Genomic DNA, 115343 nt, shown 5'->3' with positions numbered 1-115343 from the left:
GCGGACGATGTGCACGAGTTCGCGGGCACGCTCGGCATCGGGCGGCGCCGGCTGAGACTCGTTGGCCGCAGCAAACGCGGAGACCAACGCGGCGCCGATGAACACGGCAACATGGGCGACAAGGGGCGGTAGTTTCATCTCGTTCTTCCGACGGTCGATCAGTCGGAAACAGGATGAACCTTCGCCCCTTCATTAACCTTGACTCGAATCAACCCCACGGAATGTGAGGTTGTCGTGTCCCTGCGGCGCGCCTCAGTCCTCGACGATGACCACGCCGAGCATCTCCGGGTGCGGCCCGCAGCGGTATTCGAAGCGCCCAGCCTGCTCGAAGCGGTGCGACCAGCGCTCCCCGGGGAAGAAGCGCTCGGACTCCTGGTTCGCAGCGATGAAGTACACCGAGTGGCTGACGCGCTTCTCCTGATTCACCCAGACCACGGTGTCGCCCGTCTTCACGCGCAACTCCATCGGCGTGAACGCGTAGCTCTCGATCAGGACTTCGTGCTCGGCTGCCATCGCCGGTGCCGAGATACCGACCGCAAACAGCACTGCGCCCGCCACCGCCCGCCATGAACGCATCATCATGATCACCACTCCTTGATCAAAAACCCGTGGCGGCAAGCGATGCGCGTCCGGGCTCACCAACAAACAGGCGGAAACCCGGGCACCCCCGGATTTCCGCCTGAGCCATGGCCGGTACTACCTCGGCGCAGTACCGAGGGTCGAGCCTTACTGCTTGGCCGCCTTCACATCGCCATCGGCATCCACACCCAGCTTGTAGCCGAGCGAGACGTGATGGTAGCGACCAGCCGAGTTGTCGTTGTGGATGGCAAAGCCGAAGTTGTAGCTCTTGCCGGACTCGAGCGTGACGTCGCCCTCGCCGCCCGCGAGCTTGCGGGTGAACACCACCGACCAGGTGTCGCCGTCCTGCTTGCCCTCGGCGCTCACCAGCGCCGTACCGCCTTCCATCACGCGGGTGTCGGCGACGTGGCCATTGAAGCCCTTGTTCTCGCCGCTGCGCCACTGGTAGAGGTCGTAGAACTTGCCTTCGGCAACCGAGCCACCCTTGACGTACTTCTTCTTGGCGTCATCCGCACCCGGCATGGTGCGCGAATCCTGGTGGCAGGTGGCCCAGCAGCCACTCTGGTCGGCAAGCTCGACCTTGCCACCCGACTCGAGCATGAAGGCGATCTTGACCGGGTTGGCCTCGTCCATCTTGGCCGCGCCGGAGGCGGCAGGCTGCTTCCAGGAGAAGCGCAGGTAGAGGTTCTCGCCGTCATGCGCAGCCTGGACCTTGACCGGGATGGCCGGCGCCTTGCCTGGGATGGGGTTCGGCTCGAGCTTCTGGCCGCTGGCGATCTTCTTGCCCATGTCGGCCGCTTCGTCGCTGTGACAATCGGCACAGGTTTCACCCTTGCGCAATGCACGGGCGCCACCGTGCTCGGTACCCTTCTGAATCCACTCCAGCGGTGACACGCCGGGGTAGAACAGGGTGATGTCCTTGGCCTCGACCTTGCCCCAGTCCGGTGCGGCGGCAAAGGCGCCGCCAGCGCCAAGGGCAAGGAGTGCGCCCACGGCGCCGGCAATCATCGTCTTCTTCATCGTCATTCCCTCACTGTGCTTGGGTTGGCCTGTGCTGCACGAGGAGGCTCACTCCTCGTCTTCCTCGGTCATGCCTTCGGGCTTGTGGTGCGCGATACCCTTGTGGCAGTCGATGCAGGTCATCTTGTCCTCGAGCGCCATCTCGTGCTGCTTGCGCGCACGCTGCTTCTGGGACTCCTTGTTCATGCTGTCGAAGCTGTGGCAGTTGCGGCATTCGCGCGAATCGTTTGCCTTCATGCGCGCCCATTCGCGGCGTGCCAGTTCCAGGCGCTTGGCCTCGAACTTCTCGCGGGTGTCGATGGTGCCGGTGATCTTGCCCCAGACTTCGCGCGAAGCCTGGATCTTGCGGATCATCTTGTAGGTCCAGTCCTTCGGCACGTGGCAATCGGAACATACGGCGCGCACGCCGGTCCGGTTGCTGTAGTGGATGGTCTCCTTGTACTCCATGTACACGTTGTCATGCATTTCGTGGCAGGAGATACAGAACTTCTCGGTGTTGGTGGCCTCCATGGCGGTGTTGAAGCCGCCCCAGAACAGGATGCCTACGACAATACCGACAGCGAGAAGACCGCCCAGCGACTTCTTCGAGGGGCGGCGCAGGCGGGCCATGAGGCCGCCGGATTGTTCTTGTTTGGTGTTGCTGTCTCGATCTGACATGGAGCTTTTACCCTTCGGACCCCCGCGCCGAAGCGCGGGGGGTTTTCAGGCTACGATCGAACCGGTCGATCAGTAGATGTCGAACTGCGTGTTATAGACGTTGAACTTGCCGGTCGGCGTCACCATCTCGGGCGAGGTGATGACCTTCTTCAGCTGGAGCGTCTTGTCGTCGTAGATCACGATGGCCGACTGGTCGGTCTTGCCGCCCCACAGCGAGATCCACACTTCGTCACCGGCCTCGTTGTACTCGGGGTGGGTGGCGCGACGGATCGCCTTGCTTTCCGGCAGGCCGGAATCCTTGGCGACGTCCAGACGCTTCGGCTCCTTCGACAGGTCGGTCAGGTCATACACGTACACCGATTCGGCGATCTCACGCTCCGGGTTCATCGGTGCGTCAGCCCACAGGTTCTTCGACTTCGGATGCGTCTTGACGAACAGGTTGCCAGCGCCCGGCATCTTGAGTTCCTGGACGACCTTCCAGTTGTGCTCCTTGAACTTGGCGAACTTCTTGTCGTCGTGCGCGGTCGAGATCAGCGAAACCACGTCGTCACCCAGGTGACCCGTTGCCCACACCGGACCGAACTGCGGATGCACGAAGTTGGCGCCACGACCCGGGTGCGGGATCTTCGCGGTATCAACCAGCGCGGCCAGCTTGCCATCCTTGGTATCAACCGCGGCCACCTTGTTGGAGGCGTTGGCAGCAACCAGGAAGTAGCGCTTGCTCATGTCCCAGCCGCCGTCGTGCAGGAACTTGGCGGAGTTGATCGTGGTGGTCTTCAGGTTGTTGATGTCGGTGTAGTCGACCAGCAGGATCATGCCGGTTTCCTTCACGTTCACAACCCACTCGGGCTTGATGTGCGAGGACACGATCGAAGCCACGCGCGGCTCGGGGTGGTAGTCGCCATCGACGGTCTGGCCGCGGGTCGAGACGATCTTGTACGGCTCAAGCGTCTCGCCGTCCATGATCGAGTACTGGGGCGGCCAGTAGGTACCGCCAATCAGGTACTTGTCCTCGTAGCCCTTGAACTTCGAGGTATCAACCGAGCGCGCGTCCGAACCGAGGCGGATGGTCGCCACGGTGGTCGGCTCTTCGAACCACATGTCGATGATGGTGGTCAGGCCGTCGCGACCAACCGTATACACATAGCGACCCGAGGCCGACAGGCGCGAGATGTGCACCGCGTAGCCGGTGTCGAGAATCTTCCAGATCTGGTGCGTGTCACCGTCGATCAGCGCCAGCTTGCCCGCGTCGCGCAGCGTGACTGCGAACACGTTCTTCAGGTTGATCTTGTTCATCTGCTTGGTCGGACGCTGATCAACCGGAACCAGAAGCTTCCAGCTGTCCTTCATGTCCTTGAGCGAGAACTCGGGCGGAATCGGCGGCTCGACCTGGATGTAGCGCGCCATCAGGTTGATTTCTTGCGGCGTGAGGATGTCGTCGTAGTTGACCATGCCGCCTTCGGTACCGTAGGCGATGATCTTCTCGAGACGGTCGGTGCCCAGCTTGAGGGTGCCGCCTTCCATCTTCGTGCCGTCGGGCATGGTCTTGCTCCAGGCCGGCTCGAGGTTCTTGCCGGTGGCGCCCTTGCGCAGCACGCCGTGGCAGCCGGCACAGCGCTCGAAGTAGATCAGCTTGCCCTGCTCCATTTCCTCGGCAGTCAGCTTGGGGGCTTCCTGCGCCCAGGCGCTGCTCATCGCCAGCGGCAGGATTGCCATGGCGAGCGTTTTACCGATCAAGCTCTTGTTTTGCATTTCCCTCTCCTTTACGACACGGGATGTGAAACAACACGGTGACGGCAGTATGGTTTTCGAGGCAGTTCGTGATCCTTGATGTGAATTAATTTTCCACATGAGGCGTAAGGATAAAGTTGCGACACGGTCGAAACCCTTCCTGTACAGGGGGTTTATGGCCCGAAGAAAGCCCGTTGCATGACACGGGCAGGTGCCCGGAAAGCCGCTCCGGCACCGATCTCGCAAGCACAGACTGCCCCTAATACACGCCTCGCCGGAGTCACAACCATGCATGCAGCTCACCACACTCCCACCGCCGCGCTGGCAAGCCGTCGCACGAGCCGCTCATCCCGGGCACCCGGCGACAACCCGGCACGAAGCCGCGGCGGCGACTCGTCGGGTGCGGCACCCGCATCCCTGGACCAGGCGCCACCGGCAGTCGGCAAGGTGCATCTGGTGGGCGCAGGTCCCGGCGACCCCGAGCTGCTCACGCTCCGGGCTGCCCGCCTGATCGCCAACGCCAAGGCGGTCGTATATGACCACCTCGTCGGCGACGCCATCGTGGCCCTCATCCCGCCTACGGCACGCCGTGTCTATGCCGGGAAGGAAGCCGGCAACCATGCACTGCCGCAGCATGCAATCAACCAGTTGCTCGTCGACCTGGCACGCGAGGGCCTGGACGTCGTGCGTCTCAAAGGAGGAGACCCCTTCATCTTCGGTCGCGGCGGCGAGGAGATGCAGGCGGTACAGGCGGCCGGAATCCGCTGCGAGATCGTGCCTGGAATCACCGCGGCGGCAGGTGCGGCATCCTGTACGGGGATTCCTCTTACCCACCGTGAACACGCCCAGACCCTGGTGTTCGCGACCGGCCACCTCAAGGACGGCACGGTCGATCTCGACTGGCCGGCGCTTGCGCGCCCGCGTCAGACCCTGGTGATCTACATGGGGCTGGGCGCGCTCGAGGCGATCTGCACACAACTGATTGCCCACGGGCTGCCGGCAACGACACCCGCCGCGGTGATCCACGCCGCCACCACCCCAGCCCAGTGCGGGGTGCATAGCACCCTTGCCGACCTGCCCAATGACGTTCGCGAGCGCGGCATTCGCGCGCCGGCACTGATCATGGTCGGCGAGGTCATCTCCATCGACCCGGGCATGCTGCTCACCCAGACGCTTGCAACCACCGCCTGATACAAGCACAAGCGCGGCGGGGTCTCCATGATGCGGGTGGGGTTATAATGACAACCCCATCGACTGCAATCAGGACCGCCCGCGCATGGCCGAAGAAAACCAGTTTTTCCGTCCGATCAGGGATTTCTGCCAGCGCAACGTGGTGACCTGTGCCGCGGCCGACGGCGTCGTCGATGTCGTCGCGCGCATGCGCGAGCGCAATATCTCGAGTGTCGTCGTCGTCGGCGATGGCCGCCCGCTGGGCATCCTGACCGACCGCGACCTGCGCAACAAGGTTGTCGCCCAGGGGCGCGACCCCAATACGCTCCACGTTGCCGACATCATGAATGCCCCGCTGGCGGTAATCGGCGAGGACGACGTGCTGTACGAAGCGCTCTACCGCATGTCGAGGCTGAAGATCCACCGCCTGGTGGTGGTGACACCCGGGGGCGAGCTGGCAGGCATCATCACCGACACCGATATCCTCCGCCTTCAGGCGCACTCGCCGCACCAACTGGTGCTGGACATCGAAAAAGCGGACTCGATCGACAGCCTGCGCCTGCTGCACGAACGCATCCAGAAGCTGGTCGTACACCTGTCCGGCACCGGGATTCCGATCCGCGACATGGTCAAGCTGATCGCGAACCTCAACGACCAGGTGCTGATCCGCCTGATCCACCTGCTGCGCGGCACCCGCTTCCCCGACCTCACCGAGGACTTCGCCTTCGTCGTGATGGGCTCCGAAGGCCGTAGCGAGCAGACCCTGTCGACCGACCAGGACAACGCAATCATCTACGACGACGGCCTGGATCCGGCGCAGGTCGCTCGTCTGGAAGCGTTTTCGCACGAGCTCATCGACGCCCTCATTTCGATCGGCGTCCCGCCTTGCTCGGGCGGCATCATGGCGCGCAACCCCGCCTGGCGGCGCAGCCTAGGGGCTTGGAAGCAAGAGCTCAACCGCTGGCTGTCCACCCCGACACCCGAGAACGTGATGACCGGCAGCATGTTCATGGACCTGCGCGCGCTGTACGGCCGCGCCGACCTGGTCGAGGCCTTGCGCCAGCATGCCTTCCGTCACATGAGCAACGACCAGGGCTTCCTGATGCGCATGGCGCAGAACATGACGAACTTCCTGCCTCCACTAGGCTGGTTCGGCCGCATCAAGGTCGAGAAGTCCGGACCGTATAGCGGCAAAGTGGACGTCAAGAAGGCCGGCATCTTCGCCATCACGGACGGCATCAAGGCGCTCGCCATCGAGGCGCGCAAGCTGGATGGCAGCACCCACGACCGCATGGAGGCGCTGGTCGCCGGGGGCGCGCTCAAGGAAGACGCCGCCGCGGACCTGCGCGCGGCCTTCGACTTCCTCGTGCTGATGCGCCTGCGCGGCCATGTCGATGCACTGCGCCAGGGCGTCGAGCCAAGCAACTACATCGCGCTCGACCAGCTCAACGCGATGGAGCAAGGCGAGTTCCGCCTCGCGCTCGAGGGCGTTGCAAAGTTTCAGGCCTTCATCAAGCACCACTTCAAGCTGCATCTGCTGCGGCACTGAGGAGCGTCCTCAGTCCTCCACGAGCTGCCTGTGCACACAGACGGCCGAAGCGCGCGGACGTACGATACGTCCGCGCGCTTCGACATGTGCCCGTGTGAAAGCCGCTCCCAGCAACAGGATCAGCGCCGAATAGTTCACCCATAGCAGCAGCATCACCAAGGACCCCGCCGCACCATAGGTGGAGGCAGTCGCCGTCGTGGCCAGATACAGCGCGATCAGCGAACGCCCGACCGCAAACAGCAGCGCGGTTGCGAAAGCGCCGAGGAGCACGTCGCGCCACAACAGCACGACGTCGGGCAAGACCCTGAAGATGGTGGCGAACAGCAAGGTGATGACCACCAGGGAGACGGCCCAGTCCATGCCCAGCACGAGCGCGGCAGGTACCGGCAGCCAGTCCTGTGCGAAAGCGATCAGCGCACGCACGAGGACGCTGGCCGTAAGCGACACGAGCAGCACGAAGCCGATGCCCAGCACCACGGCCAGCGACAGCAGGCGTGTCTTGACGTAGATGAACACGCTGTTGCGCGTCGGCCTTGGCGCCACCCCCCAGATCGCATTGAGCGACGTCTGCATCTGCGAAAAAACCGTGGTCGCGCCAAACAGGATGGCGGCAAAGCCGGCCACCGAGGGCAGCAGGCCGCTCTGCTCGATACGGCTGTTGCTCACCGCCGACTGTATCGCCGAGGCGGCCTGGGCGCCGATGGCAGCCTCGAGTTGCGCCGCCACCTCGCCTTGCGCTGCGCTCTCACCAAGCACCAGTCCGACAATGGTGACCGCGATGATCACCACCGGCGCAATCGAGAACAGCGTGAAGAAGGCCAGCGCGGCGGCATGAACGAACACCTGTGCGTCAAGCCACAGTCGCACCGTACTGCGCATCACGCCGATCCAGTATGCCAGGCCCGGCATCACCCCTTGCCTCCGCCCGCAAGGAGAACGAGACTCAAGGTATCGAAGATCGGGCCAGCGCCGAAGCGGGCGAGACGCAGCATGGAAGGATGGGCATGAATGTTCATGCGCGAAAGATAACCGATGACGCGGCGCCGGGGCACCATGCAGCCGGCCGCCCTGTCTATAATCGCCTGCATCACGCCCACGTCATGCACCGCGAGGACCGTGTGGAGACCGCACAAGAGGGGAGACAGCAAACGATGACTTCGGAATTTCCGCCCATCCTGCTCGTGGAGGACAGCCCGATCGATGTCGACCTGACGTTGCGGGCGTTCGCTCGGCGCAAGCTCGCCAACACCGTGCTTGTCGCCCGCGACGGCGAGGAAGCGCTCGAATGGATCCCGCGCTGGCTGGCAGGCGAGCAGAAGCCGGCAGTGATCCTGCTCGATCTCAACATGCCGCGCGTGGATGGCCTTACCGTGCTCAAGGAGATCAAGGCGCATTCGACGCTGCAGCGTATCCCGGTCGTCATCCTCACCACCTCGCGCGAGGACCGCGACCTCACCGCCGCCTACGCACTGGGCGCCAACTCCTACATCGTCAAGCCGGTCGATTTCGGCAACTTCATGGAGGTTGCGCAGCAGATCGAGCTGTACTGGTGCGTCCTCAACGAACGACCAAAGTGATCGACATGCGGGTGCTCTACATCGAGGACTCCAGTGCGGATGCCGACCTGGCCCGCCGCGTGCTCGCACGCTCGGCGCCCCAGGTCGAACTGACCCACGCCGACACATTGGCACGCGGGTACGAATACCTGGCCGAATCGGAGCCGTTCGACCTCGTCCTCTGCGACCTCGCCCTCCCCGACGGCTCCGGCCTGGAAGTGCTTTCACACGTGCGTGAGAACGGCTTGCCGATCGCGGTCGTCATGCTGACCGGCTCGGGCGATCAGGATTCGGCGGTTGCCGCCCTCAAGGCGGGTGCCGACGACTACCTCGTCAAACGCAACGACTATCTCGACCACCTTGCTGACAGCATCGATGCGGCCCTCGCCCGTCGCCGCGGCGCGGCGGACCGGCAAGGGCGCGGGCTGCGCGTGCTCTATGTCGAACACAACGGCTTCGATGCCGACCTGCTCGCCCGCCATCTTGCCGAGCACGCACCCCACATCCGGCTGACGGTATCGAGCACGGCGGACGAAGCCCTCGATCTGCTGCCGGCGGGGCCGAACGAATCCACGGCGTTCGACGTCATCCTTACCGACTACCGGCTACCGGGCATGGACGGGCTCGAGCTCGTACGCACCCTGCGCAGAGTCCGGCGGCTCGACCTCCCGATCGTGCTCATAACCGGCCAGGGCAGTGAAGACCTCGCTGCCAAAGCCCTCGGCATGGGCATAGACGACTACCTCGCCAAGCATGAAGGCTACCTGTTCGAGGTGGCGGCCATCCTGGAGAAGGTGCAGCGCCAGGCCGAACTCAAGCGCGAGCGCGAAACCCTGCGCGCAACCAGCGACCGCCTCAGCCGGTTGATCGATGCCAGCCCGACGATCCTCTACAGCCTGTCGCTTGACGCGGGTGTTCCGCGTGCGACCTGGGTCAGCGAGAACATCACCCGCCACTTGGGTTATACCGTCAGCGAGGCGCTGCAGCCCGGATGGTGGGCGAGCAAGCTGCATGCAGACGACCGCGCTGCCGCAATTGCCCGCTCGGCCTCACTGTCCGCCATCGAGAGCCTGGTGCACGAGTACCGGTTCGCCGACGCCCACGGCCAGACACGCTGGATCCGCGACCAGTTGCGGCTCGTACGTGCGGCCGACGGTCAGCCGCAGGAGGCTGTCGGCGTCTGGCTGGACGTAACCACCGAAAAACGCGACGAGGTCCTGCAACGCGCACGCGTCGCCGTGCTCGACGAGGTCCTCTCCGGGCGCGCACTCGCGGACATCCTCGCCGACCTGGCTCGCCGCCTCGAAGAGCTCGACCAGGACATGCTGGTGTCGATCCTGCTGATCGACACCGACGGCAAGCTCCACACCGCCGCAGCGCCCTCGCTGCCGGCAGACTACAACGCAGCAGTCGATGGCCTGACGCCTGGCGAAGGCCACGGCTCCTGCGGCACCGCGGCCTGGCTGGGCAAGCCGGTGATCGTCAGCGAGATAGAGCACCACCCTTACTGGCAGCCCTATCTCGCAATTGCACGCAAGGCGGGCCTGGCCGCCTGCTGGTCGATACCGCTCAAGGACGACACCGGCAGGGTGATCGGCACCTTCGGCATCTACCACCGCAGGCCGCGCGCGCCGGGGGCTGCCGAACTCGCGCTGATGGAAGAGTTCGGCCGTCTGACGTCGCTGGCGATCATCAAGGTCAGGGACCGCGAGGCGCTCAAGCAGGCTGCTGCGGTTTTTTCTGCCACCCGCGACGGCGTTTTCATCACCGACCTGCAACCCCGCATCGTCGCAGTCAACCGCGCATTCTCGGAGATCACCGGTTACGCAGAGACAGAGGCCCTGGGCCGCAACCCATCGATGCTGCAGTCCGGGCGCCACGAGCGCAGCTTTTTCCAGTCCTTGTGGAAGACGCTCGGCGAAACCGGCCACTGGCACGGCGAGGTCTGGAACCGGCGCAAGAGTGGCGAAATCTACCCGCAGTGGCTGTCGATCAGCACCGTCAAGGACGACAAGGGCGAGCCGCATCGTTACGTGGGCGTGTTCACCGACATCGGCGAGCTGAAATCCTTCGAAGCGCGGCTCGAGCATCTCGCACACCATGACCCGCTTACCGAGCTGCCCAACCGACTGCTGATGCAGTCACGGCTGCAGAACGCCATCGATCGTGCCGAACGACACGGCAACAAGGTCGCCGTGCTCTACCTCGACCTTGACCGTTTCAAGACCGTCAATGACAGCCTCGGCCACCCGGTCGGTGACGAACTGCTGGTGCAGTTGACCCAACGCCTGTCGAGCCGGCTGCGCGACGAAGACACCCTTGCACGCCTCGGTGGCGACGAATTCCTGCTCCTGGTCGAATCCGTGACCCAGCCCGGCCACGCAGTCGCCGTTGCGCAATCGCTCATCGAACTGCTCCACACCCCCTTCGCACTGCCATCGGGCCATGAGGTGTTCATCGGCCTTAGCATCGGCATCAGCCTTTACCCGGACGACGCCCTGACCGCAACCGAGCTCGTCCAGCATGCGGATGCGGCGATGTATCTGGCCAAGCAGCAGGGGCGCAACACCTACCGCTTCCACACCCACGCACTGACCCGCGCTGCGGCCGAACGCCTGTCGCTCGAAACACGGCTGCGCCATGGGCTGGACCGCGGCGAGTTCCTGCTCCACTACCAACCGCTCGTCGACGCGACGACAGGCAAGGCGCTGGGCGTCGAGGCACTGGTACGCTGGCAGCCCCCGGGGGAGGATCTGGTGCCCCCAGGGCGCTTCATCCCGCTTACCGAAGAGACCGGCCTCATCGTTCGACTCGGTGCCTTCGTGTTGCGGGCGGCCTGCGTGCAGGCCCAGGCGTGGCGTGAGCAGGGCCTGGCGCTCGGCACGGTGGCGGTGAACCTATCCGCTCGCCAGTTCATGGACGACGGCCTGGTCGAGGAAGTGAAGACTGCACTGGCGATCTCCGGCCTGCCCCCGCACTGCCTCGAACTCGAACTCACCGAGAGCCTGCTCATGGAGCAAGCCCCGCGCACGATTGCAACGCTCAGCGCACTGAAACAGTTGGGCTTGCGCCTGGCGATCGATGACTTCGGCACCGGCTATTCATCGCTCGCCTATATCAAGCGCTTTTCCATCGACAAACTGAAGATCGATCAGAGCTTCGTCCGCAGCCTCGAGCGCTCGGCCGACGACAAGGCCATCGTCGCCACCATCGTCGCCATGGCACGTACGCTACGCCTGGAGGTACTGGCCGAGGGCGTGGAGACGGACGCACAAGCGAGCATCCTCGCCTCGCTCGGCTGCGTCGAACATCAAGGCTACCTCTACGCACGCCCGCTACCGCCAGCCGAACTCGAGACATGGCTGCGGAGCCATGGCCGATGACCACACGCCTGCTGCTTGCCCTGCTCGTCTCCGTGCTCGCCCTGGCGTGCGCGAAAGTACCCGAGCCGCCCCTCCGCGTGGCCGTCAATCCCTGGGTCGGCTACGACCCACTGGTGCTCGCCCGCGAGCGCGGGCTGATCGACCCGGCCACGCTTCAGGTCATCGAACTGCCATCGGCAACCGAATGCAAGCGCGCCCTGCGCAACGGGCTCGCCGACGCCGCCGCACTGACCCTGGACGAAGCACTGCGCCTGGCCGACGAAGGCACGGAACTTCGCATCGTCACCCTGCTGAGCGACTCCAGAGGCGCCGACGCCGTGCTCGCACGCCCCGGCATCTCGAGCCTGGCGGAACTCCGCGGCAAACGTATCGCCCTCGAAGAAAGCGCGCTTGGCAGCCTGATGCTGGCACGCTTGCTGACCGCTGCGGGTCTCACGCGAGATGACGTTCACACCGTGCACGGCGAAGCCTCGCAACACGCCGCCATGGTGCAGGACGGCGGGGCAGACGTGGTCATCACCTTCGAACCCATCAGGAGCCAATTGCTTGCCGCAGGCTTGAGGGTGATCTTCGACAGCGCCGAGCTGCCGGGAGAAATCGTGGACGTGCTCGTCGTCCGCGCAGACCTCGTCGAACATCGCGTTCAGCAACTACGGGCCGCCTGGCGGACCGGGCTGGCCGCTCTCGAGGCCGACCTGCCCGCAGCGGCCGCCCTACTCTCTCCCGCCGCGGACCTGACGGTCGAACAATACCTCGCCACCTTGGACGGGCTCCGCTTCATTCCTGCCGCCGAGAGCGCTCAGCGACTGGACGCCGAAGCGCTCGCACTGTCTGCAGGCCCGCTTGCAGGCCATCTTCAAGGGCTTGGCCTGCTCCAGCGCCCGCCCGACTGGGTGGCCCTGACCACTGACACCGGAGCCGCACGGTGAGGATCGGCAACCCCCTGCTCGCATTCCCCGCCCGACTGGTTCTGCCTATCGTGCTGTCCCTGCTTGCCGTCATCGCGCTGGGCATACTCTATTGGGTGCAGATGGGCGTCCTGGAAAGAGAGGTCGAGCACGCCGAGCGCCTGCGCCTTGCCGAACGCCTGACCCTGGAACAGACCAGGCTGGAGAGCCAGTCCGAACATGGAACGCCGCTGCAGATCCGCCGACTCGTGAGCAGCCTTGCACTGCACCGTGGTCTGAGCCACGCCTGGCTGGTCGACGCCAACGGACAGATTCGCGCCAGCCTGAGCAGATCGGAGCTCGGGCAGCCGATGCTCGCGCATCTGCCTCTGCTGGCACCTGAAACGCGTCTTGCCGTCGCCAAGGCGCTTGCACGACGTACCCCCCAGGCCAGCATCCAGCGCCTGGAAGCCGAACAAGCCTTACTGGGCGTGGTCGCCGTCGGCCCGAGCGACACCCTCATCGTGCGCGTGGACCTTGCGCAGCCACTGGCAAGCCGTCTCGAAGCGAGCCGCCTCGATTTCATCGCCGGTGCGGCGGCATGGCTCGCCTTCGCCCTGCTCGCCGGCCTGATCACCCATCTGCTCTGGTTCCGTCGCGCCGCCCTCCTCACCCGCACCGCAGCCACGCTTGCCACCGGCGACCTCTCAGCGCGCACCCGCCTGCAGGGCGCAGACGAACTCGCGAACGTCGGTGCTGCGCTCGACGCCATGGCCGAACGGCTCGAGGCTCAGCACCTCCAGTTGCACCGCCTCGGCACGATCATCGACCACTCCCCGGTCATTGCCATCTCATGGGCAAATGCGCCGGGCTGGCCCGCCACCTTCGTGAGCAGCAACATTCGGCGCTGGGGCTACAAGCCTGAAGACTTCACCGCCGGCACACTGCACTACAGCACACTGATTCACGCCGACGATCTACCCAGGATCACTGACGACGTCGCCAGCCACTTCGCACACGGCCCGGACGCCTATACCCAGAATTACCGGCTGCGCATGGCCAACGGCCAGTGGATACACATCGAGGACCACACCTGGCTTACCCGCGACGCCAACGGCGAAGTCGTCCGCATCCAGGGCATGTTGCTCGACGTCAGCGCACGCGCAGCGCTTGCCGAGGCCCTGCATGACAACGAACAGCGCCTGCGCCTGGCCCTCGCGGCTGCCAACCAGGGGCTGTACGACCTCGATCTGCGTACGGGCCACGCCCAGGTAAGCCCGGAGTACGCCACGATGATGGGCTACGATCCGGCTACCTTCGTCGAGACCAACGCCGCCTGGCGGGCGCGGCTCCACCCGGACGATGCGGAAAGGGTGTTCAGGACTTTCGAGGACTACGTCGCCGGTCGCCTGCCCGAGTACCGCGTCGAGTTCCGCCAGCGCACCCGTGACGGACGCTGGAAGTGGATCCTCTCGCTGGGCCGTATCGAGCAATGGTCGGCCGACGGTACGCCGCTGCGCCTGCTGGGCACCCATACCGACATCGATGCAATCAAGGCGGCGGAGGCTGCACTGCGCGAAGCCAATGCCTCGCTCGAAGCCCGTGTCGCCGAACGTACGGCCGAACTGCAGGCACTCAACCAGTCGCTCGAGAGCTTCGTCTATTCGGTTTCGCACGACCTGAAGGCGCCCCTTCGCGGTGTGGAGGGCTACAGCAGACTGCTCGAAGAAGACTACGCCACGCGCCTCGATGACGAGGGGCAACTCTTCATCACCAACATCCGCAGCGGCGTGACCCGCATGGGCGAGCTCATCGACGACCTGCTCGAGTACTCGCGCATGGAGCGCCGCAGCTTGAACCTCGGTACGCTCGACCCAGCGGAGCTCGTGCGCCAACTGCTCGCGGCACGCCGGGACGAATTCGACACGAAGGGCATCCATGTGCACACCGCAATGCCCGCGCTCGAGGTCATCGCAGACCCCAACGGCCTGGGCATGGCGCTGCGCAACCTGCTGGAGAACGCCGTCAAGTTCAGCCGCAACGTGCCCGAACCGCGCATCGACATCGGTGCCCGGAGCGAAGACGGCATGGCCGTCATGTGGGTGCGCGACAACGGTATCGGCTTCGACATGAAGTACCACGACCGCATCTTCGAAATCTTCCAGCGCCTGCACCGCGTCGAAGACTATCCCGGCACCGGCATCGGCCTCGCCCTGGTACGCAAGGCCATGCAACGCATGAACGGCCGCGCCTGGGCCGACAGCAGCCCGGGCGCAGGCGCCACGTTCTACCTCGCGCTTCCTCTTGCCCCGACGCCGACAAGCGCCGAGGCCTGATCGGCTGGGGTAAGGGCCAGGATCACTCCCACTCGATCGTCGCCGGCGGCTTGCCGGAAATGTCGTACACCACCCGGTTGATGCCACGCACTTCATTGATGATGCGGTTGCTGACCTTGCCGAGCAGGCTGTGCGGCAGCTCCGCCCAGTGCGCGGTCATGAAGTCCTGGGTCTGCACCGCACGCAGCGCCACCACGTACTCGTAGGTACGGCCGTCGCCCATCACGCCCACGCTCTTGACCGGCAGGAACACCGCGAAGGCCTGGCTGGTCTTGTCGTACCAGTCGGCGGCGCGCAGCTCGTCGATGAAGATCGCATCGGCGCGGCGCAGCAGGTCGGCATACTCCTGCTTCACCTCGCCGAGGATGCGCACACCCAGGCCCGGTCCCGGGAAGGGGTGGCGATAGACCATGTCGTGCGGCAGGCCGAGCGCCACGCCGAGCTCGCGCACCTCGTCCTTGAACAGGTCGCGCAGCGGCTCGAGCAGCTTCAGGCCGAGGGTTTCGGGCAGGCCGCCGACGTTGTGGTGGCTCTTGATCGTGTGCGCCTTCTTGCTCTTGGCACCACCCGACTCGATCACGTCGGGGTAGATCGTGCCTTGCGCAAGCCACTTGGCGTTGGGGAGCTTCCCGGCTTCGACCTGGAAGACTTCGACGAACTCGCGGCCGATGATCTTGCGCTTCTGCTCAGGGTCGGTAACGCCCTTCAGGTGGCCCATGAACTGCTCGGTGGCATCGACATGCACGACCTTGGCGTGCAGGCGGCCGGCGAACATCTCCATGACCAGCTTGCCTTCGTTCAGGCGCAGCAGGCCGTGGTCGACGAACACGCAGGTGAGCTGGTCGCCGATTGCGCGATGAATCAGCGCCGCCGCCACGGACGAATCAACGCCACCCGACAGGCCAAGGATGACCTCCTCGTCGCCGACCTGATCGCGGATCTTCTGCACCGCCTCGGCGATGTAGTCGGGCATGTTCCAGTCGTGACCGCACCCGCAGATGTCGTGCACGAAGCGCGCGATCATCTCCTTGCCCTTGATCGTGTGCGTGACCTCGGGGTGGAACTGCACGCCGTAGAAGCCGCGCGCTTCGTCCGCCATTGCCGCGATCGGGGTCGATTCGTTGCTGCCGATAACCTTGAACCCGGGCGGCAGTTCGGTGACCTTGTCGCCGTGGCTCATCCACACGTCGAGCAGGCCATGGCCCTCCGCATTGGTCCGGTCCTCGATGCCCTCGAACAGCTTCGAGTGACCGCGCGCGCGCATTTCGGCATAGCCGAACTCGCGCTTGCTCGAGCTCTCGACCTTGCCACCGAGCTGGCTGGCCATGGTCTGCATGCCGTAGCAGATGCCGAGCACCGGGACGCCGAGCTCGAACACGGCCTGCGGCGCCCGCCAGTCCTCGGCTTCGTACACCGAGTTCGGGCCGCCGGACAGGATCACGCCCTGGGCGCCGAAGTTGCGCACGAATTCGTCCGATACATCGAAGGGGTGGAGTTCGCAGTACACCTGCTGCTCGCGCACACGGCGGGCGATGAGCTGGGAAACCTGGGAACCGAAGTCGAGGATGAGGATTTTCTGGTGAGCCATGGGCGCGAGCGTCTCTAGCGTCGTGAAAAAAGTAAAGGCGGCCTTGCAGCCGCCCGGGGTTTCGCAACCGCCAGATCAGCTGATCTGGTAGTTGGGCGCTTCCTTGGTGATCTGGACATCATGGACATGCGATTCGCGCATACCCGCCGAGCTGATCTGCACGAACTGCGCGCGCTCATGCATGCTGGCAATGTCGGCGCAACCCAGATAACCCATGGACGCACGCAGGCCACCGATGAGCTGGTGGATCACCGCGCCCACGGCACCCTTGTAGGGCACGCGACCCTCGATGCCCTCAGGCACGAGCTTGTCGATGTTGCCCGAGTTCTCATCCTGGAAATAGCGATCCGCCGCCCCCTTCTCCATCGCCCCGAGCGAACCCATGCCGCGATAGGATTTGTAGGAACGCCCCTGGAACAGCACCGTCTCACCCGGCGCCTCCTCGGTACCTGCGAACAGCCCCCCCAGCATGACGACATTGGCGCCGGCAGCGATGGCCTTGGCGATGTCGCCCGAAAAGCGGATGCCGCCATCTGCGATCATCGGTACGCCAGTGCCGGCAAGCGCATTGGCGACATTGTCGACCGCCGTGATCTGCGGCACGCCGACCCCTGCGACGATACGCGTGGTGCAGATGGAGCCGGGGCCGATGCCCACCTTGACGCCGTCGGCGCCGGCATCGACGAGCGCACGCGCGGCATCGGCCGTGGCGATGTTGCCACCAACGACTTCGATCTGCGGGAAGTGCTTCTTGACCCAATTCACGCGGTCGAGCACGCCTTGGGAATGGCCATGGGCAGTATCGACCACGATCATGTCCACACCGGCCTCGGCCAGGCGCTCGGCGCGTTCCTCGGTGCCTGCCCCCACACCGATGGCGGCAGCGACGCGCAGGCGCCCTTGCTCGTCCTTGGCTGCGAACGGGTGCTCGGTGGACTTCATCATGTCCTTGACCGTGATGAGGCCGCTGAGCTCACCGGCATCGTTGAGCACCAGCACGCGCTCGAGGCGATGCACGCGCAGCAGTTCGCGTGCCTCTTCGAGACTGGCCCCCTCGCGGACGGTGACAAGCCTGTCCTGCGGGGTCATGATCTCGGAGACAAGCGCATCGAGCTTGGTTTCGAAGCGGGTGTCGCGGTTGGTGACGATACCGACCACCTTACCGGCCTGGACGACGGGCACACCCGAAAAACGGTGCTGGCGTTGCAGCGCGATGACCTCGCCGACGGTCATGGTCGGCCCAATGGTGATCGGATCCTTGAGGATGCCGGACTCGTGGCGCTTGACCTTGTGCACCTCGGCCGCCTGCTCGGCAGGGGTGAGGTTCTTGTGCACCACGCCGATGCCGCCTTCCTGCGCCAGCGCGATCGCCAGGCGACTCTCGGTGACGGTGTCCATGGCTGCGGACACGAGCGGAATGTTGAGGCGGATACGGCGCGTAACCTGGCTCTGCAGGCTCACGTCGCGCGGGAGGACCGTGGAGTGGGCGGGAACGAGAAGGACGTCATCGAAGGTCAGCGCCTTCTGAATCACTCGCATGGCTTTTTTCCTTTCGACCAAATCCGTATTATACAGAGCGCCAAAGCGCCATGTAAGCCGCGCCTTCCGGAGATTTTCCATGTCGCGCCCCGCGGTAGTCCTCCTCGCACTGCTCATTGCCCTTCCCGCCTCGGCGCAGATCTACCGCTGGACGGACAGCGCCGGCCAGGTGCATTTCACCGACACCCCACCGCCCAGTGAAGACTACGCGGTGATTCAGCGTCCGCGCACGACCGCAGCGCCGGCACCTGCCGCGGTGGCGCCAGAGCCCGCCCCGGAAAGCGAGGACGAGACACCCGAAGCACAAGCGGGCCCGCAGACCACGGCCGAACGCGAGCAGGCGCTACGCAAGCGCCGCCTGGAAAAGGAAGAGGCCGAGGCCAAACAACAGGATGAGGCGGTGCGGGAAGCGGAACGCAAGCGCTTCTGCGAGGACACCGCAAACCAGATCACTGCCCTCAGGTCAGGGCAACGCGTGTCACGCTTCAATGCGCGCGGCGAACGCGAATTCCTCGACGATTCAGCCCGCGCCGCCGAGACCGAGCGCCTCGAGCGCCAGATCGCCGAACACTGCCGCTGAGCGCCTCAGGCCTGCTCTTCGGCCGGCCCGCCGCCTTTCTTCATCACCTTGCCCTCGTCGGCGCGCTTCTTGCGCACGGCCTTCGGGTCGGCGATGAGCGGACGGTAGATCTCCACCCGGTCACGGTCGCGCAGTTCGGTATCCGCCTTCACCAGCTTGGCAAACACGCCGAGCTTGTTCTTCTTGTCGAGCTCGATGTCAGGGTACTTGGCGAGCAGTCCCGAGGCCTCGATGGCCTCGCGTACGGTCGCCCCCTCGAGCAAGCTCAGTTCGACGAGTTCCTGGCGCTGCGGCAGTGCGTACACCACCTCGACATTGATCATCGCGGTCATCACGAAACCCTGGGGTAGACCTGCCCGGCACGCTTCACGAACGAATCGACGAAGGTGTTGGCAATGTGGTTGAACACCGGCCCCAGCACCTTCTCCAGCAGCTTGCTGGAAAACGCGTAGTGCAGGCTGAACTCGACCTTGCACGCGGTATCCCCGAGCGCAGTGAACAGCCAATGGCCATCGAGATGGGTGAAGGGCCCGTCGGTCAAGCGCAGGCGCATCTCGGCAGGATAGCGCTTGGCGTTCTCGGTGCTGAAATGCGCCTTGATGCCGTGGTAATTGATGTGCAGGGTGGCCGAGGTGACGGTGTCGGTGCGCTGATGCACATCGGCGCCGCCGCACCAGGGCAGGAACTGGGGGTAGTCCTCGCAGCGATCGACCAGGTCGAACATCTGCGCCGGAGTGAATTCGATGAGTACGAGCTTCTTGACGTCGGCCATGAAGGAGGAGCGGTTGCGTTGCCGGCACGGCGTCGGAAACGCGGCGCGGCCAAACTGTTAAGATGCGCGATTCTACCGCATGCGGACACCCGGTTTCGCAGCCGCGCGCGGTATCCGGGGAATCACCACACCATGAGCATCATCGAAAACCGCAAGGCCACTCACGACTACTTCATCGAGGAACGGCACGAAGCCGGCATGGTCCTCGAGGGCTGGGAAGTGAAGGCCATCCGCGCTGGACGCGCCAACATCAAGGAGTCCTACGTCGTCATTCGCGGCGAGGAGATCTTCCTGTTCGGCATGCACATCACGCCGCTCACCACGGCCTCGAGCCACGTCCGCCACGACCCCACGCGTACGCGCAAGCTCCTGCTGCACAAGAAGGAGATCGCCCGCCTGATCGGCAAGGTCGAGCGCGCCGGCTATACACTGGTGCCACTCGACATGCACTTCAAGCAGGGCCGCATCAAGCTCGAGATCGGGCTTGCCAAGGGCAAGAAGCTGCACGACAAGCGCGAGGACGAGAAGAAGAAGGACTGGGAGCGCGAAAAGCAGCGCCTGATGCGGGTGAAAGTCTGAAGCACGCGGCGCGTCACGAACTGCACGACAGCATCGAACACCCGGCCTTGTCGCGCGCCCAGTCCGGGCGCTTGGCGGCAAAGCGTTCCCGCCCCGGCTGCGCCTCGTAGGGCTTGCGCAGCACGTCGAACAGGGTCTCGAGTTCCCCGAGATCACCCTGCTCGGCGGCGTCGATGGCTTGCTGCGCCAGATAGTTGCGCGGCACGTAGAGCGGATTGACCGCGTTCATCCGAGCCCGCCGGGCCTCCACCGGCACGCCCTCCTCCGCCACCCGCACCGCGTAGCGCCGCAGCCAGGCGGCAAAGTCGCGCGCCACTGCGGCGCGGCGCGCCTCGGCGTAGAACACGCCAGCGTCGAGCCCGGTCTCGAACAAGACCGGGTCGGGTTCGGCCACGTCCAGGTCGGCGAGTCGGCGGAAAAACAGCGTCATGTCCATCTCGCCCGCCTGCAGGATACGGTGCAGTTCATCGAGCAGGTAGGCGTCGCCGTGTGTGTCATCGTCCGTCGCTCCGGCATGCCACGATGCCAGGCCGAGCTTGGCGCCCATCATCCGCCGGTATTCGGCCTCGTGCAGCTCGGCATAGCCAACCAGCGCACGCTCGAGCGGCTCGACCTGCTGCAGCACCGGATACACCGCATTGGCCAGCTGCCACAGGTTCCACTGCGCGATGCGTGGCTGATGTCCGAAGCGATAGCGCCGGCCTGCGGCGTCGGTCGTGTTCGGCGTCCACTCGGGGTCGAAGTCATCGATCCAGCCATAGGGGCCATAGTCGATCGTCAGGCCCAGAATGGACATGTTGTCGGTGTTCATCACCCCATGCACAAAGCCGACCCTCATCCAGTGTGCGAGCAACACCGCCGTTCGCCGGCAAACCTCCTCGAACCACGCCACGCGGCGCGCAACCGGGTCGCGCTCGGCAGCAAGGGCGGGAAAGTCGCGGGCGATGGTGAAGTCGATCAGGCGCTCGAGCAGGGGCTCTTCGCCGCGCGAGGCAAAGATTTCGAAATTGCCGAAGCGGATGAAGGACGGCGCCACCCGGCACACCACCGCCCCCGGCTCTGGCCGCGGATGGCCGTCGTAGAACATGTCGCGCACCACCTGTTCGCCGGTGGCCACCAGGCTGAGCGCGCGCGTGGTCGGCACGCCAAGGTGGTGCATCGCTTCGCTGCACAGGAACTCGCGGATCGACGAGCGCAGCACCGCGCGCCCATCGGCCCGGCGCGAATACGGCGTCGGCCCCGCACCCTTCAGCTGCAGTTCCCAGCGCTGGCCTTGCAGGTTGATCGCCTCGCCCAGGGTGATCGCCCGCCCGTCACCGAGCTGCCCCGCCCAGTTGCCGAACTGATGGCCACCATAGCAGGCGGCGTAGGGCTCCATGCCCGGCAGCAGCGCGTTGCCGCCGAACACCTCGGCAAACTGCTGGCTGCGGACATCCGCCTCATCAAGACCGAGGAGCGCCGCAACCTCCGGCGACCACGCCAGCAGCACCGGGGCACGTACCGGTGTCGGCTCGACGCGCGAATAGCAGGCACCATGCACCTGGCGAACATGACGCCCCAGCACCGGGTCGGCAGGCAGTTCACGCACGAAAAGGTTATCGAATCGAAGCTCTTTCATCTGAATCCGGCAAGCTCATCCACGGCGGGGATCGAAAGCGTCACGCACGACATCGGCGAACAGGTTGGCGGCAAGCACGAGCACGAACATGAACACAAAGGCGGCCGCCAGTGACCACCAGACCATCGGCTCGCGGGCAAGTTCGGCACGCGCCATGTTGATCATGGTACCGAAGCTGATCGTGGTCGGATCGACGCCGATGCCGACATAGGACAGCACCGCCTCGGCCAGCACCAGCCCGGAGAAATCCATCACCAGCGCGATCATCACGATGTGCATCACGTTGGGCAGGATGTGACGGCGCAGAATGGCCGGCGTCCTCACCCCGAAGGCGCGTGCCGCCTGGACGTACTCCAGCTCACGCAACTTGAGCGTCTCGCCGCGCAGCAAGCGGGCCAGCCCCGTCCAGCTGGTGATGCCGAGGATGAAGCACAGCGCCAGCAGGCGCGCGTCCGACCGCTCGGCGGCAGTATCGAACCACTGCGGGTTGGTGTCGATGACAACCTGCATCATCAGCACCGCAGCAGCGATCAGCAGCACGCCGGGAATGGCGTTGAGCACCGTGTACAGGTACTGCACGACATCATCCACCCAACCGCCCAGGTATCCGGCTGCAATACCGAGGGCAACCGCAAAGGGCATCATCACCAGCGTGGTGATGGTGCCGATCACCAGTGCCGTACGCACGCTCTTGAGCACGAGATACAGCACGTCCTGGCCGACCTTGTCGGTACCGAGCACGTGATACAGCGGCGCAAGCTGCAGGCAGAGGGCGACGATCAGGAGCAGGACGGCAAGCGTGAGCAGCGCCGCGCGCCACGCCAGCACCGTGCGCCCGCCGAGCACCGCCGCTGCCACCGCACCCCAGCCCAGGCCGCTTCCACGCCATACCATCGTTACCAGGAGCAGGAAGGCAAGGACCGACCACAGCGCGGCCTGCCCCACTGCGCTCAGCACCCGCGCCGCCACGTCCGCGCTGCGCTCATGCTCGGGGACCTGCAGATGGGCAGCGCCATGGACCAGCCGCGGGTAGTCGCGCACTTGCCGGCCATCCTCGAGCTCCATCGTCTCGCGCTGGTACAGGCGCCAGGCAAAGGGCGCCGAATAGGTCTTCTCGGTCTGCAGGCGCAGCGGCATCAACAGCGCATCGAGCAGGGAAAGCACCTCGGTCGAGTACTGCGCGACCGGCGTGCCCTCACCCTTGTCCTGTCTCGCGTCCTCTCCCGCGTCCTTTGCCGCGTCCTCTCCCGACGCAGTCTGGTCGGTGCCGACCGGGGCCGGCGCGCCCTCAGGATCCGCCACTGCGATCGTGGTCGCCAATGCCGGCAACAAAGGCCGGTAATGCAGGCTGTCGAGCAGGCCGACCGCAATGAAGGCGAGCAACACGGTCGCCGCCGCCATGCCGGCCGGTCGCTTGCCGACCCGGCGCCATGCGTCACGCAAGGGCGCTTGCCCGCGCACGTAGAGCGCGGCGAGCACGGCCACGCCAACGAGCAGGAAAAGCAGCGCATCGGTCCACAGCAGCACCGGCTGGAAGCCCATCGGTATTCCCCACGGCGCGCTCATTGCAGCCTTACCCTGGGATCGACCAGCGTGTAGGAAATGTCGGTCAGGATCAGACCGATGATGTAAAGCACCGACCCGATGAACACCATCGCCCTCACCACCGCAAAGTCCTGTGCGTTGATCGCATCGATCGTGTAGCTGCCCAGGCCGGGAATGGCGAAGAAGGACTCCACGAGCAGGCTGCCCATGAACAGCAGCGGAATGACCACCACCACGCCGGTCAGGATCGGGATCAGGGCATTGCGCAGCACATGACGGAACAGCACCGCGAGCTCGGACAGCCCCTTGGCGCGCGCGGTGCGCACGTAGTCCTTCGAGACCTCCTCGAGGAAGATGGTGCGATACCATCGCGCGCTCGAGCCAATGCCCGCGAGTACGCTGATAAGCACCGGCAGCACGAGGAAGCGCGCAGCATCGAGCCCGGGCGCGTAGCCGGAGATCGGCACCAGCGACCACATCTTGGACACCAGCCACTGGCCGCCGATGATGTAGAACAGGCTCGAGATCGACATCATCGCCACGCACAGCACCACACCCCAGAAATCCAGGTAGGTGGCGCGGAAGAACACCAGCAACAGAGCGAAGCTGATCGACACGACCAGGCTCAGTACGAAGGTCGGCAGCGCAATCGCCAGCGAGGGCCCCATGCGGTCGCGGATCTCCTGGCCGATATCACGCCCGTCGTCGGCGCGGCCGAACTCGAGCGCGAACATGCGCAGCGACTTGTCGAAAAAGATGGTGTCGGTGAAGCGCGCACTGCCCGCGGCCTCGGCATTGACGAACAGCGGCTTGTCATAGCCGCGATCGACCTTCCAGCGCTCGATCGCCTCGGGTGTGGCGCGCTTGACGCCGATATGCATGCGCGCCATGTCGTCGGGCGAGTTGACGACGAAGAAGAGCAGGAAAGTGAGCAGGTTAACCCCGATCAGGATCGGGATCGCGTACAGCAACCGCCGGACAAGGTAGGCCAGCATCAGCGCTCGCCTCCTTCAACCGAGGACGATGACGCCGCCGCCGGCAAGGGCGACACCGGCGCTGCGGTCGCAGTCTCGCGCCGTCGCCAATGGATCAGCGCAGGGGCGATCGCCGCAGCGAGCAAGCATGCCACCAGCGCCAACGGCCACAGCACCGGCCGGTTCCACTCGGCCCGCGCCGCCTCACGGCGTTCCACATCGAGGCGCTGGTACTGCATCGTGTTGCGCACCATCGCACCCGGCTTGCGGTTGAGCACCCAGCCATGCTGCAACGAATAGGCCTTGGGGTGGAAGGCGAAGATCCACGGCGCATCGTGCTGAAGCATCGCCACCATGCGGTCGATGATCTGCTGGCGCGCCGGGCCGTCGGGCATCGCCTTCATGCGCTCGAACAAGGCGTCGTACTCCGGGTTCTCGTAATTGGCGGCGTTCTGGCCGTTGAAGCGCACCTTGCCTTGCGCACCATGGAGCAGGAAGAGCAGGTTCTCGGGATCGGGGTAGTCGGCATTCCAGCCGAAGAAGAACAACTGCGCATTGCCCTGACGGATCTTGTCCTGGAAGCGGTTGAAGTCGGTCGGGCGGACGACGAACTGCACGCCAAGCTCGCGGAACTGCTTGGCCAGCCAGTCCGAGCGCGCCTTGTCGCCCAACGCGCCCGGGGTGGTGTCGAGATTGATGATAAGCGGCTCACCGGTACGCGCATTGCGCCCGTTTGGCCAGCCCGCCTCGGCCAGCAGCCGGCGCGCCTCGTCCACGCTGCGACGCACCGGACGCCCATCGACCTCGTCCCCGCGCCACTCGTACACCACCGGGTTGATGCCCGCCCTGCCCTCGCGGGCGCCGAAGATACCCGGCGGAATCGGACTCATGCCCGGCACCCCCCGGCCATTGAGGAAAATCGATACGAACTCCTCCATGTCGAGCGCGATCGAGATCGCCTGGCGCAGTTTGCGCGCGCGCTCCTGCTCAGCCTTCGACGGCCCGCCGCCCAGCAAGGGATCGAGCATGTTGAAGCCCAGGTAGAAGATCGACGGCGATACCGCGGTCAGCAGGCGGATACCGCGCGCCTCCATTTCCTGAGACAAGGACACGTCGCCTTGGCTGGTCAGCGTCACCGCCTGGTCGAAATTGTCCGAAGACACACCCGAGGCGTCGTAATAGCCTTGCAGGAACTTGTTCCAGTAGGGGATGCCTTCGCGCTCGCGGGAAAACACCACCTTGTCGATGAAAGGCATGGTCTTGCCGCAATCGGCCAGGCGCCCTGCCGCCGCATCGCTATCCTCGCCCTCGCACGGATAGGGCGTCCCACGGTAGTTCGGGTTGCGTACCAGCACCATGCGTGCATTCGGGTTGTTCTCAACAAGCATGTAGGGGCCGGTTCCAACCGGCCACCAGTCCAGGGTCAGGTTGCGCTCGGCCATGCCGGGCTGGGCGAAGAATCGGTCCACCTCGGGCGGAACCGGACTGAAAAAGGGCATCGCCAGCCAATACAGGAACTGCGGATAAGCGCCCTGCAGGGTGATGCGGTAAGTATGGCGATCGACCACCTCGACACCGGGCAGTTCGAAGCGGGCAAGGTCCAGCCAGCCGCCATCGCTCGCGGCAGCGACGGCGAGCGCTTCCTGCAGCGTCTTGAGCCCCGGCAGGTACTCGGCCATCAGTTCGAAGATCGGCGAGTGCAGGCGCGGATTGGCGAGACGCTTGATCTGATGCACGTAGTCGCCTGCCTCGAGCTCGCGCGTGCCGGTGTGCTCGAAGTCACCCAGGCCGCGCACCCCGCGCAGGTCCGCGGGCTGCAGGTTCATGTAGCGCGGCGCCCCCGCCTCATCGAGCGCAAACGCCGGGTGTGGCTGGTAAAGGATGCCGGGCTTGATGCGCACCTCGACCACCGTCCTGGCCGCCTTGGAGGCGTCGGCCGACACTGCCAGCTCACGACCCGAGGCATCGTAGCGGCGCAGCGTCGGCATCGCCGCCGCGGTCGCCGGTTCGAGCACGTAGGGCCGCTTGAGGTAGTGATACTGCAGCGGCGGCTCGACGATCTGGTAAAGGAAGGTCGCCTCGTCCTCGCTGTAGGACTGCACCGGATCGAGATGCTTGGGGCGCTCGGTGAACGCCGTATAGAGCACGTTGGCGCCGCGCTCCTCACCCGGGTAGGGGTCGTTCCATGCCGAGCCGCAGGCGCTCGCCACAAGGCCTGCCAGCAGCGGCACACACATCACGCACAGGTTACGACGCAGGCCGGAAAAGCGGAACACGTGCAAGGATCTGGATCAAAAGAAGGGCCGATTCTGGCAGGTTTACCGTGTCGGCGCGACCGCTGAAGCGCGCCGGACCGTTAGCCCTTGCAGCCTTGCGGCTATAATCGTGCCCTTGTCATCGGGAGTCATCGTCCATGGGTTTTCTTGCCGGCAAACGCATCCTCATCACCGGTCTGCTGAGCAACCGCTCGATCGCCTACGGTATCGCGAAGGCGATGCACCGTGAGGGCGCGGAACTCGCATTCACGTACCAGAACGAACGTTTCCAGGAGCGCGTGGCGAAGATGGCCGCGGACTTCGGCAGCGCGCTCGTGTTCCCGCTCGACGTCCAGGACGACGCCCAGATCGACGGCCTGTTTACCGCGCTCGGGCAGCACTGGGATGGCCTGGACGGGCTGGTGCATTCGATCGCCTACGCCCCGGGCGAGGCCTTGGAGGGCGACTTCCTCGACGGCCTGTCGCGTGACGCCTTTCGCGTCGCGCAGGAGATCAGCGCCTACAGCTTCCCCGCGCTGGCCAAGGCGGCGCGGCCGATGATGAAGGGACGCAAGGGGGCACTGCTCACGCTGTCCTACCTGGGTGCCGTGCGTACCATGCCCAACTACAACGTGATGGGCCTGGCCAAGGCCAGCCTCGAAGCCTCGGTGCGCTACCTGGCCGTCACCCTCGGCCCCGAAGGCACGCGTGCAAACGCCATCTCCGCCGGCCCGATCAAGACACTCGCAGCCTCCGGCATCGGCAGCTTCGGCAAGCTGCTCGCCTTCAACGAACACAACGCGCCGTTGCGCCGCAACGTGACCATCGACGAAGTCGGCAACACAGCCGCCTTCCTGTGCTCCGATCTCGCCAGCGGCATCACCGGCGAAGTCATGTATGTCGACGCCGGCTTCAACATCACCGCGCTCGGCAATCCTGCGCCCATGGACTGACGCGCCTGCGCGCGGCGATGGCGTGACCGCACCCTATAAAAAAGCCCGGCAACAGTACCGGGCTTTTTTTCGTTGCGGCAGCGCTTACCTGAAGGCCTTACTGCACCTGCAGCGCGCCCGGGCTGATCTCGACCTTGTAGCGCTGGCGCAGATCGGCTAGGAAACCGGCAAAATCACGGCCCGCGAGCAACTGCGAGTACTGCGCGGCGACCAGCTCGATACGCTCGTCGTCGCCGGCAATCTGCGGTCGCTCGACGACATCGACACGGTAGATCACGTAGTCGCCTTCGCTCGAAGCCACCCCGACGAAGGCAGGAAGCGGCTCGGCAGGCGCGGAAAACACCGCCTGCATGGCCGCTGCAGGCAGGCCCGGTGCGCCACGCTGCAGCGTACGCGCCTCGGCCCAATCCCCCTCGGCCTCGCCGCCCTTCTGCAGCGCTGCGAGCATCTCGGCTCCAGACTCGGCCGCGCGTGCGCGTGCGCGCTCCAGCCTCAGCTCGTCGGCAATGCGCGTGCGCACCTCTTCCAGCGGCAAGCGCTTGGCAGGCTCGGAGGCCTTGACCCGTGCCGACACCAGCGTGCCGTTGCCGATCTCGATCGCTTCGGTGTTGCGGCCCTTGTTCAGCGACTCATCGCCGAACAGCGCGCTCCGCAGACGTTCGTTGGCGAACGGGCCACTACCTTCAGCACGCGACATCCAGTCGGTGGTCAGCACCTCGAGTCCAAGCAATTCTGCAGCCGGCGCCAGGCTGTCGGACTGCTCGTACACCGTGTTGGCGAACTGCTCGGCAAGCTCTGCAAAACGCCGGCCGGCGGCCGCGCCGCGCAGCTCGGCGACGATCTCGTCACGCACTTCTTCCAGCGCCTTGATCGTGGCCGGCTTGATGTCGGTCACCTCGATGACATGGACGCCAAACTCGCTGCGCACCGGGTCGCCGATTTCGCCTTTGCTCTGGGCGAAGACCGCGTCTTCGAAGGCGCCCACCATCATGCCCCGGCCAAAGAAGCCAAGGTCGCCGCCCCGCCCTGCAGAACCCGGATCCTGGGACTGCGCGCGGGCGATCTCGGCAAAGCGCTCGGGCTGCGCGCGCAGGGTATCAACCAGCGCACGCGCCTCGGCCATCACCTTGTCGACCTCGGCTGCATCGGCAGCGGCGTCAAGGGAGAGCAGGATGTGTCGGGCCTGGCGTTCCTCGGCCACGCCGAAACGGCCCTGGTTGCCTTCGTAGAAGGCCTGGACCTCGTCGTCGGCCACCTCGATGCCGCGCTCGACCGCAGCGCGGTCGAACAGCAGGTACTCGGCCTGCACCCGCGCGGGTTGCTCGAAACGAGCGGCGTTAGCCTCGTAGTAGGCCTTCACTTCGTCGTCGGTGATGCTCACATCGGCGGCAAAGCGGCTGACCGGGAAGCGCAGCTCGCGAATCCGGCGCTCCTCGAGCTGAGCCGCCAGGAAGCGCTGAGCCGACGCCTGCGGCACGATCCCGGCGTCGCCGACCGAGGCGACGATCTGCTGGATGCGCACATCCTGGGCCACCCTGGCCTCGAAGCTGGCAGGCGTCATGCCCTGAGCACGCACCAGCATCTCGTATCGCTGCAGCGAGAAACGACCGTCTTCCTGGAAGGCCGGCACGGCGGCGATCGCCTCCTGCAGTTGCTGCGGCGTTACGACGAGCCGGTTCTCCGCGGCGTAGAGCGCGAGCACACGCTGGTTGATGAGGTTGTCGAGCACGACTCTGCGGAGCTCGGTCGATTCGAGCAGCGCGCGATCGACCTGGCCACCCGCACTCTGGCGCAGTCGGTCCTGCTGTTCGCGCAGGGCCTGGTCGAACTCGAAGGCACTGATGCCCGTACCCGCGACCTTGGCCACTTCGTTACCGGTGGGCGAGTCGCTGAAATAGGCATCCATGCCAAAGAAGGCAAAAGGAACGATGAGGATCGCCAGAATGACCTGGGCGACACGCTTGTTGCTGCGAATGGTTTCGAACATCTCGATTTCCGCGAGGGACTCAGGAAAGGGCCCGGGCATGCATGCACTGCGGGGGCGGAACCGCCGGGCGCCCGGATCAAGCCCGCGAGTTTAACGCATCCACCGCTCAATCAGGCGCGGGCGTGCACGATGCCTCAACAAGCGTGCATCACTGCCCTTTATACTGCGCGCGATGAAACCGGCCCCGGCGCTGCCCTATCTCCTCTCTGTCGTCATCCTTGCGCTGGCATACGCGGTGGCGGGCTGGCTCAGCCTGAACATGGCGATCCCGCCCGGATACGCCGTGCCCGTGTTCCCGGCCGCTGGCATTGCAATTGCTGCACTGCACATCTACGGCAGGCGTCTGTGGCCCGGCGTACTGCTCGGTTCGCTCGCGGTGCAGGCTCTGGCAGGCGCTGCCGTCGGTGCCACCAGCCCCCTTGTCTCAGTGCTTGCGCTCGCGCCCGTCGCCGCGGCATTGCAGGCGGTACTGGGCGCCTGCCTCATCGACCGATTCATTGGCCGCAAGAGTGCCTTCGACGACACCGCGAGCATTCTGCGCCTGCTCGCCCTGATCGCCCCCGCGAGCTGTCTCGTCTCGGCAACCGTCAGCACGCCACTGCTGGTGCAGGAAGGCCTGATCGCCCGCGAGGACCTGTTCTTCAACTGGTGGAACTGGTGGCTCGGCGACACGCTCGGCGTGATCATCGCCACCCCCTTGATGCTGGTGCTGTTCGGTCGCCCGGCGGCGGACTGGCGCAGCAGGCGCAATGCAGTGGCCGTTCCGCTGCTCGTTGCCCTGGCGATGCTGAGTATCGCCTTCAAGCAGGTCATCTCATGGGAGGAGAACCGCATCCACGCGCAATTCGAGCGCGACGCGCACCTCCTTGCCACCCAGGTCCAGCGCAGGTTCGACGCCCAGATCGACATGATGCTGTCGATCAGCGGCCTGATCAGCAACAGCGATCAGATCACCCGCGATGAATTCAAGGCCTTCGTCAGCCCCTGGCTGCACCGCTACCCCGGCACCCAGAACTTTGCCTGGAACCCGCTCGTACGCAACGACGAGCGCGAAGCGTTCGAGGCCGTCATGCGGGAGGACACCCCCGGCTACCGCATCCTCGACCGTGACTTCCAGGGCCAGACCTTTCCAGCCGCTCAAGCCGCGCGCTATTACCCGATCGCCTTCGTCGAGCCCAGAGAAAGTAACCTGAGCGTGATCGGCATGAGCCCCTACGCGCTACCCGCAGCGGCAGTGGCCATCGAGACAAGTCAGCGCAGCGGTCGCCCGGTGGCGAGCGACCCCTTCCGTCTGGTACAGGAGCGTGACGACCAGCGCGGCATGGTCGTCTATCTCGCCACACTTGCACCAGGCTGGAACGAGGCCACTGCGCGCACTGGCGAACGACGCAGCGGGATCGTGTCGGCAGCCTTTCGCATGGACGACGCGATTGCGAGCGCACTCGACCCCAGACTGGCTGCGCTCATCGAACTGTGCCTGATCGACCGCTCGGGTGGCGCCCCGGGCACACGCCTGAGCGGAACGCCCGGCTGCGAAGGTCCGGGCTGGCTGGAGCGTAAAGTGCGGCATGCCCACGCGTTCGAGTTCGGCGAGCGTCCGCTCGAAGTCCTGTTGAGGGCAACACCCGCCTATCTGCTCAGCCTGCGCAGTTGGGCCGCATTGGGCACCGTCGTCGTCGCCCTGCTTGCCACCGCCCTGCTCGGCGCCTTCCTGCTGATAAGCTCCGGCAACACGCGCCGCATTGCCGCGCTGGTCGAACGCCGCACGCAGGAACTCGAAGCCACCCATGCCGACCTCCACGACAAGCAGGCTGCACTCAACGAAGCCATGCGAATCGCACAGATGGGTAGCTGGGAGAGCTTCGACGGTCTGCGCGGCCTGCGCTGCTCGCATGGGCTGCACGGCCTGCTCGGCCGCCAGCAGGCCGAGCTGAGCTCGATCGACGACATCGTCGCCAGCTTCCGTGAGGACGACCAGAGCGCGCTGCGCGAAATCATCGACGAGCTTACGCAGGCTGCGGGCCTGCGCACCATCGACTGCCGTACGCTGAGCGAACCGCCACGCGTACTCCACCTGCAGATCGAGAGCGAATGGTCGGAGCATGGCCTGGGACGCCTGCGCGGCATCCTGCAGGACGTTACCCGAGCCCGAGAATCAGAGGCGCACATCCACTACCTGGCGCGCTTCGACACCCTGACCGGACTGCCGAACCGCAGCGCATGGCTCGAACACGGTGCGGTCGCGCTGCGCAGCGCGACCCGTCACCACGACCGTTTCGCCGTGCTCTTCCTCGACCTGGACAACTTCAAGACCATCAACGACTCACTCGGCCACGCCATGGGCGATCGACTGCTGGAAACAGTCGCACACCGCCTGAGCGCATGCGTACGCGCCGAGGATCAACTCGCGCGTCTGGGCGGCGACGAGTTCGTGGCCCTGCTGCCACGCATCGCCGGACCGACCGATGCTGCCGCCGTCGCACGCAAGATGCTCGACGTCCTTGCCGCAACGATCGAGCTTGATGGTCATGAGCTTCGCCCCTCGGTCAGTATCGGGATCGCCCTCTTTCCCGAGGACGGTGACACCGTCGAGATCCTGCTCAAGCACGCCGACACGGCGATGTACGGCGCAAAGGCCGCTGGTCGCAACAACTTCCAGTTCTTCACCGCGGACATGAACGTACGCGCCACCGAGCGCCTCCTGCTCGAGAACGCGCTGCGCCGCGCAATTGCCACAGACCAGCTCAGCTTGCACTACCAGCCCCAGATCGATACGCGCAGCGGACGCACCATGGGTTGCGAAGCGCTCGTACGCTGGAACGACCCTGCCCAGGGGCCGATTTCACCTGCCCGCTTCATCCCTGTTGCGGAAGACTCCGGCCTGATCATTCAACTCGGTGACTGGGTCTTGCGCGAGGCATGTCGGCAACAGGTGCGTTGGTCGCAGGCCGGGCTGGGCGAGGTCTGTATTGCCGTCAACATCTCGGCACTGCAGTTCCGGCGTGCCGAATTCGTCGATAGTGTGGTCGCCATCCTGCAGGAAACGGGCGCTTCGCCGAGCGCGATCGAGCTCGAGATCACCGAAAGCGCGCTGATGCAGCCGGGTGAGCAGCTGCTGGAGCGCCTGCACCAGCTCGTCGGCCACGGCCTCAGCCTGGCCCTTGACGATTTCGGTACCGGTTACTCTTCGCTTGCCTACCTGAAGCGCCTTCCCATCGCCCGCCTGAAGGTGGACCAGAGCTTCGTCGCCGACCTGCCAGGCGACCCGGAGGACGCCGCTGTCGTGACCGCCACCTTGTCGATGGCGCGCGACCTGGGTCTCGAGGTCGTCGCCGAGGGAGTTGAAACCCAGCAGCAGCGCGCCTTCCTGTGCGAACGCCAGTGCACGCTGATGCAGGGCTACCTGTTCTCGCGCCCACTGGCGGCAGACGACTTTGCCGGCTGGCTGAAGGTACACCCGCCGGCCTGACCCGCCTCAGCGCTGGACGCGCTCGAACTCCAGCCTCCCGGCAGGAGCATCGACACGCACCGTGTCCTTGGCGGCAAACCGGCCCTCGAGAATCGCCTTGGCGAGCGGGTTCTCGATGTACTCCTGGATCGCACGCTTGAGCGGACGTGCGCCGAACACCGGATCGAAACCCGCGCTCGCCAGCTCGGCGAGCGCCGCATCGGTAACCTCCAGGCCCATCTCCAGCCTGGCCAGGCGCTTCTCCAGGTACTGCAACTGGATGCGGGCAATGCCGGCGATGTGCTCTTCGTCGAGGGCGTGGAAAACGACCACTTCATCGATACGATTGATGAACTCGGGGCGGAAGTAGGTCTTCACCTCGGCCATTACGGCAAGCTTGATCACGCCGTAATCATCACCCGCCATCGCCTGGATCATCTGGCTGCCGAGGTTCGACGTCATCACGATCACGGTGTTCTTGAAGTCCACCGTGCGCCCCTGCCCGTCGGTCATGCGGCCGTCGTCGAGTACCTGCAGCAGCACGTTGAACACATCCGGGTGCGCCTTCTCGACCTCGTCGAACAGGATCACGCTGTAGGGCTTGCGCCGCACCTGCTCGGTGAGGTAGCCGCCCTCCTCGTAGCCGACGTAGCCCGGCGGCGCACCGATCAGGCGTGCGACCGAGTGCTTCTCCATGAACTCGCTCATGTCGATGCGGATCAGGTGTTCCTCGGAATCGAACAGGAAATTCGCCAGCGTCTTGCACAGTTCGGTCTTGCCCACGCCCGTCGGGCCAAGGAAGAGGAATGAGCCATAGGGGCGGTTCTCGTCCGACAGGCCGGCTCGCGAACGCCGGATGGCATCGGCCACCAGGCGCACGGCCTCGTCCTGGCCCACCACGCGCTCGTGCAGCTTGTCCTCCATCTTCAGCAACTTGTCGCGCTCGCCCTGCATCATCTTGCTCACCGGGATACCCGTGGCGCGCGACACCACCTCGGCAATTTCCTCGGTACCGACCTGGGTGCGCAAGAGCTTGTTGGGCGTGGCGCTCTCGCCCGCCTGCTCGGCCATCTTCAATTGCCCCTCGAGCTGAGGCAGCTTGCCGTACTGCAGCTCGGCCACCTTGTCGAGCTGGCCCTTGCGCTGGAACTCGGCCATCTGCGCGCGCAGGGCGTCGATCTCTTCCTTGATATGGGCCGAGCCGGCGACCTTGGCCTTCTCGGCCTTCCAGATCTCTTCCAGATCGTTGTACTCGCGCTGCAGCTTGGCGAGCTCATCCTCGATCAACTGCAGGCGCTTCTGCGAAGCCTCGTCCTTCTCCTTCTTCACAGCCTCGCGCTCGATCTTGAGCTGGATCATGCGGCGGTCGAGCTTGTCCATGACCTCGGGCTTGGAGTCGATCTCCATCTTGATCCGCGCGGCTGCCTCGTCGATCAGGTCGATCGCCTTGTCGGGCAGGAAGCGGTCGGTGATGTAGCGGTTGGACAGCTCGGCCGCAGCCACGATGGCCGGGTCGGTGATGTCGACACCGTGGTGGATCTCGTACTTCTCCTGCAGGCCACGCAGGATGGCGATGGTCGCCTCCACGGTCGGCTCTTCGACCAGCACCTTCTGGAAGCGACGCTCGAGCGCAGCGTCCTTTTCGATGTACTTGCGATACTCGTCCAGCGTAGTGGCGCCGATGCAGTGCAGTTCTCCACGGGCGAGCGCGGGCTTGAGCATGTTGCCCGCATCCATCGCGCCTTCGGCCTTGCCGGCGCCCACCATGGTGTGGATCTCGTCGATGAAGAGGATGATGCGACCTTCGTCCTGCGCGATCTCCTTCAACACCGCCTTCAGGCGCTCCTCGAACTCGCCACGGTACTTGGCACCGGCCAGCAGCGCCGCCATGTCGAGCGACAGCACCTTCTTGCCCTTGAGCGTCTCGGGCACCTCGTCGTTGACGATGCGCTGCGCCAGGCCCTCGACGATCGCGGTCTTGCCCACACCCGGCTCGCCGATCAACACCGGATTGTTCTTGGTGCGGCGCTGCAGGATCTGGATCGCGCGGCGGATTTCGTCGTCGCGGCCGATCACCGGGTCGAGCTTGCCGCTGCGAGCACGCTCGGTGAGGTCGAGGCAGTACTTCGACAGCGACTCACGCTGGCCCTCGGCATCCTGGCTGCCTACGCTGGCACCGCCACGCACGGCCTCGATTGCGGCCTCGAGCGCCTTGCGTGCAAGGCCATGTTCCTTGAGCAGCCGGCCCGCTTCGCCCTTGTCATCGGCGAGCGCGAGCAGGAACATCTCGCTGGCGATGAACTGGTCGCCACGCTTCTGGGCTTCCCGATCGGTGATATTGAGCAGGTTATTGAGGTCGCGGCCGATGCTGACCTCGCCGCCATGGCCTTCGACCTTGGCCAGGCGGCCAATGGCCTTGCCGACAGCGCTCTTGAGCGGCGGCACATTGACCCCGGCGCGTTGCAGCAGCGACACGCTGCCGCCATCGTCCTGCTCGAGCAGCGCCTGCAGCACGTGCAAGGGCTCGATGAACTGCTGGTCGTTGCCGACGGCGATGCTTTGCGCATCGGCGAGGGCCTGCTGGAACTTGGTGGTGAGCTTGTCGAAGCGCATGACGGACATCCTCGGGATTCGTTGAACTGAACCCTATGTGGGGCGTATCGGCCGCGGTTCAAGGGGCGACTCAGGGCTCCATCCTGCGTTCGCCCGCAATCTCGGGGTAACGTACGTAGTCCACCAGGTCCTGAATCTCCTGCGGCGGCGGCTTGGTCAGCAGGCTCACCACCACGATGGTGACGAAGCCCAGCGGTACGCCGAACACCCCGGCCGAGATCGGATTGATGTCGAACCAAGCGTTGGCCATCGAGCCGCCGAAGAACGCATGCGTGCGTACTACGTAGAGGAGCGTAACCGACAGGCCGACGAGCATGCCTGCGACCGCGCCCGGCCGGTTCGCGCGTTTCCAGAAAATGCCAAGCACCAGCGCCGGGAAGAAGGCCGAGGCGCCGATCGAGAACGCGAGCCCGACCATGAAGAGGATATTGTCCGGGCGCAACGAGGCCACCCAGGCAGCGACCACCGCCACCACCAGCAGTTGGGACTTCGAGATCACCAGCCGGCGGTGGGCGCTCGCCTGCGGGTTGACCACCTTGTAGTACAGGTCATGAGAGAGCGCATTCGATATCGTCAGCAACAGGCCGTCGGCGGTCGACAAGGCTGCCGCCAGGCCACCTGCGGCGACCAGGCCCGACACCACGTAAGGCAAGCCGGCAATCTCGGGCGTCGCGAGCACGATCACGTCGGTATTGATCCGCAGCTCTGCGAGCTGCAGGATGCCATCGCCGTTGAGATCCTCGATCCTGACCAGGCCGACCTTGCCCCAGGACGCCACCCAGTCGGGCAGGATGCTCAGGCTCGAGCCGACCACGTTGTGATAGACCTCCCACTTTGCGAACACGGCGTAGGCCGGCGCGGTCACGTAGAGCAGGAAGATGAAGAACAGCGACCACATCACCGATCGCCGCGCCTCCATCACCCCCGGCGTCGTGTAGTAGCGCATCAGGATGTGCGGCAGCGCCGCAGTGCCCACCATCAGCACGAACATCAGGGCGAGGAAGTTGTTGCGCGCCACGCGCGATTCGTGCTCGTCTTCCCCCGGGTGGGCCTCGGCATGCCGAGGCGGCGGCTTCGAGCGCTCGAGCGCTTCGGCACGCGCACGGGCCCACACCTGCTGGGCCTCGGCGGGGCTGCGTGGCAGATCGCGCAGCGCCCGCTCGGTGAGCGCAATCTCGCGCGCCGGGGCATCGTTCAGGCGCATGTCGTTGAGACGCTCGATGAGTACGCGGCGCTCGATCTCCAGCGACTCGGGCAGCGCCTCCAGCATCGCGCTGTAGTTCTGCGCACGCTGGCGGTACATGGCGCGCACCTCGACCTCGGCCGGCGCCTGTAGCAGGTGATCCTCCTGTGCGCTGATCTGCTGCAGCACCGTCCCGTACACTGCCTGCGGAATCGGTATCCCGGTCAGCTTGTAGGACAGGATCACCACCGGAACCAGATAGGCGATGATCAGGATCACGTACTGCGCAACCTGGGTCCAGGTCACCGCGCGCATCCCCCCCAGGAAGGAACACACCAGGATCCCCGCCAGTCCGATGAAGAGCCCGATCTCGAACTCGACGCTGACGAAGCGGCTCGTCACCAGCCCCACCCCATAGATCTGCGCGACCAGATAGACGAAGCTTGCGAGCACCGCTGCGGCAAGCCCGACCAGGCGAGCGACGTTGCCCTGGTAACGCGCGCCGAGGAAGTCGGGGATCGTGTATTGGCCGAACTTGCGCAGATAGGGGGCGAGCAGCAAGGCCACGAGCACGAAACCGCCCGTCCACCCGGTCACGAAGGCCAGGCCCTCGAAGCCGCTGAAATAGAGCGTGCCGGCCAGGCCGATGAACGAGGCCGCGCTCATCCAGTCTGCAGCGGTGGCCATGCCGTTGAACATGGCCGGTACCCTCCGCCCGGCGACGTAGTACTCGGACACGTCGGAGGTCCGGCTCATGACGCCAATGCCGGCATAGACGGCAATGGTGACGAACAGGAAGACGTGGCCGATGACCCGCTCGGACAGGCCAAGGTACTCGCCCACCGCAAGCAGGACCACGAACAGCGCGAAGGTCCCCGTATACCAGCCGTAGTAACGCCTGAGCTGGCGGTTGAAGCCGGCGTTGCGCCTCAATCCGGGCCTCCGCGGGCAAGGCCGGCACACGCCATCAGTACTTGATCCGCGCGTAGTAGGTCTTCTCGGCGGCCTCGCGTGCCTCGCGCAAGGTTCGTATGCCGCGCTCCGCCAGCAGCGGAACGAGCTTGAGGAACACTTCTGCGGTCACGATCGCGTCACCCAGCGCAGTATGACGACCGATGATGGTCAGGCCCATGCGCTCGGCAATCGCCTCGAGCCTGTGCGACTCCTGATTGGGGTGGATCACCGCAGACAGCAACAGCGTGTCGATGACCGGCTGGTCGAACTTCAGCCCCGTCTGCGCCTCCTTGAGCTGCAGGAAACGCATGTCGAACGCAGCGTTGTGCGCGATCAGCACGGTATCGGCAGCAAAGGCGTGGAAGGCCGGCAGTACCTTGTCGACGGTCGGCTGGCCACGCAACATGTCCGAGGTAATGCCGTGGATCTTGGCCGATTCGGCCGCAAGCGGACGCTGCGGGTCGATGAGCTGCTCGAACGATTCGCTGCGCAGCAGCTTGCCGTTGAGGATGCGGGTGGCGCCGATCTGGATGATCTCGTCGCCCTGGGACGGATTCAGGCCAGTGGTCTCGGTGTCGAAGACGGTGTAGGTCAACTCAGAGAGCAGGCGGTCCTCAAGGCCATGGGATCGGTCAGACCAGGCAAAGAGGTCGAAATCGTAGTACTCCGGCCGGCTCTCGCCACGCAGGTAGTTGTCGACGACTGCCGCTTCCTGCGGCGTGGCCGCGGGCAGCACAATGCGGAAGAACGCGCGGTGACGCACCTTCTCGCGCTCGAGCCACATCTCGCCATCATGGCGATCGATGACGTCGCGCACCGTGAGCGGACTGCTTTCGCCCTCGATCTGCATCGGTTCGAGTTCCCAGCTCATCACCGTCTCGGTGCTCATGGCCTGCCCTTGCCAGATGAGGTCGAGATGCAGCAGGCGGCCCGAGCCGCTGAGCCGGAAGCGGATCTCTCGCACCTCGAACTCGTCGGACAGACGGCTCGCCAGGTAAGTAATTGCCTGCATGAGCGAGAAGCTGTCGACCTTCATCCACAGCGACTCGTCGACCTCCTCGAGCTTGGTGCGTAGCGAAATGCGGCTCTCGATGCGCCGCTGCACCGCCGAGATCAGGTCGGCGCCGAGCATCTCCTCCAACGGCCAGCGCGCCTTGAGCGAGTCGGCAAACTCGTTTGCGGTCTGGTTGAGACGGCTTCCCATTGCCTCGACCTCATCGCGGATCACACCACGGAAGCGCTGGCGCATCTCATCCGGCAAATCGGCATAGTCGAGCATCTCGGCCGCCGCGCGCACGTTCGCCAGCGAGGCGCGATTGCCTTCGGTCAGCGAATGCAGCATCTGATCGCGACGCGACTCGGTCTCGAAGTTGCGCGTGATGTTGTCGAGCATGAGGATGAAGCCGGTCAGTGTGCGTTCGGGCGCAACGGCCGGCTCGCTGTCCGCCGCTTCGGCTGCGGCACTGCCTTGCGTCGGCTCGACCACCGCCACTGCATCGGCCGCAGCATCGCTGCGCGGGGGGCGATCACCGACAGCACCGGGGCCATCTGCACGCGCAGCAGTTGCCCCGCCTTGGTGGTGGTGACGAAATTGGCCTGCGGCTGCGCAACACCGCGGCGCAGGCGCTGCTGGATGGTGTCGAGCGCGTGCGCAATGAGGTTGCGCTCGAATACGCCGTAGATCGATCGCCCAAGGCCGATCAGCTCACCGCCACCGGCAACAGCCGGCGCATCCGAGAGCGCTCTGAACTGCGTGCGCGCACGGTTGTTGTAGAGCAGGATACGGCCATCGAGATTGCACACGACCACGCTCTGCGTGAGCTCGGACATGAGTGCCGCCAGGCGGTTCTTCTCGAGCTCGACGGACTCCTTCGCGCGCGTGATCTGCGCCTCGACGTCGGTCAGCAACTCGTCACGCTGGGTGGCAAGCTCGTTGGCGGCGACTGCAAGCGCCTGCACTTCGGGCGGCCCATCGGGCTGCACTCGAAAGCCACGATTGGCTCCCAGCATCAGGCGCAGGTGTTCCGACATGCGCAGCAGGCCCTGCACGTACTGCCGAAACAGCGCGCGCACCACACCCACGCCGGCCGCAAAGCCCAGCGCCGTGAGCATCGTCCCCAGGGTCAGGTGGGGGGCGATCACCTGGATCAGCTGCTGGCGCCCCTCGTCCTGTGTCTCAACCCAGATGATCAGCGCTGTCAGCAGAAAAGGGCCGGTCATGAGCAGGAACAGCACGATCACCGCGAGTACGAAACGCGTACGTGCCTGCATCGATCAGCCCTCCAGCAGGCTGCGTACCTTTTCCACCAGCTCCTTGGTGGAAAAGGGCTTGGTCATGTAGGCGTCTGCCCCCAGGGCGAGGCCCTTGGCAACTTCGGTGTCGCGCCCCTTCGCGGTCAGCATCAGGATGCGCACCGACGCCAGCGCCGGATCAGCCTTGATTTCCTGGCAAACCTCGAAACCACTCTTCTTGGGCATCATTACATCGAGCAGGACCAGATCAGGCTGGTCGGCGCGGATGCGCTGCACGGCCTCCTCACCGTCATTGGCGATCGCCACCTCGAAGCCTTCGCGCTTCATGAGGAACTCGAGCGAAATGACGATGTTCTGCTCATCGTCGGCAATCAATATTTTCTTGTTCATTCAGACTCCTCCCCGCCACTATTCTAATTCATTGAGCCCGGCCGCCGCAGCCAACGGCAGTTCGAACGAGAAGGTCGCCCCCTCGCCCGGCGTCGACTCGAGCCACAGCCGGCCGCCGAAATGCTCCACGATCTGCAGGCTGATCGGCAGCCCAAGTCCGGTCCCTTGCGGGCGCGAGCGCTCGTCGCCGCCCTGCCGGAACTTCTGGAAGATCACCGGGAACAGCCCGGGATCGATACCCGGGCCGTTGTCCTTCACATCGACGCGCAACTGCCGGCCATCGCAGCGCAGGCTCACGTCGACGCGACCATCATGCTGCGGCACGAACTTGGCAGCATTCGACAACAGGTTGAGCATGACCTGCAGCAGGCGGTCGTGGTCCGCCCGGATGAGCGGCACCCCCTCTGCAAGATCGAGGTGCACCTCGGCGCCGCGGTCACGGAACAGTTGCATGGTGGCGTCCACCGAATGCTGGACCAGTTCGTGCATATCGACGTCGGTGTTATGCCACTCGGCATGACCCGACTCGATCTTGGCCATGTCCAGAACCTGGTTGACCAGGCGCGTGAGGCGCACCGTCTCGGACACGATGATGCCGAGGAAGCGCTGCCTGTCGTCGACGGAAATGTCCGGATCGTCGACCATCATCTCGGAGAAGGCGCGGATCGAGGTGAGCGGCGTGCGCAGCTCGTGCGTCACCGACGACATGAAATCGTCCTTGAGCCGATCGAGCTCCTTGAGCTGCTCGTTGGCCGCGCGCAGTTCGGCAGTCGCCGCCTCCAGCGCCAGCGACTTCTCCTCGAGCTTGTGCGAGTAAGCGCGCACCTGCGAGGCCTCATCGAGGATATCCATCACTTCGCCAAGGCCGAACGGTTCCTCCTGCACCACCGTGGCCACCATGACCCGAGCCGAGGCACTGCCGATGGCACCGGCGAGCAGGGACTCCGCGAAGTGGGCCAGGTCGGGGTCGGCCTTGAGCTGGTCGATGCGCTCGTAGCCATGTGATCGCGCGTACGCGCCAAACGCCTCCTCGGTGCGGCGCTGGCCGAGAAAGCGGGCCACCAGCGGGAGCAACTCGCGCACTTCGGCCCCGGTCCGCCAGAAACTGGTCGGCGCCGCCTCGCCGCGCCGGAACACGTCGACGAACAGCGCCCCCTGGGTCGCCTCCGCACCGGTCGGAACCCGTAGCAGCGACACCAGCACATAGCAGCCGATGTTGGCGAGCAGGCTCCAGAACAAGGCATGGCTGATGTTGTCCCAGCCGCTCAGGCCAAAGAGTTGCTCGGGCCTGAGCAGGGAGAGCCCGAACAGGCCCTGCTCCATGAAGCCAGGGTCCAACCAGCCCGACTTGGCGAACGAGGGCAGCATCAGCGTGTAGCCCCACACCAGGAAGCCCGCCAACAGACCGGCCAGAGCCCCCTCCCGGGTTCCGCCACGCCAGTACATGCCGCCCAGCATTGCCGGCGCGAACTGGGCGACCGCGGCGAAGCTGATCAGGCCGATGCTCACCAGCGCATAGGCCTCGCCGGCCAGGCGGAAGTACACATAGCCCAGCAAGAGCACGACGACGATCGCCCCACGGCGTATGCCGAGCAGCAGCCCGGTGAGATCGCGTTCGCCCGCGAGGTTGAGCCTGCGACTGCGCAGCAGCATCGGCATCACCAGGTCGTTGCAGACCATGGTCGATAGCGCGATGGCCTCCACGATGACCATGCCTGTGGCCGCCGACAGGCCGCCGATGAATACGAACAGTGCAAGCGCAGCGTTGTCGTGCGCCAGCGGCAGCGAGAGCACGAAGGTATCCGGGTCGACCGTACCCTGGCCGAAATGCAGCAGACCACCGAGCGCAATCGGGATGACGAAGATGTTGATCGCCAGCAGGTAGGCCGGGAACGCCCAGGTGGCACGGCGCAGGTGCTGCTCGTTGACGTTCTCGACCACCGCGATCTGGAACTGGCGCGGCAGGAAGATGATCGACAGCATCGCCAGCAACACGTGGGCGAACCAGCCCCCGTAGCCCAGCCGCCCGGCGCTGTCGAAGGCAAGCACACCTGCAAGGTCGGGCGCCGCCATCGCCCGCGCGTAAAGGTCTCCAAAACCGTCGTAGAGCCAGTAGGTGACGTAGACGCCGACGGCGAGGAAAGCGAGCAGCTTGACCATCGACTCGAACGCAATCGCCGCCACCATGCCTTCGTGGCGCTCGGTGGTATCGAGGTGGCGGGTGCCGAACAGCACGGTGAACGCAGCAAGCGTAAGGGCGATGTAGAGCGTGCTGTCCCGCCACCAGCCCGCGGCGGTGGCAGCGACGGCCTTGGACTCCGGGTCATAGCCGCCGACCAGCAGCGCGTAACCCGTCGATATTGCCTTGAGCTGGAGTGCGATGTAGGGAACGATACCGACCACCGCGATGACTGTGACCAGGCCACCGAGCAGATGGCTCTTGCCGTAGCGCGAGGCGATGAAGTCCGCGATCGAGGTGATACGGTAGCTGCGCGCGATGCGGATCATCTTCAGCAGCACCAGCCAGGCCAGTGCCAGCCCCAGCGTGGGACCGAGATAGGTGGGCAGGAAGGAAATGCCCCCCGACGCGGCGCGGCCGACGCTGCCGAAGTAGGTCCATGCGGTGCAATAGACCGCCAGTGACAGGCTGTAGACCCAGGGGTTGGAAATGATCGAGCGCCCTTGGTCGGCGCGGCGGTCGCCAAAATAGGCAACCGCAAACAACAACAGCAGATAGGCGAACGAGACGCCGACGATCAGCCAGCCCGGCAGCATCGCGCCCTCCCCATCAGCGCGCGCCCCGCTCGACGATCCAGGCCACCGCGACGATCAGCGCAAGCCATGTGCCGAACAGGTAGACGTGCAGCAACGGCAGTCCGAACAGGCTCAACGGCCGGTCGAACAAGGACAGGATCGGATAATTGAGCAACAGCATGCCGGCGATGAACACGGCCACCAGGCGCTGCCCGGCCAGTCCCTTGCGCATCATGACCTCCCATGATGTCGGCCCTGCCACAATGGCGAACGCGCCGCCCCGCTCTTGCAGGCGGGGTCGGCGCTTCGCACGATCAGGAAGCACGCATTGCGCGTGCCCGGTCTCCCCCCATGTGCCCGGATACGTGCCCGGGCCTCCCCCTGTCGTTCATTGGCGGCCGGACCCGCAGGCCCGGCCGTGTCGGATCAGCCCTTGAGCTGTTCCAGGATGGCCGGGTTCTCCAGCGTCGAGGTGTCCTGCGTGACATCCTCGCCCTTGGCCAACTGGCGCAGCAGGCGGCGCATGATCTTGCCCGAGCGCGTCTTGGGCAGGTTCTCGCCGAAGCGGATGTCCTTGGGCTTGGCGATCGGGCCGATCTCGTGGCCGACCCAGGCCTGCAGCTCCTTGATCACCTTGGCCGCTTCGTCGCCGGTCGGGCGTGCGCCCTTGAGCACCACGAAGGCCACGATGGCTTCGCCGGTCACATCGTCCGGACGACCGACCACGGCAGCTTCCGCCACCTTCTCGTGGGCCACCAGGGCGGACTCGATCTCCATCGTGCCCATGCGGTGACCGGAGACGTTCAGCACGTCGTCGATACGACCGGTGATGGTGAAGTAGCCCGTCTCGGCGTCACGGATGGCACCGTCGCCCGCGAGGTAGAGCTTGCCCTTGAAGTCCTCGGGGTAGTAGGTCTTCTTGAAGCGGTCCGGGTCGCCCCAGACGTTGCGGATCATCGACGGCCACGGCTTGGTGACCACGAGGATGCCACCCTGACCCCAGGGCACCTCGGTACCGGTTTCGTCCACCACTGCCGCCATGATGCCCGGGAAGGGCAGCGTGCAGGAACCCGGAACCATCGGCGTTGCGCCTGGCATCGGCGTGATCATGTGCGCGCCGGTCTCGGTCTGCCAGAAGGTATCGACGATCGGGCAACGGCCGCCGCCGACGTTCTCGTAGTACCACTCCCAGGCCGCCGGGTTGATCGGCTCGCCCACCGAACCCAGGATGCGCAGCGAGGACAGGTTGTACTGCTTCGGATGCACGACGGGGTTGTTGTCGGCCGCCTTGATCAGCGAGCGAATCGCGGTCGGCGCGGTGTAGAAGATGCTGACCTTGTGGTCCTGGATCATCTTCCAGAAACGACCGGCATCCGGGTAGGTGGGCACGCCTTCGAACACGATCTCGGTCGCGCCGCAGGCGAGCGGGCCGTAGGTGATGTAGGTGTGGCCGGTGACCCAGCCGATGTCGGCGGTGCACCAATAGACGTCTTCGGGCTTGATGTCGAAGGTGTACTTCATCGACAGCACCGCCTGCAGCAGGTAGCCGCCCGACGAGTGCTGAACACCCTTGGGCTTGCCGGTGGAGCCGGAGGTGTAGAGGATGAACAGCGGGTGTTCGGCCTCGACCCACTCGGGCTCGCAGGTCTCGGACTGGCTGGCCACCGCCTCGTGGTACCAGGCGTCACGCCCGGCGACCATATTGACGTCGGCGCCGGTGCGCTTGACGACGATGACATTCTTGACCGAATCACACCCGCCGAGGGACAGCGCCTCGTCGGCGATCGGCTTGAGCGGCAGCGCCTTGCCACCGCGGAACTGGCCGTCGGACGTGATCACGGCGACCGCTGCCGCATCCTCGATGCGGTCACGCAGGGCTTGTGCGGAGAAGCCGCCGAAAACGATGGAGTGCGTCGCACCGATGCGCGCGCAGGCCTGCATGGCCACCACGCCTTCGATCGACATCGGCAGATAGATGATGACGCGATCGCCCTTCTTGACGCCCATGCCACGCAGGGCATTGGCGAACTTGCTGACGCGCGCGAGCAGGTCCTTGTAGGTAACCTTGGTGACTTCGCCGCTGTCGGCTTCGAAGATCAGCGCGACCTTGTCGCCCAGGCCATTATTGACGTTGCGATCAAGGCAGTTGTACGAAACGTTCAGCTTGCCGTCGGCAAACCACTTGAAGAACGGCGCGTTCGATTGGTCGAGGACCTGGGTGAAGGGCTCCTTCCAGTCGAGCAGCTCCTTCGCACGACGGCCCCAGTAGCCTTCGTAATCGTCCTCGGCCTCCTTGCACAGCGCGCGATACCCGTCCATGCCGGACACCGCTGCGTTACGGACCATCTCTTCCGAGGGGTTGTAGATACGGACTTGCTGCTCATTGGACATGCTCACCTCTCCTCAACTGTTCAAATGGTTGAAGCTGACCCGTTGCGGGTCCTCGACTGGTTGGTTCCAGTCTTGAAATCGGTTGCTGTAGCCGCTGACTCGGCTGCTGCCGGATCGCAGGCATTTAAGAGCTTGTATCTTACACAGGACTTACACAGGGCCAACAAGGCTCCGAACCGACGCTGCGCGCACTCGGTGCTAGAATCCCGCGGTTGATCGAATACTGCGATCCAACTGCGCCATTCTGCCCCCATGCCATCCGGAGACCAAGCGTCATGACGATTATTCGCGAAGAAGACCTCATTCAGTCGATTGCGGATGCGTTCCAGTACATCAGCTACTACCACCCGCTCGACTACATCCAGGCCCTCGGCGAAGCCTACGAGCGCGAGGAAAGCCCGGCCGCGAAGGACGCCATCGCACAGATCCTCACCAATTCTCGCATGGCTGCCGAAGGCCATCGCCCGATCTGTCAGGATACCGGCATTGCCGTGGTCTTTCTCAAGGTCGGCATGAATGTGCAGTGGGACGCAAGGATGAGCGTCCAGGAGATGATCAACGAGGGCGTGCGCCGCGCCTACAACAGCCCCGACAACATGCTGCGCGCATCGGTGCTGCTCGACCCGGCCGGCAAGCGCCAGAACAGCAAGGACAACACCCCGGCGGTGGTGCACTATGAGATCGTCCCCGGCGACGATGTCGAGGTCATCTGTGCGGCCAAGGGCGGCGGCTCCGAGAACAAGTCGAAGATGGTGATGCTCAACCCGTCGGACTCGATCGTGGACTGGGTCATCAAGACCGTACCGACCATGGGCGCCGGCTGGTGTCCGCCGGGCATCCTTGGCATCGGCATCGGCGGCACGCCCGAGAAGGCCATGCTGCTGGCCAAGGAATCGCTCATGGAGCCGGTGAACATCCACGAACTGCGCGAGAAGGCCGCCTCGGGCGCCAAGCTGAGCCGGGTGGAGGAACTGCGCCTCGAGTTGATGGACAAGGTCAACGCGCTCGGCATCGGCGCCCAGGGCCTGGGCGGCCTGACCACCGTGCTCGACGTCAAGATCATGGACTACCCGACCCACGCCGCGTCGCTGCCGGTTGCCATGATTCCCAACTGTGCCGCTACCCGCCACGTGCACTTCCATCTCGACGGCTCCGGCCCGGCCCACCTGCCGACGCCCAGGCTGGAAGACTGGCCGCAGGTCACCTGGAAGGCCGACACCAACGTCGCCACCCGCGTGAACCTCGACACCCTTACCAAGGAAGAGGTCGCCTCGTGGAAGCCGGGCCAGATCCTGCTGCTCAACGGCAAGATGCTCACCGGCCGCGATGCTGCGCACAAGCGCATCGCCGACATGCTGGAAAAGGGCGAAAAGCTGCCGGTCGACTTCACCAACCGCGTCATCTACTACGTTGGCCCGGTCGACCCGGTGCGCGACGAAGTCGTCGGCCCCGCCGGCCCCACCACGGCCACCCGCATGGACAAGTTCACCCGCATGATGCTCGAGAAGACCGGGCTCATCTCGATGATCGGCAAGTCCGAGCGCGGCCCGGTCGCCATCGAGGCCATCAAGGACAACAGGTCGGCCTATCTGATGGCGGTCGGCGGCGCGGCCTATCTGGTATCCAAGGCGATCAAGGAAGCGAAGGTCGTCGGTTTCGAAGACCTCGGCATGGAAGCGATCTACGAATTCACCGTGCAGGACATGCCGGTGACGGTCGCGGTCGACGCCAATGGCACCAGCGTGCATAACACCGGCCCGAAGGAATGGCAGGCCCGGATCGGCAAGATCCCGGTCGCTGTCGCCTGAGATCGCCTCACACCCTGCTCGGGGTAATCGCAAGGGCCGCCGCCTGGACGTTGAGGCAGGCGGTGGCCAGGGAAACCTCGCGGCTGGCGCAGCTCCCACGGGGCAACGAAGCGCCTTGGGCTTGCTGTAGGAGCGGCGCCAGCCGCGAGCCTCTGTAGGCGCCCGTGTGCATCGCAGTCGCGCATCGATCCTAGGCGAGCAGCCTGTTTATCTGTCCGAGCATCACGTCCAGGCGCCTGCGCACCGCGCCAAGCCCCTCGATGACGGCCGCTGCATCGGCCGCCCGGTAGTGTGCCGCAAGCGTCTCGATGGTCTCATGGAACAAGTCGTGCGCCTGCGCCAGCTCGCGCAGCACGACCTCTTCATGACGCTGCTCGGCAAGCGCGAGCTCGATCCAGCGCCCGAGACTGCAGCCATGAACCACAAGCCGGTTGTCGATCTGCGTGCCATCGGCAATCTTGGCGGCAAGCGCGCGTACCAAGGCGCGGTGCTCGACCTGCGCATACACCAAGGCAAGCTCCTCGCGTGACAGCGCTGACTGTCGTTGCCAGCTCGCCGGCGGCGCCCATGTGGCAACCCACTGCGGCAGGGACTCACCCTCCATCGGCCGTGCAATGACATAGCCCTGCCCGACCTCGCACCCGAGCTGGAGCAGCACCCTGCCATGGGCCTCCGACTCCACGCCCTCGGCCACCACCTCCCGGCGGAAGGCGTGTGCAAGCCCCATAACCGCTTCGAGAATTGCAAGATCCTCAGGGTCGTCGAGCATCTCGCGCACGAACAGCTGGTCGATCTTGAGACGTGCGGCGGGCAGGCGCTTGAGGTAGGCCAGCCCCGAATAGCCGGTCCCGAAGTCATCAAGCGCGAAACTGACGCCGATGCGCGCACAAGCCTCCACGATCTGCGTCACCCGCGTCATGCTCTCGAGCGCGCTGCTCTCGAGCACCTCGAGTTCGAGACTGCCCGGTGCCAAGCCCGGATGACCGGTCAAGGCCTCCTGAAGGCGCATCATGAAATCCGGGGCCTGAAGGTGGCGCGCCGAGATATTGACGCTCACCGGCACGGTCAGCCCCAAGCTCTTCCAGCGCTCGAGCTGCTCGAGCGCTGCCGAGATCACCCAATCACCCAGTGCCACGGCCACCGGCTGGTCCTCGACCATAGGCAGGAAGGCCGCCGGCTCGATCAGGCCCAGCTCGGGATGCTGCCAGCGGATGAGCGCCTCGACGCCAGTGAGCGCCCCGCTGCGCATATTGACCTTGGGCTGGTAGAACAGGACGAACTCGTCATTGGCAAGCGCTTCGTGGATCCGCGCCACGCCCTCGTGCCGCCCGCGCACATCGCGGTCCTGATCGGTGTCGAAGAAATGATAGCGATTCTTGCCCGCAAGCTTGGCCTGGTACATGGCCAGATCGGCCTGGCGCAGCAGTTGGTCGGGCTCCAGCGCCTCCTCCTGCGGGTATAGCGTCAGCCCGATGCTGGCCGAAACCTGGAGCTCCGCGCCACCCACCTGCACCACCTGAGCGACCGCCTGAAGCAGGCGCTGGACGAGGTGCTTGCAGGCAGGCAAGTCCGGCAGATCCACCAGCACCGCGACGAACTCGTCGCCACCGAGCCGCGACACGCTGTCAGCGTCGCGCAAGGTGCCCTTCATGCGCGCGGCCACCGTCGTCAACAACTGGTCGCCGACGTGGTGCCCATGGCCGTCGTTGACCTCCTTGAAGCCGTCCAGGTCGATGTAGGCCACCGCCAGCAACTGGCCCCGTCGCCGCGCCTGCGCCATGCTGCGACTCAGCCGGTCATGGAGCAGCACGCGATTGGGCAGGCCGGTCAGCGCATCATAGTGGGCGACGTACTTCAGTTGCGCCTCGTGTTCTTTCTGGATGGTGATGTCGTTGAGCGTCCCGGAGATCCCCTGCGCCTCCCGCCCGGGACCGAGTACCGGGCGGGCATGGAGCTCGACCCAACGAAACCCTCCGCCGACCCGCAGGTAACGCAGTGCCTGCGTGCACGAGGCTTCCTCGCGCCGCATGAGCAACTCGAACACCTCCTGATGGAGATGGCGGTCATCCGGGTGCACATAATCGACGAACGGCCTGCCGATGCTCGCCTCGACCGCGAAACCGGTCAGCTCATGCCAGGCCCTGTTCAGGAACGCGCAGCGCCCATCTGCATCCACCTGGAAGATGACCTCGCGCACGCTCTCGACCACCGAACGGTAACGCGCCTCGCTCTCGCGCAGGCTCTCGTCAACCCGCTTGCGCTCGATTACGCCGGCCAGAGCATTGCCGACCAGGCTCATCAAGGTCTTTTCCTCGCCCGACCATTGCCGGCGGCAGCGTACCGAATCGAGGCCTACGAAACCCAGCAGCCGGCCGTTAACCACCATTGGCGCCGCCAGCGTTGACTGGATGCCCTGCGACTGGAGCAGCTCACGATCCTGACGCGCACACTCCGGCAACAGGGAAACATCGGGGAAATCCACGATCTCGAGACGCTTGATGATCTGGCAGAACAGCGAGCCCTCGAAGCCCACGCCCTGCAGGTTGTGCGCTTGTGGCGAGACGCCCGGCGCACACCATTCGTGCGTGTTGCTGACGCTGCGACCGTCCTCGGTGATATCGAACACGAATGCGCGGTCGGCATCCGCATAGCGTCCGATCTGCGCCAGGGTACGCAGAACAAGGCCATCGACCTCGTCCGCCCGCGCGGGCATCAATTCCGATGAGATACGCGCCACCATCCGGCCGAAGGCGATACGACGCGTCAGTGCAGCCTCGCCACGCTCGCGGATCAGCTCCGCACTGACCGGACCGTCGAAGATCTCAAGCAGCTCGCGCACACCCTGCTGGTCATCCAGCGGCCGTCTCGACATTCCGACCATCAAACCCAGTGCCTGCCCCTCCTTGTCGGCGAGCGGCACACCGCAATAGGCCTCATAAGCACCGTCCCGCAAGCCGGGATCATCGGGAAAACGCGCCGCAACACCGCTGCCGATGACCACGCTCCTGCCCTGAAGCGCCAGCTCCGACGGTGTTCCAGCCAGCACGTAGCTGAACGGCTGAACTGCCGCGCCGTCCTTCCAGCCGGCACGCACATTGATACGGCCGCCCTCTTCCAGGCATTGCCCAACGAACACCAGATCAAGATGCAGGGCCTCGCCCACATGGCGACATACGGCCTCGTAGAACGCATCTCCCGAGAGCATGGTGTAGCGTGCGGCCAGCGCATCCAGGGCCAGACCAGCACGCTTGCGGTCGGTGACATCCAGGCAATAGCCGATGTAGCCGAGAAAGCGCCCACTGCTGTCGTAGCGCGGACTGCCTTCGTCCGATACCCAGCGATAGCCGCCATCTACATGACGCAAGCGATACTCCAGCCTAAACGGCTCCTGCGCCGCGAACGCACGTTCGTAATCCGACAGGCATTGCGCCCGGTCGTCGGGATGAACACCCTCGGCCCAGCCCTCGCCCAACTCCTGCTCGAGACTGCGGCCGGTGAATCGCAACCAGGGCTCGTTGAAATAGCTGCAGCGCCCGTCGGCACCCGACGTCCAGATCATTGGCAAGGTTGCGGAAGTGCGTCTCGCTCTCGAGCAAGGCCTGTTCGGCCGCATTGCGCTCCTGCTCGAGCCGCAAGGCCACGATCATGCTGGTGCACGTCGCCAGCATCGGTGCAAGATCGTCCACGAGCACCCGATCGTAGCCCCCGGGGGCATTGGCCAGGCCAACAATGCCGACCAGCTGCGCGCCCTGGATGAGCGGCAGGCCAAGAAAACCCCTGAGCGGCGGATGGCCTTGCGGAAGACCGCAACTGCGCGTATCCGTGGCGGGAGCATTCGAGATCACCGGCGCCGCCGTGCGCAGGACAGCGCCGTAAAGGCTGTTCAGCTCGCGAAATTCGAAACCACCGGCGCGCGCACGTTCATACAGTGTTCGGGTGTGGGCATCCCAAGCCACATCGGTAAGCCCATGCATGCGCACGAAGGGCTCGCCCAACTCGTCGTGCAGGACCTCACCGATGAACCCGTACTCGCTGTCGCTAAGCCCGATCAACTCGTGAAGTATGCGCTCGAAGACCTCGTGCGCAGCACCATCGACGAGAAAATCGCGTTGCACGGCGACGAGGGCGGACAGCATTCTCGCCTGCCGGCGGGCACGGCGACCAATCTGTTCGGCATACGAAGACATCTCGCTCGTGCCTGCGGCGGGCAAGGTCAACGCAGGCCCCGCATCTACGGACGCACTCTGGGCTGAAGGAAGGGGGCGCCGGGGCATAGGTATGACGAACTCGATGGCAGACGCATCAGCGCATGATAACGCCGCCAGGGGAACCCAAGAAGCCGCAGCGCGGCCCGAATGCAAAAAGGGGCGGCAGTCCAGATGACCGCCACCCCTTACTGGCACTGCCCGCGCGGGCTTATTTCGCCAGATGCTCGGAGAGCTTGAGCCAGGTGTCCACCACCGTGTCCGGGTTGAGCGAAATGGTCTGGATCCCCTCGTCCATCAGCCACTCGGCCAGATCCGGATGGTCCGACGGCCCCTGGCCGCAGATACCGACATACTTGCCCAGCTTGTTCGCTGCGCGGATCGACATCGACAACAACTGCTTGACGGCCGGGTCACGCTCGTCGAATGCGTGCGCCACCAGTCCGGAATCGCGGTCGAGGCCCAAGGTGAGCTGGGTCAGATCGTTCGAGCCGATCGAGAAACCATCGAAGTGCTCGAGGAACTGCTCTGCAAGGATCGCGTTGGACGGGATCTCGCACATCATGATCAGCTTGAGGTCGTTCACGCCACGCTTGAGACCATGCTCGGCGAGCAGATCGACCACGCCCTTGGCCTCTTCGACGTTGCGCACGAAGGGGATCATGATCTGCACGTTGGTCAGGCCGAGCTCGTTGCGCACCTTCTTCATGGCTGCAACTTCCATCTCGAAGCAGTCACGGAAACTGTGCGCGATGTAGCGCGAGGCGCCACGGAAGCCGAGCATCGGGTTCTCTTCTTCCGGCTCGTAGATCTCGCCGCCGAGCAGCTTGCGGTATTCGTTCGACTTGAAGTCGGACATGCGCACGATCACGGGCTTCGGATAGAAAGCCGCAGCGATGGTCGCCACACCCTCGACCAGCTTCTCGATGAAGAACTGCTTGGGCGTCGCGTAGCCGCGCGAGCGACGGTTGATCTCGTCGCGCAGGTTGGCAGGCACCTGGGCGATGTCGAGGATCGCCTTGGGGTGGATGCCGATCATGTTGTTGATGACGAACTCCAGACGGGCGAGACCGACACCGCCATTGGGGATCTGCGCGAACTCGAAGGCGAGTTCGGGGTTACCCACGTTCATCATGATCTTCACCGGGATCTCGGGCAGGTTGCCCATGTCGGTGGTGATGATCTCGAAATCGAGCTTGCCACGGTACACGTAGCCGGTGTCACCCTCGGCGCAGGACACGGTGACCGATTCGCCCTCGTGCAGCACTTCGGTGGCGTTGCCGCAGCCCACGATGGCAGGGATGCCCAGTTCGCGCGCAATGATCGCAGCATGGCAGGTACGCCCGCCGCGGTTGGTGACGATGGCGCTGGCGCGCTTCATCACCGGCTCCCAGTTGGGGTCGGTCATGTCGGTGACGAGGATGTCACCGGCCTGGACACGGTTCATCTCCGAGGCGTCGCCAACCACGCGCACCACACCGGCACCGATCTTCTGACCGATTGCGCGACCGTGGGTAAGCGCCTTGCCGTACTGCTTGAGGCGGTATTTCTCCATCACCAGGCCGGAATCCTGGCTCTTCACCGTCTCCGGGCGGGCCTGCAGGATGTAGAGCTTGCCATCGACACCGTCCTTGCCCCACTCGATGTCCATCGGGCGGCCATAGTGCTTCTCGATGATCACCGCATAGCGGGCAAGCTCGAGCACGTCCTCGTCGGTGAGCGAGAAGCGCATGCGATCGGCCTCGGGCACGTCCACCGTGCGCACAGAGCGTCCGGCCACCGCCTTGTCGGCGAAAACCATCTTGATCAGCTTGGAGCCCAGGTTGCGGCGAATCACTGCCGGCTTGCCCAGCGCCAGCGTGGGCTTGTGCACATAGAACTCGTCCGGATTCACCGCGCCCTGCACCACCGTCTCGCCCAGGCCATAGGACGCCGTGATGAAGACCACCTGATCGAAGCCCGACTCGGTATCGATCGAGAACATCACGCCCGAAGCGCCGGAATCGGAACGCACCATGCGCTGCACGCCGGCAGACAGCGCGACGTCGGCGTGGGCGAAGTTCTTGTGTACGCGGTAGGCAATGGCGCGGTCGTTGTAGAGCGACGCAAACACCTCCTTCATGGCGTGCAGGATGTTCTCGTAGCCGTGGATGTTGAGGAAGGTCTCCTGCTGGCCGGCAAAGGAGGCATCCGGCAGATCTTCCGCAGTGGCCGACGAGCGCACGGCGAAGCTGCCCTCACCCTCGGCGGTAAGCTGCTCGTAGGCGGTCTTGATCTCGGCCTCGAGCTTGGCCGGGAAGGGAATGTCTACGATCCACTGGCGAATCTGCGCACCCGTCTTCACCAAGGCATCGACGTCGTCCACGTCCAGCGCATCGAGCGCTGCATTGATGCGATCGGCCAGGCCGTCATGGGCGAGGAACTCGCGGTAAGCCTCGGCCGTGGTCGCAAAACCACCCGGCACACGTACGCTGGCGGGCAACTGGCTGATCATCTCGCCGAGCGAGGCGTTCTTGCCGCCGACCTTGTCGACGTCGGTCATGCGCAGTTCGTTGAAAGGAATCACGTAGCGTGTCATGTGTGGCTTCCGCAAATGTTGGAGAAAAAGCAAAATATCGAAGTCAGCAGTTTACGATTTTTTGTGCTGTGCCGCACGACAGGGTTTGCCCCAATGCCAGGCCCCCCTGCTCGCCCCCACCGTCCTGGCACCCAAGGCTCCGATCATGACCGACACCCCGCGCCGCACCGTCTTCTTCGTCTCCGACGGCACCGGCATCACCGCAGAAACGCTTGGCCATAGCCTCCTGGCCCAGTTTCCCGAGGCAAAATTCCGCCAGGTGCGCGCGCCCTTCGTCGACGACATCGACAAGGCGATCGAATGTGCGGCGCAGATCCGAGACGCTGCACTCGAGGATGGGGTGCGCCCGATCGTGTTCAGCACGCTCGTCAATCAGGCGACGGTTGATGCACTGCACAAAGCCGACGCCCTCTTCCTTGACCTGTTCGAACGCTTCATCGGCCCGCTCGAGACCGAACTCGGGCAGCGCTCCACCCACGCGGTAGGGCGTTTCCATGGCATTGCCGACAGCACCAACTACAAGCACCGCATCGAAGCCATCAACTTCGCCATGGCCCACGACGACGGCATTTCGAGCGACGGCGAACTCGCCGAGGCCGACGTGATCCTGGTCGGGGTATCACGCTCAGGCAAGACGCCCACCAGCCTTTACCTGGCCATGCAGTTCGGCGTCAAGGCGGCCAACTACCCCCTCATTCCCGAGGACTTCGAACGCAACAAGCTCCCCGGCGAACTGCACAAGTATCGAACCAAGCTGTTCGGCCTCACCATCGCCCCCGAGCGACTGTCGCAGATCCGCCAGGAGCGCCGCCCCAACAGCCGCTACGCCTCACTGGAAAACTGCCGCTACGAGATCGACGCCGCACAGAAGCTCATGCGGCGGGAGAACATCCGCTGGCTCGAATCCACGACGAAGTCCATCGAGGAGATCTCCGCCACCATCCTGCAGACCGTGCGCGTCGACCGGCCCGGCTTCTGAACCAACGACAACAGCATTCACCCATAGCCTGCCTGGGCGGCGCAATGGGCTAGAATGCGGGCTTTCCGGCGCGGCGTGCATGCGCTGCAGCCATAGCCAGAACAGCAACGGAACCCCAACAATGAAAAGAACGCGCCTCAAGCGCCGTGGCGGCCTCGGTCGCACCGCAGAACAACTCGTCTGGCTCGCCAGCGGGCTGGCCGAATCCGGCAGCCGCATCGAGGACCGCTACTGGGAAGCACAACTCGCGCACCTCATCGACGAACTGCTCGCCAGCAACGACGAAGACAGTCTGAACACCGCGCTCGACCACCTCTACAGCGCCGACTCGCGCGCTTACGATGAACTCGCCGATCATCTCGAGTCGCGTGCCGAGTGCGCAGGCGGCGCCTTCGACAGTCACGACGTCGTCTTGCTCGCAGCCCCCATCCTCGCCTGGTCGCGCTTCCGCATCCCCGCCACGAGCCTGCCGGCCGCCATGGTCGCCAACCTGCGCGTGCACCTGCAGGCCCACGTCCTGTCGAAGGACGCCCGCCTCTCGGTAGCCGATTTCCTCTTCAGCCCCGACCAACTGCCTCAGGGTTACTGCAACACGGCAGAGTTCGCCAAGGTGATCGGCGGTGCCGCCATCGACAACAGCGACCTCCATATCGACACCGAAGGCATGCCGGAGACTGCCCAGTTCCTGTCGGATACGCGCTACCTGCTCGCAGCCGTCGCGGTGCCACGTGGCGGCCCGGTGTTCCGCTGGCAAGAGGCTGACGGCAGCCGCGACACCGCACGCGATCAGTGGCGCACCCAGGGCGGCGCCTGTCTCGGCCCGCTCTTGCCGGGCTGCGCAATGGACCCTGTGCTCCCCGAAACCTACTTCGCTGCCAGCAGAGCGGCCGACAAGGACAGCCGCCCGTACTCGGTGCGCGCATCCGTCGCCTTCCTCGCCACTACGCTGGAGATCCCCGCCGCAAACCTGCGCGCAGTCGTCGCCCCATTCTGGGAGCGCAATCTGGAGGAATACCGCATCGGCTTCGCGCTGCGCGAGCGCGAAGGCGTCGTCCACGGCGTGGTCTGGCCGCTGCTGGGCGCCGAGGACGAAACCACCGACTGTCCGGCACAGATCGAGGCCGTGCTGCGCGAATCGGGCGTCAGCGATATCGTCCTGCTCGACCACCAGTTCCCGCTGGAGTACTGCGATGACTGCGGTGCGCCGTACTATCCGTCCGCTGACGGCGAGACGGTTCATGCGGAGATGCCCGAGGAACAATCAGGGCAGGCACCGCGTCATCTGCACTGAGCCCCTCACATTGCGGAGAACGGAATGAGCGACGACCCCACCCGGAACGAGGCCGAATGGCGTGCCCGGCTGACCGACATGCAGTATCACGTCACCCGTGAAAAGGGCACCGAACGCGCCTTCACCGGCGAGTACTGGAACGTGTGGGACAAGGGCGCGTACAACTGCGTATGCTGCGGCGCCCCGCTCTTCCGTTCCGAGCACAAGTTCGACGCGGGCTGCGGCTGGCCCAGCTTCTGGACAGTAGCCGAGCCCGACAACGTCGACACCGCGGTCGACCGCAGCCACTACATGGTTCGCACCGAGGTCCTCTGCCACCAATGCGGCGCCCACCTCGGCCACGTCTTCGAAGACGGCCCCCAGCCCACCGGCCTGCGCTACTGCATCAACTCGGCGTCGATCAAGCTGGAGAAGAGCGGGGAGTGACCGACGAAGGCTGCACGAACTCACACGTGGCCCGCTGTATCGTCAAGCCGGTTGGCGTTATCACGGAACACCTTGCGCAAGGGTTCCGAGATCCGGCGATCGCTCGCAGCCGCGTTCCAGAACACAAGCGCCTGCCTGCAGGCCTCCAGCCAGATGGCGCGCTCGCCGGGGAGCGGCAAGGGCGGTTGCCACACCTTCGCAGGCAACTCGCCGCCGGGCAGCGGGGCATAGTCCATCGGCACCATGTCGTAGGCCGGCGCCGGCGTGAGCTGACCACCCACAACGCGAAACGCACAATTGCCCAGATGCATGTCGCCGTTGGCGATCAGGCGCCCGAACCACCACAGCCGGCCGATGCTCACCGCATCCTCGGGCGACAGCAAACCCGCAGCAACCAGCGCGTTGGCATGGTCCCGCCAGTCGCGTGCGCCCAAACCCAGCAGATGCGCACTGACCGCCTGCAGGCTGACGACCGGCAGTCGCCCGAATCGACCCAGCCGATCGAAACGCTCCGACTCGAGGAAAGTACGGCCCTTGCTGGAAAGGATACGGCTTCGAGCAATCTCGACGCCGCCCAGCCCCTGCGCCACGCTGAGCGCGAGGTGCTCGCAGACCAGCAAGTCGGCCCAGCGCTGCCCGCTCTCCCCCGCACCAGAGAACTTCACCAGCACATGCGGCGTTTGCTGCCCCGGCAGTTCTCGCAGCGACAGGAACTTCGGGAACTCGCCCGCCGCGCTGCTACCTGCCACGCCCAGCGACACGCTGCGCTCGGCCGATTCGTGATACGCGCCAAGCAGCCTCGATTCGGTGAGCACCGGCGTCGGCGCCAGCACCTCAGCCTGCCAGAGCCGCGCCGCCTGCTCACCAAGGATCAGGTGACCGGGCAGGTCAGCGCCGCGGCGACTCAGGATCCAGGCGATCTCGTCATCGCCCCAGTCGCGCGGGTCGTCGGGCACCTCGAGGTCCAGGTGAAGCTGGCGCGCGAACTGCCTCCCAAGGTAGCCCTGCGGCTGCATGTCGTACAGCGGATAGGGCAACCCAGCCCACCACCCGTCTCGCGCCTCGTCATCGACCGGAAACCCGAGCCTGTCCAGCGCACACCACGCCCCCTCTGGCTGTAGCAGGCGCAGGACCCCGCCTTCCTGCAGCCGCCCATCTGCATCGACGTGAAAAAGCGGAAGCGGTGCTGAGGATCCACGCAAGGCGCGGCAGGCAGCATATCGGGTTCGCCCTGCCGCACCGCCACGGCACACGTCCGCGCCAAGTTCTCCCAGCAGACGCAACACCGTCCGTGGCGACACCTCGGCCTGCCGCGCCAAGTCCGTGGCCCGCACGGGCCCACGTCGCAAGGCGGCCAGCAGGCGCTGCCTGATGTCAGGGTTCTTGGTACGCATAATGTCGAGATAGCATTCGGACGAAGTGCTTATAAAGCATAGCGCCAAACGAAAAAATGAGCGCTTAATGTCTGGATTTTTGTCTTGATTTGCAGCGCATGGACGAAAAAAACCCGCGCCAGCCACAGGGGCCGCGCGGGTCTTGATCAGGCAAGGTCTGCGCTTACACGCGTTCCCACACCGTGGTGATGCCCTGGCCGCCGCCGATACACATGGTGGCAACGCCGTAACGGCCGTTCACGCGGATCAGCTCATGCAGCAGCTTGGTGATGATCACCGAGCCGGTCGCACCCACCGGATGGCCGAGCGAGATGGCGCCGCCATTGGGGTTGACCTTGGCGGTGTCGAGCTCGAGGCCACGATTGACTGCGATCGACTGTGCCGCGAAGGCTTCGTTGGATTCGATCACGTCGATCTGGTCCAGCGTCAGGCCGGCGCGCTGCAGTGCGAGCTTGGTGGCCGGGATCGGGCCTTCGCCCATGATCTCGTTGGGCACGCCAGCGATCGCGTAGGACACCAGGCGAGCGATCGGCTTCTGGCCCGCGGCGGCAGCCTTGGCAGCATCGGCCATCACCAGGAAGGCAGCGGCGTCGTTGATGCCCGAAGCGTTACCTGCAGTAACCGAACCGTCCTTCTTGAAGGCCGGCTTCATCTTGCCCAGCGCTTCCATGGTGGTCATGCGCGGATGCTCGTCGGTATCGAACACCACGGTGCCCTTGCGGGTCTCGAAGGTGATCGGCACGATCTGGCTCTTGAAGCGGCCATCGGCGATCGCCGCGGCAGCGCGCACCTGCGACTCGAGCGCAAACGCGTCCTGCTCCTCGCGCGAGATGCCCCACTTGGTGCACAGGTTCTCGGCGGTGATACCCATGTGGCCAACGCCAAAGGGGTCGGTCAGCACGGCGACCATGGCATCGATCGCCTTGGTGTCGCCCATGCGCGCGCCGCTGCGCAGCGCCGGCAGCAGGTAGGCACCGCGCGACATCACCTCGACACCGCCACCGATGGCGTAGTCGGCGTCACCCAGCATGATGGCCTGGGCCGCGTTGACGATGGCCTGCTGCGCCGAACCGCACAGGCGGTTGACCGCGAAAGCCACCGAGTCGGTCGACATGCCGGCGTTGACCGTCGCCACACGGGCAACGTACGCATAGCGGGAGTCGGTAGGAATGCAGTTGCCGACAGCCGCGAACTGCACCGCCTTGGGATCGACGCCAGCGCGCACAAAGGCCTCCTTGGCCACGACGGCGCCCAGCTCGGACGGCTCCATGTCCTTGAGCGAGCCACCGAAGCCACCCACCGCAGAACGAACAGCACTCAGAACAACGACTTCACGATTTGCCATATCCGACACTCCCTGTTTTTGAACTCAAACCCACTACCTGCCGACCCACCCGGCTGCACCGAGCAAGACGAGCAGGAACAGACACACGAACAGTGCCCGCCAAAGCAGGCCTACCGTGCTTTGCATGTGTTCGACGCCTGCCTCGCCACCCAGCCCCATTTCGGGGCGATCGACGATCACGCCGGACTCGTGGACCGGCATGCCGAGCCTGACTCCCAGCGCACCGCCGCCACTTGCAATCAGTATAGCCGACGACCTGTCGGGCCACAGCACGGCCTGCGACCGCCAGCAATAAATTGCATCCTCGAAATTACCCATAACGGAAAACACCGTCGCAGTGATCCGCACCGGCACCCAGTCCAGCGCCTCGAAGGCTGTGCGCGCAAAACGGCCAAAATCGCCGAAGTCCGCATCAGCACGCGCGCCCCAAAGCGCATGCAGTGCCCGCGCCGCGAGGTACATCACCGCACCGCTCGGCCCCGGCAGCAGCACGAACCAGAACACCACGCCGAACACGCGCCGATGGGCGGCAACCAGCGCCATTTCGATCGACATGCGCGCGACCTCGTTCACGCCCGCCGCGTCGTAACGCCCGCCACGCCACTCGGCGAGCAGGTCGCGCGCGCGCGCCAGCTCTCCCATGCGCAAGGCGAGGTGAATCTCGCTGAACAGGCGACTGTCGTTCCCAAAGCCCATGCACAGATAGAGCACGGCAACATTGAAAACGAAGGCCAGCAGCGGATGCAGCTCCCACAGCAGCCAGTAGGCGAACGCCGTACCCAAGGTCCCGCCAAACACAAGCAGCAGCCAGGCGAACCGTCCGTTGCCCGCACTGCCGTCATTGAAGCGCGCCACCGCCCGCTCTGCCGCCGAATCCAGCAGCCGAACAATCAGCGGGCGCGCAGCCAGGGGACGAAGCTGCTCGGCCAACAAGGCCAAAAGGAGCGCAATGAGTGTCATGCGGAGGCGGCCAGCAGGCTGTTATGAGGTCGGATCGTTCAGAGGGTGCGCTCGCCACATGATGGCGCTGCAACCATGCCGACGCATCGAAGATAACACAAAGGCCAGGCACATCAGGGCGGGCATCAGCTGTCCTGCGCACCCACCTGCATGTGCAACAAGCGGTACATCGACATGATGATGCCCGCCGTCGCCCCCCATATGAAGTAGCCGTGATACGGCATGGCATGAAAACGCCGCACCCGCCCCTCATGCACGATGCTGTGCTCTTCGTGGTTGGCCGGGTCGAGGAAATGCGCCAACGGCACCTCGAAGGCCTCCGCCACCTCGAAGGCGTCGAGCTTGAGCTCGAAGGGCGGATGCACCAGCCCCACCACCGGCGTCACCCGGAACCCGGTGCCAGTGAGGTAGTCGGGCAGCGCACCGAGCAACTCCACATGGCGACGGTGCAAGCCGATTTCCTCTTCGGTCTCGCGCAAGGCAGTATCGACCGCCGACGCATCACCTGCCTCCACCCTGCCGCCGGGAAAGCTGATCTGCCCGGGATGGTGGTGAAGGTGCTCGGTACGCCGGGTAAGGAGCACCGACGGCATCTCGTCACGCAGGACGACGGGCACGAGCACGGCCGCCGGGCGATGCATTCTCTTATCGGCCAGGCCGGGAAAGTCCATTGCCAACGGCGCCTCTCCCGCCGCAGCCAGCACGCTGCGCAAGGCCGGCACGAGCACTTTCGATCTCGCTGAATCCAAACTCAGACTCCACCCTGGCAAAGAAACGGGACGCACTGCAAACCACAGGCGAGGCGCCCCCGCATCGACAGACCGCCCTGCCTGCAGCAGGACCGGCCGTGACCTTTAACGCGCCACTCGTCAGGCGACACTCGTCCATGCACGCGGATGTGGTTAGAGTAAGGGCATGAAAACACCAGCCCACATGCGCGGCAGCCACCCGGAGGTGAGAGTACCCGAGGTCGCCACGAGCCGCCACCGCTTCGAGTGCGCCCGCCGTGCGGCAGGCTTCACGCTGATCGAAGTCATGATCGTGGTGGCGATCCTGGCGATCTTCGCTGGAATTGCGACGCCCAACTTCAGGGAACTGATCACGCAGAACCGCATGACCAGCCAGGCAAATGACCTCCTGGCTGCCCTGCAGTTCGCACGCAGCGAAGCGATCACACGGGGCAGGCGGGTTTCCATCTGCCCCAGCAACAGCGGCACGGCTTGCACCAATAGTGCATGGCAAGGCGGCTGGATCGTGTTTGCCGAAGGCCTCACCGGCACGATCGGCACCTACGAATCGGCGGGCGACACCCTGCTCCGCGTTCAGCAGGCCCTTCAGGGCACAAGCACGCTCACGGTGGGCGGCAACATCACCTTTCAGCCCAACGGCACTGTAGAAACGGCGCGCACCTTCACCCTCTGCCCCAACGACGGTTCCAGCGTAATTGGACGTTCGATACCGATCACGCTTTCCGGGCGCGCGCGCGTCGACAAAACGGGTAGCTGCACATGAGATTTACAACACACCGCACCGGCAACAAGGGCTTCTCGCTGCTGGAAGTGCTCGTGACGGTCGTCATCCTGTCGGTGGCGCTGCTCGGGCTGGCTGGCCTGATGCTGTCGAGCATGCGCAACAACCACAGCGCCTACCAGCGCTCGCAGGCCACCTGGCTCGCCTACGACATCATCGACCGTGCGCGCGCCAACCGAAACCTGGCACTGGCGGGCAGCTACAACATTGCGCTCACCGCGCCTGCACCTACGCCAGTAACGGCAACGTCTCCGGACTCCCCCCCTGCGAAGTCTCCAATCCAGGTGCAGGACCTCGCCCAATGGCGCGGCGCGCTCACCCAAGCCCTACCCGGCGGCACCGGCTCGGTCGCGGTCACGCCGGCGACCCGAACCATCAGCGTCGTCATCCAGTGGGACGACAGCGTCGCGGGCGACGGCACGGCCCAGGAATTCCGGGTGGACAGCCAGCTATGAAACCGACACCCAAGCCCTCCCTCCGCCGGCAGCTCGGCATGACGATCGTTGAACTGATGATTTCGATGACGATCGGCCTCGTCATCCTGGGCGCGGTCGGTGCCCTGTTCATCAACGTTCAGCACTCCGCCCGCAACGCCGAGAGCATGTCACGCATCCAGGAGAGCGCACGCTTTGCGGTCGAATTGATGGCTCGAGACATCCGCATGGCGGGCTTTATCGGCTGCAGTAACCTTGAAACAGGCACTGTCAACACAATTGCCAAGGCGCCGGTGGAGCCCCTGCAGGCCTCGAACGCCCTGCGCGGCCAGGACGCACCATCAGGCACGATCGCCGGCATCACCCTTGTGGGCGGCGACACCATCGCGATCAAGCGTGGCACGGGGAGAGATGTATATCTGGTGGACACGCCATCCGCTACGGAGATCAAGATCAACCGTAATCCGGAGATTCCAGACAACTTCGTCAGCGGAGACGTGCTTCTGGTAAGCAATTGCACACACGCCGATGTATTCCGGGTTACCAATGATCCCAGCGTCGGCAGCTCGATCACCATTGAACATGGTGAAGACGCAAACGACGGCTTCAGGATCGGCAACTACGGACAAGACGCCTTCGTCATGCGGCTCGCCCGCTATGTCTATTTCGTCGGCACCAACCCGGACACCAACCGGCCATCACTCTATCGCGCGAACACCATTGCCAGCGCCGGCGTTGCGGAAGAACTCGTCGACAATGTCGAGAACATGGAGATCGAGTACGGCGTCGACACCAACAACAACAACGCCGCGGACGAATACCGTACGGCGGCCGCCGTAACCAACTGGGAATCGGTCATCAGCGTCCGGCTGCGGCTGCTGGTCGCGAGCGCCGACAACAACATCCTCCCTGCAGCACAAAGCCATACCTTCAACGGCACCACCGTATCCGACCGCCGCATGCGCCAGGTCTTCACCACCACCATCGCAATTCGCAACCGCCTGCCATGACACGCTCGCCAAGACTCCTCCCGACAGCCGCACAGCAGCGCGGCATGGTGCTGATGATCGGCATGATCTTCATGCTCATCATGACGCTGGTCACCGTCGCCTCGATGCGCACCACGACGCTCGAGGAACGCATGGCGGGCAACGCGCGCGACAACGACCTTGCTTTTCAGGCCGCCGAAGCGGCGTTGCGTGTGGGTGAAATGCGCGCCGCAGAATTGGCCTCGATGGATAAAGAATCTGATCTGCCCTCGGATTCGGGCGAGGCCCGACGGGACGAGCGCTACTGGACAAACACCAACACTTCACATCAGCACAATTGGGCAACCGACGCAACTCCAGTTGCCTCGGCGCTTGCCGGCCTCGCCGAAGCGCCACGATACGTCATTGAGGATCTTCCCCCCTTGCCACCTGATAGCGAAAAATTCGGCGCGTCCGGTTCGAGGATCTTCCGTATCAGCGCACGCGGGGTAGGCGGCAACCCAAGCACGGTCGTCTATCTGCAAAGCACGTATCACCCCTGATGTCGCGCGCAAAATGCGAGAAACCATCATGAAAGCACGTCTCCTCACGCTCGCCGCCGCACTCACCCTGTCCGTGAGCGCACACGCGCAGATCGACATCGCCCAACAGCCCGTCTTCCTCAACCCGCCCGACCCGCGCGTCATGCTGCTGGTGTCGCGCGACCATGAGCTGTCGAAGAAGGCCTACAACGACTACAGCGACATCAACGGCGACGGCAGGCTGGACATCACCTACAACGACAGCATCGACTACTACGGCTATTTCGACCCGCGCCGCTGCTACAGCTACAACAACAACCGTTTCGAGCCCGGCGCAGCGGCCACCGGCACCAACGGCCACCATTGCAACAACGCGTGGAGCGGCAACCTGCTCAACTGGGCGACGATGACGCGCATGGACGTGATGCGCAAGACGCTCTACGGTGGCTATCGCTCCACAGACAACAATGGCGCTGCGCTGGGCGACACCGTACTCGAACGCGCGTTTCTCCCGGACGACACCCACGCTTTCGCCAAGGTGTTCTCCGCCCCCAGCGGCAGCACGATGAGCAACTTCGTGCCCTCGACTTACAGTACGCACACCTCGCTGAGTTTCTGCAACGTCACTCCAAGCGCCAGCGGTATATCGCACAGCATCACGGCGGCGCCGCGCATACTGCTTGCCGCAGGGGCCTTCCCGCGCTGGGCCATGACCGAGGCGCCACAGTGCACCACTGGCAGCGGCGATCGCCCTGCGGCTACCCTTGCATCACTCCGGGCGCGCGTTGCAGTATGCGTCCCCGATAAACTCGAGGAAAACTGCACCGCGTACGGCTCCGGCAGCAGCCCAAACTACAAGCCTACCGGCCTGCTGCAGAAGTATGGCCAGGCCGACGCCCTGTCCCGCGTTCAGTTCGGCCTGCTCACCGGCAGCTATTCGCGGAACAAATCCGGCGGCGTGCTGCGCAAGAACATCGGCCTGCTCAGCGGTAACGAGACTGCCGCCAACAACGAGATCAACCCCACGACCGGCCAGTTCATCAACCAGTCCGATACGGATCCCGGCATCATCAACACGCTCAACCGCATCCGCATCGCGGGCTGGGACTACGGCGGCAACGGCGTACACGTGAATAGCTGCAGCTCGCCGGGCATCGCGAGCTTTACTGACGGCCAGTGCGTAGACTGGGGCAACCCGCTTGCCGAGATGTACCTCGAGAGCCTGCGCTACTTTGCCGGGCGCAGCGGACCGACGAGCGCGTTCGACTCGACCGATGCCGAACAGACGACCCACCTGCGCAGGCTGCCCAAGGTAACCTGGTCGGACCCGCTGCCCGAAGGTCAGTGGTGCGCGATGTCGAGCACCGTCATCCTGTCGACCGGCCTGAACTCCTTCGATACCGACCAGCTCACGAACGATATCGGCATTGACGCAACCGACCTGACGAACAAGGTCGGCGTCAAGGAAAACATCTCGGGCAGCTACCTGATCGGCAGCAACGGCACCACGAACGACAGCCAATGCACACCGAAAACACTTACGGGCGGCCTCGCCAGCGCGCGAGGGGTATGTCCGGAAGTCCCTGCCCTGGAAGGCGGTTACCACATCGCCGGCCTCGCCTATGCGAACCTGAATGTCGACATACGCCCAGGCTACGCAGCGGATCGCAACCGGCGTTGGGGCAGCACGGCCTCGAACCCGCGGCCGGGCTATGCTGCACGGCAACCCCTGAGCACTTACTCTGTCGCCGTCGCCGAGAGCCTGCCGCGGCTCGAGATCCCGGTCGGCGCCACCACGGTGAGCTTCCTGCCCGCCTGCATGTCGAACTCCTCCGGCTCTGCGGGGCATAACTCAACCGGCTGGCGCGTCTGCTCGCTCAATGACATGCGCTTCGTTTCCCTGACGACCGACGCCGCCGGGCGCCCGACCTCGGGCACCATCGAAGTGTCGTGGGAAGACTCCACCTGGGGCAACGACTACGACATGGACGGCATCCAGGAGATCGAGTTCTCGACCGGCGGCGGCACGCTGGAGTTGAGGTCGCGCATCCTGCGCTCGTCCGCCGGCTTCGCACTGCGCTTCGGCTACACGGTGACGGGCAGCACGACCGATGGCACCGCGTTTCCATTGTTGGAACCTGGCGGCACTTTCCGTACCACACCATCGGCATGGTCCGCCAACGCCACCTACCTGCCCGGGACCTCGAGCGCACGCCTGCTCGAGAGCCCGCTCTGGTATGCCGCGAAGTATGGCCGCAACGAAGGCAAGACGCTCGAAGACACGCTGAGCGACTGGGACAAGGACGGCGACGGCACACCCGACGCCTTCTTCAAGGTCACCAACCCCGCTGCGCTTTCGACCTCGCTTGGCAAGATCTTCGAGGAGGCTGCGCGTGCCGAGTCTTCGGCATCAGCCATCGCCACCAACTCCACTCGCCTGGACACCAACACCCACGTCTATCAGGCGATCTTCCGGAGCCCTGAATGGACCGGCACCTTCCGTGCGATTCCGTTCCAAGCCGACGGCACGCCAGGCACGCCGGCCTGGGAGGCCAGCGAGCTGATTCCAAGCGACCACAACGCACGCAACATCAAGACCTGGAATGGCGGCGCCTGGAACACAGGGGCAGGCATCGACTTTTCGTGGGATAGCGACGGCCTCACCGCAGCGCAGAAGACCCTGCTGCGCAACGAAGAGAATTTGCTGAACTACCTGCGCGGCGACAAGACGAGGGAGCGCACGACCAGCGCACCATCGAACCCCTATCGTGCACGCAACTCGCTGCTGGGCGACATCATCAACTCCGACCCGCATTACGTCGGCTCGGAGAGCTATGGCTACGACTTGCCGGGCAGCGGGCTTGGCGCCACCGCCATGTCGGCGTACACAACCTTCCGCACGACCACCAAGCGCAGCCGTCCCAAGGTCATCTACGTCGGCGCCAACGATGGGATGCTACACGCCATCAACGCCGCCAACCTGCAGACCGATGGCGGAGGCTCCGAACTGTTCACCTATGTCCCGAACGCAGTGTTCGCCAACCTGCCCGATCTCGCCAACCCCGAGTACCGCCACAAATACTATGTAGACGGCTCTCCCAACTCGGGCGACGCCTATCTCGGCAGCACCTGGAAGACCGTGCTGCTCGGCACCCTGGGCGCAGGCGGCAAGGCCGTGTTCGCGCTCGACATCACCGACGTCAGCGCCTCGTCCCCGTTTGACGAGTCCAAGGTGATCTGGGAGTTCACCGACACCGACCTCGGTCACGTCATGGGCCGCGGCTTCGTCGCCCGTCTCAACGACGGCCACTGGTACGCCGTGTTCGGCAACGGCTACAACAGCAACGCAGGCAAGGCGGCCTTGTTCCTGGTCCCGCTCGACCGCACGCAGACCAGTCTCTCCGTGATCAAGATCGAGGTCGACACCACGGGGGACAACGGCCTGTCGGAGCCGGCACTCGTCGACACCAACGGCGACAAGATCATCGACACGGTCTATGCAGGTGACCTGAAGGGCAATGTATGGAAGTTCAACCTCAGCGGATCGAATAGCTCCAACTGGACGACCAGCGGTCAACGCCTAAAGCTGTTCCAGGCCCTATCGGGCACGACCCCGCAACCCATCACCTCGCCGCTCGAGATCGGCCGGCCTCCACCGGGGCAGAGCGGCTACATGATCTACTTCGGCACCGGGAAATACCTCGGCAACACCGACATCGGCAACCTGGCCACGCAGACTGTTTACGGACTCCTCGACAAGGGCTCGGCAATCAGCAGCCGTAGCAACTTGCAGGCGCAGACCTTCATCTATCAAGGTGTCCGCACCGATACGGACCCCAGTGAGGTGCGCGTGGCCAGCACGAACACGGTGAACTATGCCGATGGCAAGCGCGGCTGGTACATCGACCTGCTGCCGCCAGGAACGACTAGCGGCGTGGGTGAGCGCGTGGTCAGCGTTCCGCTGCTGCGCCACGGTCGCATCATCGTCACTTCGATCGTGCCGTCCGCCGATGCCTGCAGGCAGGGCGGATACAGCTGGATCAGCGAATTCGACGCCCTCAGCGGCGCCCGCCTCCCCTACAACGTCTTCGACTACAACGGCGACGGGCTTTTCAACGACGCTGACGACAAGACCGCGGGCGACGTTCGCGACCGTGTCACCTCCAAGAAGCTCGCCGACGAAGGCCTGATGAAGAGCCCGACGGTCATCTCCGCAGGCGAGGTCGAATACAAGGTCGGCAGTGGTACGAGCGGCGGTATCGTCGTGATCAAGGAAAAAGGTAAGAGCGCACCCCGCACCTCGTGGCGCCAGCTCATTCCAAACTGACAGTCAGGACATTCGAATGAACACGAAACACACCCTTGGTTTCACACTGGTCGAGCTGATGATCACCGTGGCCATTCTCGGCATTCTGGCGTCGATTGCGTATCCCGGTTACCGGGACTACGTCATTCGCGCCAACCGTGCGGAAGCGCGCGCGGCACTTCTTGAAAACGCACAGTTCTTGGAACGAAACTTCACAGTCGAAAACACATATCGGTGGCAGACGATTGAGGACCCCGATAAGCCGGGTGAGAACAAACGCGTAGAAACCAAAGATCGTATCCCGGCTAAGAGAACACCAGGAAGCGGGGCAGAGAAATACACGATAGATCCGACGATTACTGACCGTACGTACACGCTATCGGCCACGCCAAAGGGCGTAATGAGCGGCGACGCATGCGGCACCCTTACCCTCACCCACACCGGTCTTCGCGGCGCAGGAGGCGATGTAGCGAAGTGCTGGAACTGAACCTGCAGCCGGCTCAGTACCGACGCGTCAGCACCAGCAGGCCGGCCTCGCTCCGCATGCCGAGGCGGCTGAGGAAACTCATGCCGAGCAGTGGCACGGGCAGCCCCTGTTCATGTACCGTGCCCTGGACACCGTACAACACGATGCCACCGACGCTGACCCGGTCCAGTGTCAGCAGCCAGGCCGTGCTGGGGCCGTTGGCAGTGTTCATGATGACTTCGCGCCCCTTGCGGTAATCGATACCGGCTCGACGCGCCTCGTCCGCACCGATCGAGACATAGGTGGCGCCCGTATCGACCATGAAACGCATTGCAGCGCCATTGATCGAGCCCTGCGCCCAGTAATGCCCCTGCGGATCGGGAGTCAGGCTGACGCTCAAGCCGAGGTCTGCCTGCGGCGTCGGCGGCTGAATGCGCAGCGGCGCTTCGCCGAGGGCGACCCGGCGCCGCTCACCGCCCACATCGATGAGCGCGGAGCGCCCATCGACCTCCAGCACCACGACGCCCTCTTTTGAACGTTGCCCGATACCAAGCGTTTGCGGAGCGCCGCCGTCGACCATCAGCACCGCACGCTTGCCGAACACGCCGGCAAGCTCCACATCCGCAGCGGGGGCGAGGCCAGGGACTAGCAGCAGCAGGGCTGCGGCGCGGCGGATAAGGGTAATGGCCTGCATGACGGGCATGAACATCGCGACGAGAGTGCCGACATCATCTCACGATCGTTCAAGCCCATGTATCGGTCATGCGGCCTCTGCCTCCTGGGGCCGCCCCTCAGTCGCGGAAATTCCCGTACTGGAGCGGAAAATCGGTGATCTGTTTCTTGACCAGCGCGATCGCCTCCTGCAGCACGTCGCGCTTGGCGCCGGAGACGCGCACGGCGTCGCCCTGGATGGCGGCCTGGACCTTCATCTTGCTGTCTTTCAGCAGCTTGACGATCTTCTTGGCGAGGTCCTGGTCGACGCCCACGCGCACCTTTACTTCCTGCTTGACCTTGTTACCCGAGACCTTCTGCACGTCGCCGTAGTCCAGGCAGCGGACGTCGACGTTCTTCTTGGTCATCTCGGGCAGCAGGATGGTCTTGATCTGGTCGAGCTGGAAGTCGCTGTCGCCATGGATGGTGAGCAGCTTGTCGGCATGCTCGATCTTGGCGCTGGTGCCCTTGAAGTCGTGGCGACCCTCAACCTTGCGGTTGGCCTGCTCTACGGCGTTGCGCAGCGAGGGCTGATCGACCTCGGACATGATGTCGAAAGACGGCATGACTCCCCTCCTCCGCGATCAGCCGAAATGGCAGATGTAGTGGTAGGGCTCGCCGGCGACTTCGATGTCGAAGCTGGAATTGCCCGGCACGTTGAAGGACTCGCCGGCGCCGTAGGTCTTCCAGTCCGCCTCGCCTTTCAGGCGCACGCGGCAGCTGCCAGCGACCCCTTCCATGATCTCGGGCGCGCCCGTGTTGAAGGTGAGCGTCGCCGGCAGGATGACACCGACCGACTTCTTCGTGCCGTCGGCGAGCTGGATGCCGTGGCTGACGCACTTGCCATCGAAATAGACGTTGGCCTGGGTGGTGACGGTTACGCCGTCGAAGGTGGCAGTGATGGCCATGAGATACGGACTCCTTATTCGATGCCGAGCAACTTCTGGATGATGCCCTTGGCGACGAAGCCGACGAAGCCCACGCCCAGGCCAAGGAACATCCACAGCATGCCGTAGCGGCCGGCCTTGGACTCCTTGCCCAGGTTCCAGATGATGAACATCATGAACAGGATCAGCCCGGTCAGGCCGATCTGGAGGGCGAGATCCTCGAACTCGGTAAAGCTGAGCCCGAGGATGAAATCATCGTTATTCATCGCAGCGTTGTATGGGGATTGAGCTTCGCAGCACAGGGGGGCGGATCAAGCCGCCCCCTTCGGGATCAGCTGCGCTTGGCCTTGGCGCTGGCGGCGATACGCATGCGCAGCGCGTTGAGGCGGATGAAGCCGTGTGCGTCCTTCTGGTTGTAGGCACCGGCGTCATCTTCGAAGGTGGCGATCGTCGGGTCGAACAGCGAATCGGTCTTCGAGTCGCGGCCGGTGACGATGACGTTGCCCTTGTAGAGCTTGAGGCGCACCCAGCCATTGACGGTCTGCTGGGTGTGGTCGATCAGCGCCTGGATGGCCTGACGCTCCGGGCTCCACCAGTAGCCGTTGTAGATCATGCTGGCGTAGCGCGGCATGAGGTCGTCCTTAAGGTGGGCGACTTCGCGGTCGAGCGTGATCGATTCGATGGCGCGGTGGGCACGCAGCAGGATGGTGCCGCCCGGGGTCTCGTAGCAGCCGCGGCTCTTCATGCCGACGTAGCGGTTCTCCACCAGGTCGAGGCGGCCGATGCCGTGCTTGCCGCCCAGCTCGTTGAGCTTGGCGAGCAGTTCGTGCGCCTTCATCGGCGTGCCGTTGATGGCAACGAGGTCGCCCTGCTCGAATTCCAGGTCGACGTATTCGGCGGCGTCCGGTGCGGCCTCGGGCGACACCGTCCAGCGCCACATCGACTCTTCGGCCTCGGCGGCCGGGTTCTCGAGGTGACGCCCCTCGAAAGAGATATGCAGCAGGTTGGCATCCATCGAGTAGGGCGAGCCGCCCTGCTTGTGCTTCATCTCGATGGGAATGCCGTGCTTCTCGGCATAGGCCAGCAGCTTCTCGCGCGACAGCAGATCCCATTCGCGCCACGGCGCGATGACCTTCACGCCCGGCATCAGCGCATAGTAGCCGAGCTCGAAGCGAACCTGGTCGTTGCCCTTGCCGGTGGCGCCGTGGGAGACGGCATCGGCGCCGGTGGCGCGTGCAATCTCGATCTGGCGCTTGGCGATCAGCGGGCGTGCGATCGAGGTGCCGAGCAGGTACTCGCCTTCGTAGACGGTGTTGGCGCGGAACATCGGGAAGACGAAGTCGCGCACGAACTCTTCGCGCAGGTCGTCGATGAAGATGTTCTCGGGCTTGATGCCGAACTTGAGCGCCTTGGTGCGCGCGGGCTCGAGCTCTTCGCCCTGGCCGAGGTCGGCGGTGAAGGTGACCACTTCGCACTGGTAGGTGTCCTGCAGCCACTTCAGGATGACCGAAGTGTCCAGCCCGCCCGAGTAGGCGAGCACTACTTTGTTGACGTCGCTCATGCTGTTTTCCTGTTTCCTGCTGTGTTGCCGGCACACACGCCCGTGCATGCCGTGATTGTCTCGTAGCTCAGTTCTCGATGCGGCCAAGCATCAGGTATTCCATCAGCGCCTTCTGCGCGTGCAGCCGGTTCTCGGCTTCGTCCCACACCACCGACTGCGGGCCATCGATGACCTCGGCCGTTACTTCCTCGCCGCGGTGCGCGGGCAGGCAGTGCATGAAGACGGCGTCCTTGTGGGCGACGGCCATCATGTCTGCATCGACGCACCAATCGGCAAAGGCCTTCATGCGCTCCTCGTTCTCGGCCTCGAAGCCCATCGAGGTCCACACATCGGTGGTCACCAGGTCGGCACCGCGGCAGGCGTCCATCGGGTCGGCGAACTGCTCGAAGTGATCGGTACCGTAGAGACCCGCGCGCTCGGGCTCGACCTCGTAGCCCGGCGGCGTCGACACATGCACGTTGAAATCCAGCACCTCGGCCGCCTGCAGCCAGGTATTGCACATGTTGTTGCTGTCACCGATCCAGGCCACCGTCTTGCCCTGGATGGAGCCGCGATGCTCGATGAAGGTGAAGATGTCGGCGAGGATCTGGCAGGGGTGGTATTCGTTGGTGAGGCCGTTGATGACCGGCACCCGCGAGTTGGCGGCAAAGCGCTCGACGATGTCCTGCTCGAATGTGCGGATCATCACGATATCGCTCATGCGCGAGATGACCTGGCCGGCATCTTCCACCGGCTCACCGCGGCCGAGCTGCGAGTCACGCGTATTCAGATAGATGGCCGAGCCGCCGAGCTGGTGCATGCCAGCCTCGAACGACAGCCGGGTGCGGGTGCTGGCCTTCTCGAAGATCATTACCAGCGTGCGGTCGAACAGCGGATGGTAGGGCTCGTAGCGCTTGAACTTATCCTTGATCCACTTGGCACGCGCGAACACGTAGTCATACTCTTCGCGGGTGAAGTCCTTGAACTGCAGATAGTGCTTGATTGAAGTCATAGGCAATCCTCAGCCGTTCGCGAGGAAGTCGCGAATCATCGGCGCCAGCATGGCCACCAGCGTCTGGGCGTCGGCAGCGGTGAAGGTGAGCGCGGGCAGCAGGCGCACCACGCGTTCGGAGGTGACCGACAGCAGCAGCCCCTGCTCGGCGGCACGCGCCATGAGCGCGCCGCAGGGGCGGTCGAGTTCGATGCCGATCATCAAGCCGCGGCCGCGGATATCGACGATGCCAGCCACGCCCTCGAGCGCCTCGGCCATACCCTTGCGGATCGCATCGCCCACGGCAACGGCGTTGTCCATGAGCTTGTCGTCGACAATGGCGCCGAAGGTCGCCAGACCCGCCGCGCAAGCGAGCGGATTGCCACCGAAGGTGGAGCCGTGGTTGCCCGGCCCGAACAGCCCCTTCGCCTTGCCCGCTGTGACGCAGGCGCCGATCGGCACGCCGGAGGCCAGGCCCTTTGCCAGGGTCATGACGTCGGGCATGGTGCCGGCGTGCTGCCAGCCGAACCATTTGCCCGTACGGCCCATGCCGCACTGGACCTCGTCGCAGATGAGCAACCAGCCCTTGTCGTCGCACAGCGCGCGCAGTTCACGCTGGAAGGTCTCGTCGGCCACGTTGACTCCGCCCTCGCCCTGGATCATCTCGAGCATCACGGCGACAACCGCATGGTTGTGCTCACCAACCTTGCGGATGGCCTCGATGTCCTTGTAGGGCACACGGATGAAGCCCTGTACCAGCGGCTCGAAACCGGCCTGCGCCTTGCGGTTGCCGGTCGCCGACAGCGTGGCCATGGTGCGGCCGTGGAAGGCCTGCTCCATGACGATGATGTGAGGCAGCTCGACACCCTTGTTGTGCCCGTACATGCGCGCGAGCTTGATCGCAGCCTCATTGGCCTCGCAGCCCGAATTGCAGAAGAAGACTTCGTCCATGCCGGACGTCTCGGCAATGCGGTCGGCGAGCTCGTCCTGCAGCGGGATGCCGTACAGGTTGGAAGTGTGCAGCACGCGCCCGGCCTGGTCGGCAATGGCCTTGACGAGTCGCGGATGGTTGTGACCGAGGGTATTGACGGCGATGCCGGAGAGGGCATCGAGATAGCGCTTGCCAGTCTCGTCGTAGAGCCAAACACCCTCGCCGTGGGAGAAGGCCACCGGCAGGCGGGCGTAGGTGTTCATGACATGGGACATGGGATACCTCGAGTTCGACGAAGCCAGAAAACGCACACGGCGGCAAACGCCGCCGTGCAGGGATAGCGCTGAATATTAAGCCAAAACCCGGCACGCTGTACATAAGCCCCATGGCGCGCCAACACACGCCGGAAAGCGCAACTGCGGTTTTCTGCTAGAATGCCGCCCGTCCTGATTCCGGCATCAAAGAACCGCAACAGCGACGCCCCCCGAAGCCGCCAAGGCATCACACATGAACCAGAAGATCGAAAACTTCATCATTGTCGGGGTCACGAGGGAGGGGAAGAAATTCCGTCCGAGCGACTGGGCAGACCGCCTGTGCGGCGTGATGTCGGCCTTTGGCGCCGACCATCGCATGACCTACTCCCCTTATGTGCGCCCCGGTTGCACACTCAAGGGTGACAAGACCGTCCTTGTCGACGCTCGCCTCTACGACGTCGAGCCGCTGGCCTACAAGTTCATGGTTAACTTCGCCAACGACAACAACCTGCAGATCGAGTGGATGGGCGATACGTCCCTGTAAACACACGCCAGAGAGACAGGCGGACCGCAGGAACAAGCGCGGAGCACGTCTTCACTTTCACTGCGGGAGCGGCGCCAGCCGCGAGCTTCTTGCCTTCGGGCGACATCGCCTTCAACACCTCGCGGCTTGCGCCACTCCTACGGGGAGCCGCCATGCGATGGGTGTGCTGTAGGAGCGGCGCCAGCCGCGAGCCTCCTGCCTTCGGGCGGCATCGCCTTCAACACCTCGCGGCTTGCGCCACTCCTACGGGGAGCCGCCATGCGATGGGCGCGCTGTAGGAGCGGCGCCAGCCGCGAGCTTTTCGTCGGCTCATCCCGGCGCTATCGCATTCAAACCCTCGCGGCTGGCGCCGCTCCTACATCAGCACCGCCCACGTTGGGACGCAGCTCTGCATAGACGCCCGCATCTTCAGCCCAGGCAGCTAACAAAAAAGCGACCCGCAGGTCGCTTTTCCAGTCTCGGCGCCTGGACGCCGGCATACTTCAAGAATCAGACGGCCATTGCCTTGACGGCGGCCGAAAGACGGCTCTTGTGGCGAGCAGCCTTGTTCTTGTGAATGATGTTCTTGTCAGCGATGCTGTCGATGGTGCTCATCGAGGTGCGAAAGACCGACTGAGCCGCCGCCTTGTCGCCACCCACGATGGCCTTGCGCACGGCCTTGATCGCGGTACGCAGGCGGGAACGAAGGCTGCCGTTATGGGCGCGTGCCTTGGTCGCCTGACGGGCGCGCTTGCGAGCTTGTGCCGAGTTGGCCATAAATGTGAATTCCGTGTTGGTGGTTCTAGAAAAGTCCGCGATTATATTGAGCCACGCGGACAAATGCAATAGGCAACCGCATTAATGTAGGACTGCCGTTCAGGCGGCGAGACATCCATGGCGTGCGCAAGCTCGTCCGCCGCCATAACCGGGCACCCGCCTTCGCCCCCTCGCCTGCATCGGCAGCCGTGCAATCACGATGGCGGCTACGGATTGGCGGCACAGCCGGTTATGATGCGCGCCTTGCATCGCCTCCCGAACTGCAACCTGCACTGCCCCGCACCTCATGAACCTCCTGCGCGCCCTCGCCACCGTCAGCGGCATGACCCTGCTGTCCCGCATCCTCGGCTTCGTGCGCGACCTCGTCATCGCCCGCGCCTTCGGCGCCGGCATGGCCACCGACGCCTTCTTCGTCGCCTTCCGCCTGCCCAACCTGCTGCGGCGAATGTTCGCCGAAGGGGCGTTCTCCCAGGCCTTCGTGCCGATCCTCGCTGAATACAAGAACCGCCAGGGCGAGGCGGCAACCCACACCCTGGTCAACCGCGTCGCAACCCTGCTCGGGCTGATCGTGGCGGTCGTGGCGGCACTCGGCGCACTGGCGGCACCGCTCATCATCTACGTGTCGGCACCGGGTTTCTCGGGTGACCCGGGCAAATTCGAGCTCACAGTCGAACTCACCCGCATCACCTTCCCCTACATCTTCTTCATGTCCCTGGTGGCGCTGGCGGGCGGCGTCCTCAACACCTGGAGCCGCTTTGCCATCCCGGCATTCACACCGGTCCTGCTCAACCTCGCCTTCATCGGCATGGCTCTGTTCGCCGTGCCCTACTTCGACCCGCCGGTGCTGGCGCTGGCGTGGGCGGTGTTCATCGGCGGGCTGTTGCAGCTGATCCTGCAGATCCGTCCGCTGATGAAGATCGGCATGCTGCCACGCTTCGACCTGGACATGTCCGACCCTGGCGTGCGCCGCGTCATGAAACTGATGGCGCCCGCCATCCTGGGCGTGTCGGTGAGCCAGATTTCCCTGCTGATCAACACCATCTTCGCCTCTTTCCTGGAGAGCGGCAGCGTGTCCTGGCTGTACTACGCCGACCGCCTGATGGAGTTTCCCGCCGGCCTGCTGGGCGTGGCGCTGGGGACGATCCTGCTGCCCAGCCTGTCCAAGCTGCATGCCGACGACAAGGGCGAGGAGTTCTCCTCGCTGCTCGACTGGGGCCTGCGCCTGACCCTGCTGCTGACTCTGCCCGCGGCCCTGGGCCTGGCGCTGCTGGCGGTGCCGCTGGTGGCGACCCTGTTCAACTACGGAGCCTTCTCGGCAACCGACGTGATGCAGACACGCAGCGCGCTGGTCGCCTACAGCATCGGCTTGACCGGCCTGATCCTGGTGAAGGTGCTGGCGCCGGGCTTCTACGCCCGCCAGGACATCCGCACCCCGGTGAAGATCGCCCTCATCACGCTATGCGCCACCCAGCTGATGAACCTGGCCTTCGTCTTCCCATTGCGCCATGCCGGGCTGGCGCTGGCGATCGGGCTGGCATCCTGCCTCAACGCGGCTTTGCTTTACCGCGGCCTGCGCAAGCGCGCCATCTACACGCCGCAAGCCGGCTGGGGGATATTCGCACTGAAGCTGCTGGCGGCCCTGGCAGTAATGGGAGGGGTGCTGTGGTTTGCGGGCGGTCCGGCGACGCTGTGGCTCGAGATCGGCGGCCTTGAGCGTGCCGGGCGGCTTGGCGTGGTCGTGGTTGCGGGCGCTGCGGCCTACTTCGCCACGCTGTTCGCGCTCGGTTTCCGGCCGCGCGACTTCCGCCGCCGCGGCGCAGCCTGAAGGTAAAGGCTCGCGGCGGGCGCTGCTCCTGCAGCCCCCCAGCGCGCGTCACCCCCGGTAGGAGCGGCGCCAGCCGCGAGCTTTTATGCGCCCCGTCGCCTTCAACCCCTCGCGGCTCGCGCCGCTCCTACAGCCCCCTCACAGCGCGCGTCATCCCCGGTAGGAGCGGCGCCAGCCGCGAGCTTTTATGCGCCTCGTCGCCTTCAACCCCTCGCGGCTCGCGCCGCTCCTACAGCGCCCACTAGCGCGCGTCGGCATCCCGTAGGCGCAACGCAAGTCGCTATTTCATCGCCAACGAGGCGCCAGTCGGGACTCAGGGCACCGGCGGCAGCGGAATCTGGTCACTGCGCCGTGCGCCGCCAGTGAAGGCGCGGCAGTCCTCCAGGAATCGACGGATGACGCGGCTGTGGTACTTGCCACGATGCCAGACGAAGTAGAAATACCGCCGCAGGTCGAGTTGCGGGGTGTCGACCGGCACCAGGCTGCCACGGCGAAAGGCATCGCGAAGGGCGAGCCTGGACAGGCAGCCCAGTCCCAGTCCGCTCTCGACCGCACGCTTGACGGCCTCGGTATGCTCGAGTTCAAGCCGCGGCACGATGCCGCCCGGCCAGTGGCGCAAGGCCTGGTCGAAAGTCTCACGCGTACCCGAACCACGTTCGCGCAGAATCCAGGGCTGGTGGGCGATCGCATCCAGCCCGACTTGCCCCCCTTTGGCCAGCGCATGCCCCGGCGCACAAAACACCACCAGTTCGTCCTCCACCCAGGGCTCGACCTCGAGCGCCGCATCGACGACCTGGCCTTCGACCAGCCCCAGATCGATCTCGTGCCGCAGCAGCATGGCAGCAATGGTGGCGGTGTTATGCACCTGCAGGCGCACCCTGCTCTCGGGATGCGCCTGCAGGAAATTCGACACAATGAGCGGCAGCAGGTAGTTGCCGATGGTGAGGGTGGCCCCCACCCGCAGGTTACCCAGACCACGCTCGCCGCGCAGCAAGGCGTCGATCTCCTCGGCGCGGTCCAGCAGCTCTACGGCATGAGCAAGCAACAGGCTGCCCTGCTCGTTCAGGCGCAGACGCTTGCCGGCGCGGTCGAAGAGCTGCTGATCGAACTGGCTCTCGAGTTCGGCCAACGCCGCACTGGCGGCCGACTGCGACAGTGCGAGCGCTTCAGCCGCACGCGAGACGTTCTCGCTGCGCGCGATCTCGACGAACACCTGCATCTGACGGAGCGTGAACCTCATATCGATTCAATAGGTAAGTGATATCACTATTATCCACCAGATCACTAACGACGCGAGCCTAGAATCAAGGACATCCGAATCACCCCCACAGGGTCCGCAGCCGTCATGAGCAACCTCGTCACCGAACGTGTCCTCAGCGTCCATCACTGGAACGACTCCCTCTTCAGCTTTCGTACCACGCGCAATCCCGGCCTGCGCTTCGAGAACGGCCAGTTCGTGATGATCGGGCTCGACGTCGATGGCAAGCCGCTGACCCGCGCCTACAGCATCGCCAGCCCCAACTACGAGGAGCATCTCGAGTTCTTCAGCATCAAGGTGCCTGACGGCCCGCTGACATCACGCCTGCAGCACCTGCGCGAGGGCGACCCCATCGTCGTGAGCAAGAAGCCCACCGGCACCCTGGTGCTGCACGACCTCAACCCCGGCAAGCACCTCTACCTGCTCGCCACCGGCACCGGCCTGGCGCCTTTCCTGAGCGTGATCCAGGATCCGGAAACCTATGCGCGCTTCGACAAGGTGGTGCTGGTGCACGGCGTGCGCTTCGTTGCCGAGCTCGCCTACACCGACTTCATCACCCGCGTGCTGCCGCAGAACGAGTTCTTCGGCGAGCAGGTGAGCGAACAGCTCATCTATTACCCCACGGTCACCCGCGAGGCCTTCCGCAATACCGGCCGCATCACGCATGTGATCGAATCCGGCAGGCTGTTCGCCGACATCGGCCTACCCGCGCTCGACCCGGCCACAGACCGCGTCATGATCTGCGGCAGCCAGGCGATGAACAAGGACTGCTGCGACCTGCTCGACGCGCGTGGTTTCTCCATGTCGCCGCGCATCGGCGTACCCGGCGACTACGTGATCGAACGTGCTTTCGTCGACAAGTGAGCGGGCGATGACAGGCGCGCATGCGCTCGTGCTATCCCCTTTTTCTTGATATTTATCAAATTTGATCACACCTGGGCCGCTAGCATCGCGGCCCGTGAAAACACCCATACCCGCCTCTCTGTTCCTTTCTCTGTGCTGCCCGGCCGGTAGGTCACCCGGAGCGTACGGCGCATGACGCGTGCCGCCGTCTCCAGGCTGCTGAGGACCTCGACCCACATCAGGCTGCTGGTGCTTGGGCTGGTCGTGCTCGCCGTCGTGGGCAGCCTCTTCGTCCAGGCCGGCGCGGTCACCACCGGCGAGCACCTGCGCTATGCACGCGACCTGCGCGAGATCCGTCAGGTGGATGCCGAGCTCAACACCGCAACCATCGCGAGCCGCCTGGACATCGGCAGCTGGCAGGCGGTCGAAGCACACAGCGCACGCATGCGGACGCTGATCGATGCGCTCCACGACACGCCATCGTTCCTGACCCACGAGGAGAGGCTGCGCGTTCTCGATCAGCTCGACAGCTACGCCCGAATGCAGCAGCACAAGCAACAGCTGGTCGCGGCCCTCCAGGAGGAACTGGCGCGGATCACGGAGCCCGCCCAGGCCAGGCACCAGCGCCTGGACGAGCTCTCATCCGCCCTGCTTGCGCTGGCCAGCGCGCGCCAGGGCGAGGTCCTCGTGGAAAGCTATGCGGCTGGCTACAAGTCGGCCGCAGCGCGCACCCAGGCCCACCTCGTGCTGCTGCTCGCGGTTGCCCTGGGGCTCGGAGTCTTCCTGCTGTTGACTGCCATCCGGCTGCGCAAGACGACGCTGGCAGTAGCGGACACCAACGTCGAGCTCAATGCCACCGTCGCAGCGCTCCGCAGTGCAGAGGCTGAGCTGACGCGCTATGCGACCGTATTCACCAGCTCGAGCGAGGGCATGCTGATCACCGATGCCGCGGGGACCATCATCGCGGCCAACCCGGCGTTCAGCCGGATCACCGGCTACACCCTGGACGAGGTGATCGGGCACTACCCCGGGCTGCTCAACTCCGGTCGCCAGGATGCGGGCTTCTACCGCCGCATGTGGTCGGCCATCAACAGCCGTGGCCAGTGGCAAGGCGAGATCTGGAATCGTCGGCGCAACGGCTCGATCTATCCCGAGTGGTTGTCGATCAGCGCGGTACATGGCGAGGACGGCAAGGTCCTGAACTACATCGGCATCTTCTCCGACATCACCGAACGCAAGGAGGCCGAGGCGCGCATCCTGCATCTCGCCCATCATGACCCGCTCACCAACCTGCCCAACCGCGCTCTCCTCCAGGACCGCCTGCAACAGGTGCTGCTGCAGGCGCGACGGCACAAACGCGGCGTAGCGGTGCTGCTGCTCGACCTCGACCGCTTCAAGACGATCAACGACATCCTCGGGCACGAGAGTGGTGACGGCCTGCTGCTGCAGATCACCGAACGCTGCCGCAGCACGATCCGCGACACCGACACGCTGGCACGCCTGAGCGGCGACGAATTCGTGATCGTGCTGCAGGAGGTCGACGGCGCTCACGATGCCGCACTCATCGCGCGCAAGATCCTCGACGAAGTGGCGCTTCCATGCCAGCTGGGCGAGCACCGGATCACGGTGACCGCAAGCATCGGCATCGCGCTCTACGACCAGGACGGCGGCACGCCCTCGGCCCTGCTGCGCAACGCCGACGCCGCGATGCATCGCGCCAAGGAAGCCGGACGCAATGGCTTCGAGTTCTTCTCGGCCGAGATGAACACCTCCTCGCTCGGCCAGCTGCTGCTCGAGAACCAGCTGCGCGGGGCGGCAGACCGCGGCGAACTGCTGCTGCACTACCAGCCCAAGGAGTGCGCGATCAGCGGCCGGCTGCTCGGGCTGGAGGCGCTGCTGCGCTGGCAGCATCCGGAGCTGGGCTTGGTCGCCCCCGGCCGCTTCATACCGCTCGCCGAGGAGATCGGGCTCATTGGCACGATCGGCGAGTGGGTGCTCGGCGAGGCCTGCCGCCAGCAACGCGCCTGGCTCGATGCCGGCCTCGACATCGTGCCGGTCGCAGTGAATCTGTCCGCACAGCAGCTTGCCCAGCAGAACATCGTCTCCCAGATATCGAACGCGATCAACGATGCCGGCCTTGCACCCGAGGTGATCGAGCTCGAGCTCACCGAAACCATGCTGATGCGCGACATCGACCGTAACATCCACACCCTGATCCGGCTGCGCGACATGGGCGTGCGTCTGTCGATCGATGATTTCGGCACCGGCTACTCGTCGCTCAACTACCTGCGCCAGTTCCCGGTCAATGCGCTCAAGATCGACCGCAGCTTCGTCAGTGACATCAGCGCAGAAGGCAACGAGGGCAAGATTGCCTCGGCCATCATCGGCATGGCCCACAGCCTGGGTTTGGAGGCAATCGCCGAAGGCGTGGAGACCGAGGCGCAACGCAGCTTCCTCGTCGCACAGGGCTGCCACCAGCTGCAGGGCTATCTTATTGGCAGGCCAGTGCCTGCGGGTGAGCTGGCGCCCCGCCTGCGACCGCGCCCCGGCCATCGCTGAGCACCACCCCGCAGCACCGAACTTGTGTCACCCTGCACGCGTCGAAGCCGCTGCGGAACGGGGCATTCACCCCGATTGCCGACAAGCGGACAAGGACCCATACGGAGAGACACGATGAATTCCAATCTGTACGAGATCGAAGTCGAGCGCCTCAGCGGCGGCACCACCACCCTTGGCGAACATGCCGGCAAGGTGTTGCTGGTCGTCAACACCGCCAGCCAGTGCGGCCTCACCCCGCACTACGCCGGCCTCGAGAAGCTCTACCAGACCTACAAGGACCGCGGCCTGGTCGTGCTCGGTTTTCCGTGCAACCAGTTCGGCGCCCAGGAGCCAGGCAGCGCGGAAGAGATCGGCGCCTTCTGCGAGAAGAACTACGGCGTGAGCTTCCCGATGTACGCCAAGATCGAGGTCAACGGTGATGGCGCGCATCCGCTCTACAAGCACCTCAAGCAGCACGCCAAGGGCATCCTCGGCACCGAGGCCATCAAGTGGAACTTCACCAAGTTCCTGGTCAGCCGTGACGGCGAGCGCATCGAACGCTACGCACCGACGACCACGCCGGAGGAACTGGTGAAGGACATCGAGGGGATGCTGTAGACTGCAGCCCTTTCCGACTCAGCAGGACCCTCCCCCATGGCCCAATACGTCATGTCGATGCTGCGCGTGAGCAAGATCGTTCCGCCCAAGCGTCAGATCATCAAGGACATCTCCCTTTCCTTCTTCCCCGGCGCCAAGATCGGCCTGCTCGGCCTCAACGGCTCGGGCAAGTCCACCGTGCTGCGCATCATGGCCGGCGTGGACAAGGAATACGACGGCGAAGTGCAGTGGCTCGCCGGCCAGCGCATCGGCTACCTGCCTCAGGAGCCCGAGCTCGACCCCGCCAAGACGGTGAAGGAAGAGGTCGAGTCCGCGCTTGGCGAGATCATGGAAGCCCGCCAGAAGCTGGAGGAGGTCTACGCCGCCTACGCCGAACCCGACGCCGACTTCGACAAGCTCGCCGAGGAACAGGCCAAGTACGAGAACATCCTGTCGACGGCCGGCAGCGACGTCGAGACCCAGATGGAAATCGCCGCCGACGCGCTGCGCCTGCCGCCCTGGGACGCCGTGATCGGCAACCTGTCCGGCGGTGAGAAGCGCCGCGTCGCGCTGTGCAAGCTGCTGCTGTCCAAGCCCGACATGTTGCTGCTCGACGAGCCCACCAACCACCTCGACGCCGAATCGGTCGACTGGCTGGAGCAGTTCCTCACCCGCTTCCCCGGCACTGTGGTCGCCGTCACCCACGACCGCTACTTCCTCGACAACGCCGCCGAGTGGATCCTCGAACTCGACCGCGGCCACGGCATCCCGTGGAAGGGCAACTACTCGTCATGGCTCGAGCAGAAGGGTGACCGCCTGGCGCAGGAAGCCAAGCAGGAAGCTGCGCACCAGAAGGCGATGAAGACCGAGCTGGAATGGGCGCGCTCCAATCCCAAGGCGCGCCAGGCCAAGTCCAAGGCCCGCCTGGCCCGCTACGAGGAAATGGCGAGCGTCGAGTACCAGCGCCGCAACGAGACGCAGGAAATCTTCATCCCACCCGGCGAGCGCCTGGGCGACAAGGTCATCGAGTTCCACAACGTCAGCAAGGCCTTCGGCGACAAGCTGCTGATGGACAACGTCAGCTTCAGCATCCCGCCGGGCGCCATCGTCGGCATCATCGGCCCCAACGGCGCGGGCAAATCGACGCTGTTCAAGATGATCGAAGGCCGCGACACGCCTGATTCCGGCACGGTCGAGATCGGCACCACGGTCAAGATCGCCGCCGTCGACCAGACCCGCGAGGGGCTGGCCAACGACAAGACGGTGTTCGACGCCATTTCCGATGGCGCCGACGTGCTTACCGTGGGCCGCTTCGAGATGCCCAGCCGCGCCTACATCGGCCGCTTCAACTTCAAGGGCGGCGACCAGCAGAAGATCGTCGGCAATCTCTCGGGTGGCGAGCGCGGGCGCCTGCACCTGGCCAAGACCCTGATCCAGGGCGGCAACGTGCTGCTGCTGGACGAACCGTCCAACGACCTCGACGTCGAGACCCTGCGCGCGCTCGAAGACGCGCTGCTGGAGTTCGCCGGCTGCGCGCTGGTGATCTCGCACGACCGCTGGTTCCTCGACCGCATCTGCACCCACATCCTGGCGGCCGAAGGCGATTCGCAATGGACCTTCTTCGCCGGCAACTACCAGGAATACGAAGAGGACAAGAAGAAGCGCCTGGGCGAAGAAGGCGCGAAGCCGAAGCGTATCCGCTACAAGCCGATCGCGCGCTGACGCGTGCCTACTGCGCGGCGCGCTCGTGGATGGCGCGCACGCGTTCTGGCGTTGGCGGATGGGTGGACAGGTAGCTACCCACGCCGCCCTGCGCCGGATCGAGGCGCTGCAGCATGTTGGCCAGATGGCGCGGGTCGACACCATGGCGGCGCATCATGTCCACCGCGTGGTCGTCGGCCTCGCGCTCGAAGCTGCGCGAGTAGCCAAGTTCGGTGAGGATCAGCGGCAGTGCGGTGACGGCAGACGACACCGCAGACACGTCGCCCACCACAACCGCAGCCAGAACACCCATCATCGAGGCCTGGATCGAGCGCCGCATCGCATGCCGATGTGCGACATGGCCAATTTCGTGAGCGAGCACGCCGATCAGCTCTTCGTCGCTGCGTGCGAGCCCGACCAGCTGATCGGTAAACACGATGGTGCCGCCCGGCAAGGCGAGCGCATTGGCGCCGATCTCGTCGCTGGCAAGGCGGAACAGCACGCGGATCGGCGGGTCCTCGCCAAGCTCCGCCGCAAGGGGCGCAAACAAGGCCTGCAGACGCTGCTGCTCTGTGGCGTCGAGCCTGCTCGGCGCCATCATCTGGCGGTCGATCAGCTCCAGCACCAGGCTGTCCGCGTGCGCATGCACGCTCTGCGGCAATGATGCAGCAATGGCACGCGCAGCCATCGGCACACCCCACTGCACGCTCGCCCACACAAAGGCCACCGTCACCAGCACGCCTAGCAGCACATAGCGCAGGCGCGACTCGAGGTGATGGAGCAATCCTGCACCTGCTGCCGGCAACAACCGATCGACACCGTCGTTGTCCGCCGTCTCGAAGGCCTCTCCCCCTTTGAAGCGGATGAAGCGCGGCGTGTTGCCCAGCCGCGACGACACCTCGACCTCGTCGCGTTCCGCCACCGCGAGCAGATCGCCCCCCTCCGCCACCACCCTCACCTGCCCGCGCTCGCACCGCAAGGTCGCCGCCACGCGGCGAGAGCTGCTACCACCCTGAAAATGCCCGGCGACCTGCATCAGAAGCCCAGGTCGACGTCGAAGACATCGCCGATCTCACCGCCCACGGCACTCAAGGCAGCGCCCTGGTCGGCGACAAAGCGATCGAGGTCGCCATCGGCATCGAGGGCGATGTGTGCAGCCGCGTAACGGGCGCTGCGTACCTTCGCCCACGGGTAGAACAAACCCAGGGTGAGCACGATCGCCAGCGTGTTGGTGAACATGAGCGCAGCGTAGGAGCCGAGGCGGTAATCGGCGGCGGTCGCGTGGCGATCGATGGTGGTGTTGTTGAAGCGCAGATTGGTGAGCCTGACCGCGAACAATGCCATCGCCAGCAGGTACATGGCCACCATGAGCAGGATGGAGAGCGGCGGGAAGACCGTGCCCAGCACCCCGGCGACGATCGCTCCGGCCAGGAAGACACCAAGAACGATCAGGAAGAGCGTATAGAACTTGCCGGCGCCGGCAGCGAAACTGAAGTGCGTGACGCCATAGCGCGTGTTGTCGATGATGAAGCGCTGCTGGCGGAAAAAGGCATACGGGAACAGCAGGCCCAGCGTCAGCACGCTCAGCAGCGGCCACAGCAGGAATACCACGTAGGCCTCGCCGACGCGCCCATCAAAGCCGAAGCGCAGCCCACGCCAGGCCGAGTAATGGTTGCGAAAGGCAAGGCCGCGGACGATGACCCACGGCATGATCGCGATGAAGAACAGCATCAACACCGCCCCGAGCAGGGGCACGAACTCGCTGGCGAGTACGTACACCAGCAGCATGGCGAAGGCGACCAGGCGCCCCTTGAGGATGCTCAGCGGGCTGGCGAGATAGTCGAAACTGGCGCCGTCCAGACGGGTGCTGCCGTAGAAGTAGCGCTGCGTGCGCACCTTGGCCCAGGCCGAATAGATACCCAGCGTGACGATGGTGAGCAGAAGGTTGACGATCCAGATGCGGAAGAACTCGAAGCCCTCGCCGGCAAACTCGAACGCCACCCGCCGCCGTGCAGCCTGTTCGCGCTCTAGCCCTTCCAGCACCGCATCCTGGAACACCACCGAATGAACCGCCTCAGTCATCTGCCCGCCCCCTGGATGCGCACCACGCCCTGAAAATGACAAAATAATATCAACACCAAGCCACGCCCGCCAGAAAACCCGCTCGCAGGCGTCACTGCACGGTTTCCACCACACCGATCACTTCTTGTCGACGCCGACAAAGCTCAGCGCCTTCAACCATTTCCGGTCCCGCTTGATCGTATCCAGGCGCACGGCGCGGTTGCGGCGCTCGGCCGTGCTCTGGGCGAACCACACCAAGGCCCTGAACACGTGCCCTGACCACGCGGAGCGGCGCCGACAGAGCGGTCCCAGCGTACGCACGAGCACCGGGCAATAGCGGACGAAGAGTTCGTCATCGAGACTCACGATGGCCTCGACGGACCCCGGGTTGCCCTGGCGCGCCGAGCGCCCGAAGAGCTGTCTGTCCACCCGGGCGCTTTCGTGGAACTCGGTGAGGATCACATGCAACCCACCGCGCTGCTCCACTTCGGGCGCGAGCTTGATGTCGGTCCCCCGTCCCGCCATGTTGGTCGCAACCGTTATCCGTCCTGGCTGACCGGCTGCCGCCACCGCATCCGCCTCGGCGGCATCCTGGCGTGCATTGAGCACCGTATGCTCCACGCCTTGTGCGCTCAGCGCGGCACTGAGCAGCTCCGAGGCTTCTACCGAGCGCGTGCCGACCAGCACGGCCCTGCCCTCGGCCGCGACAGCGGCCGCCCGAACTGCAACCGCATCCCAGCGTGCGTCCGAATTGCGAAAGACACGGTCAGGCAAGCGCACGCGACGCAGGGCCTTGTTGGTCGGAATGCGCGTGATGCTGAGATCGTATACCCGGCGCAGCTCACCGCCGACCTCGGCCGCAGTCCCGGTCATCCCGGCCAGCAACAGATAGCGTCCGAAGAAGCGCTGGTAGGTGATCTGCGACAAGGTCCGGCGCTGGCCGGAGATCTCGCATCCTTCCTTTGCCTCGATCATCTGATGCAGCCCACGCTCCCAGGTTCGGTCGGGCATCACCCGGCCAGTGAACTCATCGACGATCTGTACCTTCTCATCGGCGACGATGTAGTGCTGGTCGCGATGAAAGAGCTCGCGTGCCGAAAGCGCCTTGTTGATCAACTCACGACGCCACAGTGCCGAAACCCAAACTCCCCCCTCATCGCGCAGCACGTGCTCCGCATGGGCCTCGCCGGCAGACGTCAGCCAGATGTCGCGTTCCCGGCCGAGTACATAGTGCTCGCCAGCGGAGAGCGTCGCCGCGAAGGCGATCGCACGGTGGTAAATGGCCGGATCGAGCTCGTCCGGGAGCGTCTCAGAGATGATCAGCGGCGTTCTGGCCTCGTCGATGAGCACGCTGTCGGCCTCATCGACGATTGCCACATGCAGGCCGCGCAGGATGGGGAGTGCGCCGCTGCGTGCGCCGAGCAGCCGACGCAGACGCAGCTGGGCAAGCGGTGTCGCACCCAGTGCGATGCGGTCCTTCAGGTAGTCGAAGGTGAGCTCCTTGTTGGAGACATAGACCACGGGCTTGGCGTACTCGGCCCTGCGCTTGTCGACATCCATGTCCTGCAACACCACCCCCACGGCGAGGCCGAAGAACGCGTACAGGGGCTGGTTCTCCTCGGCGTCGCGCTCGGCGAGATAGTCGTTCACGGTCACCACATGCACTGCGGCACCGCAAAGCGCAGCCACGCACACGCCCAAGGTCGCCGCCAGCGTCTTGCCTTCACCGGTTGCCATCTCGGCAATCCGTCCGCGCAGCAAGGCCTCGCCGGCAAGCAGCTGGACATCGTGGTGGCGCTTGCCCAGAACCCGGCGCGATGCCTCCCTGATGATCGCAAAGGCTTCGGCGATGAGCGCATCGAGCAAGCCCTCGCGCTGCATGCGGCACGCCACGGCGTGGATGCGGACCCGCAACTGATCGTCGTCGAGCACCAACAGCTCGCGCTCGATAGCGTTCACCGCGGCCACGAGCACACCATCCCGCCGCCCCTTGCCGACGGCAAAACGCGCGACCAACGCACGCAGCCACTCCTCGACGACATGAGGCGGATCCTCGAGCCGCTCGAGGTAGGCCGCATCGCCGACCTTGACGGCTCGCCCCTTCAGCAAGGCCCGGACGTCAGACACCGAACTTGCTCAGGAAGAGCTGACGCAAGCGCCGCAGGCCCTGGACACCGATCGGCTCCCAGCCGAGGTCGAAACGCACGAACACGCGTTCGCCAAACCCGATCGCCTCGTCACGCGCCGGCAAGGCCATATCGATCAAGAACACCCGCTCGAGGGTCCTGAGGCCCTCCGGATCATCCACAGCAGTAGGCACGCTGCCGCCGCCATGAATCCCCAGCGCCGGTGACGGCAAGGTGTCCACACCGCCGGCCGCCGGCCGCACCACCTGCGTGACGTGGGCGCGCCCGATCCAGTCGGCAAAGCGCAACTCCGCGGCGCGCATCCGCTCGCGGACAAGGTCGATATCATCCTGGCGGACCACTACCCGGGCGATCAGGTCATCGCGATCGAGCACGTAACCGACGAGGTCGCCCTTGCGCAGGAAAGCACCGGCCAAATCCTGCGCCCTGGGCACGATCAGCCGGCCCGACGCGCCCGCGTGTGCAACCAGCAGGCTTGCGCGCTCCTCAAGTCTGGCAAGCAGCTCGGCCTCCATGCGTCGCTGGCGCTCGAGCAGAACCGCCTTGACCGGATCGGAAAACTGCTCGGCACGCAATCGGGACTCGGCTTCGTGCAAGCGGGCGCGTGCAAGCTCGATCTCCGCACTCAGGCCGATGTCCTCGAGCACGAACAAGGCCTGCCCAGCCTCCACGCCGCCGCCCGACGTATCGAGCCACGAGCGGAAGAAGCCGTCGCCACCCGCGCGCACGATGGCGCGCTCGGGCAGCCACACCACGCCCTCGGCCTGTGTACGCAGCGGCGCCGGCACGATGAACAGGAGACTGAGCACGACCAGCACGATGGCCAGCGACACCCGTAGCGCACGCCGGCGCACGCGCTGCAGGCTGGCACTATTGACAACATGTCTGTAGGACTTCCACAGAGGCATGCCGAAGGCAGTGATACACACCCAGATGGCAAGCAGTACGCCGAAGATGAAGAAGGCGCTGGAGACGAACATGACGATCGTGACGGTCAGGAACATCCGGTAGCACCAGGCCAGCGGTGTGTAGGCAAGCAACCAGCGCTTCTCGGCCGGGGTCTCCACGGGCTGGTCTGCGTCGTGCGCCCCGCAGATATGGCGATCCCACAGGTAGGTGTAGTACTTCTGTCCGCGCTGGGCGAGGTTCGGCATCTCGATCAGGTCGGTGAAGATGTAGTACGCATCGAAGCGCAGCAAGGGATTGCCATTGACGATGAGGGTCGACACACCCGCCACCACGATGACGTTGTAGGCCACCGCGCGACTGACCCCGGGCTCGATCAGCAGCCACACGTAGAGTGCGATGGCAGCGACGAAGACTTCGACCAGCATGCCCGCTGCCGCCACCACGCTGCGCTGCACGCGGGACGGGAAGATGGCCGTCGCCGAGGCGTTGACGTAGGGCACCGGAGCAAAGACGAGGAACATCAGCCCCATCTCATGGACAGGCGCGCCCCACTTGCGTGCGGCGATGCCATGACCGAGTTCGTGCAACAGCTTGACCACCGGATAGACGCAGAACATCACCAGCAGGTTGCTGCTGGACAGTATCTGATCCGAGAAATTGTGCGTCAGATCGGACCAATGCATGACCGCGAGCACCAGCGCCGGAACGACGACGAGCATCCAGATCACCGCCCCCAGGGTGGAGAACCACCATCCGGTGAAAGGCACGATACGCTGCAGGAAGGCATCGGGATCGACGAGCGGGAACTTCAGGCTCATCGGATTGAGCAGGTACTGCTTCAAGGTGGCACGACGCTTCTTGCGGTAGCGCGCAAAGAGCGCGGCCGAATCCGAGTTCGTATCCACCAGCAGCAGGTCGGCCGAATGCAGTTGAACGAGCAGATCGACCACCTCGTTCTGGGTGCACTCATCACCATGACCGGAGAGGTTGGCGTGCTCCCACAGTGCCTGCACCGTCTGCTTGCCGTCCATTCCCTGCACCAGCCGGTAGGCGGCAGGAGTCAGGCGGTGGTAGCGCCCGCCCGACTGATCCTGAACCACGTACCACACCTTGTCTCGATAGACGTGGCGCTCCACGCGTGCGAGCGGAATCAAGCGTGGCCGCAGGTCGGCCACCGAGTGCCACGATGAGCTGAACAGACTTCTCGCCATGGTGCTTCAGGGCAGCCAGGACCACAGGGTGAGTGTCAGCCAGTCATTGAACCTGCGCGTGAGCACCCAGCCCAGCGCGGCACGCCCGGTATCGATCTTGCCAACCCCCTCCATGCCCGGTCTCAGGCGCGGCGATGCGTCACTCAACAAGGCCTCGACACGGAAGAAGTTGCGGCCGTCCTGGGTTGTGGCCACCGGCGTCAGGCGCCCGATCTCGAACGGAATGGGCTCGCCGGCAATACCGGTCATCACCAGGCGACCCGCCTGGCCCTCGGTGACGAAGCGGATATCGCGCTCATCGACTTCGAGCACGATCCGGTAGCTGCTCAGCGGCGCAATCTCGAACAGTTTCTGTCCGGTCTCGAGCGGCGCGCCGATCTGCTGCGACAGATCGCCACTGATGACGACACCGTCAAAGGGCGCCAGCAGCCGCGCACGCACGATGCGCTCCTCGATCAAGGCGAGCTGCGACTCGGCCTGCTGCAACTGCGCACCAAGCACCTGTATCGAGGCCAGGTCATGGCCGGCAAAGGCCTCGCGCAACTTGCCTGCATGCTGGTCCCGTTCGCTCGACCAGCGGGCCTGCTCGATCAGCAGCTCGCGATCGTCGAGCTGCGCGACCAGCGCCCCCTGCTCGACCTGGTCACCAGCCCTGACATAGGCGGCAGTCAGGAAACCCTGGAACGGCGCCGCAACCACGCGCTGCACCTCGCCCTCGATCACTGTCCGTGCCGAGATGCGGTGCTCGACCGGCAGCAGGACGAGCACGGCCAGCACCACCGACAAGGCGACTGCCCCCGCCTTCCAGGTCAGATGACGTGGCCCGAAGAGCTTGCCGAGGACGCGCCCGATGTCATCGCGGACATGGCGCAGGCTACCCTGCTCGGCCTTGCGCCGCTGCTCGACGACAGGCGCAAGCAGCGCCGCCAACGCATCCACCCACGCAAGCTCGGAGCGCCCGAACGTGCCATTCTCGCGCTCCAGCACCAGAACGGCGCGGCACTCGCCACCCAGCATCATGGGATAGGCAAGCGCCGCCGAAGCACCCGTAATGCCCTGCAGTGCCGAGAGCTTTGGCGTTGCGGCAGCCGTTTCGGACTCCCCACGCGGCACGACAAGCGGCAGGGACGTATCGAAGGCCTCGTTCATGGCGGCTGCGCAGGCCTTGGTGTAGGCCGCATGACGATCGAAGCTGGCGGCCTCGGACAAGGCCCATAGCTTCACGCCCTGGCCATGCGGCAAGCCGATGGCAACGCGCGCGCAATCGAGCTGACGGCGCAGGTCATTGCAGAGCTCGAACAGCGCCTGGCGCAGCTCACCGTGGCGCAGCGCCACGGCGAGACAATCGAGCACCTGGCGCAGCCGATCCCGCCCCTCGGTCGCTTCGGCCAGGCCACGGGCAGCGAGCAGCGTATTCAACCACCCTGCCCCCCAATGCAGGCGACGAAACGCATCGCCTGCATCCAGCGCCGGGTTATGCACCTCGATGGCCACCACCGCGGCGATGAGTTCGCCCTGGAACACCGGGTAGGCGAGATGCCAGACACCGACGCCCTCCTGCGCCTTGGCCATGCCGCGACGCTCGCGCAAGGCCGCCTCCACCACGGCACCGAGCTTGCCCAGGTCAGGGCTGGCTTTCGGCCACACGGCCAGAGGCAGAAAGTGCCCGTCGGCAGGGCTATCGATCAGCACGGCCGCCGCGCGGGCACCGGCAATCTCGGTACAGACCAGTTCCAGCCATGCACGCGCACGCTCGTCGGCGGTCGTCGATGCAACGAAACGTCCCCACGCAGCGGGCACGTCCTGCACGCCAGTGCGCTCAAGCACGGTCGCACTCATCGCACAGTCTCCATTGCCGCCGCGCGGACAGCCACCGCGGTGGGCGCCGCCTGCTCCGCCAGCAGTGCATCGAGCGCGGCAAAATCGACATCGCGCAACAGACCCGCACTGGCCCTCATGCGCATCGTCGCCACCACCTGGTCGTAGCGGCCCTTGTGGTAGTCGCGCTGTGCCGCCAGCACCTGTTGCTCGGCCTGCAGGACCTCGAAATCGGATGCGACACCGCGCGCGAGCCCGCGCTGTGCCTGCAGCAGCGCCGCACGGGCAGCATCGAAGGTCTGGCGACCGGCTGCGACGCGCGCGCGCGCCGACTCCCACCCCAACCAGGCCTGACTGACCTCGGCAACCGCCTGGCGCCGCGACAACTCGATGTCATGGCGTGCGCGCTCGCGCTGCGCAACGGCTTCGTGCACCCGTGCCGACTGTCCTCCGCCCGTATACAAGGGCATGGACAGCTGCAAGCCCACCGAGCCCTGACGGATGTCATAGCCGGCCTGTCCCGGAAAACCACCGGCGCCCTGACCATTACTGCTGTAACTGGCAACCAGCTCCAGCGTGGGCAGATGCCCCGCCCTCTGTTTGGCCACCTCCGCCGTGGCAGCCTCGAAGGCACTCAAGGCCGCCTGCAGGGCGGGATTGCCGCCGGCGCTGAGCGCCAGCCAATGATCGAGATTGTCTGTCAGCAGACCATCGAGCTCGGCGTCCTCAACAAGCACCGGCAGGCGCTCGAGCGTCAGCGGCCCGGTCAGCAACTCAAGCTGGCTGCGCTGCACCGCCAGCTCCGCCCGGGCCGTGGCGGCGTCGGCACGCCCCTGCTCCAGCCGCGCCCGCGCATCCTGTAGCTGAACGCCCGAGTACAAGCCCAGGGCATTGCCGCGCAGCACGATGTCCCACTGCCGCTCGAGTGTGAGCAGCTGCCGAGTGGCGAAGGTCTCGTTATCGCGCGCGGCAAGCAGATCGAACCACACCGTCAGCAGACGAAGCTTGAGCGCCTGCTCGGCGCCATCGTGCTGATGCCGCGCCTGGGCCAGCACGTGATCGGACTGGCGTACTGCCATGAGCTCGGGGACGCGGATGAGCGCCTGCGTCACATTGAGCTGCTGCGACGCGCTGCGATAACGATCGTTTGCGTCCGGGAAGCCCGGCAGGCGGGTGTGATAGTTGCGATCGTACTTGCTCGCCGCCGCCGACACGCTCACCTGCGGCAACAGCGCCGCATGTGCCAGGTCCTTGCGCGCGCGCGCAATGTCCACATCGGCCCCCGCACTCAGGAAAGCCGGCTCCCCAGTGCGCGCGCGATCGAGCAGATCGACCAAACCTTGCCCGCTGGCACCCGGAGAAGCAAGCAGCACCGCGATGGCAACGACGAGGAACAGGGAACGGCAGGGAGCGGAATCTGAAGGCATCGCGAACAACGACAGGAACATGTAGCAGGGTCTGCAGTCGGAAAGCATGGAACTAGGGACGCAAACACGCAGCAGCCGGCCATCAACAGCCGGCTGCTGCGCCGTTCGCACCTCGCGGTGACGCCGTTCAACCCTCCCCGGACGCGCAACGCAGGCCGGTGATGTCGGCCAGCGTCAGCGCATCCTCGGAATCGGCGAGGAAGTACTGCGCGATCCATTGGGCATCATACACGTCGCCCAGATGGACCGACGCCCCGTTCCAGTCGATCGCTGCGGGTTCCTCGCCACGCGGCTTGCCCTGGTTGATGACGATCCAGTCAGCGGCGTCCCGCGCCAGCATCGGATTGGTGGCGAAACCCGAACTGACGGTCACTTCAGCGCTGGCCGCACCACCTGCCGCAACCACCAGCGTCACGCGCCCGCTCACACACCGGCGACCATCGCTCACCGTGAAGCTCACCACATCCTCGCCACTGAAGCCCGACACAGGCACGTAGGTGTAGGTGCCATCGGCATTGCGGCTCAGCGTACCCGCCGCTGGCTGCCCGATGCTCAGGACAAGCATGTCGCCATCGACATCGGTGGCAAGCGCGGCAAAGTCGATCAGCGCACGCCCGTCCTGGCCAATGTGCAGTGTCACGCTGCGTACGATCGGTGCATCGTTCAGCGGCAGCACCGTCACCGCGATGCGCGCCTCCGTGATCGCCGTCGAACCGTTGCCGATCTCTGTGGCTACTGCCTGCACGAGCACTTCGAAACGGCCATGGAAATCGGCCGGCGGCAACACGCGCAGTGCATCGCGCGCCCATCCGGTGATGTCGAGCGCTTCACCGTCCTCGCCAACGACAAGGCTGTGCGCGCCGTCGCTCACCGTCGCCCCGGCGGGCAGCCCCGCCAAGCGCAGGCGCAGGGTCTCCGACCCATCGACATCCACCAGTCCGGCGTGAAGCGCGCTGAGACGAATCTCGCCATCTTCATGCCCGGTATTGGGCGGCAGTGCCTCGGACAGGCGCAGGTTGTCGACCATCATGCCGCCCAGGCTGCCCTCGGCAACGATGCGCACGGTCTGGACGCCACCGCTGCCAACGAATGCAAACTCGGCCGACTGCCAGTTCAGGCTCATGAGCGAACTCACACCGTCGTGACCGCCGATGCGGACCCCGTCCACATAAATGCCGATCTGGTTCTGCGCACCGGTGAAGCCCAGCGCGCCCGCCAGATCGAGCGTCAGCACGTAGCGCGCGCCCTCCACCGTATGGACGCTGCGCTCGATGCCGGACGAGGGGTACTGGGTACCGCCACGGTTGCTGAGCTCGACCCAGTTCGCGCCATTGCCACTCTTCGCCGCCAGGGCACGCAGGCGCCCATCGGCACCCGGCGCACGGTCGAGCGTGCTCCAGACCACGAAGCCCGCCTGCGCGCCTGCCGCGCCCGCGCCAGTGACCGGTCGCCAGCCCTCGAGCTCCGGTTGCCGGACCACGCTGGCGTTACGGTCGGGGTTGGGGGCGCTCTCCCAGCCGGTCACGAAGACCTCGCGCACGGGGCCGTACTCGTCCGTCACGATCAGCACCGGCGCATCGGCCACGGCATTCACCTGCAGCCGCACCTGCGCCTGCCCGGACTGCAGGCCATCGACACTGATCACGTAAGCGAACCCGTCCTCTCCGCTCCAGTTGGCGAGTGGTGTGTAAGTGAAGGTGAAGTCGCCGTTGTCGACCAGCACGCCATGCTCAGGCAGGCGGACCAGGGTCAGCTGCCGGCGTTCGCCAGAAACGTTGAGGTCGTTGTCGAGCGGCCGAATGACGATGCTGCGGTCTTCATCGAGTTCCACGTCGTCGTCGATCGCCACCGGCGGGCGGGGCTCGACCTGGGTGGCGATGACCTCCAGGCTCACCGTCGCGGCCGTACTCACCCGTCCATCACTGACGAACCAGTCGAAGCGGTCCACCCCATGGAAGCCCGCGTGCGGCCGGTAGGTCCAGCTGCCGTCGCCGTTGTCGACCAGATCGCCGTGCATCGGCGAACCAACAGTGATCTGCAGGCTGTCGCCGTCGGCATCGGCGGCATTGGCTGCGAGATCGATCACCACCGTAGCGTCCTGCTGCAGACTGAGGCTGAGCGAATTGGCGACGGGTGCGCTGTTGAGGGCCGTCACCGCGATACGCACGATCGCAATGTTCGATACCTGCCCACCATCGGTGAGGCGGTAGCTGAAGCTTGCCTCGCCGTGCCAGTCGTCAGGCGCCTGGTAACGGAAGCCACCTTCGGCCGTGATCTCCACCTGTCCTTGTGCGGGTCCGCTGACAAGCACCGGCACCACCCCCGGACGCTGCGCGCCAGGGTCGTTGGCCAGCACATCGATGTCGATCGACGCCCCCATCGCCACGGTCGCGACATCGTCGCGCGCCTGCAACTCAGTCGGCAGCCCAAGGACCAGGTCACGCACGGTGACACGGCTGCTCTCGGCCGCCGCACCGCGGCCGAAGCCGATCAGGTCGAAGGACAGGTGGACCACGGTACCGGCTGCCACCCCGCTCAGATCGACGAGTACGGTGATGCTGCCATCGCCATTGCGCACCGTCGTCACTTCCTGGGCGCGATGCTCGGTGCCATCGGCCTGCAGGTTGAGCGCCGCATCGCTGCGACCAAGGCCCGTATTGCCGAGCAGTGACAGTCCGGTGTCGGCGTCGATCAACGCGACCTCGAAGGCATCGTCCGGGCCATGATCGACGTCGTCCAGCGCAATATCGGCAAGGGTGAAGCTGAGATAGCGGTCGTTCTCGCCGATCACGAACGCCTGGTTGAGGCGTGTGTGGGAAGTTGCGGTCTCGTGCAACGTGGCAGCGCCAGCTTGCATCTGCACGCGTCCATTCACAGCCCACGCCTCGCCACTGCCGAAGTCGGCGTTGGTCAGGGTGGGATGCGCGGCAAACGCAAACTGCGCGGCGGGCGCCGCAGCGGTGGCTTGCTCGCTGCGTACGCTGGTGTTCATCAACACGTACTGGATGGCAGGCGCTGTCGCTGTCGCAGCCTCGGCCGCGCCCTGCCCGGCAGTGCCCAGGGGCGAGTAACCGGCCGGGAAGCGCCGGACATCGGGCACCAGCGTGGACGACATCAGGTCATGCGCATAGCCGCCGCCTGCCATGTCGCGCAGGCCCAGCGCATGCCCCATCTCGTGCATCAGCACCGTCAGCAGGTCGTAGCGGCCGGCGTGGGCATCGTCTCCCTCGTACAGCCATCGGCCATCGTCCTGAAGCGCATACTCGTCGCTGTCGAAAGGTGTCGGATCCACGAACCAGCCGCGTCCGGCACCATCCAGGCTGAGCACGATCTCGACCCCACCGTCATTGTGGAAGTAGGTCTTGCCCAGCACGCCGGCCGGCAGCGCGTCAAAGCGCATGCTCAGCTTGCCCAGCAGCGCAAGCGTGGCGGCGTCGAACCCCGCGTGCCCCCACTTGAGGATTGCCGCCTGCACCAGGGGTTCGAGCTCGGCATCATCCAGGCTAAGCACATCCACCTCGACGTCGCCGGACGCGCCTGCGTGCAAGGGATGCGTGCCGATCAAGCGGATATTGTCGACCTCCACCAGCGGGTTGTTGGCCGCATAGGGCAGTTCCGGGTCCTTGTCGGGGTTATGGGTCATCAGGGTGAAACGACCGACCGAGCCGCGCAACGCAGCCGGGATGTCCACCGCGACGGTGAAGAAGTCGCCATGCGCCGAGCTCATCGCGGGCGGGAACTGGAACGCCATGACTTCGTGGAAGACGTTGTTCACATCCTCGAACACGGCCTTGAGCGAAGACGAGCCATTGGTGTAGCGCGCGATCTTGACGTCAAGCTGCAGGCGGTCATAGTCCGCACCGAAATACATCCAGTTGTGGGTCAGCGGCGTCTCCTCGTGGATCTTCGCCGAATAATCGACGACCTCGTCGAAGATGTACTGCGCAAGCTTGGGCAGCCACTCACTGGCCTTGGCCACGGAGATGCTCTTCGCCGCGCTGATACCAGCCATCTTGAGAAACTCGGCGATGGTTCCCTCCGCATCGAGTGCCAGCGCGAGAACGACCGCCGCAGCCGTCTGCGGCAGATCCTTGAGGACAACCGCGGCACCCAGCCCGCTGCCGAGCGCCGAACCGGCCTCCAGTGCCAGCTTGTCGAGGAACGCGCTGGTAAAGGCTGCGATGTCGTTCAGCCCGTTCTGTCCAAGACTGATCAATCCCTCGGCAATCTGGATCTCGACCTTGTTGATCCAGCCATCCGACAGCCGATAGCCAAGGTTGACGCCCTGCAGCGCACCACCGCTACCGCCGTGGAAGGACCAGCCGGGAATCTCGGTCCAGGTGCCCGTGGGCAGGATGACCGGGAAGCGTCCATAGATCGGATTGCGGCTTTGATCGAAGGAGCCGTTGAACACCGTGGGCACCAACTGGCCGATGTAGCTGTACGAGGCGATACCGTCCGTCAGGTTGGGATTCCTGGTTGCGCTGGGCCTGCCCGCTTCGCTCCAGAGCGCATCGTCGGCACCACCGAGCACAGACCACGCCCATCCGGTACCGACCCCCTCCCAAGACATCCGGTCGCTTTCGAAAGGCGTCACCGACGGTGACGACGACGCCCCGCCGACATTGTCCAGTTCCCCCCAGCGGTACCAGGCCATGCCGGGCTGGCCGGCGTAATCCGTCTTGCCATCAAGGCTGAGGCTGACCACCCCCTTCTTGGCAACCAGGTCGCCCTCGATCTCGTCACGCCAGTTGGCAATCGTCCGCCATACCGGGTTCGCAAAGATGCCGAGCAGGTCATTGCCCTTGTCCAGCGAGAGATTCGCCGTTCCGTGGTACCAGTTCTGCACGCGGCTGTGCGGCAGCGACAGGCCCACCCCGAACAGGCTGGCATCGATCTCGAACAAGGCCCTGCCATCGAGCAGCAGGTTGTGTGCGCCGTCGATATAGCGACCGTTGGGCGTCATCGTGAAGCCTTCGCGAAGGCCCAGGGTCTGATAGTAGTTGTCGGCGAATCCGACGTTGCTCCACACCTGCACCATCGGGTCGCGGAAGTCGGCATAGCCCACCGTGCCCAGGCCGAGCAGGTTCGCCCAGTTCGACATGCTGGTCAGGGAGTCCGAGAACGCCTTGAGCTTGAGCGCCAGGGCGACGCCGGCCGGCCCCACCGCGAGGCTACTGGCGGCAGAGGCGATCGAGGCGATCTGCGCCCACGTCGACACCTTCGACAACGCTCCGGCAATCGGAATGTCGAGCGCAGGCTGCACGAACTCATGCGGATCGAGCGTCGTCATATGGATGTTGCGCACCTCAGGGAAGCTCACGCCCAGGCGCTGGATGACCTCGCTATTGACCGACGTGCCGCGACTGTGGCCGATGAAGTGCATGGGCGATTCAAGCACGGCGCCCAGCAGTGCCTGGTCGAGGCGCACCAGCGCCGCAAACAAGGCGTCTGCGGCAGCTTCGGAGAAGCCCGAATCGGAGATCCCCGACTCCAGAACCCAGTCCATGACCAGCACCAGGGGCTGTCCGAGCGTCGGCGGCACACCCTTGAGGTAGCCTTCGACGCGCTCGAACTCGCCCTTCTGCTTGTTGAGCACCATGATCGTCCCGCCCGAGCGCTCGACGATGGATCGGGCGATGGCCATCGAGTCGGTGCTCTGAACATCCGGCGTGACGTACAGGGGCGGCTGGAAGCCATGGGTGACCACCGTGACGGCCGGGAACCGCCCGGCTGCAACGGTCACCGGTGCAACCTTGAAAGGCTGGTACTTGCGGAAGGTCTTGTTGTCGTTGGTCTTGACCTCGACCCCCCAGAAGTACTCCTGGGCTGCGGTGAGCCGGAATGCCTCGAGCTTCGAGGAGTCGAGCGTGAACGTGTTGGTCGCAGCGTCGAAAGTCAGCCCAGGCGGCAACGCGTTGATGTCCGAGACATCGAGCGTGAGGATCCTGTTGCGGTTGAAATCACCATCCAGGACGTCATCCACGCTCTTCTGGATCTTCCAGTACGTATCGTCCTGCGTGCCCGGCAGTGCATCGTCGGGCCACAAGCCCGCACCGGGCGGTCGCGTGCTGACGTAGATGCTGAGCTCACGAACCTCCTTGTCCTGCGCCAGGGTAAACACGAAGTTTGGCGTGGTGGTGGTCGCACCGCTGGCACCATAGCCGATGCCCGGTGATTTCAACTGCAACACGTCGTCCCCGGCAATCACGCCGTAGAGCCAGCCGCCCCCGTTGATCTTCTCGAAGCGCACCGGTTGCACAAGCGGATTGTCCAGATCGACCGGCCTGGAGTTATCGCTGTGGTTGGCAGCCACCGCCAACAGCGCGTTGAGATCCCAGACGAGCAGCGAGTGGTACATCGCCCAACCCGTGCCGCGCGGGAACTCATCCTCCCAGAGCCCGGCCATCAACTGGCTGCCGTCGGCCGACAGCGACAGGTGCCGCAAGGTGCCGCCCACGATCGGCGTGGTCGCCCCCAGGTACTGGGCCTTGCCGAACGGGTCGCGGATGATCCCGATCTTGCCGCCAATCTGCTTGAGCTGCCAGTTCCCGCCGCTGGTGTAATGCGCGTTATGGAACCAGAACGCCTCGTCGGCGACGAGCGCGTACTCGACACCCTGATAGGTGACGAAGACCACGTCACGGACGCTCTGGATGTTCTGCTGGTGCTTTCTCTGGTTCAGCCACACGTTGGCCGGAACACTGGGCGTCAGGCTGATCTGGTTGGTGACGACCTGGCTACCCAGGGCTCCGGTCGACGATGCGACGTCGAACCTGACCGCCGTCAGGCCGTTGCCCCACGAGCGCGCCGCACCAATCAGGAACTCGGCGGGTTTGCTCCCCGCCGCGATGAAATGCGGCCCCTTGCCACGGTTTGCATCGAAGACCACCGTCTTCAATCCGGCGCCATCGAGCGTGGCCACGCCCGAGGTGTCATTGATGGCATGCAGGTCGATCACATACACGTTGCCCGACTCTCCTGCCCCGCCGGGGTAGAAGCCCACGCCGAGCCCTTCCACCGGTGCGGCCAGGGCCACGTAGCGGTCGTGACTGATCGCCATGCCGGCATAGCCGAGCGGACCGGAAGGCACACCGTGAATCTGCTGTTGCTGGAAGAGGAACAGCGGGTCGGCCATGTTGGCGTTGATGCGCATGAAGCGGGAGCCGGCGCCACTGTTGCCGCCTTCGGCGATGTACAGCCAGCCGCCAGAGAGCACCATCGACGAGATGTTGCCGCCGCCCGCGAGATGCACCGTATGCACAACCGCATTCACCAGCAGATCGACCATGTAGATCTTTCCGCCCGAACCGGCGACGTAGGCAATCCGGCCATTCTCAGCCATCACGATATGCTCGGTCCTGAACCCCCAGAGCGTGATCGGGTTGCCTTTCTCGTCGCGGTCAATGGAGCGGATCAGCCCAAGCTGCGCACCACCGTCACTGCCGGTGTTGGACACATTGCTGTAGACATGAATCGCGTTCATGTTGGTGACCAGCGTCCGCCCGGTGCTGTTCTGCGAACTCGTGTTCGGCCCGATCGGCTCGCTCCTGAGCCCGATCTCGGCGTACTGGAGCGCACCACTGGGCGACACCGTCCGGTTCAGCCGCTCCACGACCAGCACATGCTGAGAGAGTGCGATCCCGGCCGGAAGGGCGATATCGAAGTCGAACAGGTAGGTACCTTCGACCTCGGCCAGCACCTTGCTGACCATGCCGCGCGACGGCATGTCGACAACCTCGATCGGTTGGCCGGCCGCAGGCACGGACGCCGCCGGCACGATCCACAGGCGGTAGAGCGCCGTCTCGGGCGGGTTCAGCGCACCGTAACTGCCCTGCACCCTCAGGTGCGCAGAGGTCCCCGAGACGTTGAGTTCGAAACTGGTGATCACCGGCTCGGCGGCGTGAATGCTCGTCGTCGGCGGCACCACCTTGATGCTGACATCGCCGTCCGACGACACCGCGACATCCAGCGTGGTCCGGTAGGTTCCATTCATGGTGTAGCGCATGACCGAAATCGGGCTCAGCATGGCGTATGCGCTGAACACCGAGATGCCGGCGAGCCCCATGGAGCCCGCCATGGCCATGTTCATCTGCTGCATCCAGAACACGTCCCAGTTGAACAGCACCTGCGTGCCTTCGATCTTGCCGGTCTTCTTGTCGACGCTTGCCTTGCCGCCCACCACCATGATGCTGCCACCGGACGTGACACCGCCGTATGGCGGGCTAGCGGTCCGCGCGACACCATCGGCACCGACATAGCCGTTGTCCATCACCCACCAGGTTTCCACCAGGTTGCCGTTTTCGTCATCGATGAAGCCCTGGCGCAGGAACAACACCTCCGTGCCGGCCTCCAGCCCACCACTCACCGGTATGGCCAATTGCAGCGGCAGGTCGAGCGGCGTACCGCCGACATCGATATGCACCGCCCCGAGCACGTCAAGGAACTCGGGCGCCGGGAGCGGCGCCGTGATCTCGGCGAGGTCGAGCTTGCGGATCGACACGGTTGCATCCGCGCTCAGGCTGCCGGGTGCGACCATCACGGTATTGCCATGCTCGTCGGCAATGACGGCCCCCAGGGCCGCATCCACCTCGATGGCGCCCGTGCGCACGGCCTGCACGCGCAGTTCGATGCTCTGCTGCTGGCCGCCGTTGATGACGGTAAGTACAGCCACGCCCTCGGCGCGTGCAGTGATGAGGCCATCGGCGGACACTGCGGCGATCGTGGGGTCGCTGATGTAGTAGCGCGTGCCTGCGGCGGCGGCGCTGATGTTGCTGCCGTCCAGGATCGAGGTGATCTTCAGCTGGCGCTCCCCGCCGCTGACCGGCAGCACGATGGCACGCGGATAGACGTCGACCTCGAAACCGTTGGCGTCCGTAAGGGCAGAGAACCAGAACGGGTTGCGCTCGACCTCGACCACATTGACCGCTGTGGTGCCACGTGCGCTCAGCTCCAGGGTCGCAAAGCCTTCGGCTTTCGCCCTCACCAGGCCTTCGCCGGCATGGGTGAGCACTGCGTCGTCGGTCGAGGTGATCCGGACATAGTCGCTGTCCAGTTCCACGCCGCTGGCGTCCTCGAAGTCGCCGGTGATGCGGAGCTTGACCACTTCCCCGACGGCCATGAATGGCAGGCGTTCGATATTGATGCGAAGCAGCTTGGCGTCGCTCACGTTGACCGTCAGTTCGATCGGTGCACCTGCGGCAAAACCATCATCGGCCTGCAGGACGATGCGCGCCGTGCCGCTGAACCCGGCCTCGGGCGCAAAGCTCAGACTGCGGCCATCGGCATTGATGGTCGCCACGCCGTGGGTACTGTCGAGCACGCGCCAGAAGATCACATCACCTTCCAGATCACGGGCGATGTCACCGAGCGCAGTACGCATGGTCAGGTCGGCATGCGTCCTCAACGCCGCTGCCTGCCCTGCAACCGGGGCGAGATTGGCGCGCAGGCCGTTGTTGGCGTAGAGCAGCTGACGGTCGCTGGCATCCACGATACCGTTGCCGTCGAGGTCACCCAGCCCGTCCTGCACCGCCGCACTCACCTCCCACGCCGAAGCGTCCAGGGCGTCGACCCGGCCATCGCCATTGAGGTCGCCGACAATGCCCAGGCTCAGGCGGGCATCGCCCGTTGCGCTCACCCGGATCATCTTCACGCCCGGTTCGGTGACACGCAGCAGGTAGGTGAGCACGCCACCGACGCGGTTGATGCCGATGATCTGGGCACCAAGGACGTCGAGTGCGGCGCCCTCCGGCAACTCCGCCTGCAGCGCAAGCAGCACTGCACCAGCCGCACCGGGGATACGTACCGTGGAAGCCAGTTCGCTGTCACGTACGGTGAAGGCGAAACTGCCACTGCCGGTCAGCACGCCCTCCCAGCTGCGCGCAGCCGGATCATGCCAACCGACCATGGTGCCGAAGTTGGCCAGCGCAAGGTCACGGAGCGGCTCGCCTTGAGCGGAGTAGGCGATCGCCGTACCCAGGCCGTTGTCGTGCAGCGCCCGCACCAGCATCAGCTCGCCGCTACTTGCGTAGCGGTAGGCGATCGCGTTGGCACGGCCGCTGGCATCGGGATAGGTCACACGCACGATGCGGCCATCACTATCACGTTCGAAGCTCACGCGGTCGTCGCCGGCAAGGGCCACCACGCCGGCGTCGCTCACCAACCAGGCCTGGCCATCGACGAAATCGATGCGCGTGACCGCGCCCTCAGCGTCGAGTCGATAGACCGTGCCATCAGGCGCGGTCAACTGGTACGCGGTCGGAATCCACGGCATGCCGGTCGCCTGGACATAGAGGCGGTCGCCGACACGCGTCAGTGCCTCAACCGTCTCGAGCGTCTCGGACACGCCAAAGTCGTCGCTCAGGGCCCGCAGCTGCCAGCCCTGATCGCTCGCGAAGGTCGGCAGCCAGATCAGCGGCGCACCCGGCTCTGCACTCAAGCGCTCGGCCACCGGCTGCAACACGAAGCGCAGGTGCTGCTGTCCGCCCACGCTGCCGTCGACACTGGCAGGCACGCTCAGCCACACGCGCGCCCCATCGCGCCACGCGGCTGCGGCGCCGGAGGGCAGGCGTGCCGGTTGGTCGCTGCTCAGGCCGGTGTGCAGGAAAGGCAGCTCCCAGTTGCCAAGGTCGCCCGCACCGCCATCGGCAAGCCATTGCCGGTTCAGCGCCAACGCGTGCCCACCGACGTTGATGACGACATCGGTGGCGGTATGGGCCGCAGCCTGCTTGTCGGCGCTGTCGATGATGAAGCGCGCCTCGATCTCACTCACACGCCCGGCCAGATCCCACGCGCTGAGGCGAAGTTCATAGACGCCGTTGCGCAGCAAGGACGGATCAAGGGTGTACAAGCCCTGCTCTCCACTCACGGCCGCAGCGCCAAGCTCGGCGGCAGCCACGACCTGCCACTGTCCACTGCCCGCGCGCGCCATCTCGAGTTGCCAACCCATCAACTGGGCGTCGCCGATGCGTGCGGTGAGCGTCGTCGCGCCATTGAGCGTGCGGGGCTCGCCAAACGCACCGGCACCATTCAGCACCCCGCCCCAGCTGAGCATCGGGGCCGCGGTATCGGCGGGATCCTTGATCAGGATGGTATGCGTATGCGTGCTGGTGAAGCCATTGACGTCGGTGGCGATGACCCGCAGCTCGATCAGTCCAGGGGCTTCAGGCACCAGGCGCACACGCCCGGCGCCATCGACCTGCACGGCATGCCATTCGCCGCTGACGGCGTCGCGCACTTGCGCTTCGATGCTGGCCAGTGCACTCCAGGCGTCGGCGCGCACGGTGGCGATCACCGTCTGTCCGGGCAGCGCCGGCAGGCTGGGCGTCGTCGACACCACGATCCTGGGGGCCTGTGCCTGGGCGTCGGCCACGACGCGCAACACGAAAGTGGCCGAGCGGGTGTTGTAGCCATCGGACACGGTCACACCAACGACGCTGTCGCCAATCTGGCCAGGGCCAGGCGTCCAGCTGAGCAGGCCGCTGGCGCTGTCAAAGACCGCCCCCTCGGGCAGGCCGTGGAAGCTGATCGCCAAGGCCGCGCTCTGCGCCTCGCCATCAGGGTCATGCGCCACGATGCCGCCGCTTGCCCCGCTACCGAGCACGACCGGCACGGTCAGCGTGTTGCCAAGCAAGACCGCATGATTGCTGACCTGCAGCACAGGCGGACGATTGACATCGAAGACACGCACCTGCACCTGCTGGGTAACGGTGTCGATACCGTCGCTGGCCTGGAAGGTGAAGACGAAGGCACGCTGGGTCGCGGTGGCATTGTCAACAGTGCCGAGCCCCGGGGTCCATTCGAAGTACCCGGAGGCCGCATCGAAATGGACGCCTTCCGGCGTGCTGCCGTCGCGTACGAGTGACAGGCGCAAGGCGTCATTGTCTGGATCGATGGCACGCACGGTGAAGCCCACCGTCATCCCCTCCTGCACCAGCTGCAGCGGCAGCGGCAGGATGCGCGGCGCCTGGTTGACGTTGGCCACAGCGATCTCGACGTTGCGAACGAAACTCGCCACGCCGTCACTGGCGCGCAGCTCGAAGCGCCACACACCTGCGCTGCCGGCATTGCTGTCCTGGGCCGAGAACTGGTCCGGCACCCAGACCAGTTCGGCGCGACTGCCATCGGCAGCGGGAACGAACTGCATCCCTCTTGGCAAGCCGGAAACCTGCCAATGCAGGCGGTCGCCATCGGCATCGAAGCCATACACACCGAGCCGCAGCGGCACGCCCTCGCTGGCCTGGAGGCGCAGCACCTCGCCTTCGCCCGCATCCTCGATCTGCTGGCCGTCGAGTTCGATGCCCAGCACCCCGGGTGCCGCGTTGGCAGCGCGTACCACGATGCGAAGGTTGTGCCAGGTGACATTGGGCTCGGGATCGGCCGGCACGGCGTAGCCCGCATCGCGCGGCGGCAGCCCCTGGTCGGTCACGGCAACGGTCAGGTCGTACACACCGCTCGCGGCAGCCGACGGCGTCCAGTTCAGAACCGCATGTCCGTAGCTTCCGCCCGGCGTCAGCGTGGCGCCCGGCGGCAGACCATCGGCACTCCAGACCAAGGCATCCTGATCGAGGTCGGTCGCCAGCAAGGCCACCGACAAGGGCTGGCCGGCAATGGCCACGACCTGCGCCGGCGCCGTGATCACCGGCGCTTCGCTGGTGCTGCGCACGGTCAGCACGAAGGCCCTGCTCTCGGTCAGCGCCTGCCTCGCGTCTCCATCGCCGTCGTCACGCGCGGTCACGGTAATCACGTAGTCGCCGCGGTCGCCGGCACCCGGCGCGAAGCGCAGGACGCCGCCAGGCGCACTCGGATCGGCAGACGGATTGCTGGTATACGTGGCGAAGCGCGGCAACCCGGCAAAGCTCAACTCGACCGGATTGCCGTCCGCATCGCTTGCGCTGACGGGGATCTCGATGACCGCGCCGCGATCGACGAAAGCGTTGGAGAGGTCACCCAGCTGGGGCGCACGATTGGCGTTATGCACCACGATCGGCACGACGAGGTGCGCAACTGCTGGAGCACCGGTGCCGTCACCGTCGTCGGTGGCGGTTACCAGCACGGTGTAGCTGCCCGCCTGGTGGTAGCCCGGCGTCCACACGATCTCCAGCGTATCGGGGTTGAAGTGTGCGCCCTCGGGCAGCCCGCTGAGCTCGTAGCTCACCGTGGGCGGCGTGCTGTCGACCTCCGCCGCTGCCCCACCCTCGCTGAGCTGCACCGCAGGCTGGAAAGCGGGATTGTCGGGGTCGAAGGCAAACACGCTGATACGTAGCGGCTGCCCTTCGAGGACCTGCCAGGTTTCAGCCGGAGCGAACACCGGCGCGCCGTTGGCGTTGGCCACCTCGAGCACCAGTTCGGCGCTGACCGCACTGGTACGCACCACGCCCTGCGGATCGGTCCACTTCGCCAGCAGCTTGAGGGGCACCTTGTAGATGCCATTCTGGTTGTAGTCGGGCGTCCATTCGAACCAGCCCGTTTCACGGTTCAGGGTGGCACCCGAGGGCAGCCACTGCGCAAGGTACTGCAACTCGATGACCGATCCGTCAGGCTGGCGCAAGCCGCCATCCACGCTGCCCAGCAACTGCAGGGCAAAGCGGTCGCCCTCGCGCAGCGCATGGGCTCCGCCGGTGAGCAGCTGCGGCAGCGGCAGGCCCTGGCGCACCGTCAGCGTGAACGCGCGCTCGACGGTGCGCTTGCCATCGCTGGCGATGATCGTGACGTTCTCATACACGCCGCCCTGATCGTAGCCCGGCGTCCAGCGCAGCATGCCGCTGGCGGCGTCGAACACGGCGCCGGGAGGCAGGTTGCGCACGGTGACGGTCAGCGGATCGCCATCGACATCGGCCACCGCGACCGGGATGTTGAGCGATTCGCCTTCGGTGAGCGTGATGTTGCCAGGCACGGAGATGGTCGGCGCATTGTTGCCACCCTCCACCGCGATCTGGAAGTAGCGATAGGTAAAGCCGCCGCGACTATCCTGAACCCGCACCAGCACTTCGGTCGCCACATCTGCGCCCGCGCCAGGCGTCCAGCTCAGTGTGGCGCCATTGCGGTACAGGCCGTCTGCCGAGCGTACCTCGGGCGCCGGGGTGAGCGTCATCCCGGCCGGCGCCTGCACCAGTTGCCAGTAGAAGCGCGTCCCGTCCGCATCGATGGCTTCGATCTCGCCGCTCCAGGCCTCTCCGACCACGGCGCCGGGCAGGATGTAGGCGAACCGGCTGCTGACATCATCGACACCCGCGACCGTCAGCTGCGGCGGCAGGTTGGGGTGCGGATAGGCATAGATGCCGTGGCCCAGGTTTGCCTTGACCAGGTCTGCAATACCGCCGCGCGGCGCCAGATCGCCGGCAGGCACGATGCTTACGGTGACGCCCGCGAGCGTGGCGCCGACTGCCAGCTTGCCGCCAAGGCCCTGCAGCGCCGTCGTGAGGTCCAGCACCCACAGTTCGGACTGATCGCCGCCGCCACCCGCGCCCGCCTCGATGCTGCCGCCAAAATAGGCGCCCGGATCAAGGAGCAGCATCAGGGGGCCGAGCAGATCGTCAGCACCGATATTGGTGATGCTGACATCGTAGCTCACGGTACCGGAACCGCGATCGCTGCGGGTCCCGGTAAAGTTCATCTGCACTTGCGCGCTCATGTCGTTGAGCGCGGTGAAGGTGCTCAGGTAGCTCTGACCGAGGGCAAGCTCGAGGTCGCTCCTCAAGGTGTGACGAACCTCGAGCTGGTACTGCCCCGCCCCCAGCCCGGTCACGTCCAGCCAGGCCGTGCGAGTCGCAGCGTCCCAATGCACCGCCGTCGGCGTAGACACCGCTCCGGCATGCTGGCCCAGTGCGGTAAGGGTGAAGTTGGCGGCGTTGAGCACGCTGCCCGCCTCCCTGCCCTGGCCCACGAACATGGCCTGATCGAAGACCACACCGATACGGTTCATCGGCAAGGGCATCAAGGCACCATCGGGAACGGTGACCGCCACCACCTCGGGGGCCCGCGCCAGCGCGATCTCGTCGATGCGTCCGGTCTGCGCAACCAGAATACGTCCATCGGCGGTGGTCACCACCGACTCGCCACGGGTCCCGCCGGACGCAAGCTGGACGATGCGCTTGCTGCCCAGTTCCATCATCCACACCCCCGCAGCGCGCGGGACGGCGCTAGCGCTGCCGAGCACGGCCCGTTGTGGCAAGTTGCAGGACGCGAACAACAGGCCTTCGAGCGCACTGCCAGGCTGCCCGAAGGCGATCGAATCGACCACTCCGTCGAGGCGGAACTCCAGTTCGGCACGCCCGGCGTAGCGTCCGCTCATCGGGAAACTGACGATCTCGGTCTGCGGCTTGCTGGCTGCGGCAGTGATCGTGCTGCCGCTCCAGCGCACCGCCCACAGCCGCCCGTCCGGTCCGAAAGCGAGATCACCCGCGCGGAAGTTACTGAACTGAGACCACGCGCGCGCGCGGTTGTCCTCGGCCGGGTCGAAGACCAGGATGCCGGCCCCCGAGGTGAGGAAGATTCGCCCGCTCTCCGGCTCGACGGCCAGTGCATGGGTGAGCGGGATGCCGCCCGGCCCCTGCATGCGCTCGACGATCGCGCCGCTGCCGGCATCGACCAGCAGCAACTCGTTACCGGTCATCACCCAAAGCTGGCCGTAGGCGTCTACCGCCATGTCCACGATCGGTGCGTCAAGCTCGAACAAAGGCGTGACGCTGCGCCCGCCGTCCTTGTCGAAGACGAAGACCTGGTTGCGCAACACGCCCGCGCTCGCCAGGAAGCGTCCGTCAGACAGCTCGACCAGCCCTTGGGCACCGATGTCCCCCGCACTGGCGCGATAGCCTTCGGCAAAACCACGCAGCGTGAAGGGCGCCAGCACGGTGCCAAGCTCGCTGCGCTGCACGGTAGCCACGGCCCCGGGCAGGAGTTGCGCGGCCTGGGCAAACACGTTGCTGGGCGGATAGGCGCGCACTTCGCTGGGAAGCGGCAGCTCGGGAGTCTGGTTCAGCGACTCCAGCACGCCCAGGCTGTTGAGCACGGCCTGGCGCGCGCCGTCGTCGGGGAGGACGGCATTGATGACCGATGCGGCCTCGCGATTGCCTGCGCGGTCGGTGGCGACGGCAAGGAACTCGTACTGCTTGCCGCGTTCGCCGGTGAAGATCGCCTGAGTCTGCTCGGGGGCCAGCTGACGCTGCCAGATACGGAAATCGCCTCCGTTCTCGGCCACGTACAAGGTCACCGAACGCACGCCGCTGGCGTCATCGCGCGCCTCCCAGTGCAATTCGTAGGTGGGCTCGCCCTGCAGGTTGTCGCCCAACGCAGTCACTGCCAGCGCAGTGCGCGGTGCGCCGGCATCCACGCTCACCGCGTGGCTTGCACTGTCGAGCGCCGGCATCTCGTCGATCAGCACGCGAGCCGCAGCAACGATCACGCGGCCGGTCTCAACCCCACCTGCGGTGCACACGGTGTAGCTGACGAAGCCCTTTCCGGACTCGCCGCCAACCGCCTCGAGCAGGCCACGCGTGGCATTGCGCAGGACCTCGCCGGTGTTCGGGTCGATGGCCTGCAGCAACCAGGTGGCGATGCCGGTCTCGGCGTCCACACCGGCCGATACCCGCAGGATGAAGCCCTTGCTGCCGCTGAAGTCGAAGTCGCCCTGGAAGTTGGCGCGCTCGCCCGGAATGCGCACGTTGAGGTCGCCGACCTTGATGTCGCCGAGCCGTACCGAGCGCGGATCAAGCGCGGCATCGAGCTGGGTAACGATCCGCACCTCGCCAGCAGGCGTCACGCTGGGGTTGCTGAAGGCAACGGTGTAAGGCAAGGCCGTGGCAGCCGGTACGTAGCTGTTGCCATCGGCGCCAGGCAATGCCTGCGGACCGCGCACCTGCACCGCTTCGGTCGCCTCGCTGGCGCCCATCTGCACCAGATAGCGCGCCAGATCGAGCGGCTGCCCGGGCACAGGCTGGAAATCCTCGTCGAGCACGCCGATGTGGCGCAGATACTCGAGTTCGCTGCGGCCGCCGACAAAGATGTCGAAATTCAGGAAATGCGTGCGGCCACCCTCGCCTACGCCGTGGGCGGCAGGGTCGGCCTTGGCGGGCACCGGACTCAGGACGTAATCGCCCTTCTCCGTATAGCGGACCTCGATGTACTCGATCGCCGCCCTGCGCGCCTCGGGATCGCCCGCATGCCTGGCCGTATCACCGTACCAGGCCTGCACCTGGCTGAAGAAGGACACCAGATCGGCCTGCGTGCGATAGGTCTCGCCGCCCTTGCCGAGCAGGATGCCGCTGGCGAGCGTGGCATTGAGGCTCAACACCTCGATGCGCTCGCGGATCGGCGGCGCCTCATCCACCGGGCGCAACAGACCAGCGGCCTCGAGTGCCGCCAGCCAGCCGTTGACCCACTGCCCCTCGTCGGCCGCGAGGGTCTGCAGCGCCAACGGCGCGTTCTCGTCGGCGATGATCGCACTGCGCAAGGCCAACGCGCGGGCGGTCTGGTCAAAGATGAACTCGTCGCGGGTGATGGCAGTGGCGCTGGCCACCACATTGAACCGGAACGGCATCGCCAGCCATTCCAGGTCGGTGAGATGAATCTCGGGATCTTCGGAGACGAACTTCGCCGACAGTCCGGCAGAGATCCTGTTCAAGCCCGAGATGCCCTCGTCCAGCAAGCCGGCTTCACGCCACTCGGGACGCAGCGCATAGAGCGCGTCGCGCAGGGCCTCGAAGTCATAGTCCATCCAGGCCTTGAGGCCAGGATAGGTCTGGATGTTGAAGCTCATGCCGGCAAAGCCGCCGGCAGGCAGATCAAAGGCATAGCCCGGGGCGAGGTTGAAGCCCTGCAGGTTCTGCGTGCCGTCGAGGTAAGCCCAGGGAATATCCTGGCGCGGCGTACCATCGGTCGGCGTAGCCCCGTAGCGCTGCGTGTTACCGGCGGCGTCGGTCGTGCGGCCATCGGGCTGGCCCCCGACGTTGCTGCCGAAGACGATGAAGGGCAGGTTGAGCCCCTCGAGCAAATACTCGTTGTAGCCCATCTCCGGCGCACCGAAGTCGAAGCGTACATAAGGCGTGTCGAGGTTCGTCAGGCTTTGCAGCGCCACGCTGTAGAGCCCTCTGTCACCGGGCTCGAGCGAGCGGTCGCCGCCGACACCAATGGTCACCTCGACCTCTATGGCGCGCTCGACGAGGTAGCGCTGCGCCTCCACGACGCGCTGGCCGTCGGGGTTGATGACCACCACATCGTATAAGCCGAAGGGGAAGTCGCGGGTGTCGAAAATGGCACGGATGTGCGTGGAGTCGAGCACCTGCCAGCGCACCGGTTCGGCCTCATGCACGCCGGGGCGCGAGAGCTTGACCAGCGCACCGGGCTTGAACTGCGCACCATGGATGTCGAGCGTGACCCAGCGATGCTCGTCATTGCCGACCCCGCCATGATCAGGCGTGACGCGGGTGATCGACAGCGGCATCAGATCGGCGCGCAGCGTGACCGGCTGAGTGCCGGACATCGAGCGCACCAGGATGTAGTAATCGCCCGCGACGGTGCCGGCGATGAGCACCTCCTGATCGGCCGCCATGGGGTTGCTGTAGGCGGCGTCGAATGCGTAGCTGGTCGGTACGTCGCCATGACGTACGAAGACCTGGTTGTTGCCGCGCTCGTTGAGCGCATCGAGCGTGACCCGCAGCGTCTGCCCGGCAGGCACGGTGACCTTGTACAGGCGATCCGCAGCCTGGCGCAGCGTCTCGTCGATGGCATTGCCGAGCACGAGCGTGGGCACCGCAACCTGCAAGGTGCCGCCAGACGCCATGCGGTTGTTGGCCTCGCCGGGGGGTAGGACCAGCCCTTCTGCGGTGTAGCGGATCTCGCCTTCGAAGACCTCGTTGTAGATGTCCGGACGCACGATGATGCGCCAGTTGCCATCCTTGAGCGGCGGCAGGCTGGCGACCAGGCTGGCGCTGTAGCTACCGTTGGCAGCAAGTCCGCCATGGTGGGCGACCCTGCCGATGAGGATGTCGCCGAGGTCCCATTCGTTGTCGAGCGACAGGTAGAGCGCATCGGTCCAGCGCCCGTAGGCCGGGTTGATGGACTCGTTGCTGACCGTGTACTCGATGCGGATCTGCTGGCCGACCTCGGCCGTTGCCGGCATCACCACGTTGGTAACCACCAGATCGGCAGGCGGCGGGGTCTCGATCAGCAGTGGCTGCGCGGCAGCCGTGGCGTTGTTGTAATCCAGACCGAACTCGTTGACCCCGCCATACGCCGACCCGCTTCCGGGGCGCACCGGATCGGTGACCACGAACACGTAATAGGGGCCTTCGAGGCTGGCTGGCGCGGTCAGTGTCAGCGTGCGCTCGTAGCCGTTGCCTGCAGCCAGGCCGCCGCTGTATTGGGCAAAGCCGAGGTAATGGTCCTTGCCAAGATCGAGGAAGCGGTCGCGGGACAGATAGACCATGTCCACCCACGACGACTGGTGATCGGGCGTATTGCCGCCGAGGTTGTCCACCCGGTAGCTCACCGTGATCTCCTGGCCGGCATACACGCGTTCCGGTGCCGTCACGACGCTGACCTGAAGGTCCGGCGGTTGAACCTGGTTGATGCGCAGGGCGAGCGAAGCGCTGTTGTTGCCCTCGTGCTGGAACTCCAGCACACGACCGGCGGGTCGATCCCTGTCGAGCTGCACACCGACCAGGCCATCACGAATGTCGCTGGGCGTGCGGCCGTCAGCCAGGAAAGCCGTATCGGCGTATACGATCAGGTGGTAGTCGCCCCCGATGGACTCGGGCAGGCGGAAAGTCGCCGTCGCGGTATAGGACTCACCAGGCTTCAGGTAGGCCGGCAGGCCGTCCTCGCGCAGGGAGATCGGATGCACCTTTGCCATGCGGGCGAACAAGGACTGCGTACCGGTGCCGTCCGGCAGCGGGTGGTCGCGCACATCGAGCGAGGCGTCATGGGACAGGTAGATGCCGTCGAACCAATCGCTGACCCGGGTCGCGCGTTCGCCCTGGTTGGTGACCGTCCAGGTCACCGTGAGCATGTCGCCCGAGTTCGGCAACGGGTTGGACACCACCACATTGCTGATCTGGAGATCCGGTTCGCGATAGGTGATGTCGAGTTCGGCACGACCGAAGTTGTTGTCGTTGCGCGCCCCCTCGAACACGGTACCGGCCCGATCCACGCCGCGGTAGTGGCGCAACGCGCCCTCGTTGCCGCCGCCGCCGATCATCTCGGAGCGAGCACGCTGGGCGAGGTCACGCCCGTCGGAAACCTCGGTGTAGCCGCTGTCGGTGACCACGTAGATGTAGTACGGGCCATCGGTACCGGCCGGCAGGGTGAAACTGCCCGACACGGTGTAGCTCTCGCCCGCCCCCAGGCCGCCGAGGTTGGCGCGCGTGACGGCGCCAAGCAGGGTCGCCCGTTCGCGGATATAGGTCGGATCGGGGCTGATGTACACGGCATCGACCCAACTGCGGGTGCCTTCCCATACCGCGGCGCCAAAGTTGGTCACCGTCCAGCTGATGGTTGTCTGTTCGCCCGAGAAGTTGTGGGGCTGGGTGACGATGTCGGTGACGCGCAGGTCGGCGGGGGCGCTCACGACGTCTGACAGTGCAGTGCCGCGGTTATTGCCCTCGTTGAGCTCGGCAACGCGATTGTAATGATCGGTGACCACGAACAGGTATTGCCCGGTGACCGAAGGCGCGAGCTCGACGGTCTGGGTGACGGTGTAGCTGTCGCCATGCGCCAGCTCCCTGCTCTGCGCAAGCAGGCCCAGTTCCCACACGCGGGTGGCCTTGGACAGGTCGGGGTCGTTCGCCAGCACGATGCGGTCGTGCCAGCTACCCGAGAACACATCGCCGCGGTTCTCCACCGTGTAGCTGAAGGTGTAGTGCGAGCCGGCAACGGCCGCCTCCGGCGCATTGACCGTGGCAACCACCAGATCTGGCGGGGTGATGCCGATGATGCTGATCGGGCGGGCCTTGTAGTTGTTGTTGTCGACCTGAGAGGGGTCGTCCGGGTTGATGTTGATGGCCAGGGTGTCTTCGAGGATCACGTTGTAGGTGTCGGTCCACACCGTGATGTAGTACTGGCCCGAGGCCAGATTGGCCGGCACGCGGACCTGAGCGGTGCCGAGATAGTCCTCGCCCGGCTGGAGGTGGCCAATGTGGGTGAAGGACCCCAGCAGGATGTCGCCCTTGTTTGCGCCCGGGCGGCGCGGATCCTTGGCCAGCCACACCGTGTCCGTCCACCGCTCCAGCGCCGCGCTCTCACCCCGGGTCGTGGCCACGCCCAGGTTGGAAACCTTATAGCGGACCTCGATCTGGCTGCCATGAACGGCCTGATCGGGTGCGACCACATTGCTCGTCACCAGATCGCCGAAGGGCACCGGGTCAATATAGAGCTGCGCCGCACGGCGGTTGTTGTGTTCGTTGGGGTACTCGTCGACATTGTTGTTGCCGTCGGCGACGACGATCAGGAAAGCGTCGCCGCGGAAGCGGATGGGAATGTTCACCATGCCGCTTTCAAACACATAGGACTCGCCGGGCGCCAGCGCAGACACGCTGCTGAACTGCCCGACCAGCACGTCGTCGGCGCTGAGCGTGCCATCGAGTGACAGGAATACCTTGTCGGTCCACTGCCCCGAGGTACTCACCGACCCCATGTTGGTAATGGTGTAGCGAATGCCTGCAGCGGTGCCTGAGGTCACGCTCTCCGGAACCTCCACCGCGGACACCCGCAGGTCCGGGCGATCAAGCAGGCTGACCTGGGTCATGCCGGCGGAGACGAGTTCGTTGTTGCTCCGCGCCGGGCCGTGCTCATAGACCTGCATCCCGTTGCCGCCGAGATGGGTGTTGGTGACCACCTTGATGCGATACAGGCCCTCGATCTTGCCTGGCAGGCGGACCTGCTCGGTGCGCGTGTAGCGGATACCGGACTCGAGACCGCGATCGT

General features: G+C 65.1%; 70 protein-coding genes and 2 pseudogenes (2 of these 72 cut by a window edge). 26 read left to right on the top strand and 46 right to left on the bottom strand.

Annotation, left to right across the window (positions count from 1 at the left end):
* The 5 genes from B447_RS00535 to B447_RS00515 all read right to left on the bottom strand — a co-directional run.
* Positions 1-138, bottom strand: the 5' portion of a protein-coding gene (locus tag B447_RS00535) for a c-type cytochrome (RefSeq protein ID WP_002935592.1). It extends 246 nt beyond the left edge of the window; only the first 138 of its 384 coding nucleotides appear in the window; the start codon lies at positions 136-138; its stop codon lies off the left edge, out of view.
* 114 nt (positions 139-252) lie between these two features.
* On the bottom strand, positions 253-582 hold the full coding sequence (locus tag B447_RS00530) for a cupredoxin domain-containing protein (protein ID WP_002935591.1): 330 nt from the start codon (positions 580-582) through the stop codon (positions 253-255).
* A 144-nt stretch (positions 583-726) separates the two neighbouring features.
* Positions 727-1605, bottom strand: coding sequence for an ethylbenzene dehydrogenase-related protein (locus B447_RS00525; protein ID WP_002927213.1), 879 nt, complete (start codon positions 1603-1605; stop codon positions 727-729).
* Between the two features lie 42 nt (positions 1606-1647).
* A complete protein-coding gene (locus B447_RS00520) occupies positions 1648-2208 on the bottom strand; it encodes a NapC/NirT family cytochrome c (RefSeq protein ID WP_002927217.1) in 561 nt (186 codons plus the stop codon).
* 117 nt (positions 2209-2325) lie between these two features.
* Positions 2326-4008, bottom strand: coding sequence for a nitrite reductase (locus tag B447_RS00515; protein WP_002935589.1), 1683 nt, complete (start codon positions 4006-4008; stop codon positions 2326-2328).
* Between the two features lie 267 nt (positions 4009-4275).
* Between B447_RS00515 and cobA the strand changes: the two genes are divergently transcribed.
* Together cobA and B447_RS00505 are read left to right on the top strand one after the other, a co-directional pair.
* Positions 4276-5178, top strand: coding sequence for a uroporphyrinogen-III C-methyltransferase (gene cobA, locus B447_RS00510; RefSeq protein WP_002935588.1), 903 nt, complete (start codon positions 4276-4278; stop codon positions 5176-5178).
* A gap of 85 nt (positions 5179-5263) precedes the next feature.
* On the top strand, positions 5264-6706 hold the full coding sequence (locus B447_RS00505) for a DUF294 nucleotidyltransferase-like domain-containing protein (protein ID WP_002935586.1): 1443 nt from the start codon (positions 5264-5266) through the stop codon (positions 6704-6706).
* Positions 6707-6715: 9 nt separating this feature from the next.
* Here B447_RS00505 and B447_RS00500 read toward each other — a convergent pair whose 3' ends face one another.
* Both B447_RS00500 and B447_RS00495 read right to left on the bottom strand, forming a co-directional pair.
* Positions 6716-7615, bottom strand: coding sequence for a YihY/virulence factor BrkB family protein (locus B447_RS00500; protein ID WP_002935584.1), 900 nt, complete (start codon positions 7613-7615; stop codon positions 6716-6718).
* Positions 7615-7803, bottom strand: coding sequence for a hypothetical protein (locus B447_RS00495; protein ID WP_232431405.1), 189 nt, complete (start codon positions 7801-7803; stop codon positions 7615-7617). The genes B447_RS00500 and B447_RS00495 overlap by 1 nt, the downstream gene beginning before the upstream one ends.
* A gap of 54 nt (positions 7804-7857) precedes the next feature.
* On the opposite strand from B447_RS00495, the gene B447_RS00490 reads away from it, so the two are divergent.
* The 4 genes from B447_RS00490 to B447_RS00475 are packed head-to-tail and all read left to right on the top strand — an operon-like array spanning position 7858 to position 14868.
* The gene (locus tag B447_RS00490; protein ID WP_002935582.1) at positions 7858-8283 is read left to right on the top strand and encodes a response regulator; all 426 of its coding nucleotides are present in this window, start codon (positions 7858-7860) and stop codon (positions 8281-8283) included.
* 5 nt (positions 8284-8288) lie between these two features.
* Positions 8289-11645: an EAL domain-containing protein gene (locus tag B447_RS00485; RefSeq protein WP_232431409.1), complete on the top strand. Its 3357-nt coding sequence runs from the start codon at positions 8289-8291 to the stop codon at positions 11643-11645.
* Positions 11642-12574 (top strand): ABC transporter substrate-binding protein, encoded by a 933-nt coding sequence (locus tag B447_RS00480; protein WP_002927234.1) that lies wholly within the window; start codon positions 11642-11644, stop codon positions 12572-12574. Before B447_RS00485 ends, B447_RS00480 begins: the two co-directional genes overlap by 4 nt.
* Positions 12571-14868 carry a PAS domain-containing protein gene (locus B447_RS00475; protein WP_002935580.1) on the top strand — a complete coding sequence of 766 codons (2298 nt, stop codon included), beginning with the start codon at positions 12571-12573 and terminating at the stop codon, positions 14866-14868. Before B447_RS00480 ends, B447_RS00475 begins: the two co-directional genes overlap by 4 nt.
* A 22-nt stretch (positions 14869-14890) precedes the next feature.
* Here B447_RS00475 and guaA read toward each other — a convergent pair whose 3' ends face one another.
* A complete protein-coding gene (gene guaA, locus B447_RS00470; RefSeq protein ID WP_002927237.1) occupies positions 14891-16456 on the bottom strand; it encodes a glutamine-hydrolyzing GMP synthase in 1566 nt (521 codons plus the stop codon).
* A gap of 75 nt (positions 16457-16531) precedes the next feature.
* Positions 16532-17995 (bottom strand): IMP dehydrogenase, encoded by a 1464-nt coding sequence (guaB, locus tag B447_RS00465; RefSeq protein ID WP_002927238.1) that lies wholly within the window; start codon positions 17993-17995, stop codon positions 16532-16534.
* Between the two features lie 79 nt (positions 17996-18074).
* Between guaB and B447_RS00460 the strand changes: the two genes are divergently transcribed.
* Complete coding sequence (locus tag B447_RS00460; protein WP_002935579.1) at positions 18075-18575, top strand: DUF4124 domain-containing protein; 501 nt, start codon at positions 18075-18077, stop codon at positions 18573-18575.
* A 5-nt stretch (positions 18576-18580) separates the two neighbouring features.
* On the opposite strand, the gene B447_RS00455 is transcribed toward B447_RS00460, so the two are convergent.
* On the bottom strand, positions 18581-18907 hold the full coding sequence (locus tag B447_RS00455; protein WP_002935578.1) for an RnfH family protein: 327 nt from the start codon (positions 18905-18907) through the stop codon (positions 18581-18583).
* A complete protein-coding gene (locus B447_RS00450) occupies positions 18907-19347 on the bottom strand; it encodes a type II toxin-antitoxin system RatA family toxin (RefSeq protein ID WP_002927243.1) in 441 nt (146 codons plus the stop codon). The genes B447_RS00455 and B447_RS00450 overlap by 1 nt, the downstream gene beginning before the upstream one ends.
* Before the next feature lie 132 nt (positions 19348-19479).
* Here B447_RS00450 and smpB point away from each other — a divergent pair, with 132 nt between their 5' ends.
* Positions 19480-19926: an SsrA-binding protein SmpB gene (gene smpB / locus B447_RS00445; protein ID WP_002927245.1), complete on the top strand. Its 447-nt coding sequence runs from the start codon at positions 19480-19482 to the stop codon at positions 19924-19926.
* Between the two features lie 13 nt (positions 19927-19939).
* On the opposite strand, the gene B447_RS00440 is transcribed toward smpB, so the two are convergent.
* Genes B447_RS00440 through B447_RS00425 form a run of 4 tightly spaced genes read right to left on the bottom strand, consistent with a single transcriptional unit; the run spans position 19940 to position 26300 of the window.
* Complete coding sequence (locus B447_RS00440; protein ID WP_002935573.1) at positions 19940-21544, bottom strand: protein adenylyltransferase SelO; 1605 nt, start codon at positions 21542-21544, stop codon at positions 19940-19942.
* 15 nt (positions 21545-21559) lie between these two features.
* Positions 21560-23086, bottom strand: a complete 1527-nt coding sequence (locus B447_RS00435; RefSeq protein WP_002935567.1) for an ABC transporter permease — start codon at positions 23084-23086, stop codon at positions 21560-21562.
* A 20-nt stretch (positions 23087-23106) separates the two neighbouring features.
* Positions 23107-24084: an ABC transporter permease gene (locus tag B447_RS00430; RefSeq protein ID WP_002927249.1), complete on the bottom strand. Its 978-nt coding sequence runs from the start codon at positions 24082-24084 to the stop codon at positions 23107-23109.
* Positions 24084-26300 carry an ABC transporter substrate-binding protein gene (locus tag B447_RS00425; protein WP_051018742.1) on the bottom strand — a complete coding sequence of 739 codons (2217 nt, stop codon included), beginning with the start codon at positions 26298-26300 and terminating at the stop codon, positions 24084-24086. Before B447_RS00425 ends, B447_RS00430 begins: the two co-directional genes overlap by 1 nt.
* Before the next feature lie 176 nt (positions 26301-26476).
* Between B447_RS00425 and fabI the strand changes: the two genes are divergently transcribed.
* Positions 26477-27271 (top strand): enoyl-ACP reductase FabI, encoded by a 795-nt coding sequence (fabI, locus tag B447_RS00420; RefSeq protein WP_002927251.1) that lies wholly within the window; start codon positions 26477-26479, stop codon positions 27269-27271.
* A gap of 97 nt (positions 27272-27368) precedes the next feature.
* Here the strand turns inward: fabI and B447_RS00415 are convergent, their stop codons facing one another.
* The gene (locus B447_RS00415) at positions 27369-29258 is read right to left on the bottom strand and encodes a SurA N-terminal domain-containing protein (protein WP_002935560.1); all 1890 of its coding nucleotides are present in this window, start codon (positions 29256-29258) and stop codon (positions 27369-27371) included.
* Positions 29259-29430: 172 nt separating this feature from the next.
* Between B447_RS00415 and B447_RS00410 the strand changes: the two genes are divergently transcribed.
* Positions 29431-32727 carry an EAL domain-containing protein gene (locus B447_RS00410; RefSeq protein ID WP_002935559.1) on the top strand — a complete coding sequence of 1099 codons (3297 nt, stop codon included), beginning with the start codon at positions 29431-29433 and terminating at the stop codon, positions 32725-32727.
* Positions 32728-32733: 6 nt separating this feature from the next.
* Here the strand turns inward: B447_RS00410 and clpB are convergent, their stop codons facing one another.
* From clpB to acs, 7 genes and pseudogenes are all read right to left on the bottom strand, one after another.
* Positions 32734-35319, bottom strand: a complete 2586-nt coding sequence (clpB, locus tag B447_RS00405; protein WP_002935558.1) for an ATP-dependent chaperone ClpB — start codon at positions 35317-35319, stop codon at positions 32734-32736.
* A gap of 70 nt (positions 35320-35389) precedes the next feature.
* The gene (locus B447_RS00400) at positions 35390-37435 is read right to left on the bottom strand and encodes a sodium:solute symporter family protein (protein WP_002935557.1); all 2046 of its coding nucleotides are present in this window, start codon (positions 37433-37435) and stop codon (positions 35390-35392) included.
* A 34-nt stretch (positions 37436-37469) separates the two neighbouring features.
* Positions 37470-39727 (bottom strand): annotated as a pseudogene (locus B447_RS00395) (exonuclease domain-containing protein).
* Between the two features lie 3 nt (positions 39728-39730).
* Positions 39731-40099, bottom strand: coding sequence for a response regulator transcription factor (locus B447_RS00390; RefSeq protein WP_002935554.1), 369 nt, complete (start codon positions 40097-40099; stop codon positions 39731-39733).
* 18 nt (positions 40100-40117) lie between these two features.
* Positions 40118-42874, bottom strand: coding sequence for a sensor histidine kinase (locus B447_RS00385; RefSeq protein WP_002935550.1), 2757 nt, complete (start codon positions 42872-42874; stop codon positions 40118-40120).
* Between the two features lie 13 nt (positions 42875-42887).
* On the bottom strand, positions 42888-43085 hold the full coding sequence (locus B447_RS00380) for a hypothetical protein (RefSeq protein ID WP_198291727.1): 198 nt from the start codon (positions 43083-43085) through the stop codon (positions 42888-42890).
* A 194-nt stretch (positions 43086-43279) separates the two neighbouring features.
* Positions 43280-45244 carry an acetate--CoA ligase gene (acs, locus tag B447_RS00375; protein WP_002935546.1) on the bottom strand — a complete coding sequence of 655 codons (1965 nt, stop codon included), beginning with the start codon at positions 45242-45244 and terminating at the stop codon, positions 43280-43282.
* 275 nt (positions 45245-45519) lie between these two features.
* Here acs and B447_RS00370 point away from each other — a divergent pair, with 275 nt between their 5' ends.
* Positions 45520-47052, top strand: a complete 1533-nt coding sequence (locus B447_RS00370; protein ID WP_002935544.1) for a fumarate hydratase — start codon at positions 45520-45522, stop codon at positions 47050-47052.
* 190 nt (positions 47053-47242) lie between these two features.
* On the opposite strand, the gene B447_RS21695 is transcribed toward B447_RS00370, so the two are convergent.
* From B447_RS21695 to ppsA, 3 genes and pseudogenes are all read right to left on the bottom strand, one after another.
* Positions 47243-50611, bottom strand: a complete 3369-nt coding sequence (locus B447_RS21695; protein ID WP_002935535.1) for an EAL domain-containing protein — start codon at positions 50609-50611, stop codon at positions 47243-47245.
* Positions 50612-50768: 157 nt separating this feature from the next.
* Positions 50769-51188 (bottom strand): annotated as a pseudogene (locus B447_RS22775) (GAF domain-containing protein); the annotation flags it as partial.
* Positions 51189-51468: 280 nt separating this feature from the next.
* Complete coding sequence (gene ppsA, locus B447_RS00355) at positions 51469-53835, bottom strand: phosphoenolpyruvate synthase (RefSeq protein ID WP_002927282.1); 2367 nt, start codon at positions 53833-53835, stop codon at positions 51469-51471.
* Positions 53836-53980: 145 nt separating this feature from the next.
* On the opposite strand from ppsA, the gene ppsR reads away from it, so the two are divergent.
* From ppsR to msrB, 3 genes are all read left to right on the top strand, one after another.
* Positions 53981-54814 carry a posphoenolpyruvate synthetase regulatory kinase/phosphorylase PpsR gene (gene ppsR, locus B447_RS00350; RefSeq protein WP_002927313.1) on the top strand — a complete coding sequence of 278 codons (834 nt, stop codon included), beginning with the start codon at positions 53981-53983 and terminating at the stop codon, positions 54812-54814.
* Positions 54815-54935: 121 nt separating this feature from the next.
* Positions 54936-56105 carry a DUF2863 family protein gene (locus B447_RS00345; RefSeq protein ID WP_002935532.1) on the top strand — a complete coding sequence of 390 codons (1170 nt, stop codon included), beginning with the start codon at positions 54936-54938 and terminating at the stop codon, positions 56103-56105.
* 24 nt (positions 56106-56129) lie between these two features.
* Complete coding sequence (gene msrB / locus B447_RS00340) at positions 56130-56531, top strand: peptide-methionine (R)-S-oxide reductase MsrB (RefSeq protein ID WP_002935528.1); 402 nt, start codon at positions 56130-56132, stop codon at positions 56529-56531.
* A 20-nt stretch (positions 56532-56551) separates the two neighbouring features.
* On the opposite strand, the gene yjjJ is transcribed toward msrB, so the two are convergent.
* From yjjJ to B447_RS00320, 4 genes are all read right to left on the bottom strand, one after another.
* Positions 56552-57925, bottom strand: coding sequence for a type II toxin-antitoxin system HipA family toxin YjjJ (yjjJ, locus tag B447_RS00335; RefSeq protein WP_083485747.1), 1374 nt, complete (start codon positions 57923-57925; stop codon positions 56552-56554).
* 163 nt (positions 57926-58088) lie between these two features.
* Positions 58089-59270: an acetyl-CoA C-acyltransferase family protein gene (locus B447_RS00330; RefSeq protein WP_002935526.1), complete on the bottom strand. Its 1182-nt coding sequence runs from the start codon at positions 59268-59270 to the stop codon at positions 58089-58091.
* 33 nt (positions 59271-59303) lie between these two features.
* Entirely contained in the window at positions 59304-60230 is a 927-nt protein-coding gene (locus B447_RS00325; protein WP_002935523.1) for a CobD/CbiB family protein, read from the bottom strand.
* A 125-nt stretch (positions 60231-60355) separates the two neighbouring features.
* The gene (locus tag B447_RS00320; protein WP_002927334.1) at positions 60356-60901 is read right to left on the bottom strand and encodes a CoA pyrophosphatase; all 546 of its coding nucleotides are present in this window, start codon (positions 60899-60901) and stop codon (positions 60356-60358) included.
* Positions 60902-61145: 244 nt separating this feature from the next.
* Between B447_RS00320 and B447_RS00315 the strand changes: the two genes are divergently transcribed.
* From B447_RS00315 to B447_RS00290, 6 genes are read left to right on the top strand one after another with little or no spacing between them, the layout of a single operon-like run.
* Entirely contained in the window at positions 61146-61742 is a 597-nt protein-coding gene (locus B447_RS00315) for a GspH/FimT family pseudopilin (protein WP_232431399.1), read from the top strand.
* On the top strand, positions 61739-62215 hold the full coding sequence (gene pilV / locus B447_RS00310; RefSeq protein ID WP_002935521.1) for a type IV pilus modification protein PilV: 477 nt from the start codon (positions 61739-61741) through the stop codon (positions 62213-62215). Before B447_RS00315 ends, pilV begins: the two co-directional genes overlap by 4 nt.
* Complete coding sequence (locus B447_RS00305; protein WP_002935520.1) at positions 62212-63204, top strand: PilW family protein; 993 nt, start codon at positions 62212-62214, stop codon at positions 63202-63204. Before pilV ends, B447_RS00305 begins: the two co-directional genes overlap by 4 nt.
* 44 nt (positions 63205-63248) lie before the next feature.
* Positions 63249-63725, top strand: a complete 477-nt coding sequence (locus B447_RS00300; protein WP_002935517.1) for a pilus assembly PilX family protein — start codon at positions 63249-63251, stop codon at positions 63723-63725.
* Between the two features lie 28 nt (positions 63726-63753).
* Positions 63754-68031: a pilus assembly protein gene (locus B447_RS00295; protein WP_002935513.1), complete on the top strand. Its 4278-nt coding sequence runs from the start codon at positions 63754-63756 to the stop codon at positions 68029-68031.
* Positions 68032-68047: 16 nt separating this feature from the next.
* Positions 68048-68497 (top strand): type IV pilin protein, encoded by a 450-nt coding sequence (locus tag B447_RS00290; RefSeq protein ID WP_002935512.1) that lies wholly within the window; start codon positions 68048-68050, stop codon positions 68495-68497.
* A 13-nt stretch (positions 68498-68510) separates the two neighbouring features.
* On the opposite strand, the gene B447_RS00285 is transcribed toward B447_RS00290, so the two are convergent.
* The 7 genes from B447_RS00285 to B447_RS00255 all read right to left on the bottom strand — a co-directional run bounded on the left by B447_RS00285 (position 68511) and on the right by B447_RS00255 (position 73811).
* Positions 68511-69179 carry a retropepsin-like aspartic protease family protein gene (locus B447_RS00285; RefSeq protein ID WP_232431392.1) on the bottom strand — a complete coding sequence of 223 codons (669 nt, stop codon included), beginning with the start codon at positions 69177-69179 and terminating at the stop codon, positions 68511-68513.
* A gap of 88 nt (positions 69180-69267) precedes the next feature.
* Complete coding sequence (locus B447_RS00280) at positions 69268-69753, bottom strand: YajQ family cyclic di-GMP-binding protein (RefSeq protein WP_002927353.1); 486 nt, start codon at positions 69751-69753, stop codon at positions 69268-69270.
* An 18-nt stretch (positions 69754-69771) separates the two neighbouring features.
* On the bottom strand, positions 69772-70095 hold the full coding sequence (gene ppnP, locus B447_RS00275) for a pyrimidine/purine nucleoside phosphorylase (RefSeq protein WP_002927355.1): 324 nt from the start codon (positions 70093-70095) through the stop codon (positions 69772-69774).
* Positions 70096-70109: 14 nt separating this feature from the next.
* Positions 70110-70340, bottom strand: a complete 231-nt coding sequence (locus B447_RS00270) for a DUF2788 domain-containing protein (RefSeq protein ID WP_002935509.1) — start codon at positions 70338-70340, stop codon at positions 70110-70112.
* A gap of 65 nt (positions 70341-70405) precedes the next feature.
* Positions 70406-71635 carry an argininosuccinate synthase gene (locus tag B447_RS00265; RefSeq protein WP_002935507.1) on the bottom strand — a complete coding sequence of 410 codons (1230 nt, stop codon included), beginning with the start codon at positions 71633-71635 and terminating at the stop codon, positions 70406-70408.
* Between the two features lie 67 nt (positions 71636-71702).
* Positions 71703-72626: an ornithine carbamoyltransferase gene (gene argF / locus B447_RS00260; RefSeq protein WP_002927364.1), complete on the bottom strand. Its 924-nt coding sequence runs from the start codon at positions 72624-72626 to the stop codon at positions 71703-71705.
* A 9-nt stretch (positions 72627-72635) separates the two neighbouring features.
* The gene (locus tag B447_RS00255) at positions 72636-73811 is read right to left on the bottom strand and encodes an aspartate aminotransferase family protein (protein WP_002935506.1); all 1176 of its coding nucleotides are present in this window, start codon (positions 73809-73811) and stop codon (positions 72636-72638) included.
* 232 nt (positions 73812-74043) lie between these two features.
* On the opposite strand from B447_RS00255, the gene B447_RS00250 reads away from it, so the two are divergent.
* Entirely contained in the window at positions 74044-74334 is a 291-nt protein-coding gene (locus tag B447_RS00250) for a DUF3579 domain-containing protein (RefSeq protein WP_002935505.1), read from the top strand.
* A gap of 489 nt (positions 74335-74823) precedes the next feature.
* Here the strand turns inward: B447_RS00250 and rpsT are convergent, their stop codons facing one another.
* Entirely contained in the window at positions 74824-75090 is a 267-nt protein-coding gene (gene rpsT / locus B447_RS00245; protein ID WP_002929309.1) for a 30S ribosomal protein S20, read from the bottom strand.
* Between the two features lie 286 nt (positions 75091-75376).
* Here rpsT and murJ point away from each other — a divergent pair, with 286 nt between their 5' ends.
* Positions 75377-76915, top strand: a complete 1539-nt coding sequence (murJ, locus tag B447_RS00240) for a murein biosynthesis integral membrane protein MurJ (protein ID WP_002929308.1) — start codon at positions 75377-75379, stop codon at positions 76913-76915.
* Between the two features lie 313 nt (positions 76916-77228).
* Here murJ and B447_RS00235 read toward each other — a convergent pair whose 3' ends face one another.
* Positions 77229-78155, bottom strand: a complete 927-nt coding sequence (locus tag B447_RS00235) for a LysR family transcriptional regulator (protein ID WP_002935504.1) — start codon at positions 78153-78155, stop codon at positions 77229-77231.
* 105 nt (positions 78156-78260) lie between these two features.
* Here B447_RS00235 and B447_RS00230 point away from each other — a divergent pair, with 105 nt between their 5' ends.
* From B447_RS00230 to ettA, 4 genes are all read left to right on the top strand, one after another.
* A complete protein-coding gene (locus tag B447_RS00230) occupies positions 78261-79037 on the top strand; it encodes a ferredoxin--NADP reductase (protein ID WP_002929304.1) in 777 nt (258 codons plus the stop codon).
* 171 nt (positions 79038-79208) lie between these two features.
* Positions 79209-81575, top strand: a complete 2367-nt coding sequence (locus B447_RS00225) for an EAL domain-containing protein (protein ID WP_002935503.1) — start codon at positions 79209-79211, stop codon at positions 81573-81575.
* Positions 81576-81689: 114 nt separating this feature from the next.
* Positions 81690-82172: a glutathione peroxidase gene (locus tag B447_RS00220; RefSeq protein WP_002935502.1), complete on the top strand. Its 483-nt coding sequence runs from the start codon at positions 81690-81692 to the stop codon at positions 82170-82172.
* 36 nt (positions 82173-82208) lie between these two features.
* Entirely contained in the window at positions 82209-83873 is a 1665-nt protein-coding gene (gene ettA, locus B447_RS00215; protein ID WP_002929301.1) for an energy-dependent translational throttle protein EttA, read from the top strand.
* A 7-nt stretch (positions 83874-83880) separates the two neighbouring features.
* Here the strand turns inward: ettA and B447_RS00210 are convergent, their stop codons facing one another.
* The 7 genes from B447_RS00210 to B447_RS00180 all read right to left on the bottom strand — a co-directional run.
* Positions 83881-84888 carry a M48 family metallopeptidase gene (locus B447_RS00210; RefSeq protein ID WP_198291726.1) on the bottom strand — a complete coding sequence of 336 codons (1008 nt, stop codon included), beginning with the start codon at positions 84886-84888 and terminating at the stop codon, positions 83881-83883.
* Complete coding sequence (locus tag B447_RS00205) at positions 84888-85934, bottom strand: YjgN family protein (RefSeq protein ID WP_002935500.1); 1047 nt, start codon at positions 85932-85934, stop codon at positions 84888-84890. The genes B447_RS00210 and B447_RS00205 overlap by 1 nt, the downstream gene beginning before the upstream one ends.
* A 117-nt stretch (positions 85935-86051) precedes the next feature.
* Entirely contained in the window at positions 86052-88040 is a 1989-nt protein-coding gene (locus B447_RS00200) for a preprotein translocase subunit SecA (protein WP_002935497.1), read from the bottom strand.
* The gene (locus B447_RS00195) at positions 88033-90180 is read right to left on the bottom strand and encodes a site-2 protease family protein (protein ID WP_002935493.1); all 2148 of its coding nucleotides are present in this window, start codon (positions 90178-90180) and stop codon (positions 88033-88035) included. Before B447_RS00195 ends, B447_RS00200 begins: the two co-directional genes overlap by 8 nt.
* 6 nt (positions 90181-90186) lie before the next feature.
* Complete coding sequence (locus B447_RS00190; protein WP_002935486.1) at positions 90187-92019, bottom strand: HlyD family efflux transporter periplasmic adaptor subunit; 1833 nt, start codon at positions 92017-92019, stop codon at positions 90187-90189.
* Positions 92016-93446, bottom strand: coding sequence for a TolC family outer membrane protein (locus B447_RS00185; protein WP_002935483.1), 1431 nt, complete (start codon positions 93444-93446; stop codon positions 92016-92018). Before B447_RS00185 ends, B447_RS00190 begins: the two co-directional genes overlap by 4 nt.
* A 106-nt stretch (positions 93447-93552) precedes the next feature.
* On the bottom strand, positions 93553-115343 hold the 3' portion of the coding sequence (locus B447_RS00180) for a CARDB domain-containing protein (RefSeq protein WP_002935467.1). 14071 nt of this gene lie beyond the right edge of the window; the window shows 21791 of its 35862 coding nt (coding positions 14072-35862); its start codon lies beyond the right edge, outside the window; the stop codon is at positions 93553-93555.

The organism is Thauera sp. 27 (assembly GCF_000310125.2).
Lineage (GTDB): Bacteria > Pseudomonadota > Gammaproteobacteria > Burkholderiales > Rhodocyclaceae > Thauera > Thauera mechernichensis.
This window is presented reverse-complemented; position numbering and strand designations above follow the sequence as displayed.

Excerpts from the sequence above, each read along its gene's own strand:
- B447_RS00530 (WP_002935591.1), bottom strand. The coding sequence starts at position 582 with ATGATGATGCGTTCATGGCGGGCGGTGGCGGGCGCAGTGCTGTTTGCG.
- B447_RS00525 (WP_002927213.1), bottom strand. The coding sequence starts at position 1,605 with ATGACGATGAAGAAGACGATGATTGCCGGCGCCGTGGGCGCACTCCTT.
- B447_RS00520 (WP_002927217.1), bottom strand. The coding sequence starts at position 2,208 with ATGGCCCGCCTGCGCCGCCCCTCGAAGAAGTCGCTGGGCGGTCTTCTC.
- B447_RS00515 (WP_002935589.1), bottom strand. The coding sequence starts at position 4,008 with ATGCAAAACAAGAGCTTGATCGGTAAAACGCTCGCCATGGCAATCCTG.
- cobA (WP_002935588.1), top strand. The coding sequence starts at position 4,276 with ATGCATGCAGCTCACCACACTCCCACCGCCGCGCTGGCAAGCCGTCGC.
- B447_RS00505 (WP_002935586.1), top strand. The coding sequence starts at position 5,264 with ATGGCCGAAGAAAACCAGTTTTTCCGTCCGATCAGGGATTTCTGCCAG.
- B447_RS00500 (WP_002935584.1), bottom strand. The coding sequence starts at position 7,615 with ATGCCGGGCCTGGCATACTGGATCGGCGTGATGCGCAGTACGGTGCGA.
- B447_RS00490 (WP_002935582.1), top strand. The coding sequence starts at position 7,858 with ATGACTTCGGAATTTCCGCCCATCCTGCTCGTGGAGGACAGCCCGATC.
- B447_RS00485 (WP_232431409.1), top strand. The coding sequence starts at position 8,289 with ATGCGGGTGCTCTACATCGAGGACTCCAGTGCGGATGCCGACCTGGCC.
- B447_RS00480 (WP_002927234.1), top strand. The coding sequence starts at position 11,642 with ATGACCACACGCCTGCTGCTTGCCCTGCTCGTCTCCGTGCTCGCCCTG.
- guaA (WP_002927237.1), bottom strand. The coding sequence starts at position 16,456 with ATGGCTCACCAGAAAATCCTCATCCTCGACTTCGGTTCCCAGGTTTCC.
- guaB (WP_002927238.1), bottom strand. The coding sequence starts at position 17,995 with ATGCGAGTGATTCAGAAGGCGCTGACCTTCGATGACGTCCTTCTCGTT.
- B447_RS00460 (WP_002935579.1), top strand. The coding sequence starts at position 18,075 with ATGTCGCGCCCCGCGGTAGTCCTCCTCGCACTGCTCATTGCCCTTCCC.
- B447_RS00455 (WP_002935578.1), bottom strand. The coding sequence starts at position 18,907 with ATGACCGCGATGATCAATGTCGAGGTGGTGTACGCACTGCCGCAGCGC.
- B447_RS00450 (WP_002927243.1), bottom strand. The coding sequence starts at position 19,347 with ATGGCCGACGTCAAGAAGCTCGTACTCATCGAATTCACTCCGGCGCAG.
- smpB (WP_002927245.1), top strand. The coding sequence starts at position 19,480 with ATGAGCATCATCGAAAACCGCAAGGCCACTCACGACTACTTCATCGAG.
- B447_RS00440 (WP_002935573.1), bottom strand. The coding sequence starts at position 21,544 with ATGAAAGAGCTTCGATTCGATAACCTTTTCGTGCGTGAACTGCCTGCC.
- B447_RS00435 (WP_002935567.1), bottom strand. The coding sequence starts at position 23,086 with ATGGGCTTCCAGCCGGTGCTGCTGTGGACCGATGCGCTGCTTTTCCTG.
- B447_RS00430 (WP_002927249.1), bottom strand. The coding sequence starts at position 24,084 with ATGCTGGCCTACCTTGTCCGGCGGTTGCTGTACGCGATCCCGATCCTG.
- B447_RS00425 (WP_051018742.1), bottom strand. The coding sequence starts at position 26,300 with ATGTGTGTGCCGCTGCTGGCAGGCCTTGTGGCGAGCGCCTGCGGCTCG.
- fabI (WP_002927251.1), top strand. The coding sequence starts at position 26,477 with ATGGGTTTTCTTGCCGGCAAACGCATCCTCATCACCGGTCTGCTGAGC.
- B447_RS00415 (WP_002935560.1), bottom strand. The coding sequence starts at position 29,258 with ATGTTCGAAACCATTCGCAGCAACAAGCGTGTCGCCCAGGTCATTCTG.
- B447_RS00410 (WP_002935559.1), top strand. The coding sequence starts at position 29,431 with ATGAAACCGGCCCCGGCGCTGCCCTATCTCCTCTCTGTCGTCATCCTT.
- clpB (WP_002935558.1), bottom strand. The coding sequence starts at position 35,319 with ATGCGCTTCGACAAGCTCACCACCAAGTTCCAGCAGGCCCTCGCCGAT.
- B447_RS00390 (WP_002935554.1), bottom strand. The coding sequence starts at position 40,099 with ATGAACAAGAAAATATTGATTGCCGACGATGAGCAGAACATCGTCATT.
- B447_RS00385 (WP_002935550.1), bottom strand. The coding sequence starts at position 42,874 with ATGCTGCCGGGCTGGCTGATCGTCGGCGTCTCGTTCGCCTATCTGCTG.
- B447_RS00380 (WP_198291727.1), bottom strand. The coding sequence starts at position 43,085 with ATGCGCAAGGGACTGGCCGGGCAGCGCCTGGTGGCCGTGTTCATCGCC.
- acs (WP_002935546.1), bottom strand. The coding sequence starts at position 45,244 with ATGTCCAATGAGCAGCAAGTCCGTATCTACAACCCCTCGGAAGAGATG.
- B447_RS00370 (WP_002935544.1), top strand. The coding sequence starts at position 45,520 with ATGACGATTATTCGCGAAGAAGACCTCATTCAGTCGATTGCGGATGCG.
- B447_RS21695 (WP_002935535.1), bottom strand. The coding sequence starts at position 50,611 with ATGATCTGGACGTCGGGTGCCGACGGGCGCTGCAGCTATTTCAACGAG.
- ppsA (WP_002927282.1), bottom strand. The coding sequence starts at position 53,835 with ATGACACGCTACGTGATTCCTTTCAACGAACTGCGCATGACCGACGTC.
- ppsR (WP_002927313.1), top strand. The coding sequence starts at position 53,981 with ATGACCGACACCCCGCGCCGCACCGTCTTCTTCGTCTCCGACGGCACC.
- B447_RS00345 (WP_002935532.1), top strand. The coding sequence starts at position 54,936 with ATGAAAAGAACGCGCCTCAAGCGCCGTGGCGGCCTCGGTCGCACCGCA.
- msrB (WP_002935528.1), top strand. The coding sequence starts at position 56,130 with ATGAGCGACGACCCCACCCGGAACGAGGCCGAATGGCGTGCCCGGCTG.
- yjjJ (WP_083485747.1), bottom strand. The coding sequence starts at position 57,925 with ATGCGTACCAAGAACCCTGACATCAGGCAGCGCCTGCTGGCCGCCTTG.
- B447_RS00330 (WP_002935526.1), bottom strand. The coding sequence starts at position 59,270 with ATGGCAAATCGTGAAGTCGTTGTTCTGAGTGCTGTTCGTTCTGCGGTG.
- B447_RS00325 (WP_002935523.1), bottom strand. The coding sequence starts at position 60,230 with ATGACACTCATTGCGCTCCTTTTGGCCTTGTTGGCCGAGCAGCTTCGT.
- B447_RS00320 (WP_002927334.1), bottom strand. The coding sequence starts at position 60,901 with ATGGACTTTCCCGGCCTGGCCGATAAGAGAATGCATCGCCCGGCGGCC.
- B447_RS00315 (WP_232431399.1), top strand. The coding sequence starts at position 61,146 with ATGAAAACACCAGCCCACATGCGCGGCAGCCACCCGGAGGTGAGAGTA.
- pilV (WP_002935521.1), top strand. The coding sequence starts at position 61,739 with ATGAGATTTACAACACACCGCACCGGCAACAAGGGCTTCTCGCTGCTG.
- B447_RS00305 (WP_002935520.1), top strand. The coding sequence starts at position 62,212 with ATGAAACCGACACCCAAGCCCTCCCTCCGCCGGCAGCTCGGCATGACG.
- B447_RS00300 (WP_002935517.1), top strand. The coding sequence starts at position 63,249 with ATGGTGCTGATGATCGGCATGATCTTCATGCTCATCATGACGCTGGTC.
- B447_RS00295 (WP_002935513.1), top strand. The coding sequence starts at position 63,754 with ATGAAAGCACGTCTCCTCACGCTCGCCGCCGCACTCACCCTGTCCGTG.
- B447_RS00290 (WP_002935512.1), top strand. The coding sequence starts at position 68,048 with ATGAACACGAAACACACCCTTGGTTTCACACTGGTCGAGCTGATGATC.
- B447_RS00285 (WP_232431392.1), bottom strand. The coding sequence starts at position 69,179 with ATGCCCGTCATGCAGGCCATTACCCTTATCCGCCGCGCCGCAGCCCTG.
- B447_RS00280 (WP_002927353.1), bottom strand. The coding sequence starts at position 69,753 with ATGCCGTCTTTCGACATCATGTCCGAGGTCGATCAGCCCTCGCTGCGC.
- ppnP (WP_002927355.1), bottom strand. The coding sequence starts at position 70,095 with ATGGCCATCACTGCCACCTTCGACGGCGTAACCGTCACCACCCAGGCC.
- B447_RS00270 (WP_002935509.1), bottom strand. The coding sequence starts at position 70,340 with ATGAATAACGATGATTTCATCCTCGGGCTCAGCTTTACCGAGTTCGAG.
- B447_RS00265 (WP_002935507.1), bottom strand. The coding sequence starts at position 71,635 with ATGAGCGACGTCAACAAAGTAGTGCTCGCCTACTCGGGCGGGCTGGAC.
- argF (WP_002927364.1), bottom strand. The coding sequence starts at position 72,626 with ATGACTTCAATCAAGCACTATCTGCAGTTCAAGGACTTCACCCGCGAA.
- B447_RS00255 (WP_002935506.1), bottom strand. The coding sequence starts at position 73,811 with ATGTCCCATGTCATGAACACCTACGCCCGCCTGCCGGTGGCCTTCTCC.
- B447_RS00250 (WP_002935505.1), top strand. The coding sequence starts at position 74,044 with ATGAACCAGAAGATCGAAAACTTCATCATTGTCGGGGTCACGAGGGAG.
- rpsT (WP_002929309.1), bottom strand. The coding sequence starts at position 75,090 with ATGGCCAACTCGGCACAAGCTCGCAAGCGCGCCCGTCAGGCGACCAAG.
- murJ (WP_002929308.1), top strand. The coding sequence starts at position 75,377 with ATGAACCTCCTGCGCGCCCTCGCCACCGTCAGCGGCATGACCCTGCTG.
- B447_RS00235 (WP_002935504.1), bottom strand. The coding sequence starts at position 78,155 with ATGAGGTTCACGCTCCGTCAGATGCAGGTGTTCGTCGAGATCGCGCGC.
- B447_RS00230 (WP_002929304.1), top strand. The coding sequence starts at position 78,261 with ATGAGCAACCTCGTCACCGAACGTGTCCTCAGCGTCCATCACTGGAAC.
- B447_RS00225 (WP_002935503.1), top strand. The coding sequence starts at position 79,209 with ATGACGCGTGCCGCCGTCTCCAGGCTGCTGAGGACCTCGACCCACATC.
- B447_RS00220 (WP_002935502.1), top strand. The coding sequence starts at position 81,690 with ATGAATTCCAATCTGTACGAGATCGAAGTCGAGCGCCTCAGCGGCGGC.
- ettA (WP_002929301.1), top strand. The coding sequence starts at position 82,209 with ATGGCCCAATACGTCATGTCGATGCTGCGCGTGAGCAAGATCGTTCCG.
- B447_RS00210 (WP_198291726.1), bottom strand. The coding sequence starts at position 84,888 with ATGCAGGTCGCCGGGCATTTTCAGGGTGGTAGCAGCTCTCGCCGCGTG.
- B447_RS00205 (WP_002935500.1), bottom strand. The coding sequence starts at position 85,934 with ATGACTGAGGCGGTTCATTCGGTGGTGTTCCAGGATGCGGTGCTGGAA.
- B447_RS00195 (WP_002935493.1), bottom strand. The coding sequence starts at position 90,180 with ATGGCGAGAAGTCTGTTCAGCTCATCGTGGCACTCGGTGGCCGACCTG.
- B447_RS00190 (WP_002935486.1), bottom strand. The coding sequence starts at position 92,019 with ATGAGTGCGACCGTGCTTGAGCGCACTGGCGTGCAGGACGTGCCCGCT.
- B447_RS00185 (WP_002935483.1), bottom strand. The coding sequence starts at position 93,446 with ATGTTCCTGTCGTTGTTCGCGATGCCTTCAGATTCCGCTCCCTGCCGT.